The sequence below is a fragment of the Gordonia sp. UBA7860 genome (assembly GCF_002500165.1).
GTDB lineage: Bacteria > Actinomycetota > Actinomycetes > Mycobacteriales > Mycobacteriaceae > Gordonia > Gordonia sputi.
In genome coordinates this window covers 1-83,985 of record NZ_DLSO01000195.1, presented here as the reverse complement: position 1 = coordinate 83,985, position 83,985 = coordinate 1, and the positions used below count along the sequence as shown (strand labels likewise).

Here is an 83,985-nt window from a genome sequence, read left to right as displayed (position 1 = left end):
CCAGATTCCGTTCGCGCGTTGTTGATTCGCCGCTGCACACCGGCACGCCGAGTTGGGCCGTCGACCCGGAGTTCGATCTCCACTATCACGTTCGACGCATCCGATTGCCCGGGGACGGCTCGATGGGCGAACTGCTGTCGACGTGTGAGCAATTGGCGATGACCGCGCTCGACCCGGCGCGACCGCCGTGGGAGGGCTACCTGATCACCGGCCTCGCCGACGGCAAGACCGCGTACTTCCTCAAGGCGCATCACGCGTTGACCGATGGACTCGGCGCGATTCTCGCTCTCGCGCAACTGCATTCGCCTTCGCGTGAGCCGATCCCGGACAAGCCTCAGCCACCCGCGCCGCCGCCGACCGAACTGTCGGCGTTCGAGGTGCTCGCTCGACAGGTGGGGCAGGAGATTCGACGTACGCCCTACCGTGCGGGCGTGGTGTTGCGCGGAGCGTTGGCGCTGACAGATCCCAAGCAGGCGTTGAGCAAGGTGCTGCGCTACGGGCGGTCGGTGCCGCGCGTTGCCGGCCTCGTGAGTCCGCCCGGTTCGCCGCTGCTCGCCGAGCGCAGCCTCTCCTGGCGCTTCCTCGCGTTCGAGGTGCCATTCGTCGAGCTGAAAGCCGTGGCGAAGTCGATGAAGGCGTCGATCAACGACGTCTATCTCGGCGGGCTCATCGGTGGCTTCCGCATCTATCACGAGAAGATGGGTGAGCAGGTCGACGCGATTCCCGTCGCGATCCCGATCTCGGTGCGTCGACCAGAAGATCCCGAGGGTGGTAACCGCATCGCGGTCGGCAGGCTTGCCGGGCCGATGGGCATCGACGACCCGTTCGAGCGTGTGTTGACGATCCGCGAGCAGGTGCGTGCCGCGCGCACGGAGCCCGCCGTCGACATCTTCAACACACTGGGGTCGGTGCTGGCGTGGATGCCGGGTGAGCTTCTCGGTCAGTTCAGTGGCGCGACGAGCATGAATGATCTGCAGGCCAGCAATGTGCCGGGTATCCCGTGGGAGACGTTCGTCGCGGGTGCGAAGGTCGAGCGGTTGTTCCCGTTCGGTCCGCTCCCCGGATGCGCGGTGATGGCAACGATGATCACGCACAACGCCACGGCATGCCTCGGGCTCAACTGCGACGCCGCGTCGATCTCCGACCCGGAACTGTTCGCCGAGTGCATCGTCGCCGGGTTCGACGAGGTGCTCGCCGTCGCCGCCCCGACCGGTGAGGACATCGACCGGGTCGGGATGCGGCGCGTCGTATAAGGGCTCTGGCTAGATGTCGAGGCGCGCGTACTCGCGCAGCTTGGTGGTGCGGTGCACGGCCTCGATGCGGCGGATGGTTCCCGACTTCGAGCGCATGACCAGCGAACGGGTGGTCGCGCCGCCACGGCGGTAGGTGACGCCGCGGAGCATGTCGCCGTTGGTGACGCCGGTTGCCGCGAAAAAGCAGTTCTCGCCGCGGACCAGGTCATCGGTGCCCAGCACACGGTCGAGGTCGTGTCCGGCGTCGATCGCCTTCTGGCGCTCTTCGTCGTTGCGCGGCCACAGCTTGCCCTGGATCTCGCCGCCCATGCACTTCATCGCGACTGCGGTGATGATGCCCTCCGGCGTACCGCCGACACCCATGAGCATGTCCACCGTCGAGTAGTCACCGGCAGCGGCGATCGCGCCCGCGACGTCGCCGTCGGAGATCAAGCGGATCTTGGCGCCTGCCTTGCGGATCTCGCCGATGAGGTCGGCGTGGCGCGGACGGTCGAGGACGACGACGGTCAGATCGCCGACGTCGATGCCCTTGGCCTTGGCGACCGAGTTGATGTTCCACTCGACCGACTCGTCGATGTTGATGGCGCCCTTGGCTTCCGGGCCGACGGCGATCTTGTCCATGTAGAAGACGGCAGACGGGTCGTACATGGTGCCGCGCTCGCTGACCGCGATGACGGCGATCGAGTTGGGGCGACCCTCGGCCATCAGAGTGGTGCCGTCGATGGGGTCGACCGCGACGTCGCAGTCGGGGCCGAATCCGTTGCCGACCTCTTCGCCGTTGAACAGCATCGGGGCCTCGTCCTTTTCGCCCTCACCGATCACGACGACGCCGCGCATGGAGACTGTCGACAGGAGTTCGCGCATCGCGTCGACGGCCGCACCGTCGCCCTTCTTCTTCTCGCCGCGTCCCACCCAGCGTCCTGCGGCGAGTGCCGCGGCCTCGGTGACCCGCACCAGCTCCATGGCAAGGTTGCGGTCGGGTGCCTGGTGGTTTTCGGCTGTCATGTCTGATCGACTCCTTGGCGTTGGCAGTGACGCGGCCGCAGTGGCGTACGCGGCATCGGGCGAATGACGCCCATCGATCATCCTTTCATGACGAGTGCGAGTTCACGCACCCGCCTCGGGAGTGATCTGACGCGTCGATGCAGCGCACGCGGGTTGTGGAGGCCTCAGAGGGGGTCGAGGATGCGACGGAGGAACTGACGGGTGCGTTCCTCCGCGGGATGTGCGATCACCTCGTCGGGGCCGCCCTGCTCGACGATCACACCACCGTCGACGAACAGCACCTGGTCGGCGACCTCCTGCGCGAATCGGATCTCGTGGGTCACGACGACCATCGTCCAGCTCTCCTCGGCGAGACCCTTGAGCACTTTCAGCACGTCGCCGACGAGTTCGGGATCGAGCGCCGACGTCGGTTCGTCGAACAACAGGACCTGCGGATGCAGCGCGACGGCGCGGACGATCCCCACTCGCTGCTGCTGGCCGCCCGACAACTGGTGCGGGTATTGGTCGCGCTTCTCGGCGAGCCCGACGCTGGCCAGCAGTGCTTCGGCCTCCGCAGTGGCGTCGGCCTTGCTGCGACGCTGCACCGTGACGGGCCCCTCGATGACGTTCTCGAGGACCGTCATGTGGGGAAAGAGGTTGTAGTTCTGGAACACCATCGCACTCTGCGCGCGATACCTGGCGATGTCGGATTTCGAGTACGTGCCGTCGAAGTCGATCGTCTGCTCCCCGACGCGGATGACTCCGGCGTCGGGGATGTCGAGGGCGTTGAGCGATCGCAGGATGGTGGTCTTGCCCGAGCCGGATGGGCCGACGATGACGGTCACCGTGCCGCGGTCGACGGTGAAGTCGATGCCGCGCAGAACGTGGTTGTCGCCGAAGGACTTCTGCAGCCCGGCGACGTCGACGACTCGCTCCGGCTGCTTGCTGACGGGTTCACTCATGACGTCACGAACCTTCCCAATCGGGACTCGAGCCTGTTCTGCAGGGCGGACAGGACCATGCACACGATCCAGTAGTAGATGGCTGCGGTGGTGTAGAGCGCGAAGAACTCGAACGTCGGTGCTGCGGCGAGCTGAGCGACCCGCAGCAGTTCGGTCACCAGGATCGTCGACGCCAGGGAGGTGTCCTTGACCAACGAGATCAACGTGTTGGACAAGCCCGGCACCGCGTTGCGTGCCGCCTGCGGCAGGATGATCCGACGCATCGTCGTGCGGTAATTCATGCCGATCGTCTGGGCCGCTTCTGTCTGCCCCTTCGGAACCGAGAGGATCGCGCTGCGGATGATCTCGGCGGCGTACCCGCCGACGTTGAGCGAGAACGCGACGACGGCGGCGGGGAACGGCGGCACCTTGATGCCCAATTCGGGTAGCGCGTAGAAGATGATGAACAACTGCACCAACAGTGGCGTGCCACGGACGATCGAGATGTAGGCGCGCGCCAGCCAGTTGATCAGTCGTGTCTGCGAGAGCCGTGCCAGCGCCACGACCAAGGCGATTACCAGACCAATCAAGAAACTGATCGCGGCGAGCGGGATGGTGACGGTGATGGTCGCCTTGGCCATCGGCCACAGGTTGTCGCCGATGATCTTCCACGTGCTGCGCGGCACTGCCTGCTGCTGCTGTGCGGCAGCGCTTCCGCTGGCGTCCGCCTTGAGGTACTTCTGCGAGATGGTCGACAGGGTTCCATCGGCACTGAGCTCGTCGAGTGCCTTGTTGATGTCGCCGGTGATCCCGCTGTTCTTTCTGGCGGCGAAGGCCTGCTCGCTGGTGTCTCCGGTCTTGGCGGCGATCTTCACGCTCTTGTCGCCGGTCTCGGCGAAGTAGGCGTAGACCGCGACGCTGTCGTTCACGGTTGCCTGGACGCGCCCCTGGTTGAGCAGCTTGATCGCCTGGGTGAAGCCCTCGACGGATTCGACGTTCGCGCCCGCGTCGCGGGCCACCTGTGCCCAGTTGCTCGTGGCCGACTGCGCGGTGGTCTTGCCCTTGAGGTCGTCGAGCGAGTGGATGGAGTTGTCGTCGGCGCGGGTGACGATGACACCCTCGCTGACGGCGTATGGCTTGGAGAGGTCGTATTTGGCCTTGCGTTCCGGCGTGATCGACACCTGGTTGGCGACGACGTCGAATCTGCCCGACTCCAGTCCGGCGAAGATGGAATCCCAAGGAGTTGTGACGAATTCGGCCCGCACGCCCATCTTCTTGGCGACCGCGTTCGCAACGTCGACGTCGTAGCCTGCGAGCTCGCCCGTCGTGGGATCGCGATAGCTGAACGGCGCGTAGGTGCCCTCGGTGCCGACACGCAGCACGCCGGAAGAACGGATCTCGTCCATGCCGTTGCGCTGGTCGTCGGAACCGCCGCACGCAGCAAGGGTTGCCGCGGCGATCAGTGTGGACAACACGACGACGGCGATGCGTCCTCTGCCACTGAGCCGGACGGTGGACCCGACACGGGACATGACGAGCTGTAGCGCGCGCATACGGAACCGTACCGCGTGACGGTGGCGGTCGATTGTGGCGGCGCGCACGCTCGTCGAGGGGCGCGACGCAGGGTGTGGCGTGCGGCTGGGATACTCGTCAGCCATGGCGAGCAAACCCCGCATCCTGACCAGCGGCAAGGACATGATCTGGACGCTGATCCCGTTGCTGGCGGTCTGCGCACTGGTGGCGATCGCGTCCGGCAACTGTTCGGTGGGACTGACCGGCACCGCCTCCGACGACAAAACCCCCGCGTACGACGTCCACAACGGACTCGCCGCCGACGCGCGGACCATGCCGTTCCCGATTCGACGACCCCCGACGCCGGAGGGCTGGAAGCCGAACTCGGGCAGCACCGGGGAGATGGCAGGCGGCTCGACGTCGAGCAACGTTGGTTGGGTCACCGGCACCGGCGCCTATCTGCAGCTCACGCAAACCGATGCGTCCGAGGACGATCTCGTCCAGAAGCTCGGCGGCGACGACGTGTCATCGGGAACGGGCACCAAGGACATCGGCGGGCACACCTGGGTGACCTATTCGACGCACGACGGCAACAAGTTCTGGATCACCGACCTCTCCGACGTGCGGATTGCCGTGATGTCACGCGGTCCCGACTCCGAGATGGAGCAGATGGCGCAGTCGGTGCTCGCTCAGCAGCCGCTGCCGAAGTAGGACTCCCGATCCCAGTCCCGGTGAGCCCGGTGTGGGTGAGCTCAGTCCTCGTCGGGGTCTGAGTCGTCGAACTCGTCGTCATCCTCGCTGTCATCGGGCGAGAGGGCGGCTTCGATACGGTCACGCGCTCCGGTGAGGTGTTCCTCGCAGCGCGTCGCCAATGCTTCGCCGCGCTCCCAGATCGCTAGCGATGCGTCGAGGTCGAGGCCACCGTGTTCGAGTGTCGTGACGACCTCGATGAGCTCGTCGCGGGCCTGCTCGTAGCCGAGCTGCGCCACCGGGATCGGCTTGGTGGACTTGCCTTTCGCAGGGCCGGTCACTTCGTGCTCCTCTGTGTGCTGGGGGTGTCGTCGTCGGTGGTCTTCGCTGTGCGTTTCTCGGCGTCGGGTGCTTCTGACGTGACCTCAGCCGTGGCTGCGCCGTCGCCGACGCGGATGCGCAGTCGCGCGCCCGCGGGCATTTGGTCGGTCGAGGTCACCACGTGAGGGTCGCCGTCGTCGACGCGTTGGACGACGGCGTACCCGCGGGCGAGGGTCTGTGCCGGACCGAGTGTCGCCAGGCGCGCGGAGAGATGTTCGACGCGGCGCTGCTCGGCGTCGACCATCCTGCTGACGTCGCGTCGGATGTCGCGCCGCATGCGGTCGACGTCGTCGGAGCGTCGGTCGATCATGGTGAACGGGTTGGCGAGGACGGGCCGTGCACGCAGGCCCGCGATCACCCGGTCTTCGCGGTGGACCCAGTTACGGAGTGCGTGGGCGCTGCGTCGACGCATCTCTGCGATGCCGGCGAGTTCTGCGGTGACATCGGGGACGACGCGCTTGGCCGCATCGGTCGGGGTGGCGGCGCGGATGTCGGCGACGAGGTCGAGGAGCGGATTGTCGGGTTCATGGCCGATCGCGCTGATGACGGGCGTGGTACATGCTGCGACGGCCCGCAGCAGTGCCTCGTCGGAGAAAGGGAGTAGATCCTCGACGCTGCCTCCGCCGCGTGCGATCACGATGACGTCGACCTCGGGGTCGGCGTCGAGATCGGCGAGGTGGGCCAGGATGCGTGGCACCGCTGTCGGTCCCTGGACGGGAGCGTCGCGGACCGCGAAGCGCACCTGCGTCCACCGTGTCTGCGCCACCGACATCACGTCGCGCTGGGCGGCGCTCGCGCGTCCGGAGATCAACCCGACGGTGCGCGGGAGGAACGGCAGCGACCGCTTGAGGCGCGGATCGAAGAGCCCCTCCGCCGCGAGGAGTTGTTTGAGACGTTCGATGCGCAGCAACAGCTGGCCGACGCCGATGGGTCGAATGTCGGTGACGCGCAAGGAGATCGTCCCGCGGCCGGCGTAGAAGTCGGGTCGGCCGAGCATCACGACGTGGCTGCCCTCGGTCACGGGGACCTCGGTGCGCATCAACAGGTCGGGGCTGCAGGTGACGGTGATCGAGATGTCTGCGGCCGGATCGCGAAGCGTGAGGAACGAGGTGCGGGTACCCGGTCGGCGCGAGACCTGGGTGACCTGACCCTCCACCCAGATCTGACCGAGCTTGTTGATCCACTCCGCGATCTTGCGATTGACGGTGCGTACCGGCCACGGGTTGTCGGCATTATTGCCCGTGTCTTTGGATTTCCCGGGCGGCGTTGCGTTCGCCGAGGTCACGACCGCTTGTTCTGGGCGGTGATCCGGTTGTCGAGCATCGTGATGAACGGCGCCCGGTTCTTGGTCGCTGTTTCATATGCGACCAGCGCGGTGAGGTCGTCGAGGTCGACGGCCCGCAGTTTGGCGCGCAGTTGGGCCAGCGTCAGGGTGTCGTACTCGATGAACTCGACGATCTCCGGCTTGTCGACGTCGGAGACATCGTCGTCGGAGGTGGGTGTCTCGCCCGCGATGAGGTCGGCGGGGGCTGAGCTGTAGAGCGCGAACCGCCCGGCGTCGGCACGCGGCGCCGCGGTCTTGGCCGCGGAGTTCGACTCCGGTGTCGCGGCCTTCGCGGGTTGCGCAGGCTTGGTGGTCGTCGCGGCGTCGACCGCCTTCGTGGGGGCCTTTGCAGGCGCTGAGTCCTTGGGTGCGGTGCCCTTGTCGGCCGCGGTCTTCGTGGCCGCGCTCTTGTGGGTCGAGGTCTCATGGGTCGAGGTCTTGTGGCTTGCCGCGGGCTTCGCCGACGACTTCGACTTCTCAGACGTCTTCGACTTCGCAGGCGCCTTCGACTTCGCAGGCGCCTTGGGTGCCGCGTGCAGTGTGGTGACCTCGGCGGTTCGGGTCACGGTTGGTTCGGTGTCCGTACTCTCGATGGGTGTCCCCGGATCGATCTCGGTGAGCTCGTCTTCGTCGAAGCGTGCCCACTCGGGCTGTTCGTCGGGTTTGTCGAAGAGGAGGTCAATGGCCTCGTCGCCCTTGATCGCCAACTCGGCGATCTGCTGCTGCGCCCGCATACCGGCTTGGAGCGTCTGACTAACCGCTGTCATGGGCAGCGTGAACAGGCGAGTCGGCAGTCGGCGGGTCTCTTCGATTGCCACGACGATGAGACCTGCGGCGATACGTGCAGGATAGGGTGCGCGAACCATGACCACACTCTGCCATCTGGTCTGCGTCACACCAACCCGAAGCGCGGCGGTTCGCTGGGCTGACACCACGTACCCTGGAGACCATGTCTGAACCAAAGCGTGTCCTGCTGGCCGAGCCGCGCGGTTACTGCGCGGGCGTCGACCGTGCGGTCGAGACCGTCGAACGCGCCCTGGACAAGCACGGAGCACCCGTCTACGTGCGTAAAGAGATCGTTCACAACAGGCACGTCGTGGACACGCTCACCGAGCGTGGCGCCGTGTTCGTCGGCGAGACCGACGAGGTCCCGGAGGGTGCGATCGTCGTCTTCTCCGCACACGGGGTGTCGCCAGAGGTACATCGCACAGCAGCAGCCCGCAGCCTCAAGACCATCGACGCCACCTGTCCGCTGGTCACCAAGGTGCACCAGGAGGCCAAGCGTTTCGCCCGCGACGATTACGACATCCTGCTGATCGGCCACGAGGGCCACGAAGAGGTCGAGGGAACCTCAGGTGAGGCTCCCGAGCACATCCAGATCGTCGACGGCCCCGACAGCGTCGACAAAGTAACCGTGCGCGACGAGTCCAAGGTGATCTGGCTTTCGCAGACCACACTGTCTGTCGACGAGACGATGGAAACCGTGCGACGGCTGCGGGAGAAGTTCCCCCTTCTCAATGACCCGCCGAGCGACGACATCTGCTACGCCACCCAGAACCGCCAGGTCGCGGTCAAGGCGATGGCTCCGCAGTGCGACCTGGTGATCGTGGTGGGGTCCAAGAACTCGTCCAACTCGGTGCGGCTTGTCGAGGTCGCGGTGCAGAACGGCGCCAAGGACGGCCACCTGGTCGATTACGCCCGCGAGATCGACGACGCATGGCTCGACGGCGTCTCGACGGTCGGCGTCACGTCCGGCGCGTCGGTGCCCGAGGTCTTGGTGCGCGGAGTGCTCGACTACCTCGCCGAGCGTGGCTACGACTCCGTCGAGAAGGTCAACACCGCCGAGGAGACGCTGACCTTCGCACTGCCGCGCGAGTTGCGGCCCGCGCGGACGTCGTCGAAGTAGCCAACGCTTGTCGTAGCTCCGGCGGGCAGTGTTCGTCGCGAGTTCAGTACTCGTCGGGACTGAGCGTGCGGGTGCGCCGCTGCGGCAGCGCGAGTGCGAGAACCACCACGATGAGCACCGCGGCTGCCCCCGTACCGAGCAGCGCGACGTTGCGAGCGGTGTGATCGGGTGCCTGCGGTGACGGCGGTGCTGCGATCGGATGTGCGACAGCGTCGGCGCGTGGAGTGTCGTCGAGTTCTGCGGTGAGTGCCGCGACGGGGTCGACGACTCCGAATCCGATACGGGTATCGCGCCCAGTGCCCGGCGCGTGGGCAGTTCTGGTGACACGATCGATGACCGCGGCTGCGGTCAGACGCGGGTAGCGCGCACGAACGAGCGCGACGAGGCCGCTGACGTAGGCAGTTGAGAAGCTGGTGCCGCGCAAGGGGATTGCTCCCGACTGATCCTGCTGCGCGTACACGACGCGTCCCGAGCCGTCGATGCTGATGACGTCGGTTCCCGGTGCTGCGACAGATACCCACGGGCCGTTGATGCTGAAATCGCTTGGGGCGCCGGTGCCCGCGTCCACGGAGCCGACGGTGAGCACGTACGGAGAGAACCATGCGGGGCTCGCGATCATCGAGACCGACCGCCACCCCGTCGGGTCGTCGCCGCTCGGGATCGGATTCTGACTCGTACATGCCGAATCGCGTGTCAGGTTGCCTGCGGCGACGACGACAACGACATCGCGCTCGTGCGCATATCGCACCGCTGCGCCGAGTGATCGGTCGTTGAGCTTGGCGCCCACGGCAGCGCACGCCACCTCGGAGATGTTGATGACCGTTGCACCGAGGTCGACGGCGCGGACCACCGCGTGGGCGAGCGTGCGCACCGAGCCGTATCCGCTCCCGACGTGAGGATCGTCTGAATCGCGAGAACGTCTGGCGCCGAACGCCGTACTCGACTGACGGATCGAGATGATCGACGCGTCGGGTGCCACACCTGCGAAGGCGTCGGTGTTGCTCGGCGCGCTCGCGATGATGCCCGCGACGAGTGTGCCGTGTGCGTCGCAGTCGGACAAACCGTCGCCGGTCGACACGTAGTCGCCACCCGCGGTCAGCCGGGGGAGTCGTCGACTCGGGCTGACGCCGGTGTCGATCACCGCGACGCGCTGGCCCGCGCCTCTGCTGAAGCGCCACGCGTCAGGCAGCCGCATCATCGCCTGCGCACCCGTCGCCGACGAATACGCCTCTGCGGCAAGCGGTGCGGCACACAGTGTGCGTTGCTCTGTGGGTTCGGGTGGTGCGACCGGTGCAGATCTGACGAGTGCGGCGGTGTCGATGACCGGTGGTGTCACGGCGAGAGCCGGAGCCTCACTCGAGCACACGAGTACCGCGATGCACGACACCATCGCCGCCACAACAGAACACGCGCGTGCGCGCGGCAAGGTCAGAACTCCCGCACGAGCCGGTAGAGATCGAGTATCCACAGTAGTAGCGGGATCACCGCGAGCAGCAGCGCGTACTCGAACAGCTCGGCGCTGCGTCGCAACATCGGCGAAAAGTCATGAGCCGCAGCGAGCCTGCCGACGATCACGGCAACGACAGCGAGTGCTGTGGCGACGCCGAACCCGATCAATGCCCATGGCGACGGATCGCCAACCGCGAGTCCGACGAACACCACGATCACCGTCAATGCGCCACCTGCGATCTGCGTTGCGGCCTGCGCGAGGTCGCTGTGCGAGCGACCGCGCAGGCACAGGACCACACCGATGACGATCGCGTATGCGACCGCGATCGGGTGGAATCCGGAGAGGGGAGCCGCTGCGCCGCAGGCTGCCACAGCGGTGACAGCGGTTGCGCCGCCGATGATTCCGGTCAGATACGCGTTGGCGAGGTGTGAGCGTCGTTCGAGCGCATCGACTTTGGGCAGTGCGATCGCACCGATCGCGCCGATTCCCTCGATCGCCGGTGTTGGTTCGAAGACATCGAGGTCGATCGGGGCACCCGCTGTCGGGACCGGTGGCACAGGCAGTTTGGTGAGCAGGATCGTCGTGCGCGATGCGGTGCATACGGTCAACAGGCCGACGGCAGCCACGACGGCCGACACCTTCTCAACGCCGATGCCGGTGCCGGCGACGAGCGTCAGGACTGCTCCTGCGCCGGTCAGCGTGGACGTGGTGGTCAGTGCGCTGTGGGTGATCGGTCCGACAGCGGTCACCCGATACGAGACGACTGAGGCGAGCAACACCAGCGCACACCCCAGCGCCAGATGGGCGGCGCCGAATGTACCGGGAGGGGTCAATAGGCCCGCGACGAATGCGAAGGGCATGGCCGACGCCGACAGCACGGTTGCCGACGGCGCGTCGTCGAAGTGCCGGGCGACAACAGCCGCGGCGGCGAGGAAAGCCAGCGCTGCGATACCACCCAATAGTGCTGTCGTGCTTCCCATCCCACCGAGACGAGTGAGGCTCAGCGATGCTGCCGCACCCAGTGCGGCGATCAACGTCGCGACATATCCGGCGTATCGCGCGGCGAGTGGCGACCACGTCGCGAACACCGAATCGTTGAGTCGCGCGACAGCGTCGACGACGTCGTCGAACAATACGGGCGACTCGCCGGTGTCGACCGACTGCAGCATCAGCAGGTCGCCGTCACGAACACCCGACTCCGACAACGTTCGGTTCGGTACGAGCGGCTCCTGTCCGACGAGTGCGAGCGTCCAACGGTGCTGGCGGTCGGGTGGCTGTGTCGAGGGATCGACATCGGGGTCGTCCGGGTCGTGTTGGGCCGGGATGCGCGCGGTGATCTGGGAGACGAGCTCGCCGATCAGCACCGCCACCGGCACGGCTGCGGGAAGCCCGACGTCGAGCTGGGTATTGCCGCCCAGGACAGACACGCGAACGAGGGCCGGCTCGATCGGCGTCGTGCGGCCGGCGCGTCGCTCGCCAGCCGGCCCGCTCCCGGCTGGGCTGCCACCGACCATTCTCGACGTGTCCACAGATGTCATGTTTGTCCGTTCTCCCCGCGGTTGGGAGTTAACATAGCGAACTACGACATCGACGACCAGCCAAGTCTCAACAGGGCTAGAAGCCACGAGGCGCAGCATGTGTCCGGGTTCTGTGGGGGAGATGAGTTGGCTTCGACGACCGAGGGGTTCGTGCGTCGTGCGCGGATCGCCATGCCGCGTACGCCGGGCGGCGAGTTGACGATCGCACCACCGCCGGACGTTCCCCGGGTGGTCCCCGGGAATCTGTTGATGAAACTGCTGCCGGTCGTCATGATCGTGGCGGTCGTCGGCATGCTGGCGTTGATGTTCGCGACCGGCGGTCGCAACATTCTCAGCAATCCGCTCTTCATGATGTTTCCGCTGATGATGCTCATGTCCATGTTCGGCATGTTCGCCGCGGGTGGTCGCGGAGGCGGTAAGCGGGCCGCGGAACTCAACGAGGAGCGCAAGGACTACTTCAGATACCTCGGGCAACTGCGTGACCAGGTCCGCGACACCGTCGACGCGCAACGCGCAGCGCTGACCTGGAGCCATCCCGACCCGCGCACACTGCCGACGCTGATCGGTACACGTCGGATGTGGGAACGACGGCCGTCTGATCCCGACTTCGCACACGTCCGGATCGGTGTCGGCGCGCATGGACTCGCGACACGCCTGATGCCGCCCGAGACCGGTCCGCCCGAAGACCTCGAACCTGTCTCGATGGTCGCGTTACGTCGTTTTGTGCGAACGCATTCCGTCGTTCACCGATTACCGACGTCGATCTCGCTGCGCGGGTTCCCGGCGGTCAACATCGGCGGCGTCCGCGGAGAAACCCGCGAGGTGGTGCGCGCCCTCGTGGCAGAACTGTGTGTGTTTCACGGTCCGGACCATCTGCGGATCGCGATCGTCACCGCCGACCCCGTCGGCGAGGCATGGGACTGGACGAAATGGCTTCCCCACGTGGGACATCCGAGCCTTCGTGACGGATTGGGGCCGCTGCGTATGGTCTTCGAGTCGCTCGCCGACCTGGAGACGTCGCTTGCGGCGGAACTACTCGATCGCGGTCGATTCAGTCGCTCCGCACCGCCCGTGGCCGGGCGAGCGCACGTCGTCGTCATCATCGACGACGGCCACGTCGCCGGAGATGAGCGGCTGATCAACGATGCTGGTACCGAACAGGTGACCGTTCTCGATCTGTCTGCCCCGCCCGATGGACTGGCTGCACGGCGCGGACTCGAGTTGATGATTCGCGGCGGCAAGGTCTGTGCGCGTAGCGCTGTCGGCATCGAGGAGTTCGCCGACATGGATGGGTTGACGATCGCCGAAGCGGAGGCCATCGCACGCAAACTCGCTCGCTACCATGTGGCAACCGCGGCGAGCATGGCCAACCTGGACTCCGAGGCGACAGCAGGCGATCCGGGACTGCCCGCTCTTCTCGGCATCGACGACGTTGCTCGCTTCGATCCGAGCGTGCAGTGGCGCGGTCGGACGGGTAAAGATCGCCTCCGTGTGCCGATCGGTTTCCAGCCGAACGGAACGCCTGTTGAACTCGACATCAAAGAGAGCGCACACGGAGGCACCGGACCGCACGGATTATGTATCGGCGCAACGGGTTCGGGAAAGTCCGAGTTTCTGCGCACGCTTGTCGTATCCATGTTGGCAACACACTCGCCTGCCGAACTCAACCTCGTTCTCGTCGACTTCAAAGGCGGGGCGACGTTCCTGGGCCTCGAGTCGGCGCCGCACGTTGCGGCGATCATCACCAACCTCGAGCAAGAACTGGCAATGGTCGACCGGATGAAGGACGCTCTCTCCGGTGAGATGACTCGTCGACAGGAGGTGCTCCGCGCCTCGGGAAATTTCGCCAACGTTGCCGAGTATGAGCGTGCGCGCGCCTCGGGTGTGCGTCTCGAGCCGATGCCTGCACTCTTCATCATCGTCGACGAGTTTTCCGAATTGCTCTCCCAGAAACCGGATTTCGCGGAACTGTTCGTGGCGATCGGCCGTCTTGGGCGTTCGCTGCACATCCATCTGCTCCTGGCCTCGCAGAGGTTGGAGGAGGGCAAACTGCGTGGCCTCGACAGCCACCTGTCGTATCGCATCGGGCTGAAGACGTTCTCCGCCAACGAGTCGAGGTCGGTGCTCGGCGTTCCCGACGCCTATCACCTGCCGAGCGTCCCGGGCTCCGCCTACCTCAAATGCGACAGCGCCGAACCGATCAGATTCAACACCTCGTATGTGTCCGGCCCCTATCACTCGCCATCTGCCTACCTCGACGAGATCGATGTGGACTCCGATCGTCCGCGCGCCACGATGAGAATCTTCACGGCGCTGCCGGTCCCACTCGACGGTGCGGTTCACGGCCGTGCGGACGACGGCGATGGGGATTACGCAGTGGCCCGGCAGGGTTCGGTACTCGACGCCGCGCTGGCGCTGCTCGACGAGGAGCCGCCGAGAGCTGACTCGAACACCGCCGAGCTGGGAAAGGTAGACGGGGATGGGGCGGGCGAGTCCTGCGTCAACGGAAGCGTCGCTGCCGACGTCGTCGGGGTTGGTGTTCCGACGTTGCTGCAGACACTCGTCGGGAGAATCGCGGGGCACGGACCCGCAGCGCACGGTGTCTGGTTGCCTCCGCTCGACGACTCTCCGACAGTCGACGTACTCGTCGGTCGGGACGTGAATCAACCCGCTGCGCCAGGCACTCTCGTCGCTGCCGTCGGCATCGTCGACCGCCCGTACGACCAGCGTCGCGACCTGCTGCTGCTCGATCTGTCGGGCGGCGCAGGCAACGTCGCGGTTGTCGGTGGTCCACAATCGGGCAAGTCGACGACGCTGCGGACCCTGGTCATGTCGATGGCGGCAACGCATACACCCGAGCAGGTTCAGTTCTACTGCCTCGATTTCGGCGGTGGCAGCCTCGCGGGGCTGGCCGGAGTGCCGCACGTCGGGTCGGTGGCCTCGCGCGGCGATCTCGACGCGGTGCGACGCACGGTCGCCGAGGTGTCGGCGATCCTGCGTCGTCGCGAATTGTTGTTCGCGCGCTTGGGAATCGAGTCGATGCAGGACTTCCGCGCGCGTCGGGCGCAGTGGTTCGCCACCGGAGTCCTCGCCGACGACGACCCTCTCGGCGACGACCGGCACGGCGATGTGTTCCTCGTCTTCGACGGCATCGCGGTGCTCCGCGGCGAGTTCGACTTTCTCGACGAACAGATCAGCACCCTTGTCTCGCAGGGACTCTCGTACGGAGTCCACGTCGTCATCGCGGCGTCGAGGTGGGCAGAGGTCAAGCCTGCGATGCGCGACCTGATGGGCAGTCGGATCGAACTGCGGCTCGGCGACCCCAGTGACTCGACGATGGGCAGGCGCGCGGCGGCATCGGTGCCGCAGAATCGACCAGGACGCGGACTCACCGCACAGGAACTGCACATGCTCATCGCGTTGCCGAGGCTCGACGGGGTTTCCTCGGCGCAATCGCTACGCGCCGGTGTCGCTCACGCCGCGGAGAAGCTGCAGAACGCGTACGGAGCCGACCGGCAGGCCATGCCGGTGCGCAAACTCGGCACCGAGATCACCCGTGAGCGCGTCGACGAGTTGTTGACGGCGTCGTCGATCACGTTGGGGCCCAACCAGGTAGCGATAGGCGTCGGCGAACTCGAGCTTGCTCCCGTTGTCCTCGACTTCGGCGTCCAACCGCACTTCATGGTGTTCTCCGATGTCGAGCACGGCAAAACCAACGTGCTCAAGACGATCGTCACGGGGCTCGTGCGCAATTCGACGCCCGACGAGGTCAAGATCGTCCTCGTCGACTTCCGGCGCACGATGCTGGGCATCATCGAGGGCGAGCACCTGGCGGGCTACGCGAGCTCGACCGAGAACGCGGGATCGATGATGACCCAACTCGCGGGCTACTTCCGTGACCGGTTGCCACCGGAAGACCTGACCGTGCAGCAGCTGAAGGAACGTAGCTGGTGGTCGGGTCCCGACATCTACGTCATCATCGACGACTACGACATGGTGGCTACCGGCGCTCGGCATCCGATCGAACCGCTGGTCGAGATGGCGTCACACGCCCGCGACATCGGACTGCACATCGTGCTCGCCCGTCGGTCAGGTGGCGTCGGTCGGGCGATGTTCGACCCGGTGATCGCCCGGCTGAAGGACCTGTCGAGCGACGTCCTGCTGATGAGCGGCGACCGCGACGAGGGCTACATCGTCGGTCGATCCAGGATGCAGCAGCTCGTGCCGGGCCGCGGAGAACTCGTGTCGCGAGTCAGGCCGCAGGAAATGATCCAGGTGGCCCTCGAGGCGGATCAGTGAGCGTGACGATCCCACAGTCGGAACCGCTCGCCCCGGCCGCACCGACAGCTGCGCCGGTCGTCGTCGATCTCGCGTACGGCGAGGCCGTCGTCGACACCGCGAGCGGGCCGGGGCCCCTCGACGTCACCTTCTTGCTCGACCACATCGACGCGGCCGCGGTGACCGTAGCCGGCGAGTCGCGTGATGTCGGAGAGCTCTGGCGCGAGGTGCTGTGGAACATCGCTCGCAGCGTGAGCGATCGACCTCTCCTGATCGGCCACCCCAGCACCTGGGGTGCGGTGCGGTGCGGGGTTCTCGCGCGTGCGGCCGCGGGTATGCGCCCGCCTGCGAGTCTGATACCTCGCGCAGTTCTCGTGGCACGTAGTCACAGCGACACCGTGATGGGCAACTGTGTGGTCGTCGAGACGACACACCGCCCGAGCTATCCGGCCGACACGGTGCCACCGACCTGGGATGTTGCACGGTTGGTCCGCACCTCCGGGGGTTGGGTGATCGAACGCAGCGGCGTCATCACCCTGGATGACGACGCTCATGTGGGGGAGAAGATCGTCGCGCTCGTCGACGACTCGGTGGAGGCGGTATTCGTCGACGGTTCCGACCGGGATGAGGTACGCGCGGCGATCGAAGAGATCTGCGCGTATGCCGTTGCGGGACGGGTCGTGCCCGTCGATCGTGCACTTGTCCGTCGGCACGGAGCACGGACAGCTGTCGTCGCCCCGCTACCTGAGGCGATGGGCGACCAACCGGGGGACGCACGTGCACGCCAGTCGTTCGCGTGGCGATACCGACTGCCGATCGCGTGCTGTGCTCTGCTGGTCGTCGGTCTGGTGGTGCTCGGCGTCGTCGGATGGCGACACGACGCGCCGCAGGGGCCGACATACCGCGACGCCGTCGTCGGGCGCACCACGCTGTCGGTGCCGGCGGCCTGGCATCGCAGCGCGCCACCGATGCCAGGCGACCCGTCCGATCGTGGCACTGGCCAGGCCCGCAGTGTGTTCACCGATCCGGGGTCGGGTGGTCGGATTCTTCTGGTGCAGAGTGACGTGCGCTCGGCGTCGACGCTCGACTCGGTGGCGAACAGTTTGCGCAACCGGATCAGTCAGCGCGGCGACGACGTGGTGAGTGAGTTCTCGGCGTCGACGAGGTTCGGGGACCGCGAGGTGATCGCCTACCGCGAGGCACCCGCGTCGGGCTCGGCGATCCGCTGGTACGTGCTGGTCGACGACGATCTGCAGGTGAGTATCGGGTGCCAGGCCGGTTCTGCGGGAGAATCGGTCGACGCCCACTGTGCACGGGCTGTGTCGACGGCGAGGATCGTCCCGTGAGGCCACCAGCCGCGTTTTGACCCTGACCAGCGGCGTCGCGTACTCTGGATCGCTGGTGCGTGACACTTTCGTTCCTGCGTGGAGCAAGGTAGCAGAGCCCCGGGTCCCCACTGGTCGCCGGGAATCGTCTCCGTCTGCGCCCCTGACCAGCACCATCGACACAAGAGTTGAGGACCACCTGTGCCTACTTACACCCCGAAGGCCGGTGACATCACGCGTACGTGGCATGTCATCGACGCCAACGACGTGGTGCTCGGCCGGCTGGCCGTGCAGAGCGCGAACCTGCTCCGCGGCAAGCACAAGCCGACCTACGCACCCCACATGGATGGTGGCGACTTCGTCATCATCATCAACGCCGAGAAGGTCGCGCTGACCAGCAACAAGGCTGATCGCAAGCTGAACTACCGGCACTCCGGACATCCGGGTGGCCTCAAGGTGCAGACCACCGCTGAACTGCTCGAGTCGCACCCCGAGCGTGTCGTCGAGAAGGCGATCACGGGAATGCTGCCCCACACCAAGCTCGGCCGCGCCATGGCCTCGAAGCTCAAGGTGTACGCAGGCCCGAACCATCCCCACGCGGCCCAGCGCCCCGTCCCCTTCGAGATCAAGCAGGTGGCCCAGTGAGCAACGAGAACATCAGCGACGAGGCTGTGGAAAACGCAGTCGAGAACGCCGCCGAGGCGCAGGCCGCTGCCGGTGACAACACCGCTGCCGCAGAGGGCGCTGTCGAAGCTGCCGTCGAGGCCGCTGTCGAGCTCGAGCAGGCCGCAGATGATTACGACACCGAGGCACCCGCTGCCGCCGAGGTCACGATCGATCGTGGTCCCGTGGTCATCGACCGTCCGATCCAGACCGTCGGTCGCCGCAAGGAGGCCGTGGTCCGCGTCCGCATGCTGCCCGGTTCGGGTGGATTCACCCTCAACGGCCGCAGCCTCGAGGACTACTTCCCCAACAAGGTTCACCAGCAGCTCATCAAGGCTCCGCTGGTGACCGTCGAGCGCACCGAGTCGTTCGACATCTACGCCAAGCTCGTCGGCGGCGGCCCCTCGGGCCAGGCCGGTGCGCTGCGTCTCGCGATCGCCCGTGCCCTCATCGAGGTCACCCCTGAGGATCGTCCGGCACTCAAGAAGGCCGGCTTCCTGACTCGCGACCCGCGTGCGGTCGAGCGCAAGAAGTACGGCCTGAAGAAGGCCCGCAAGGCGTCGCAGTACTCCAAGCGCTGACTTGGCACGCCTTTTCGGTACCGACGGCGTCCGAGGCCTGGCCAACGACCAACTCACCGCAGAGTTGGCGTTGCGCCTGGCCTCGGCCGCCGCGGTCGTTCTCGGAGACCTTTCCACATCCCGCGACAGCACCACAGGCTTCCGGCCCCAGGTGGTCGTCGGTCGTGATCCGCGTGCGTCGAGCGAGATGCTAGAAGCCGCGGTCTGCGCCGGACTCGCCTCGGTCGGCGCCGACGCCATCCGCGTCGGTGTGCTGCCGACGCCCGCCGTCGCCTTCCTGACCGGCGACTACGACGCGACGTTCGGTGTGATGATCTCGGCGTCGCACAATCCGATGCCCGACAACGGCATCAAGTTCTTCGGCGCGGGCGGACACAAGCTCGACGACGAGGTCGAAGACCGGATCGAAGCCGTGATGACCTCCGGCGACGTTCCCCATCCCACCGGTGCGGGCGTTGGTCGTCTACGCGAGGCACCCGACGCCGGTGCCCGCTACGCGGCGCATCTCGCCGCGGCCATCGACGCGCGACTCGACGGACTCAACGTCGTCGTCGACTGCGCGAATGGTGCTGCGGCACAGGTGGGTCCGCAAGTGTTCGCCAGTGCTGGTGCCACCGTCACCACCATCCACGCCGAACCCGACGGCATCAACATCAACGCCGACTGCGGCTCGACGCACATGGAGAAGTTGCAGGCGGCCGTTCTGGAACACGGCGCCGACCTCGGCATCGCGTTCGACGGCGACGCCGACCGATGCCTCGCAGTCGACTCGACCGGACAACTGGTCGACGGCGACGCGATCATGGCCATTCTCGCCACCGCACTGCATGCCCGCGGCCGACTCGTCGACGACGTGCTGGTCGCCACCGTGATGAGCAACCTCGGTCTGCACATCGCCATGCGCGAAGCAAGAATCGAGGTGCGTACCACCGCTGTTGGTGATCGGTACGTACTCGAGGAACTGCGACGCGGAGGCTATTCGCTCGGTGGAGAGCAGTCCGGTCACATCGTCTACCCGCAGTCGGGAACGACCGGCGACGGCATCCTCACCGGGTTGCTGCTGATGGAGCAGATCGTCAGGTCGGGCAAGCGTCTGGCCGAACTGGCGTCGATCGTCACCGTGCTGCCGCAGGAACTCATCAACGTTCGGGTCGCCGACAAGCACGCGGTCGCGATCGCCGACTCGGTGCGCGACGCCGTCGAGGTGGCCGAGCAGGAGTTGGGATCGACAGGACGAGTTCTGTTGCGTCCCTCGGGAACCGAGCAACTCGTTCGCGTCATGGTCGAGGCACCGACACCCGAACTCGCACGCGGCGTCGCCGAGCGGATCGCCTCGGTCGTCGCCGAAGCAGGCTCATCGGAGTCTGTTGGTGCGTCAGCGCGGTCGGAGTAGGGACGTCGGTGACGCGATGAGCAGCACTCCCAAGGCGGTCCTGTTCGACTTCTCGGGGACACTGTTCCGCTTCACCGACCAGCCTGAATGGTTTGCCGACCTCCACGACGAGAACGGTCAACCACTGCACCTCGACCACCAGATGGAACTCATCCGTCGGATGACGCAGCCCGTCGGACTTCCCGCCGCCGTCGAAGACGACGATCGAATCTCCTGGGAGAGAAGGGATCTCGATCCGGCCGAGCATCGTCGTGCTTATCTGGCGATCCTGCGGGCGTCGGGATTGACGGTTCCCGGTCAGGCGGAGTCGCTCTATGAACGGGTGCTCGACCCGGCGTCGTGGGAGCCGTTCGACGACACCGCGACGGTCTTGCGGGGCCTGAAGTCGGCGGCCGTTCCGGTCGGCATCGTCAGCAACATCGCCTTCGACGTCCGCAAAGTGCTCGAGCGCGTCGGCCTGCGTGATCTTGTCGACGCGTACGCACTCTCGTACGAGGTCGGCGCGATCAAGCCCAATCCGAGGATCTTCGAGGCTGCCCTCGACGAACTCGGTGTCGCGGGCTACGACGCCCTGATGATCGGCGACAGCTCCGAAGCCGACGGCGGGGCGACGCGCATCGGTAGCGCGTTCGAACTCGTGCACGACGTCCCGCCGCAGCAACGCCCGACAGCCCTGGTCGACGCCGTGGAGCGGCACGGAATCGCTGTGTCGTAGCGTTCGGCGACCTCGTCGACCGCAACTGTTGCTGAGTGAATGTCGGCTGGTACCGAGAAAATGTGGGCGAACATGGAACCCGCGGCGTGTTCTCACCGTCTAGACTTCAACGCCACACGTAGATAGCCGCATATCGGGCACCCGAACGAGGTGTCCGACGCTATCTCGACAGCGCAGGCGGCAGACGGGTGGGACTGTGTCAGAAGTGAGTTCGCGGGCGTCGGGAGACCATCTCCGCGTCGACCTCGATCAGGTGCACGGGGTGGTCTCGTTCTATCGGCGCGCGTCGTCGGTCGTCGCCGCCGCCGCATCCGACATGGAGTCGGCGGCCTTCGGCCGGTGGTGTTCCGGTGAGGCGTACGCGACGCTGGCCGAACGCTACGTCGCGATGGGCGACCGTCTCGCACAACGACTTCGGACGCAATCCATCGCTGCGGCCGACCTCGCGGACACGCTCGAGCAGGGGATGAGTCGCCTCGACGACGCCGATGCCGAGCTCGCGCCCGTGATCCGACGAGCCGCCGGCGGTCATTCAGGGACTGTGCGCCCGGCGGGAGTCGGCGAGTGACGCACGCGATGGAGGAAGTGCCGGAGGGTCTACCCGTCCTACGGGAGCAAGCGATCGCGAGGATCGGCGACCTGGTCACGCTCATGGGTGTCGGCCGGTCACTCGGGATCGACGTTCCCGCCGACGACGAGCTGCGAGAACCGTTGGCGCGCATCGGACAATTCGACGTCGCCGCACTCGCCGACGACGCGCATCGGCTGGCGGCGGCACATCGCGCAGTCGCCGAGCAACTGCACTGCCTGCCCGAGCAGCAGATCAGACTCGACGACGGGTGGTCGAGCGCATCGGGCGACGCCGCGACCGCGCTCCTCGTCGCACATCAGCGCCGCGCCGAGTCGGATCTCGGTGTGCTGCGCACCCTGTCGGAGTCGACGAGCAGTGCGGCGTCGGGAATCGATCGTCTCTTGCGAACCTGGTACGTCACGGTCGCGCGTTGCTCGTCTCCCATCATCGCGGGCGTCCCGATCGCCGAGCTGCCCGCAGCGGTCCTCACCGGGGCGGTTCCGCTCTCGCTCGTGGCGGCCGACATCGCGTCGCGGGCGCGACTGTTTCTCGACACCGCCGACACGACAGTCCGCACGGTCGACGAGATCCTCCACACGCTCAACCGGGCGACCGAGGGCCTCGACGTCGAGACGTACCCCGATCGCGAGCGCGGCCGCGCCGACGTGAATCATCCTGTACCACAACAGATGTCGGTTGACTTCTCGGACGGCCAACCCGCAGGGCGAGCCCATGACGACAGCGACGGTGAGCGGAGTCGCGCGCCTGAGGGGGAGATCGAGCCGCCCGATCGCGCCGTCGACCACGAGAACGTCGACGTTCCGCTGACGCTGCCGCAACCCGAGAGTTCTCGATCCGACAGCCCACCCAGCCGGGATCAGACCGACACGGCGCCCGCTTCCCAACCGCCCCCGACGTCGCGAGACTACGTCGATTCCGGCGCAGACCTGGCACTGGCAGGAGACCAATGAGCCTTGCGGATCAGATCGACGCGATCACTCGCGGCGCAACCGAATCGATCGTCGTGGCGTCGCGCGAGTTCACCGCGACGCAGGCCGAATTGGCGAGCACACTCGCCGAGCATCGACGACGATCGGGATCACAGACGGCCCGGATGCGCGAACAACTCGTCGACGATGCCGACGAGGCTGACGCGCTTCCCCGGCTGCTGCTGCCGGCAGATCTGGCCGAGGCGAGTCCACATTCTCCCCCTGAGGCGCTTTCGGGTGGTGTGACGACATAGGCTGAGCAACGTGGCTCGGAAAAAGCGCGTCTCCACGAAGTCCCCCGACAAGTTGTCCAAGCAGCTTGCCCGGCGAGGTCCGCACAAGGTGCTGCGTGGCGACCTCGGCATCGTCGGAATGCCCGGCCATGTCTTCACACCCGCCGACGCCGGTCGGTACCCGGCTATCGCGTTCGGTCACGGGTGGCTCACCAGCGCCAACCGCTACCGCTCGCTGCTCTATCACTTCGCGTCGTGGGGGATCGTCGTCGCCGCTCCCGACGACCAGAAGCGCGTGATGGCGTCCGACATCGGGCTCGCGGCCGACCTGAGGGCAGCGGCGTCGATCGTCAGCAACTACTCGCTAGGCACCGGCGAGATCACCGTCGACCGTGACCGGATCGGCTTTGTCGGGCACGGTTTCGGCGCGTCCGCGGCCATCATCGCCGCGGGCGATCAGCAACTGCTCGGGCAGGAAGCGCCGGATGCGCGCGGCGTCGTCGCGCTGTTCCCCGCTCCAACGACGCAGGCACTGCCGCAGGCAGCGAAGACCGCAACTGCTCCGTGCCTGCTGCTCACCGGCGCCGGAGATCTCGACAACGTCGACGCCAACGCGCTCGCGCTGGCTCGAGATTATGCGGGAGATGTGTCATTGCGCACCATCCCCAAGGCGACCCGTGCAGGCATCGTCGAGCGGCCGTCGGTCAAGTCGCTACTCGGGTTCGCCGCGGTCGACCGTAAGTCTCATTCGGCCGTACGTGCGATGAGCACGGGATTTCTGCTGTACACCCTCACCGGTGACCCTCAGTACGCCGCTTTTGCCGACGCCGAGGCGCAGATCGGCAAGACGACGGTCGTCGAGCTCGACGACGTGCCCGAGGAGCGCCTCGATTCGGTATCGCGATTGCTCGGCGCCAAGTCGGGCGGCGGGGCTCGTCAATTGCTCGCAAAATCCCCGGTACGCTGAACATCTATGTGTGGAATCGTCGGATACGTGGGCAGGCGCGAAGCCCTCGACATCGTTGTCGAGGCGCTGCGTCGAATGGAGTACCGCGGATATGACTCGGCGGGTGTCGCCATTCTCGACGGGCACGGTCACACGACCGTCGAGAAGAAGGCAGGCCGACTCGAGAACCTGGACAAGCAGATCGCCGCGGTCGGTCGGGAAGCCCTGACGGGCACCACCGGGATGGGGCACACGCGCTGGGCGACGCACGGTCAGCCGACCGATCGCAACGCGCACCCCCATGTGAGCACCGACGGCAAGATCGCCGTCGTGCACAACGGGATCATCGAGAACTACGCTCCGCTGCGCGCCCAACTCGAGGCCGAGGGCATCGAGTTCACCTCCGACACCGACACCGAGACCGCGGTGCACCTCGTCGAGCGTGAGTACAACTCCGGCCCGACCGCAGGCGACTTCGTCGCGAGCGCATACGCAGCGCTGCGTCGACTCGACGGTGCGTTCACGCTGGTCTTCACGCATTCCGACCACCCCGACACGATCGTCGCGGCGCGTCGGTCGACGCCGCTGGTCGTCGGCGTGGGCAAGAACGAGATGTTCGTCGCGTCCGACGTCACCGCTTTCATCGAGCACACGCGCGACGCCGTCGAACTCGGCCAGGACGAGGTCGTGGTGATCACCGCCGAGAGCTACACGATCACCGACTTCGACCAGAACCCTCGCCCCGGCAAGCCGTTCCACATCGACTGGGATCTCGCGGCCGCTGAGAAGGGTGGCTACGACTACTTCATGCTCAAGGAGATCGCCGAGCAGCCCCGCGCGCTCGCCGACACCCTGCTCGGGCATCTGGAGAACGGTCGCATCGTGCTCGACGAGCAGCGCCTGTCCGACGACGACCTGCGCGACGTCGACAAGGTGTTCGTCGTGGCGTGCGGTACCGCGTATCACGCGGGCATGCTCGCCAAGTACGCGATCGAGCACTGGACCCGCCTGCCCGTCGAGGTCGAGTTGGCCAGCGAGTTCCGCTATCGCGATCCGGTCCTCGACCGCCAGACCCTCGTCGTCGCCATCTCCCAGTCGGGCGAGACCGCCGACACGCTGGAAGCGGTCCGGCACGCCAAGGATCAGAAGGCTCGGGTCCTGGCTATCTGTAACACCAACGGTGCGCAGATCCCGCGTGAATCCGACGCCGTGCTTTACACGCACGCCGGGCCCGAGATCGGCGTCGCGTCGACCAAGTGCTTCCTTGCGCAGATCGCCGCGGCATATCTTGTTGGTCTCGCGTTGGCGCAGGCCAGGGGCACAAAGTATGCCGATGAGGTCGCTCGTGAGTTCGGTGCGATGGAAGCCATGGTCGATGCGGTCCGCGCGGTGCTTGACACCATGGAGCCCGTCCGCGATCTCGCCCGGTCGCTCGCCGATCGCGGCACGGTCCTGTTCATCGGTCGCCACGTCGGCTATCCGGTGGCGCTCGAGGGGGCGCTCAAGCTCAAGGAACTCGCCTACATGCACGCGGAGGGATTCGCTGCCGGTGAGCTCAAGCACGGCCCGATCGCGCTGATCGAAGACGGACTGCCGGTCATCGTCGTGATGCCTCAGGCCGACGGTCGCGCGGTGCTGCACTCCAAGATGGTCAGCAACATCCGCGAGATCCAGGCGCGGGGTGCACGGACCATCGTGATCGCCGAAACCGACGACGAGTCGGCACGTGCCGTCGCCGATCACTTCATCCCGATCCCGAAGACGCCGACGCTGCTGCAGCCGCTGGTGTCGACCATCCCGCTGCAGGTTTTCGCGGCGAGCGTCGCGCAGGCTCGCGGCTACGACGTCGACAAGCCGCGTAACCTCGCCAAGTCGGTCACCGTCGAGTAGGTCCTGATGCCGGTCAGCTACCTCACCGCCGACGCCGTCCGCGCCGCGGAACGCGCGACAGGGGAGTTGCTGACCAACGGGACTCTGATGCGTCGCGCCTCTCACGGTGTGGCTCAGGTGGTGGCCGCGCTTCTCACAGAACGCACGAACGGTGTGGTGGGGCGAGCCGTCGGCATCGTGGTCGGAGCTGGCGACAACGGCGGTGACGCACTCTACGCAGGCGCCGAACTGGCCAGACGAGGCGCTGCGGTCAGCGCGACGCTGCTCGCACCCGACAAAGCGCATGCCGGCGGGTTGGCTGCGTTTCGACGTGCGGGTGGTCGGGTCGTCGACCCGCTGCCCAGTTCGCTCGACGTCGTCGTCGACGGTGTCGTGGGGATTGGTGGGCACGGGCCGCTACGGCCTGCCGCTGCAATGGTGTTCGCGTCCGTCGATCCGCTGACGCCGATCGTGGCCGTCGACCTTCCCTCTGGTGTCGACGCCGACACCGGGCAGGTCAACCAGCCCGCTGTGCGCGCCGACGTCACCGTCACGTTCGGGGTGAGACGACACGCGCACCTGCTCGCAGCACCACAATGCGGGCGCGTAGAACTCGTCGACATCGGTCTTGCCGAGGACCCGGAAGGTGCGCCGCTGGTGTCGACGCCTCCGACGGGGCCGCGACTGTACTCACTCACCGACACCGAGATCGCCGACGCCTGGCCGGTCCCCGGACCGCACGACGACAAGTACACGCAGGGCGTCGTCGGAGTGATCGCGGGATCGCATCGGTATCCGGGCGCGGGCATCCTGTGCACGGGAGCCGCGGTGACCGCGACGTCGGGGATGACGCGCTACGTCGGGTCGGCGCACGCCGAGGTGGTCGAGCACTTTCCGGAGGTCGTCGCGGTACCGGACTTCGCCGACGCCGGGCGTGTGCAGGCGTGGATCGTCGGACCGGGAGCCGGAACAGACGACGCTGCTCTGGACCTCCTTGGGAAGATCCTCGCCACCGAACTGCCGGTCCTCGTCGATGCGGACGGGCTGACCGTCCTGTCCGAGCACCCAGACTTGGTTCGTGGACGCGAGGCGCCGACACTGCTGACACCGCATGCGGGCGAATTCGCACGCCTCACCGGCGAGGAGGTGGGTGCCGACCGCCTCGGGGCGGTGGCGGGACTCGCTCAGCGCTGGGGAGTGACGGTATTGCTGAAGGGGCGCATCACGCTGGTCGCGGAGCCCGACGGCACCGTGTTCGGCAACGACGCCGGGTCGTCTTGGGCGGCGACAGCAGGAGCGGGAGACGTGTTGTCGGGCATCGCGGGTGCGCTGCTCGCGGCGGGTCTGCCGCCGATCTGGGCGGGTGCCGCAGCAGCGAGGGTGCATGCCCAGGCAGCGGCGCTGGCCAGCGGCGGAGCGCCGATCGGGGCGTCGAATCTGCTGGCTGCGCTACGGCCCGCCCTGCGCACGTTGCTGGTCTGAGGGAGCCCGCAGCCCTGGCTGGTCAGGGAGCTTGCCAAAGGTCTGGCCCTCGCTAGATCTGGCCCTCGCTAGAAATGCAGGTAGTAGGTAAGGACTGCATGCCCGATCAGATTGAGTGCTGTCACCACCCACGCCGTGACGATCGCCCAGGGCTCGTCCACGTGTCGTATCTGCGCGACGACGGTGAGCGCGAGTGCCGCGAGCGTCATGATGCCCGAAGCGATGAGGCCCGCTGCGACCGCCAACAGAGCGACTCCGACATACCCTATGGCGTTGCCGGCTTCGGCGCCGCTGATGGTGAGGACAAATCCGAATAGCCCCGCGAGTCCGGCTAGCGGCAAGACGCCGATCGAGACCACGTTGAGAACGAATGACCAGGTGAGCACAGCCTTGCTCGGCTGAGCGGCTCCGACAATCGGCGTCGGGTACGAACTGGGGTGGAAGGGTACGAATGTCATCAGGACCTCCAGTGAGCGGGGAGTGGGGTATCGGCGTGAGCGCCACGGTCCAGTTCACTCGCCGGTCGCCGCGTGCGGATGCGGGTGATTACTCACGTGCATGGTGGGAATCGCTCGAGTGTGCCGCCGACCACTCCGTCGGATCTGGGACAATGGACGCGATGACCTCATATGACTCGATGCCCGATGCGCCGGGGGCTGCCGAGACCAGCCTGCCCGCAGCGCTGACGGCGTTCATCGACCTCGACGCGATCGCCCACAACGTGGGTGTTGTCCGCGCGGCGGCCGGTACGGACGTGATCGCCGTGGTGAAAGCAAATGGCTACGGCCACGGTGCCGTGCCCGTGGCGCGCGCCGCGCTGGCAGCGGGTGCCGCCGAACTCGGGGTCGCCCACATCGGCGAGGCGCTGGCACTGCGCGAGGCGGGCATCGACGCGCACATCACGGCGTGGCTGCACACCAACCACGCGCCGTTCGACGCCGCGATCGCCGCTGACATCGACGTCGCGCTGTCGTCGCGGCGTCAACTCGCCCTGGTTGCCGACGCCGCGCGACGTCTGGGACGAACCGCCACCGTGACCGCCAAGGTCGACACCGGTCTCAACCGCAGCGGTGTCGCCGTAGACGAATGGGCCGACTTCGCCGACGACCTCGCCAAAGCGAAGGCCGACGGGGCCGTCCGGGTTCGGGCGATCATGTGTCATCTCGTACGCGGCGACGAACCCGAGCATCCGCTGAACTCGCAGCAGGCCGAACGCCTCGATGCCGCTGCCGCCGATCTCGTTCGGCTCGGAAGTCCCGCGGAGGTGATGCACATCGCCAATTCGCCTGCCGCACTCACACGTCCGGACCTGGCACGTGACCTCGTTCGGCCAGGCATCGCGCTCTACGGATGCACTCCGATTCCCGAGCGCGGCGACTTCGGGTTGATACCGGCGATGACGTTGCGCGCCGAGGTTGCGCTCGTCAAGAATCTTGCTGCGGGACAGGGTGTTTCGTACAACCATCACTGGACGTCGGATCGCGACACGGTGATCGCGGTCGTTCCTGCGGGCTACGCGGACGGTGTGCCGAGGCTGCTGTCCAACCAGATGCACGTGCAGGTGAACGGTCGGGGCTTCCCGCAGGTCGGTCGAGTGTGCATGGACCAGTTCGTCATCGACCTCGGACCAGACGGCGGTGGGGTCGCCGAGGGCGATGTCGTCGAGTTGTTCGGCGCCGGAACGCGCGGCGCTCCCATCGCGCGTGACTGGGCCGATCAGATCGGCACCATCGACTACGAGATCGTCACCGGCATCGGCGCTCGTGCGCATCGACAGTACGTCGGTGGCGCAGCCTCGGACGACAGCGCGGAGCAGCGGTGAAGCCGTACGAACGGCTAGGCCTCATGGCAGGTCTCGGGGGACTCGGAGCGCTCGGCGGATTAGCCGCAGCCGGTGCAGGGCGTGCGTTGTCGCGTCGTCGTGTCGACTCACTCGACGATCCCTACGCGGGAATCGATTTCACCGCCATCTACTCCGACGAGCCGTCGACGGTCACCACCGACGACGGGCTGGCCCTCGCGGTGCGCACCGTCGACCTCGGGGGCATCGCGCCCGGTGAGAAGCCGGAGCTGACAGTGCTGTTCGTGCACGGCTTCAGTCTTCGAATGGCGTCGTGGCACTTTCAGAGATTCGACCTCGCCGAGCACTGGGCCCAACGGCGAATCCGGTTGGTGTTCTTCGATCATCGTGGGCACGGGAAGTCCGACGCCGCGCCCCCCGACACCTGCACGATCGCGCAACTCTCCGACGACGTCGCCGCCGTGATGCGGACCGTCGCGCCGTCGGGTCCTGTTGTGCTGTGCGGACATTCGATGGGCGGCATGTCGATCATGGCGCTCGCACGACGCCACTCGGAGCTCTTCGGCCCCGATGGACCCGTGGCAGGGGTCGCGCTCGTCGCCACCGCCGCACGTGGACTGACCGATGCAGGTCTCGCACGCGGGTTGCGCAACCCACTCGTCGACGCGTTCCGCGCCACCGTTCGTCACACCCCGCGCGTGATCCAAGCCGGTCGCGAGCTCACCAGGCTGGTCCTCGAGCCGGTTCTCTTTTCCGCGAGTTTCGGACCCGACTTTCACAGCCCCGCGCTTGGGCGGGCTGTGGAGAAGATGATCCAGAACACGCCGATCTCCACGGTCGTGAGCTTCCTGAACGCGTTGGAGCACCACGACGAATCGATGGGCCTGCCCGTCATCGCCGCGGTCCCGACGGCAGTCGTCTGTGGGACCGCCGACCAGATGACACCGCTGCCCAACTCGTTGCACATGTTCGGCGACCTCGGCGACGACTCCCGCCTCGACATCGTCGACGGCGCGGGCCACATGGTCCTGATGGAGCAGCCCGACCGGGTGACCGACGCCATCGCCGACCTCGTCGAACGGTCGCGGGCAGCACGTCCGCAGCCGCGTCGTCGTCGAATCCCGTTGTTGGGCAGGCGACGATGACCGACACCGACAGTGTCCATACCCGTGAGCTGCCTGATGTCGCCGACACCGAGGCGTTGGGAGCCGAACTCGCACATGGCCTCTCGGCGGGTGACGTCGTCATCCTCGACGGGCCGCTCGGGGCGGGTAAGACGGCACTGGCGCGCGGTATCGCCGCGGGTCTCGATGTGGTTGGCCGGGTGTCGTCGCCGACCTTCATCATCGCTCGCGAACACAAACCCGGGTCGCCCGACCGTCCGGGGATGGTGCATGTCGACGCGTACCGGCTCGGTGGCCTCGACGAACTCGACGCGCTCGACCTCGACACCGATCTCACGGACGCGGTGGTCGTCGTCGAATGGGGCGAGGGCGTCGCGGAGCGTCTCGCAGACCGGCACCTGCTGGTGCGCTTACGGCGCGATCCCGATACCGATGTCCGTCACGCACAATGGAGTTGGATAGATGGATGAGATGACGGTGCTCGTCATCGACACCGCGACCGATGTCGTGGTGACCGGTGTCGGGACGGTCGACGGGAGTGGCGTCCGTGTGCTGGCCGACCGTGCGACTGCCGACCACCGGCGGCACGCCGAAGTGCTGACGACACTGATATTGGGGGCGCTTGACGAGGCGGGCGTGGGCCGCGACGGACTCGACGCTGTCGTGGTCGGTTGTGGCCCAGGACCTTTCACGGGTCTCCGGGTCGGTATGGCGACCGGGGCCGGATTCGGTGACGCGCGCGGTCTTCCGGTGTACGGGGTCTGCTCGCTCGACGCGATCGCGGCCGACGCCGCACAACACTCTCCGGCCGGATCGTCGATGGTTGTGGTGACCGACGCGCGACGCCGCGAGGTGTACTGGGCGCGCTACCGCGATGGTGCGCGGATCAGTGGTCCCGAAGTGTCGGCACCCGCGGTGGTCGCCGAATCGCTTGCGGCGCAACAGGTCGACGTGGCAGCAGGCTCACCGAGTCATCTCGAACTGTGCGGGTGGCAGGGACAGCCGTCGCTGGTGAGTACACCGACGGTGCGCGGCCTGTTCCTGGCAAGTGCGGGCGACGTCGTGGCGGGCGTGGCGCCGGGACCGCTCGTCCCGCTCTATCTCCGCCGCCCCGATGCCGTCGAACGAAAAGACCAGCGCGCCAAGGCGGTGACCCCGAGGTGACCACTCACGAACTGCTGATCGATCGCCTCGACTACTCGGATATCCCACGGTGCGCGATGCTCGAGCGCGAGATGTTCGTCGGCGATTCACCGTGGCCCGCAACCGCATTCCGTGCCGAGCTCAACGCGCCGTACAACCGGTACTTCGCGGCGCGCGAGACACCCGGTGGTGACGTCGTCGGATACGCGGGCATCTCGACGCTGGGCGGCGAGGGGAACTTCGAGTGTGAGATCCACACCATCGCCGTCGCGCCCAGTCATCGTGGACTCGGCTACGGACGCGCACTGCTCCACGTGATGCTCGACGTCGCCGATGCCGCGGACGCCCCGGTCTACCTCGAGGTCAGGACCGACAACGACACGGCCATCGCGCTGTACGAACGCAACGGCTTCGTCCGACGTGGAGTACGCCGCAACTACTATCAGCCCTCCGGCGCCGACGCTTACACGATGGCGCGTCCCTCGGTGTCGGGGCGTGGAGGTGATCCCACATGATCGTGATGGGCGTGGAGAGTTCGTGTGACGAAACCGGAGTCGGGATCGTCGAATGGACGCCGGGTGAGGGTGACGGGCCCGGCGCGGTGACGCTGCTGGCCGACGAGGTGGCCTCGAGTGTCGACGAGCACGCACGCTTCGGGGGAGTGGTGCCCGAGATCGCCTCGCGTGCCCACTTGGAAGCGATCGTGCCTGCCATGCAGCGGGCGCGTGAAGCCGCCGGGATCGTCAAGCCGGATGCCATCGCCGTCACCATCGGGCCGGGCCTCGCGGGCGCGCTGCTCGTCGGAGTTGCTGCGGCCAAGGCGTATTCGCTGGCGTGGGATGTACCGCTCTATGCGATGAATCATCTCGGCGGGCACGTCGCCGTCGACACACTCGAACACGGGCCGATGCCCGAATGCGTCGCACTCCTCGTCTCGGGTGGCCACACCCATCTCCTGCACGTCACCGATCTCGCCGACCCCATCGTCGAACTCGGCACCACGGTCGACGACGCTGCCGGCGAAGCCTTCGACAAGGTGGCGCGTCTGCTCGACCTCGGGTTCCCCGGCGGTCCCGCGCTGGACAAGGCTGCGGCGCAGGGAGATCCACACGCGATCGAGTTCCCACGTGGCATGACCGGGCCGCGCGATTCGCGCTATGACTTCTCCTTCTCCGGCGTCAAGACGGCGGTGGCCCGGTACGTGGAGAAATGCCGCCGCGACGGCGTCGACGTCCCGGTTGCCGATATCGCTGCGTCGTTTCAGGAAGCTGTGGCAGATGTGTTGACGCTCAAGGCAGTTCGCGCCTGCACGGATCTCGGCGTGGATACCCTGGTGCTCGGCGGCGGCGCGACCGCCAACTCTCGGATTCGGTCGCTGGCGCGAGAACGTTGTGCCGCAGCCGGAATCACGCTGCGCGTGCCGAAGCCGCGCCTGTGTACAGACAACGGCGTCATGATCGCCACGCTGGGAGCACACGTCATTGCGGGTGGTGCGCAGCCGTCACCGCTGACGGTTGCCACCGACCCGGGGCTGAGTGTGCAGGTGTCGCAAGAGCGCTGATCAGCCCTCGCGCAACAGTTGCGGGCACCCGTCGGTGAGCGACGCGAGAGTCTCGCGTTGCGTCGGGCGCGCCTGCGCATACCGTTGCTCGCCGGAGGCGGTCAGGGTGGCGAAAACCGAACGTCGATCTGAGGAACACATCGTGCGGGCGACCAGACCGTCCTTCTCGAGTCGTCCGACCACGCGGGAGAGGGCGCTCTGGCTCAAGTGCACTCCGCCTGCGAGTTCGCTCATCCGTGCCTGATGGTCGTCGGCCTCTGCGAGCAACTCGAGCACCTCGAACTCACTCGATGACAGTCCGTGCTTGGCCTGCAGTTCACGATCGAGACTGCACAGGACTTTGTTGTATCGGATCGAGAGATCGCGCCACGCGGCAGCCAACTGGTCCTGAGAAGCCACCGCCTTGGTCATGACCCGCATCCTACCCTGCAAGTGCAATATATGCTCAGACAAAAGATGTGACGACAATTAATGTAGACGCATTGAATGCATGTGCATATAGTTTCTCGCATGGCACACAACACACGAGACGTGGTCATCGCGCACCGGTCCGATTCGTCGAGCGTCGACGATCGGGCACACGACACCGATCGGGCGGCTCCCGAACCAACGACGAACCTGCACATCACCTCGGCGACGGGGTGGACCGGAAGGGTATGGCTGCTCCTTGTGGTTCTGGCGGGAGCGCTCTTCCTCGACGGCCTCGACATCTCGATGGTCGGTGTCGCACTGCCGTCGATCGGCGAAGACCTCCACATGGGTCAGTCGCAGTTGCAGTGGATCGTGAGCGGATATGTGCTGGGCTACGGCGGTCTGCTGTTGCTGGGCGGGCGTGCAAGTGATCTGTTCGGCCGCCGCAGGGTGTTCCTGGTGGCCCTGGGGGTGTTCGGCGTCGCCTCTGTCGCGAGCGCCGTCGTCGACGTCAATGCGGTCATCATCGCTCTGCGCTTCATCAAGGGGATCGCCGCCGCGTTCACCGTGCCCGCGGGCCTGTCGATCATCACGACGACGTTCGCCGAGGGGCCCGCTCGCAACAAGGCTTTCAGTATCTACACCGTGTGCGGAGCGAGTGGCTTCTCGCTCGGTCTGGTTTTCGGTGGACTGCTGACCGAACTCTCCTGGCGCGCAACGCTGCTGTTCCCGGGACCTGTCGCGCTTGCGTTGCTCTTCGCGGGGCTGCGCGTGATCCCGACAGCGCCTCGCACACCCATGCACTGGCGACAGTTCGACGCATTGGGCGCTCTCACGAGCACCGGTGCACTGCTGTTGCTCGTCTTCGCGGTCGTGCGCGCTCCCGAGGTCGGGTGGACCGCGCCCGTCACGATCGCGAGTTTCGCCGCGTCGGCAATCCTGGGCGTCGCGTTCGTCGCCGTTGAGTTCCGCCATCGACACCCGCTGGTGCGTCCCGGAATTCTGAGGTCGGCGTTGCTGGTCCATGCGAACCTCTCCGGTGCGCTGATGTTCGGCGGCTACGTCGCGTTCCAGTTCGTCGTGACGCTGTATCTGCAGGACTCGTTGGGTTGGTCGCCGCTGGGAATGGCGCTCGCCTTTCTGCCGGCAGGCGTGATCGTCGTCGCGAGCGCGACACGGATGGATCGCGTCCTCGACAGGGTTCCGACTCCACTTCTGCTTGTCGCTGGTTTCGCGTCGTTCCTCGGTGGCTACCTGTGGTTCTCCCGTGTCCAGCCGGGCATGTCCTACGCCGAGTTCCTGTTGCCGACCATCATTCTGTTGGGCGTCGGGTTTGCTCTGACCTTCCCGTCGATCAACTCGCAGGGCACCGCGGGCGTCGCCGACCACGAGCAGGGCCTGGCCTCCGGCCTGGTCAACACCAGCGTTCAAGTCGGCGGCGCGGTGATGCTCGCGATCATCACCGCCATTCTGGCAAGTTCGGGCGTCACCCAGCAGCACGGTCAGTTGCTGGGCGGTATGTCAACGGCGATCTGGGTGGTCAGTGCCCTCGCGGTCGTCGGATTGTTCGGAGCGCTCGTGGCATCGTGGTGGTCGCGACGCCTCCCGGTCAGTGCGTGAGCCAAGGCAGGGGAGCGACGTTTGCACCCGTGCCCCTTGAGTGCTGGCACTCTCACGTATAGAGTGCCAGTAGGCACTGAAAGTGAACCTCGGCCACCCGCGACGACGAGGTTTCGTGCAGGGCCCGCAAACACATACATCGTTTCTCAGATGAGAAAGTTGAGGACTCACATCGTGGCGAGCGTGAACATCAAGCCGCTTGAGGACAAGATCCTGGTGCAGGCTGTGGAGGCCGAGACGACCACCGCATCCGGTCTGGTCATCCCGGACACCGCCAAGGAGAAGCCCCAGGAGGGCACCGTCATCGCCGTCGGCGAAGGGCGTGTCACCGAGCAGGGCAACCGCGTCCCTGTCGACGTCAAAGAAGGCGACACCGTCATCTACAGCAAGTACGGCGGCACCGAAATCAAGTATGCCGGCGAGGAGTACCTGATCCTCTCGTCCCGCGACGTGCTCGCGGTGATCGGCAAGTAAGACCCCACGGACCAACGTGTGGTCGTTCCGCCCCGGGGTCTGTACGCAGACCCCGGGGCGGACTACGTTGTGCCCCCATTCATTTCCCAGTAGAAGGCACTCAAGAAGGAAATCATGGCCAAACAGATCGAATTCGACGAGAAGGCCCGCCGCTCACTCGAGCGCGGTATCGATCAGCTCGCTGACACGGTCAAGGTGACACTCGGCCCGCGCGGGCGACATGTGGTGCTGTCCAAGGCGTTCGGCGGACCGTCGGTCACCAACGACGGCGTGACGATCGCGCGCGACATCGAACTCGAGGACCCGTTTGAAAACATGGGTGCTCAGTTGGTGAAGTCGGTCGCCACCAAGACCAACGACGTGGCGGGCGACGGCACGACCACCGCGACGGTTCTCGCGCAGGCGATCGTCAGCGAAGGTCTGCGCAACGTCGCAGCTGGCGCGAGCCCGGTGGCGCTCGGCGCGGGTATCTCCAAGGCTGCCGACGCGATCAGCGACGAACTGGTGCGCGTGGCGACGCCTGTCGAGGGCGAGAAGGCCATCGCGCAGGTCGCCACCGTCAGTTCGCGCGACCCCGAGATCGGCGAGATGGTCGGCAAGGCGATGACGACGGTCGGCACCGACGGCGTCGTCACCATCGAAGAAGGCTCGGGACTACACACCGAACTGGTGGTCACCGAGGGAGTGCAGTTCGACAAGGGCTACCTCTCGCCGTATTTCATCACCGACCCCGACCTCCAGGAAGCGGTGCTCGAGGACGCTCTCGTGCTCCTCTACCGCGACAAGATCAGCTCACTGCCCGATTTCCTCCCGCTGCTGGAGAAGGTCGCGCAGTCGGGTAAGTCGCTACTGATCGTCGCCGAAGACGTTGAGGGCGAGCCGCTCTCGACGCTGGTGGTCAACTCGATCCGCAAGACCATCAAGGCCGTCGCGGTCAAGGCACCGTTCTTTGGTGATCGTCGCAAGGCGTTCCTCGACGACCTCGCAGTCGTCACCGGTGGCACCGTGATCTCGACCGACATCGGACTCTCGCTGTCGACGACCGAGCTTGATCAGCTCGGCACTGTGCGTCGCGCTGTCGTCACCAAGGACACCACCACCCTCGTCGAGGGTGGCGGTTCGAAGGAGGCCGTTGCCGCACGTGCCGACCAGATCCGACGCGAGATCGACAACAGCGACTCCGACTGGGATCGCGAGAAGCTCGCCGAGCGGTTGGCGAAGCTCTCCGGTGGCATCGCCGTGATCCGCGTCGGCGCGCCGACCGAGACAGCACTCAAGGAGCGCAAGCACCGCGTCGAGGATGCGGTCGCCGCAGCCAAGGCCGCTGTCGAGGAGGGCATCATCCCCGGTGGTGGGTCTGCGCTCGTGCAAGCGTCGAAGGTCCTCGACTCTCTCGCAGAGGGACTCGGCCAGGACGAGGCGCTGGGTGTGCGGGTCGTTCGCGACGCCGTGCGGTCGCCGCTGTACTGGATCGCCAGCAACGCGGGCGTCGACGGTGCCGTGGTTGTCGACAAGGTCGCACGCCAGGAGACCGGTCACGGCTTCAACGCCGCGACGCTCTCGTACGGTGACCTGCTCGCAGGCGGCATCATCGATCCGGTCAAGGTGACGAGGTCTGCGGTCGTGAACGCGGCGTCGGCGTCGCGGATGGTGCTGACCACCGAGGCCGCAGTTGCCGACGAGCCGGCCGGTGCGGCCGCTGATCACGGTCACGGACACGCGCACTGACCGATCGGCGCTCGCGGTCTGACGTCTGACCGCACGTGACACGAAGAAGAGCCCGGGCCGACCACGATGGTCGGCCCGGGCTTGTCTGCGTTCTTATGGCCTGCGGAGTGTTCCTATGGACTGTTGCGCTGTGTGAGTGCTCGGTCAGCTCGCGATACGTCGTCCGACGCCGCGCTTCATCAGCATGCTGCGCTCGGACTCCGACAGTCCGCCCCAGATCCCGTAGGGCTCGGCGACCGCGAGAGCGTGCTCACGGCAATGCGCAATCACCGGGCACTGGTGGCACATTTCTTTCGCGCGACGCTCGCGCTGGGCACGTGCCCGTCCCCGCTCACCATCGGGATGAAAGAACATCGAGGAGTCGACGCCGCGGCATAGGCCTTGCATTTGCCAATCCCAGATATCGGCATTAGGTCCGGGGAGATGATTTGGCTGAGGCATGGCACGAACTCCTTTGATTCTCGAGGTACCGCTGCACTGCTCCACCGACCGCGAGACCGGCGGAACCACACTGGCGCATCGCCGCTATCGGCTGTGCATCGCAAACACTAGGCGGACGGCGGAAACAGCGTCAATAGTGCCTCTCGAGGACAAGATCGTTCAAAAAATTCCATCGTTGTTAACGAAATGTTGTGTGGTCGGCCTTGGCTAGCACAGGCCGACCCCGCCAACTGCGGAGACCCTTATCGGAACCCCTCAAGGGGTCGTGAGCTGCGCAGATGCGGATTGATTTCACTCTGGACGAGCGGAAGTACGATCGTAGGCGCCTACGGGACCAAGAACGCCGGGTAACACGGAGGAAATGTTCTCATCATGCGTACGTGACGTTGGCGTCGAATTAAAGGATTGTGACGGCAGGTTAAATTCAGGAAAACGGAGACAATGGAAGTGATGTGGACCACGGGATTGTGTTGAATTCGCTGCGAAATCAATGGTGGAAGGCCGTCGAACGCGGAGGGCTCGGCGACGGGGCTGCGGCGCTGACCATGCTCGACCGACTCCGTGAGCGCGCCAGAACGGTCGACGCCTGCGAGGTGATCTCCCTGACGTGGAGTACCACGGCATCGCTGCACCGACAGTCGGGTCGACATGACCTCGCCCTCGGGTTCGACGCCGCGGCGCTAGCCGCGCTGGACGATCCTTTCGGCTCCGCAGATCCCTGGGTTCGCGTTGCCGCGCACGACGCCGTCGTCGGGCTCGCCGCCGACAACCTCGGGCTATTCCGATTCCCGGCGTCGGGTCGGCTACTTACAAGGGCTCGAGAGCTACTCGGCGGCCGCGACGTCGACGATGCGGCCGCCGACGCGTGGTCGACGTTTGTCACCGATCTTCGCCCGCGCGTGCGCGAGCGTTGGGTCGGTGCCGAACTGGCCATCTACACCGGCGACGCTGAGCAGGCGCGTCGTCTCATCGGTGAGGCCCAAAAAATGATGGCCTCGGTGTCGTCGGACCATGAGCGTCATCACATAAAGACAGACCTCATCGCCGCGGCGTCGGCGAACGATACATCCGACGCTGCTGCAGTTGCGCAGGCATGTCTGCGTCGCGCGCGCGGGGGCGGATTTGTGCCGCTGACCTGGGCATCGTTGTCTTTGCTGCAGGGCCTTGGCGACACGTCGTATACGACGATTGCAGCCATCGCCGCGTCGCATGACATGCTTGTGGATCGGGGGATGCCTTTCGCTGGCCGCTCGTAGATCCATCACGACCCGATTGATCAGGCAACACAAACGTGTAACACGGGAATCTCAACTGACGATGAAACTGACAGGTGTTGAGTTAGACGAAGCCGTCCGCGCAGCCGCGTCGGGCGACCGGGTCGCACTCACGTCAGTCCTCGAAAGTGTGCAGGAACCGATCGTGCGCTACTGCCGAGGGCGAATCGGTGTCGGAGAACGCCATTTGTTCTCCGCTGACGACGTGGCGCAGGAGGCCCTTATGGCTGTCATGACCGCGCTGCCCCGGTATCAGGACCAGGGGCGACCGTTCATGGCCTTTGTGTACGGCATTGCCTCGCACAAGGTGGCTGACGCCATGCGTGTCGCCGGTCGCGTGAAAGCCGACCCCGTTGAGCAGCTCCCCGAGGTCGTCCAGGTCACTGGGGGACCGGAGCAGAGCGCACTCGACGCCGACGCCAGCCGAGAGATGAAGGCACTTCTCGCGTTGATTCCGGAGAAGCAACGCGAAGTACTCATCCTGCGTCTGGTCGTCGGACTGTCTGCTGAAGAGACCGCAGAAGCCGTGGGGAGCACCCCCGGTGCGGTCCGTGTCGCGCAACACCGAGCATTGGCCAAGTTGAAGGAACAGCTGAGAAAGGCGGGAGGGCATGATGAACGACGAGCATGAGTCGCATCGTGGTCGCTCCGTGCCGGGTCGGCGGCAGTCGGGGGGCATGCACGACACCGGAACAGGTGCGTACAGATTTCCGACAGGGGAGTGGGCGACTCCCGACGACACACCACCCGTGGATATCTCCGCGGTTGCATTCGACGACGCGTTCATCGACGCGCTGTCGCACGATGTACCGACGCCGACACGAGATGACGCCGAGTACGAGCTCGCGGGACTGCTCTCCGCGTGGCGCCATGAGTCGCTCGCCGATCCGCTGCCACTCGGCCCGACTGTCACCGACGTCGAGAACGCCATCGCCGCGGAACATCCGCGCGCTCGGACCCGCACTATCGTGCGTACGCTCCGCATTGTCGCCGGTGCCGCCGCGGTTGCAATCGTTGCCGCTGCCGGGCTCACGGTGATGTCGCAGGGTTCCGAACCCGGCGACCCGCTGTGGAACGTCAAGAAGGTCGTGTTCGCGCAGGCCGCATCGGAAACGCAAGCTGCATATGACGTCCGGTCGAACCTCGAGAAGGCCGAGGCCGAACTCGCCGCGGGCAACACTCCTGCCGCCGAATCGTTGATCTCCCAGGCGGAGAACTCGATGGGACCGGTCCGGGATTCCGATACCCGCTCACACATGGACGAGTGGATCGGACGGCTGCGAGCCGACACCGGGACCACAGCGCGCAGCGGTGCCTCGGCGACCTCACCGAACGGCGGAAACCCTGACCCCTCGCAGGCGCGAACGTCTCAACCGCAACAGCCGACCGACCAGCTCACGAGTCAGACAAAGCCTGAGACGACCCCGCCCCACACGACGCCGCCGACCAGCGAGACGCCGACGACCACGACAAAGCCGCCGACGACGACCACAACGACCACCACGACGGCGGCCAACGAAGGACCGTCGAGTAGCTGGCCCCCATCGAGCTGAATGTTGAGCTCTAGCTGAAGTGACCGTCGAGTGATCGGCTGTCAGTCAGACGGAGTAGGACCTTCCGTAATACACAAGCCACGAGTCCCGCAGTCGCAGGGCTCGTGGCTTGTTGTGTGGTGTCGCAGGCGACGATGGGCAGAAGATCTCGAAACCCCGACGTAGGTCGATACGGTCAGCGCTCGTTGTCGAGATGGTGATGCGCGTCGGCATAGCCGCGGCAGTAGTCCCACGTCACATAGGCATCGGGACGCGGATCGACGGCAGGCTCGTGCGGCCGCACGGTCCCATCGATCAACAGTTGAAGTAGGTTGGCGCGCAGCATGTCCCAGTCGTGGTAGTGGTCTTCCTGGCAGTCGTCGCATACCACGACGAGCCCGCGAATCCCCCGATGTGCCAGCAACGCCTCATAGACTGCGAGGTCGGCCAGATCCTCTTCGACCGCGAGCCGCTCGCTCTCATCCAAAGGGATGCCAGGCTCCATCGAATCCAGCATCGAAGCCGGATCGCTGGGGTCGTCGGCGAACGGGTCTGGTGGAAGGCCCGGTGGGAGATGATCACGCACGACTCCACCGTAACCGATTGCAGCGCACGGCTGCCGCATCGCTCCACAGAAGTACTGGGTCGGCTGCGTGGCCGCGCCCTCTGCCCCGTTCTTCCTCCTCGCTCACATCGTCGCTTCGCTCCTTGTTGTTTGCGCGGCTCGTGGCTGCGCCTTGTGCCCCGTTCTTCCTCCTCATCGCATCGTCGCTTCGCTCCTCGCTCTTCGTCGTGCAGAACGGGGCGGCGCAGCCACGAGCCGACGCCCTCGCTCTTCGTCGCGCAGAACGGGGCGGGGCAGCCACGACCCGGCGCGATCGCTTCGCTGCGGGCGAAATCAGCGGCGGCCCATTACCAGATAGAATGGACGAATGACGCAGGTTCGCACCGGAGGAGACGACCCCGGCAAGGTCGCAATGCTCGGACTGACGTTTGACGACGTCCTTTTGTTGCCCTCGGCATCGGATGTGATTCCCAGTGAGGTCGACACATCCACGCGGGTGACCAAGGAGATCACGCTCCGCGTGCCTCTCGTCAGTTCGGCGATGGACACCGTCACCGAGTCGCGCATGGCCATCGCCATGGCGCGCGCGGGCGGAATGGGCGTCCTTCACCGCAACTTGTCGATCGAGGCCCAGGCCGGCCAGGTGGAGACGGTCAAGCGCTCCGAGGCGGGCATGGTGACCGATCCGGTGACCTGTTCGCCAAGCAACACCCTGGCCGAGGTCGACGCCATGTGTGCTCGGTACCGCATCTCCGGCCTGCCGGTCGTCGACGATCGCGGCGAACTCGTCGGCATCATCACCAACCGCGACATGCGCTTCGAGGTCGACCAGAACCGCCCGGTCTCCGAAGTGATGACCAAGGCGCCGCTCATCACCGCCCAGGAGGGCGTGTCCGCCGAGGCCGCGCTCGGCCTCCTGCGTCGCAACAAGGTCGAGAAGCTGCCGATCGTCGACGGCAACGGCAAGCTCACCGGTCTCATCACGGTGAAAGACTTCGTCAAGACCGAGCAGCACCCGCTCGCCACCAAGGATTCCGACGGTCGACTGCTCGTCGGTGCGGCTGTGGGAACCGGCGACCCGCAGTGGGAACGCGCGATGGCGCTCTCCGACGCCGGCGCCGATGTGATCATCGTCGACACCGCCCACGCGCATAACCGGCTAGTGCTCGAGATGGTCGCCAAGCTCAAGGCCGAGATCGGCGATCGCGTACAGATCGTCGGCGGCAATGTCGCAACGCGTGAGGCCGCGCAGGCGCTCGTCGACGCGGGCGCCGACGCCGTCAAGGTCGGTGTCGGTCCCGGCTCGATCTGCACGACCCGCGTCGTCGCAGGTGTCGGTGCCCCGCAGATCACCGCCATCCTCGAAGCCGTCGCCGTCTGCAACAAGGCAGGCGTTCCGGTCATCGCCGACGGTGGCGTGCAGTACTCCGGCGACATCGCCAAGGCACTCGCGGCGGGCGCGTCGACCGTCATGCTCGGTTCGCTCCTCGCAGGCACGGCCGAGGCTCCCGGCGACCTGATCCTGGTCAACGGTAAGCAGTTCAAGAGCTACCGAGGCATGGGATCGCTCGGCGCCATGCAGGGTCGTGGACAGGCCAAGTCGTACTCCAAGGACCGCTACTTCCAAGACGACGTGCTCGCCGAGGAGAAGCTGGTCCCCGAGGGCATCGAAGGACGGGTGCCCTACCGCGGGCCACTCGGCCAGGTGGTCCACCAGCTCGTCGGCGGGCTTCGTGCGTCGATGGGGTACACCGGATCGTCGACCATCGATCACCTACAGGGTGCACGGTTCGTCCAGATCACCGCGGCGGGCCTCAAGGAATCGCATCCGCACGACATCACACTGACCGCCGAGGCGCCGAACTACTATTCCCGCTGACGTCGTCGTGATCGTCGCGATCACGACGCCGCACAGTCGAATAGCAGTCCATCAAACCCCAAGAGAGGCGCAACGGTGCGTGACCTGACCGATATCGGCATGGGCAGAACCGCCCGTCGAACATACGAACTCGACGACATCAGCATCGTCCCATCACGACGGACGCGCTCGTCGAAAGAGGTGTCGACGGCCTGGCAGATCGACGCGTATCGATTCGACTCGCCGATCCTGAGCCATCCCACCGACGCCCTCGTCTCCCCACAGATGGCGGTGACGCTCGGAAAGCTCGGCTCCCTCGGCGCGATCAACGGCGAGGGCCTCTGGGCGCGTCACCGCGACGTCGAGGAAAAGATCGCGCAACTCGTCGACATCGCGCTCAACGATCCCGATCCGTCCGCGCCCGTGCGCTTTCTGCAGGAACTGCATCGCGCCCCGATCGATACCGATCTGCTCGGCGAAGCAGTGAGCTTTGTGCGCGACGCAGGCGTGACGACCGCCGTCCGGGTGAGCCCGCAACACGCGCCGGAACTGACGCCTGCTCTCCTGGCAGCCGGAGTGGAGATCCTGGTCGTGCACGGCACGATCATCTCCGCCGAGCACGTCGTCCGGGGCGAAGAAGAACCCCTCAACCTCAAGACATTCATCGCCGAACTCGACATCCCGGTGATCGCCGGCGGCGTGCACGACCACCGGACAGCGCTTCACCTGATGCGGACCGGTGCTGCCGGCGTGATCGTAGGATACGGCTCCGCCGAAGGAGCGACGACGACGTCGGAGGTGCTCGGTATCGGCGTTCCGATGGCCACCGCCATCGCCGACGCCGCGGCGGCACGTCGGGAATACCTCGACGAGACCGGTGGACGCTACGTTCACGTCATCGCCGACGGCGACATCCACACCTCGGGCGATCTCGCCAAGGCGATCGCCTGTGGAGCCGACGCCGCGGTGCTCGGCACTCCGTTGGCCGCAGCAGCCGAAGCCCCCGGGCATGGCTGGTACTGGCCGTCGGCCGCAGCACATCCCGACACTCCGCGCGGCGCACTGCTGCGCGTCGCGACCGACGAGGGCCGACCGAGCCTTGAGACCGTGCTCAACGGACCGTCCGACGACCCGTTCGGAGAGCTGAATCTCGTTTGCGCGCTGCGTCGTTCGATGGCGAAGGCCGGCTACTCCGATCTCAAGGAGTTCCAGAAGGTAGGGCTGTCGGTCCGCGCGTGAGGCCGCACCTGCCCATCAGGTGAGACCGCCGTCACGTCATGTGACAACGAGCGTTAGAATGGTTGGCTATGGCAGCCCACCATGGTTTCGACAAGCTCAACCAGCGCGAGAACAAGCTCAACCAGCGCGAGAACAAGTCTCACTTCGACGTGCTCATCGTCGGTTCCGGTTTCGGCGGCAGCGTCAGTGCGCTGCGCCTCGTCGAGAAGGGGTACCGCGTCGGGGTGATCGAAGCCGGACGTCGGTTCGAAGACCACGAGTTCGCCAAGACGAGTTGGCGTCTCCACAAGTGGCTCTGGGCGCCGAAGCTCGGGCTGTACGGGATTCAGCGCATCCACGCACTCAAAGACGTGATGATCATGGCGGGAGCGGGCGTCGGCGGTGGCTCGCTCAACTACGCCAACACTCTGTACAAGCCTCCGACACCGTTCTTCACCGACCCGCAGTGGAACCACATCACGGACTGGGAGGCCGAGCTCACGCCGCATTACGAACAGGCTCGACGCATGCTGGGCGTCGTCACCAATCCCACTGTCACCGAATCGGATCGGGTGATGCGCACCGTCGCCGAGCAGATGGGTGCGGCCGACACGTTCACGTCGACGCCGGTCGGCGTGTTCTTCGGTGCCAAGACCGGCCTGGCGGGAGTGCCGGGCGAGACCGTCCCGGATCCGTACTTCGGTGGCGCCGGACCCGAGCGGACCGCGTGCACCGAATGTGGCGCGTGCATGACCGGCTGTCGGGTCGGCGCGAAGAACACCCTGATGAAGAACTACCTCGGTCTCGCCGAGCGCAATGGCGCAACGATCATCGACCGCACCACCGTCGACGGACTCGTGCACCGTGCCGACGGGACGTGGGAGGTCGAGACCAGGGGCTCGTCGTCGTGGGGTCCGTTCGGCGCGGGTAAGCGCACCTTCACCGCAGATCAGGTGATCGTCGCGGCCGGAACGTTCAACACCCAGAAGCTTCTCCACCGAGCGAAGGGCACGACGCTTCCGAAGATCTCCGACGCGATGGGCGCGCTGACCCGTACCAACTCAGAATCGATCCTCGGCGCGATGGCCGCGAAATACGATCCGCAGCACGACTATTCGCACGGGGTGGCGATCACGTCGTCGTTCCATCCGGAGCCCAACACGCACATCGAGCCGGTTCGATACGGCAAGGGCAGCAACGCGATTGCGTATCTGCAGACGGTGCTCACCGATGGTGGGAGCAGGCGCAACCGGTTCGGCCAGTTCCTGAAGGAGATCGCGCGGAATCCCTTCCTGCTCGTGCGGCTTCTCTTCGTGCGCAAGTGGAGTCAGCGCACCGTGATCGCCCTGGTGATGCAGAGCAGCGACAACTCGCTGACCACATTCGTTCGCAAGCGCGGGCCGTTCCGCTACGTCACGAGCAAGCAGGGCCACGGTGAGCCGAATCCGACGTGGATTCCCAAGGGCAACGAGGCAACTCGACGCATTGCCGACATCCTGCCGGGAGGGCTCGCGGGTGGCACGTGGGGCGACGTGATGAACATGCCGCTCACCGCCCACTACCTCGGCGGGTGTGCCATCTCCGACGACCCCGCGAACGGCGTCGTCGACGCGTACCACCGTGTGTGGGGCTATCCGACACTGCATGTCACCGACGGTGCTGCGGTCTCGGCGAACCTCGGTGTCAACCCGTCGCTGACCATCTCGGCGCAGGCCGAGCGCGCGATCGCGTTGTGGCCCAACAAGGGCGAAGACGACCAGCGTCCCGAGCAGGGAAGTGGTTACCAACGGCTCGCGCCGATCTCACCCGCACACCCGGTTGTGCCCGCCGACGCGCCCGGTGCGCTGCGGTTGCCGATCACGCCGGTGTCCTCGGCTGTGTCGTCCTGACCGCACGTCCGGCAGCGGGGGTGGCGCGCGCAGAAAAGCACACCCCTCGGGTCCTCCGCCTGTACCGGTACATGCGAGCGACCCACGAGGCGTAACTTTCTGCGCGGCTCGGAACCTGAGCACTCCGGTGTGATCAGTCCAGCCCGCGGGCGCTGAGGCTCTCGGCGAACCCGTCGGCGGTCCGCAGCGCGGCGATCACGATGGGCGCGACCAGGATTCGTGCACCGGGCCGCAGTCCGCGTGCGCGGCGCGCCTCGTCGACCTGGCCTGCGATCTCGACGATCAGTGGAATTGTCCGGATGGTCAGGGCGAGCGAGATCGCGATGAGGTCGGTGCGCACGCCTAGCTTGCTCAGCGGCGACATGGCGCGCGTCAGCGAGTCGAGCATGTCGGTGGTGCGGGTGGTCAGGCTGACGACGGCGGCCAGCAGCACCGAGAGCGCGAGGATGCCGCACACCAGAACCGCTCGACGCCAGTCGGTGAAGATGAGCTGAAACACGAAGACGAACAACAGAATCCACAGCGTCGGCCGGAACTGGCGCCACGCCGTGACAGGACCGATGCCGGCCAGGGCGTAGACCGCGACGATCGCGGCGGCGGCAATGCCGAGCGCCGGAAGGGTTCTCACACACAGGGTGATGACGAGAATGCCTGCGGCGAGGCCCAGCAACTTCACGCCAGGGGAGGCCCTGTGCAGCAGCGAGTGTCCGGGCCGGCAGGTGCCGAGCGGATTCATGCCATCGCCTCGCGATAGGCGGGCAGTGCGACGCCGGGCACATCGTCGACGGTGACGACCCCGTCGTCGATGACGAGAACGCGCTCGAAGTCGTTGACCAAGTCGAGGTCGTGGGTGACCACGACGAGTTGGACATCCAGGTCGGCGAACACTCGGCGCAACATGCGGCTGTTGCGTAGGTCGAGGAGCGTCGTCGGTTCGTCGGCGACGATGATCGACGGTTCGGTGACGAATACGGCTGCGAGAGCGAGGAGTTGCTTCTGTCCGCCGGACAATCTGCTCGCGGGTTGGTCGGCGTGGTCGGCGAGGCCGAAACGATCGAGCACGCTCATCGCGCGGTCTCGACGTTCGGCTTTGTTCAGATCTGTTCTGGTCAGCGAGAGTTCGATGTCCTCGCGCACCGTCGGCATGATGATCTGCCGGTCGGGGTCGGAGAAGATGAACCCGACGCGCCGTCGAACACGACGTTTCTCCTTTGACGCGTCGAGGCCATCGACCACGACGGTCCCGGTGTCGGGGACGACGAGCGCGTTGATCATCCGCGCCAGCGTCGACTTTCCGCTGCCGTTGGCACCCACGATGCCGATGCGTCGTTCGGGGAGGTCGACCGAGACGTCACTCAACACTCGACGACCGTCGAATGAGTGTGAGACATCGCGGAATTCGATCACGCGAGGTCCATGCGGTGAGTTGTCATGCGGTGAGTGCGACGACGCGTCCACGTCGGATGCGCAGTGGGGTGATGAGGCCCGGCCACCCTCGGTGCACCTGGCTGGCGACGAGCGCCGCGATCACCGCCTTGACGGCATCGCCTGCGATGAACCAGCCGTTGGCCGCGATCGCCGCCCACAGCGTGAGGTCGGCGCGGATCATCAGGCCGATGGTGCCGCAGATGTAGATCACCAGCACTCCGCCGATCAGATTCGCCACGATGCCCAGCAGGATTCGATAGCGCGGCATCATGAACGCCGTCAACAACCCGATCACGAACACGCCGGGCAGGAAGCCGACGAAGAACCCGGCCGTCGGCGACGACAGTGCGGTCAATCCGTTGCGACCGCCCGAGAGGATCGGGAGTCCCGCGATCGCGAGGACCATGAAGATGACCACCGCCAGCGTGCCCTTCTTGGGGCCGAGGATGGCGCCGGTCAGCATCACACCAAGGGTCTGAAAGGTGATGGGTACGCCCGCGCTGCCGACGCTGATCTGCCCCGGCAAGCCGAGTGCGGCGATCAGTGCGGCGAACACGGCGGCCTGGGTGATGTCGGAGATCGACAGGGACAGCCATCGCCGCCGCGGCCTGTCGGCGGATGACCTGGCCTTTTCGCGCTCGTCTGAGGTGCTCATATCGACATGGAGTATCCCACGGCGCCACCTGCGCTCCGAGGGCCCCGCCTGCGCGGCGGTGACGGGTACCGCCTGCGCGGTGATGACGTCGGTGCGCACGCATAGAATAGGGTGGTGACAGACTCTTCCGCCGACAACTCGCCTGCCGACCGATCTTCTGCCGAGAACGCGCTCGCCGAGGGACCCCGTCCGGTCCTCGTCGTCGACTTCGGTGCACAGTATGCGCAACTGATCGCCCGACGTGTCCGTGAGGCGCGCATCTACTCCGAGGTCATCGCCCACGACGCCTCGGTCGACGAGTTCAAGGCCAAGGAGCCTGCCGCGATCATCCTGTCCGGCGGGCCGGCGTCGGTCTACGCCGACGACGCGCCGAGCCTCGACCCCGCACTCCTCGAGCTGGGCATCCCCGTGTTCGGGATCTGCTATGGCTTTCAGACAATGGCTGCCGCGCTCGGCGGCGAGGTGGCCAACACAGGTGGGCGCGAGTTCGGACGCACGACGTTCACCGCCACCGACGACGGCGTGCTGCATCGCGGTCTCGATCGCAACCAGCCCGTGTGGATGAGCCACAACGACGCCGTGCAGGTGGCGCCCGAGGGCTTCGTCGTCACAGGATCGACGCCCGGTGCGCCCGTCGCGGCGTTCGAGTCCGTCGAGTCGAAGATGGCAGGCGTGCAGTACCACCCCGAGGTGCTGCACACGCCGCACGGACAGCAGGTACTCACCCGGTTCCTCTACGAGATCGCGGGCCTCGAGGCCGATTGGACGCCCGCGAACATCGCCGACGCACTGATCGACCAGGTCTCCGACCAGATCGGCGACGGCCTCGCGATCTGCGGTCTGTCCGGCGGCGTCGACTCCGCGGTTGCGGCAGCGCTGGTTCAGCGAGCCATCGGCGACCGTCTGACCTGCGTGTTCGTCGACCACGGACTGCTACGCGCCGGTGAGCGTGAGCAGGTCGAGCACGACTTCGTCGCCGCCACCGGTGCGCGGCTGGTGACGGTCGACGCCGCAGACAAGTTCCTCGCCGAACTGTCCGGCGTCAGCGATCCCGAGACCAAACGTAAGATCATCGGACGCGAGTTCATCCGCTCGTTCGAAGGTGCGGTCAGTGACGTGCTCGGCGATCGGGCGGCCAACGGCGACAAGGTCGACTTTCTGGTGCAGGGCACGCTGTACCCCGACGTCGTCGAATCCGGCGGCGGTAGCGGTACCGCAAACATCAAGAGCCACCACAACGTCGGCGGGCTGCCAGACGATCTCGAGTTCAGCCTCGTCGAGCCCCTGCGGTTGTTGTTCAAAGACGAGGTGCGAGCGGTCGGACGTGAACTCGGTTTGCCCGAGGAGATCGTGGCGCGTCAGCCATTCCCCGGACCCGGTCTTGCCATCCGCATCGTCGGCGACGTGACCGCCGACCGCCTCTCGATGCTGCGCAAGGCCGACCTCATCGCCCGCGAGGAGCTGACCGCCGCGGGTCTCGATCACCAGATCTGGCAGTGCCCCGTGGTGTTGCTGGCCGACGTGCGCAGCGTCGGCGTCCAAGGCGACGGCCGCACCTACGGGCATCCGATCGTCCTCCGGCCGGTATCGAGCGAGGACGCGATGACCGCCGACTGGACGCGCGTGCCGTATGAGGTGCTCGAGACGATCTCCACCCGCATCACCAACGAGGTGCCCGACGTGAACCGCGTCGTCCTCGACGTCACGAGCAAGCCGCCAGGCACCATCGAGTGGGAATAGGGCCGAGCGGAAGTAGAGGCGAACGCTATCGCCGTCGCGCGCCGCTGACCAGGAGCACCAGGCCGACGATCAGCCCGATCCCGACGACGCCCCAGCCGAGGACCGACGCCGACGGGAGACCGGGCGTATCGGTCAGGCCCCAGATCGCCACCGCGATCGCGGCGATGCCGAGGAGGGCGAGACCGGGGGCGCGGCGGCCGACGGCATCACTAGCCTGCTCGGTGCTCCCGGTTCCCTTGCCTTCTGCTTCCATGCCTTTTGGGCTCCAGTCGTTCATCGGGTCACCTCCACGCTGCCCACGTTGGCGTGCGCGTTGATCGTCAACACCGGCATGTCGGCGCCGGCCGTGCCGACGGATAGCCCTTCTGGACATTGCGGATCACCGACATTCAACGTGCAGTTCGCCCGCACGTTCATGTCCTTCGGAACCCGCACGGTCACCTCGCCGAGGCCCGCACGAAGGTCGACGGTGCGGTCCGACGTGAGTGTGAGGTCGCGGACGTCGAGTTCGAGTGCGCCCATGGTGACCGAGTAGCTGTCGCGAATGTCGTTCTCGGACAGTGGCTTATACATGCGCTGACCCACACCGCCGGACGGCACGACGCTCTCGTCGGACTGTCCGACCCACGTTGTCGTTGCGCCTGTGACGATGACCGCCGCGCCCAACGCGACGGTGAGGGGGACGAGTCCGACCTGCCGTCGCCCAGTGGATCGACGCAACGCGGCGAGCGTGAGCAGGCCAACGCCTACGACCGCGAGGGCCAAGGAGAGAATGCGCGTCGGGGTGAACCACTCGACACCCGCCTGGTGTGCCGCCACACCGCTCATCGCCACCAGAAGTGCCGCTCCGACGACGAGGAGCGATGCCCGAGTCGAGGAGCGTCGGTTGTCCGGTACCGCGGGGGGCGTCGGCGTCGAGGGTTCGGGTAGATCCCAGGCGAACCGTGCGGCACCGAGCGGGTCCCACGAGGGCGGTTGACGGTCGGCGGTGGTGAACGCCGAGGTCACCGCGTCGGCACTGTCGACGCGAGGTGCGGTGGGGACGTCGACGGCGGCGGGGGTCGGGGCAGCGACCGGCGCTCCCGTCGAGCTCGCGAATGTCGGTGCTGCTCCGGTGCGCAGCGCGCGTGGAGTCCAGCGTTGGAACTGATCCGAACTGGCCGACGGCCCCGCGTCGAGCGTGTCGGCGCTGGTACCGGGAAGCGGTGTGGGTGTTCGACGGAACAGCAGCCACCAGCCGAGCACCATCAGGACGGTGCCGAGCACGGCGCCCGAACTCCAGGTGCCGTGCGGACCGAACGACATCACCAGGATGATCACGACGGCGACGACGATCACGAACTTCGGGTTGTGGTGGCGGCCGTGACCGTGTGCGCTGTGATCGTTGGCGGGTCCGGCGGCCGACAGTCTGCTCGAGGGGAATGCGATCCAGCCGATGATGTAGAGGAGCAGGCCGCTACCACCGAACAGCGTCGAGACGACGAAGGCCACCTTCACGAGCGTCGGATCGACGCGGTAACGGAACGCGATCCCGGCGCAGACACCTGCGACGGTGCGTGGAATCGCTGGGCGAACGGGACGCGTGTGCCAGAGCTGTTCGATGTCTCCGCGGACTTGTGTGGCATCCATGAGTCCAATCCTGGCGGCATCGCGTGCTGTGGGCATCGGGGACATACCCTGACGTTCCCCCGGAAATCGGGGAACGACCCTGATGTGGCGACCGGGGTGTGTGGGGCAGTATCGAAGTGTGAGTACCCCTGCTGCCCCCGACGTGCCACCGATCCCTCGGCTGGTGCGGCGTGACGCGGGCCGGGTCATCGGTGGCGTCGCGGGCGGCGTTGCCGACCATCTCGGCGTCGATGCGTTCCGCGTCCGTGTGGTGTTTGTGGTGTTGGCGGCGCTGGCGGGCGCCGGTGTGCTGGCCTACGGACTGCTGTGGTTCTTCTGCCCGCAGGGCAACGACACCGAAGCGCCCGCGCCGGGGGAGCGTCGACAGGCATTGGGTCTCGCGGTGCTCGCGCTGGTTGCGATGACCGTCGTCGGGTTCGCGGCGTCGGGAACGCCTGCCGCCTATCTCGTGCCGTTCGTGTTCGTCATGGTCGGTGCGGGCCTGGTATGGCGTGAGTTCGACACGTCGAAGACCGCACCCCACAGCACCGCGCTCACCTGGACACGGTTGGCGGGCGGCGCGGTTCTCGTCGTCGGTGGTCTTGCAGTGATAGTCGTGGCGGGCAGACGCAACTACGGCGGCTTGAGCACCACGTTGCTCGCCGTTGCGGCCACGTTGATCGGTGTCGTTCTGCTGACCGTGCCCCTGTGGATGCGGTTGTGGCGCGCGCTGAACGAGGAGCGTGCCGCCCGTATCCGAAACGCCGAGCGCGAGGAGATCGCATCGCACCTGCACGACTCGGTACTGCAGACCCTCGCGCTCATCCAGAAGCAGGCGGGCAAGCCCGAGGAGGTTGCCCGATTGGCCCGCAGTCAGGAGCGCGAGCTGCGTGGGTGGCTCTTCGGCGACGTCGCGCAGCGCGGCACGTCGTTGAGTGCGTCGATCCGAGAGGTCGGCGCAGAGGTGGAAGACACGTATGGGATCGAGGTCGAGGTGATCACCGTCGGTGATCTGCGGCCCGACGAGGGAGCCCGTCACGGACCGGGGAGCGAGGTACGACGCTGGCCCGCTCTGATCGGAGCGACGCGCGAGGCGCTCGTCAACGCGGCCAAGCACTCCGGCGAGCGTAGCGTCGACGTCTACATGGAGGTGGGCGACGAGGAGGTCGAGGTGTTCGTGCGCGATCGAGGCGTCGGATTCGATCGCGACGGTGTCGACCCGGACAGACAGGGGCTTACCCGCTCCATCACGTCTCGGGTGGAACGTGCTGGGGGACAGGCACGTATCGATTCGACGCCGGGGCGCGGCACGAACATCCGACTGATCATGCCGCGTCCCACGACGCACGCCGACGCGGACACCGATGGCCACGAGGCCACGCAGGAAACCACGCACAGCGACGAGTCGATCGACCACGGGAAGGCACGATGAACGAGAACGCGACCGCCGGGCCGGATGCACAGGGCGCGTTGTGCCGAGTGTTTCTCGTCGACGACCACGCGGTGTTCCGCTCGGGTGTACGTGCCGAACTCGCCGACGAACCGGGATTGCACGTGGTCGGCGAGGCGGGCACCGTCGCCGATTCGATCACAGCGATCACGCGACTACGGCCAGACGTCGTGCTCCTCGACGTACACATGCCCGCCGGTGGTGGTGTCTCCGTATTGCGCGGTGTCACAGAGACATTGGGCGACGACGTGCCCGTCTTCCTCGCGCTCAGCGTGTCCGACGCCGCTGAGGATGTGATCGCCACGATCAGGGCGGGCGCACGCGGGTACGTGACCAAGACGATCGACGGTCGGGAACTCGCGGACGCGGTTCGGCGCGTCGCAGATGGCGATGCGGTATTCAGTCCGCGCCTCGCCGGATTCGTGCTCGATTCGTTTACTGGTAAGTCATCGGTGCCAGAGCCCGCCCTCGATCCCGAACTCGACTCTCTCACAAGGCGAGAGCTCGAGGTGTTGCGTCTGTTGGCGCGCGGATACACCTACCGCGAGATCGCCGAAGAGTTGTTCATCTCGATCAAAACCGTAGAAACCCACGCGTCGAACGTGTTGCGGAAGACTCAGCAGTCCAACCGAAATGCGTTGACCCGGTGGGCGGCCACCCGCCACATCGGTTGAGGCTCAGCGCATCAAGACGATCGCGAGGACGATCACGACGGCCAGCACCACGAAAAAGGCGAGTACCGCCAGCGCGAGCGCCGTCGGCGATGTGCCCGAAGCTCGTTGGGAGGGTGGAAGACTCGCGTAGGGGTCGATCGGGTAATGCTCGCCCTGATACCGGCCACTCGGGTACTGGCCACTCGGATATTGCCCGCTCGGGAATGGCGGTGTCGACGAGACCAGAGTGTGGTGTCGAGGTTGCGACGGTGGGGTCTGCCATCCGGCGGCCACCGACGTGCCGGAGGTTCGTTGGTCTGACCCGGGGCGGGCCGACGGGAAACCACCGGGGCGGGCCGAATCTGGTTGTGACGTCTGGCCGGGTCCTGCGGGACTCGCGCCGTGCGGCGTATGCGGGGGAAGGGTTGTCGCACCGGATGCGCGGGGAATCAGGCTCGTCAGTACCTGATCGGCGGAGGCGCGCCCGCCGGACGCGACCGCGATGAGTTCGTCACGGGCCTGTGCCATTGTGATCCGCTTTGTGGGGCTGGGCTCGAGCATGTGCAGCAGCACTGGTTCGAGTGCGCCTGCCCGCTTCATCGGGTTGATCTGCGCACGAGCCACCTTGTGCAACATGACAAGTGAGTTGTCGTCGACTCCGAACGGTGGTTCGCCTTCGACCATCGTGTAGACCGTCGCACCGAGCGAGTACACGTCCGATGCCTCAGACGGTTCGGCACCGCGCGCGACCTCGGGGGCGAAATATGCTGGGGTGCCGGTGATCACGCCGGTTTGCGTCAGGGAGACATCGTCCTTGGCGCGAGAGATACCGAAATCGGTGAGTTTGACCAGCCCCGCGTGACGTCCGGATTCGGAGATGAGGATGTTGCCGGGCTTGATGTCGCGGTGCACGATGCCCGCGGCGTGGGCCTCGGTCATGGCGTCGGCGACCTGTGCGCCGATCTTGGCCGATTCGGTGACGTCGAGTGTGCCTGCCGAGTAGAGGATCTGGGCGATACTCCGTGACGGAAGGTACTCCATCACCAGCCACGGTTCACCGCGGTCGAGCGCAACGTCGTGCATCGCGATCGCGTTGCGGTGGGCGAGTTTCGCGGCAATCCTGCCCTCGCGCATCGCGCGCTTGCGGGCATTGTCGGCGGAATCGTCGGAGAGTCCCTCGGTGGAGAGGACCTGTTTGACCGCGACGTCGCGATCGAGCAGTTGGTCGCGGGCGAGCCAGACGGTGCCCATGCCACCGCCGCCGATTCGGGATTTCAGCCGATAACGGCCGGCCACCAGGTACTGGGGACCCGGTGTGCGGTAGCTCTCGGCGAATGACATACCGGCATGATAGCCGCGCGGCTGACTCCGGGTCGGTGCTCGGTGCGCTCGGCGGCGGGGCGCGGCGGGTTGACACCACCTAGTACGTATGTTCGACTCATCGGCATGAGGTGGTCCGAACAGGTGGTCGAAGCCGACGACGGCGCACTGCCGGGATTTGCGCGCGCCGGACTCGTCCGGTCGGTGCAGACTCCGGAGTTCGAGGGCATCACCTTTCACGAGGTGCTCGCCAAGAGTGCGCTCAATGCCATGCCGGAGGGGTCGGGGCTGCCGTTCCGGTTCACGGTCAACACCTTTCGTGGATGTTCGCACGCGTGCCGATACTGCTTCGCGCGGCCGACGCATGAGTACCTCGACCTCGATGCCGGGCGTGATTTCGACTCCCAGGTGGTGGTCAAGCTCAACGTCGCCGCGGTGTTGCGCAAAGAACTACGTCGGCGCTCGTGGCAACACGACACCGTCGCGCTCGGTACCAACACCGATCCGTATCAGCGTGCCGAGGGGCGCTATCGCCTAATGCCCGGCGTGATCACCGCGTTGGCGGAGTCGGGCACCCCGATATCGATACTGACGAAGGGCACGCTGTTACGTCGGGATCTGCCCCTGCTGCGTCAGGCGTCCGGACAGATCCCGGTGAGCATCGGTGTGTCGTTGGCGATCTTCGACGACGACCTGCAGAAACAGATAGAACCCGGGACGCCGTCGCCGCGGGCGCGACTGGAGCTCATTCGTGCCATCGCCGAGGCGGGTTTCGCGCCACATGTGATGGTCGCTCCGGTCATCCCGTACCTGAGCGACTCCACTGCGCATCTCGACGCGCTGCTCGGAGCACTCGCCGAGGCGGGCGCCGCCGGTGTGACGGCGTTTCCGATGCATCTGCGCAGCTCGACGAAGCCATGGTTCATGAATTGGCTCGCCGAGAACCACCCGGCGCTGGTGCGCAAGTACCGCGGCCTCTACGGGCGTGGTGCCTATGTCACCGCGGAGTACTCGTCGTGGCTGCGAGATCGGTTGCAGCCCTTGGTGGCCCGTCACGGCCTTGCCGGTCGAGACCACGGCAGGGGCGAGCACGACGGTTCCGAGGAGCACGACCTCGTCGGTACGCCGCAGTTGGCCGAGGCCTTGACACTATTCTGATGCGGTCGGCTCCCACGGGCTCCACCGCGGCTGGTCACCGATGAGATCGGTGCGCGCTCATCAGCGCGAGAGGTCACCGAACCGCGTGGGCGAGGTCGACCGTGGCATCGGCGCGGGCGACGACCTCCGGGTCGTGTGTGGCGACGACGGTGATGCAGTCGTGCTCGGTCGTCACGCTGTGCAGGAGATCCGTGATCGTGCCTGCCTGTGATCGGTCGACCGCTGCCGTTGGTTCGTCGACGAGGAGGATTCGGGGCTCGTGGATCAGTGCCCGGGCGATCGCGACCCGTTGCCGCTGGCCTCCGGACAGCTGCTCGGGCCTCGACCGGACGGCGTCGGCGAGTCCCACCGCGTCGAGCAGTTCGTGCGCGCGAGCCCTCATCGAGCGTGGTCGTCGCCCGGAGATCGCCGCCATCGCGAGCACCTGGTCTATCGCGGTGAGTCCGGGGAAGAGATTTCCGCTCTGGAACACATACCCCACCTGGTGTCTGCGCAACTCCGTGCGACGACGGTCGGACAGCGCCGTGACATCGGTGTCGTCGAGAGTGAGAGTTCCGCCATCGGGTCGTCGAAGCGCTCCGCAGACGCCGAGCAGCGTCGACTTGCCGGATCCCGACGGACCGGTGATCGTGGTCATCTGACCGCGGGCGAACGACGCGGACACATGGTCGAGGACGCGTGATGTCTCTGTGCTGGAACGATATTCGACGACGATGTCGTGTAGGTCGAGGCTCATCGCGATTCTCCTAACATGATCTGGGGGTCTGCTGTCAGAACCCATCGGAGGCTGACAGCCGAGCCGATCATCGACGCCGCGATGACGGCGATGCCGGTGGTGGCCAATGACGTTGCCGGTAGATCGAACGGAACGGCCGAGCCCATCGCGAGGCCGAGCAGATACGCGATGGCCGAACCGATGACGGTCGCAAGAACCACGACCACGGCTGCCTGCGCCAGTGCGGCGCCCACGAGTGCCAGGCGCGACACCCCCAGTGCGCGCTGTAGTGCATAGACAGAGCGACGCTGGACGACCCAGACCGCGAAGAAGGCTGCCACGATGAGCGGCGCGATGACGTAGAGGAACGCGATGATCGAGTTCATGGTCAGTCGCTCTCCCGAATAGCCGGGTGCCGCAGCGAGAATGACGTCCTCACCGACCACATGCGTGTCAGCGAGTTCCGCAGGTGCGCTGCCTCCGGTGAGTGCGATCGCTCCGACTGCTCCCTCGTCGTGTGGGCGCAGGTTCCCGTCGGGTGCGAAACGTAGGAGTCGCCAGGTGTCGAGGGGGACGTATGCGGCTGCCACGTGGCCGTAGGAGAGTGTGTCGGTGATGCCGACGACGTGGAGTCCGACGTCGGAGTTGTCGATCCTGATGGAATCGCCGATGCGAATCCCGCTGTCCGCCAAGCCCTCGGAGACCACCACCTCGCCCGGTGCCACCACCTGTCGGCCGTGGGTGGTCGCCGGAAGCAGGGGACTGTGCGGTTCGGCTCCGATCACGGCCATGTCGACCGACGAGTCGTCGGACGTCTCGCCGTGGAAGATCCCGATGCCCAGCGGGTGTGCGTTCACACCGGAGTGTCGGGCCCAGGCCGAGACCTGATCCCCGGTCAGCACGCTGCGGGTGAAATCGGATGTCCCCTTGGCGAAGACCATCGAGTCGGTGGGCATGGCCCGCAGTGCGGACACGGTGTCGTTGCCGAGGCCGATGGTGAAGCCGGAGACCATTCCGACCAGGGCGGAGACCAGGGCGATCACCACACCCATCAACATGAATCGGCCCCAGGCCGCGCGTAACTCGTGGAGAGCGACAAACATTCGGGTTCCTTCTTAGAGACGCAGTGTCGCTAAGTGAATCTACACATGGAGACACCATGTCTCCAAAGTGTTGTGTGCCAGATCTCCCCGCGGCGTCGGGGTGGAGCGCCGAATCGTCAGCCGGGCATGCAGGCGTCGATGACTGCACCGACGCTCTTGCGAGCGTGATCGATCACCTCGGGAAGCGGTTGCCCGGCGTCGATGCGTCCGATGCAGGCGTCGACGATGGCGGCGATCGTGGCCTCGGTGAGATCGGTGTCGACGACGCCGACGGCGTTGACCGCCTCGTGCAGGGTGGCGGTGATCTGTTCGTGTAGGGCCATGACTCTGCTGCGCGCGTTGTCGGACAGATGAATTCGGGCAATAGCCGTACGCCAGGCATGTCGACCGTCAGCCGCGAATTCCAGGTTGGCCTCGGCGTAGGTGAGGATGGCTGTCCGTGGGTCCGAGGCATCGGCGACGCGCGCGGCCACGGCGGTCGACCAGTCGGTGAACCCGCGCTCGAGCACCATCTCGATGAGGTCGTCGACCGAGGACACGTAGCGGTAGATGCTGTTGCGCGCGATGCCGGCCTCCGCGGCGATGCCCGCGGCGGTCAGCGTGGCATCCGCTCCTGACAGGAGGAGTCGTTCGGTGCCGTCGAGCAGCTGGGTCATGATGGCGGCGCGGTGTTCGGCGACCGACCCGGCCTTGATCCTAGGCATCGGGCAGGAGGGCTTTGGTAAATCTGCGCACGAAGTCGGTGGCGCCCTCTTCCGTGCTGAGATCGGTGCTGGTGGTGGGGTTCAATGCGAGTGACAGTGACACCCGAACGGTGATCTCGCTGACCATGAGCAGATGGTTCCAGTCGCCCTCGGCGATCTCATCGTCGGCGGCGTACAGCTGTGTCCGCCACATCTGCGCGCAGAACTGCGTCGCGTAGGTCACGATGTCGTCGCGGGACACCACGTCCATGAGCAACTCGCGGTCGGTCTCGCGCAGGCGTGCGATCAGTGGATTGGTGCGGACCTCGTTGATGATGTGGCGAACGGCCGCTACCATTCCGGACTCGAGTTCTGGTGCGGTGGAACGCAATTCCAGTATTTCTAGGAGGAACTTCTGGACCTCCCGCGCGCCCACTGCGCGTCGCAGATCGTCCTTGGTTGCGAAGTGGCGGTACACGGTGGCACGGGCGACGCCTGCCCGCTTGGCGACGTCGGCCATCGTCAGACGCTGCCATCCGATCGTGAGGATCACTCCGACGGCGGCTTCGAGGACATCGGTGACCACCGACGACTGTTCGGAGTCGGTATCGGGCGTCATGAGGAGTTGGCGTATCGCCGACATCGCATCGTCGTTGCTCATGGGCCCTTCTTGTCCTTGATTACGCACCGATGCTACCGTCTCGGTCAATGAGTCATTTTATGTCTAAGTGTCTCACGAGAGGGTGGGGATGGGACGTCGACCGAGAAACAGAACAGGGCTGACAGCACGATCGGTGCTCGCGGCTCCCGGACGTATGGCCGCGGCCTATCCGTGGTGGGTCGTGGGTTTCTGGGTCGTCGTGGTCGGTGCCCTCAACATCGCGATACCCCAGATCGAGCAGACGGCGGCAGAGAAGTCAGCCGCGATCGTGCCTGCGGATCTACCGTCGACACAGGCGATCGCCGATATGGCGCGTGACTTCGGCAATGATCCCTCGACGGCGGTCGGGTCGGTGGTGATGGCAGGCGACACCACGATCGGACCTGCAGAAGAGCGCTACTACTCCGCGGTGGTGCAGCGGCTGCTCGACGACCGGGAGCACGTCTCGTACGTGCTGGATATGTTCGGAAATCCGGCGACGCGCGACTATGCGGTGAGCCCCGACGGGAAGGCGATCACGCTGCTGGTCGCCGAACAGGGAGCCATCGGTACTGCGGCGGCACACCGCGCCACCGAAGCGGTGCGTCATCATCTCGATGCTGTCGAGAAGCCCGCGGGTCTGCAGACCCATTTCTCGGGTCCCGCGCCCGTCGTCGTCGACGAGTTCACGTCCTTGGACACATCGATGGTCGTGATCACCGCGGTATCGGTCCTGTTGATCACGGTGCTCATGGTGATGTCGTATCGCTCGGTGATCGCCGCGCTGGTGCCGCTCCTGACGATTGGTGTGTCGTTGGCGGCATCGCGTGCCGTGGTGTCCGGATTGGGAGATAACGGGGCGCTCGCGTTGTCGACGCTGACCGTCACCTTGATGACCGCGTTGGTGTTGGCCGCGGGTACCGACTACGCCATCTTCCAGATGGCCGCCTATCACGACGGTAGACGGAAGGGTCTCTCGTCCCGGTCGGCCGTGGGGTTCGCCGGTCTCAGCGTCGGGGAGGTGCTCACGGCGTCGGCACTCACCATCGCGGCGTCGGCCACGGCGATGCTCATGGCGCGCAACGGGATGTTCACCACCTCGGGGCCGCCGATTGCGATCGGACTCGTCGTCACGCTCGCTGTCGCATTGACATTCACTCCCGCGATGATGGCCATTCTCGGCCGACACGGCAGGATCGAGCCACGGCCTTCGCGAGACTTCATCTGGCGCCGCCGCGGTCGCTTCATTTTGCGCCGCTCCGGCGCGTTGGCGGGTGCGTCGTTGCTGTTGTTGATCCTGTTGGCGGTACCCGTCGTGACCTTCCGCGCCAACGGCGACGACAACGCCATGCAGCTGCATCCCACCGACAGCTCCCGTGGGTACGATCTCGTCGCGAAACACTATGGCGCAAACGAAATCGTCCCGGAGTTCCTGATCATCCGCAGCGATCACGACATGCGTACCACCACCGATCTCGCTGCGCTCGATCGCGTTGCCTCAGCGGTCACCGACCTCCCGAACGTCGCCTACGTGCGCTCGTTGACCAGGCCCGACGGTCGCCAACTGCCCGAATCGGCCATCGGATACCAGGCTGCGCTCATCGCTGGTCGGCTCGCCGACGCCGGAACGCAGATCGCCGACGCCCGACCGGATCTGGAACGACTGACCCAGGGCATGACCGCGCTTCGTGACGGTGCGGTCGAGTCGACCAAGCAACTGCCCGAGTTGGTGTCGGGAGTCAACCAGGTTGTCGACCTGTCGAACTCGGTTCTCGACCTACTTCCACTGGCCGACAACATCGCTACCGCCCGGACCGCTGACGGTCAGTCATTGGCCCAGGTACTCGCGCGATTGGAACCGCAACTGTCCTCACTGCAAACGCTGGTGTCGACGCTGAGCTCACAGCGGCAGGCCATCGATGCGCTGTCGCGGGCGCTCGCCCCGTACGCGTCACCGCAACCCTCCGCGCAGTGTCTGAATTCGCCGCTGTGTATGCAGGGGCGAACGTTGTTCGCGCAACTCGACGGCACGTCGAATCACGCACTGAGCGCGGCATTCACGGCGGCGCAGAACGCGGCGAACCTCGACCCCGACGACCTGCGGACGGTGTCGTCTGTCATGCCCGATCTGCGCGCCGGACTCTCGGCCATCTCCACCCTCACGGCATCAATGGGCCGGCGCTCGCCGGAGTCCATCCGCTCGGACCTCGCACGACTGCGTGACGGAATGGGACAGCTCACGTCGGGTATGGACCAACTGGCACAAGGACTTTCGGAGGCCAAGACAGGAACCGACACCGTCGTGTCGATGACCGACCAACTCCGCAGCGGACTCGACGAGGCCTCCGGATATCTCTCGGAGATGGGCAAGGCGACGTCGCAGGGCCCCGGCGCCGGGTTCTATCTGCCGCGCAGCGCATTCGAGGATTCACGGCTGGTGGCGGGGTCGAAGATGCTCATGTCGTCCGACGGCCGGGTGGCTCGTATGCTCGTGATCCCGTCGGGAAATCCCTACGGTGAGCAGGCGACCAGTCATGTATCCGATATCTCGACGACTGCCGAACAGTCGTTGAAGGGCAGTGGGCTGTCACACGCACGTGTGGATGCGACAGGACTGACGTCGATCACCTCGGACCTCATCGCGCAGTCGGAGAAGGACTTCCTGCTGTTCGGGATTGTTGCGCTTGCCGCGGTGTTCATCATCCTGGTTGCTCTGTTGCGCAGCCTGCTCGCGCCTTTCATCCTGGTCGCCACGGTGTTGCTGTCGTTTCTCAGCGCCGCAGGCATCAGTGTGCTCGTGTGGCAACACATCATCGGCATCGGGCTGCACTGGTCGGTGCTACCCGTCTCGTTCATGAGTCTGGTGGCAGTCGGCGCCGACTACAGCATGCTGTTCGCCTCGCGTGTTCGTGAAAACTCTTCGAGCGGAACGACGTCGGCGATTCTACGTACATTTGGTAGCACCGGCCGGGTCATCACCACGGCAGGGATCGTCTTCGCCGTCACGATGTTCGCGCTCATGAGCGGTTCGGTCGTCCTGCTCCTACAGACCGGTTTCACCATCGGCATCGGACTGCTGCTCGACATCGCCGTGGTGCGGACGGTGCTCGTCCCGTCGATACTCCACGTGCTCGGAACGCGGATCTGGTGGCCGTCGTCCGGCGGCGGGTCCGCGGTATCCGACTCCGCCACGTCGACCTCACCGTCTTCCCCGAAAGGAACATCATCATGACCGAGAACACCGTCGTCGAGTCGCTCGTCATCGACTGTGACGAGTCGCAGCCTGCGGCCGCGGGCGATACAACGAGTGTCGAGGCGCTGATGGCCCGGCCAGCCGATTCGGACGGTCCACTACCGTCTGTCCTCCTGGTGCACGACATCACCGGTGTCGAAGATGACATCGTGCGCACTCTGCGCATCATCGCCGACCACGGATACCTGGCGCTGGCGCCGCTTCTGTTCAGTGCCGGTCCGAATCGTGCTGCGTGCATCGTGTCCACGATGCGGTCACTCGTCTCGGGTCGTGGACCGGTGTTCGGGATTCTCGAGAGCGCCCGACGTCGTCTGGCCTCTGACCCGCTGTCCACCGGTGAGGTGGCCATCGTCGGATTCTGCATGGGCGGCGGGTTCGCGCTTCTCGAGGGCGATGCCCGGTACATTGCGGCAGCGCCGTTCTACGGAAGCCTCACCACCTACCGTGCCGTGACGGCGGATACCTGCCCGGTGGTGGCGTCGTTCGGCGCGCGCGACCCGCTGATCCCGTTCGGCGAATCGCGTTTGCGGCGTGTCCTCGACAAGCACGGGATCCCCTCGGATATCGCGACCTATCCCGGGGTCGGGCACAGCTTCGCCAATCGCATCGATTCAGTTCCCGACGCGGTGCTGCGCGTCGTCGGGATGCACTACGACGAGGATGCGGCGTCGGACGCCTGGGCCCGCGTGTTCGCCTTTCTCGATGCGCGGTTCTCGGCCTGAGTTGCGCTGAGTCACTCGCGCTGAGTCACTCGCGCTGAGCCCCGGCGCACTGTCCCGGCACCTGCACTGTTGCGTCCTGTCGGAGGGGCGTCGTACGATCGCCATATCGAAAAAACGTTCGATCCGACTCGGTGATCCGAGCGACCGACGGCGCAGCAACTTCCCGGCTCGCCACGCATTATCAACGCTGGCCAGGAGGTCTTCATGAGTGTTTTGCCGTTGGCTCATCCGTGCCCGTCGCAGGGCGACGGGGAGGGTTCGGATGGCGACGATCGCACCGATACACTCGCCCGGTTACGCAAGCGCATGGCGGTGCTGTCGGGGGTGCCTGATCGGGTCTCCGCCGACCGTTCTGCTGAGGTCGACGATAGTCTCCCGCTACCCGATGTCCTCGCAGATCTGTTGCCGCGTGGCCAATCCGCGGGACGCGGGGGGATCGCACGGGGGAGCGTGATCGGCTGCTCCGGTGCGCGTTCGCTCGTGGTTGCGATGATCGCCGCGGTGAGTCGTGGTGGTGGTCAGGTGGGGGTTGTCGGACTGCCCTGGCTGAATCTGTTGTCGGCCGCCGAGATGGGCGCCGACCTCGCTCGCATCGCCACTGTGCCCGACCCGGGCGTCGACCCGGTGGAGATCGCCTCGGTACTCCTCGACGGGATGGATCTGGTCGTCCTGGGTCTGCGCGGCGTCGACGTCGCGCCCGCGCGCTGCAGGGTGGTGAGCGGGCGGGTGCGGCAGCACTCGTCGGCTTTGATGGTCGTCGACGGGCACTGGCCGGGCGCTCAGGTCCGGATGGAGGCGTCGGTGCTGACCTACCGTCACGTCCCGGGCGGTGTCGGCGCCGACCTCGCCGCCGCGCGTCGGGGGCACGGCAGGATCGGCGGACTGCGGTTACAGGTCACCGCCACCGGGCGTGACCGTCGGACACGCAGTGCCGACGTCGATCTGAGTACCGTCGGATCATCGGGTGGGTCGCGAGGTCTCGTGGGTCTGACACGTCCGGTCGAATCCGGGGCCGGTCCGTTGGATCAGGGGCTCACGGCGGTGGCGAACTGATGGGACGCATCATGGCCCTGTGGTGCCCTGACTGGCCCGCGATGGCTGCGGCTGCCGATGAGGATCTTCCACCCGCACAACCGATCACGGTGCTCTCGGCCAACCGGGTGACCGCGTGCTCTGCCACCGCGCGTGCCGCAGGGGTTCGCCGCGGCATGCGTAAGCGGCAGGCACAGGCGGTATGCCCGGAGATGCGGGTGTTCACCGCCGACGTCGACCGCGACGCACGCTTCTTCGAACCGGTGGTGGCAGCGGTCGCCGAGGTGGTCGCTGTGGTCGAGGTGTTGCGGCCGGGATTGCTGGTGATGCCTGCCGACGGAGCGGCCAGACATCACGGGGGAGAAGCGTCGCTCGCGGAGAAACTCGTCGACCAGGTCTCGGTCTGCGGAGTTGAATCCCAGGTCGGTGTTGCCGACGAGATGTTCACCGCGGTGATCGCCGCGCGACGCGGCCAGCATGTGGAACCGGGCGGCGATCGCGCCTATCTGGCGGATCTGCCGGTGGCCGAGCTCAATGCCGAGCCGAGCCTGTCGTGTCCCGAACGCACCGAGTTCGTCGACCTGTTACGACGACTGGGGCTGGTCACCGTCGGCGATTTCGCCGCCATGTCCGCGCGCGACGTCGCCACCCGGTTCCCCGCCGACGCCGTAGTGGCCCACCGGTTGGCCAACGCGCTGCCTGATCGGCGACCCGCGGGGATCGTCGCCTCACCGGAACTGGTCGTCGACTACGTCTGTGACCCGCCGATCGATCGGATCGACTCGGCTGCCTTCGCGGGCCGACGACTCGCCGACATGTTGCATCGAAGGCTCTCTGATGTGCCCGCCGCGTGTACCAAGCTCAAGGTCGAGGCCATCACCGAACGCGGACAACGACATTCGCGGGTGTGGCGGTGCGCGCAGCCACTCACATCCGACGCCACAGCCGATCGGATTCGCTGGCAGTTGGAAGGATGGTTGACCGGTGCGGGGCGGGGCAGGAACCGCGGCGACACGCGTCCGGATTCGCCCATCGCGATGCTGCGACTCGAACCGGTCGAGACGGTCGACGCCGGAGCGTTGCACTATGCGCTGACGGGCGCAGGGCTCCCCGGTGAATCTGAGGTCTCCGAACGTGCCCGGAGGTCTCTGGAACGTGTGCAGGGACTGCTCGGCGGCGACGCCGTGCAGGTGCCCGTGCGCAGCGGCGGTCGCGGACCGTCGGATCAGATCACCTTGATCTCGCTGGGCGACGAGAAGATCCCCGAACACGATCCGCAGGCTCCCTGGCCGGGACGGGTTCCCCAGCCGGCACCTACGGTGATGTCCCGCACCCCGGTGGCGTTGATCGACGCATTGGGTCAGCCGGTCACCGTCACCGGCCGGGGGGCGTTCTCCGAAGAACCCGCCGTCGTGCGCATGGCACGCAGCGGGCGCGGGGGTTCTGGCGCGGTGCGCGGGGGCGCGGTGCGCGACTCCTGGGCGCTGAGTTGGTGGGCCGGACCGTGGCCGGCGGGTATGGACGACACCGGGATCATCGCCAGAGTCCAAGTGCTCCTGGAGGATTCACGCGCACTGCTGCTCTACTACCGGGCGGGCGAATGGATGGTCGAGGGCGTGTACGAGTAGCGCGGCCGCTTCGGCTCGTGTGCGCGCTGCGGGCAGAAAGGCAGAAAGTAGGGGGAGGGTTTCTTCCGCGGGTTTCTGACCTTTGCGCGTGTTGTTTCGCGGGGGAGGGCACAAAACCCGCGGAAACAATCCTTCCCCGGGTTTCTGCGCTCGGGAAGTCCGCGCTGTCTGTCAGCGTGGGGCGACGGGCACGAGTGGTGCCGGCCGCGCCGAGTGGTGCGGGGCGGGGGCCCTGGCTGTCACTCTTCCGCGGGTTTTGACGCTGCGCCGTGGCTCTTCCGCTACTTTCTGACCTTTGCGCGTGTTGTTTCGCGGGGAAGGGTGCAAAACCCGGGGAAACAATCCTTCCCCGGGTTTCTGCACTCGGGAACTCCGCGCTGCGCCGTGGCTCTTCCGCTACTTTCTGACCGTTCCGCGTGTTGCTTCGCGGGGAAGGGTGCAAAACCCGGGGAAACGATCCTTCCCCGACTTTCTGCACCGCACGCAGCACCCGACAGCACCGCACGCAGCACCCGACAGCACCGCCCGCGCACCGCAGCACCCAGTGCCCCTTGCTCAGCCGTTGGCGCCGCGGGCGATCACCGGCCACCGGACCGCGGCGCCACCGGAACGCGCGTCGTCGACGACCATCTCATCGACGAGGTTCACCGCGGTGCAGACGTGGTTGGGTACGACGCGCACCGTCGAGCCGAGTTCGGGAACGACGGAGCCGGGCGGGTACTCGACCACGGCGTGGTGCTCGGAGAGTCCGACGATCCGCGCGTCCGGATCGTCGAGTATCCGACCGTGTCCGCTGGCCCACGCGGGCCGGTCGGCGCCGATGATCTTGCTGCCCGCGTCGAGAACCACACGACGCCCGTCACGGCGGACGACGGTGCTGACGGCGGTCAGCGCCACGTCGTCGAATCCGCAGACGCCGAGCTCCACCTGCTGGGCGTCGTAAAACGGATAGACGCCCGGTCGGATCTCGGTCAACACGCCCGAATCCGCGAACTCGATCGTCGGCGTCGAGCCTCCGCTTCGCACGCGTGGCTCGATTCCCCTGTCGCGCAACTGTTCTGCCGCTGATGAGAGTGCCGCGATCTCCTGTGCGGCGGCGTCACGGCGTGCATGTCCGGGGCCGTATCCGTGGCCGGGAAAGGTGAACACCCCGACCACCTTGAGCCCAGCCGACTGCGCAGCCGCTGCGACCTCGCCCGCGGACTCAGGTGCCACACCTGTCCGGTGTTGTCCGGAGTCGACTTCGACGAGAACCTCGGCGCCGGACAGCTCGGCGGCAAGGCGCACGGCACCCTCGACGGAGTCGACGGCCAGGCGGAGTGACACCCGATCGGCGAGCGCGCGCAGGCGTGCACCCTTGCGGGCTGTGACCCACAGCGGATAGGCGATGAACAGATCACCGAAGCCCGCGGCGGCGAACGCTTCAGCCTCTCCGATCGTCGCTACGGTGAGACCCACAGCGCCGCTGCCGATCTGGCGTCGAGCGAGCTCTGCGGTCTTGTGCGTCTTGGCGTGGGGGCGCAGATCGACGTGAGCGTTCCGTGTGAGCTCGGCGACCGCCTGCAGGTTGCGATCGAGGCGCGCGAGGTCGACGGCGAGATACGGGGTGTCGGTCACCGATCCACGGTACCGAGGGAGGCCGCCGATTCGTCGACCAGAAGGTACTCCTGGTGCAGAATCCGTGCGGTCAGTCGTGGTGTGAACTTCCGGCCGAACTCGGCGAGCTGTCCGAGCGGCGGACTGATGCGCGCCGGACGCGTCACGATGCCCTGCAACACCTTCGACGCTCCCTTGTCGACGCTCCACACCCCGGCGGAGTTCTGATAGGCCTCGGTGGGCGCGATCATCCGCGTGCGGACCAGCGGTAGCCGCACGTTGGTGAACGAGACGTGTTCGGAGAGGGTTTCAGCACCCGTCGACTCGCTGAACGCTTCCAGCGCCGCCTTCGATGCCGCGTACGCGCCGAATCGCGCGCCACGCGTCTGCACGGCGATCGACGACACATTCACGATATGCCCGCTCTGTCGTTCCACCATGTGCGGCAACAGTGCGAGTACGACGTTGACGGCTCCGAAGTAGTTGACCGCCATCACCCGGTGGTAATCATGCGAGCGCTCAACGGAATTGAGCGTTGATCGACGAATCGAGCGCCCAGCATTGTTGACCAGGACATCGACGTGACCGTGGTCGGCGATGACCGACTTCACCAGTGTCCGCACCGCCTCCTCGTCGGTGATGTCGCACTGATAGGAATAAGCACGTCCGGGCGGAATGCCCGGTTTCGACTGCGATGCATTGAGATCGGCGACCGCGGAGGCCAATTCGTCTGCGCTGCGGGCGATCACGTAGACGTCGGCACCCCGTTCGAGGCACATCCGGGCGGTGGCCTTGCCGATGCCGCTCGACCCGCCAGTGACCAACACGTGCTTACCGACGAGCGGTCCGCGCGGATCACGCCTGCGGTGCCGTGCCGGGTCGAGATGGGTGGTCCAGTACTCCCACAGGCGTGGTCCGTAGTCGTCGAGATCAGGAAGTTCGACGCCGCGGCCACTCAATCGTGCCAGGGTTCGTGTGGCACGGAAGTCCGCCGTCATTCGCATGCCGTCGAGCAGTGCGGGTGGGATGCCCTCCTGTAACGCGACAAGATCGCGGATTGGACGTAGCGGCCCGAATCCGGTCAGCCCGATAGCAGGGGCGACGATCCGATTGCTCACCACGCCAACACCTTTGGGTGAACCGATCGCAGGAGCGAGCGCGTTGTACATGCCGATGACACCGCGGTCCCGCGAATCGCCGAGATGAAACACCTCGCAGCTGCGTTCAGGCTCGTCGTCGACGAGGGTTGCGATGGATTGCGCCACGAAATCGACGGGTACAAGATTGAGCCGACCCAGGTCTGGCATCGGCAGTGGAATACCCGACGGCAGGAGTCCCAGGAGCGCCAATCGGGGGAAGAAGTAGTACGGGCCGTCGACCTTGTCCATCTCGCCGGTACGCGAATCGCCGACCACGACCGACGGCCGGTACACCCGCCAGCGCAGTCCCTCCCGCTCGCGGACGAGCTTCTCCGCCTCGTACTTGGTGCGGTGATACGGCGTCGGAAACCCCTGCCCCAGGTCGAAATCGTCCTCGGTGAAGGCGCCCGCATAGTCACCGGCGACAGCGATCGACGAGACGTGGTGCAGCATCGCGTCGTGTTCGACGGCGAAGTCGACGACGCGCGCGGTGCCGTCGACATTGGCACGTTGCTGGGCCTCGGCGTCGGCGGTCATGTCGTAGATCGCGGCGAGGTGGATGACGTGGTCGATCTCGGGCAACTCTGTGCCAGACAAGGCCAGCCCGGGCGAGGTGAGTTCCCCGGCGATCGGATGCAGTCGATCCGGGGGAGCGTCGGCGAACATCTCGTCGAATCGTGCGCGTGATCCCGCGCGGACCAGCGCGTAGACGTGGGCGCCCCGGTCTGCGGCGAGCAGTCGTTCGATCACCCGGCGTCCGATGAACCCGGTCCCTCCGGTGATGAAATACGTGGTCATCTGTTCCTCCGGCCGGCTGGCAACTGCGGACTCGCGCCTTCTTACTCCGCGGTAAGAAGTGCTCGGATTCACCCTGACACTTACATCACCAAATGGCAACGTCACCACGGGGAGTTGTTAGGCCCTGGGATACCCAGGGTCGGCGGGAGAGTTGTCTGAAATCTCCCTTTCTGTCAGGAACCTTATCAGTTGACTGACTATTTGCTAGACTCACTATATGTCTGAGAATCCCGCCGAGATTGCCGCGACCCTGCGCCCCGTGCTGGCGGCGCTCAATCGCCGACTCCGCGCGCAGGGCCCGATCGGGGATCTCACGCGGTCGCAGACCAACGTGCTCGGCAGGCTCGAACGTGGGGGACCGTCGACAGTGAACGACCTCGCCCGAGCCGAAGGTGTTCGCCCGCAGTCGATGTCGACGACGGTTGCGGCACTGCTCGAGCAGGGACTCATCATCGGGACGCCTCATCCGAAGGATCGTCGAAAGACGCTCCTTGATCTTTCGGACAAGGCCCGCGAGACCTACGCGCGTGGACGATTGGCTCGCGAGGACTGGCTCGCTGATCGGCTCGGGCAGGTTCTCACCGACGAGGAATGGGCGCAGATCGCCACCGCAACAGAGCTTCTCCGCCGTGTGGCGGAGTCCTGACAGTCGCTTCGATCAAGGAGGAATCCATGGCAATGACAGCTCTCGACCCGCGGGTCGCGCTGATCGTCATCGACATGCAACGTGGAATCGCGTTGCGCGACAATCTCGCACCGTACCCGGCGTCGGAAATCGTCGACCGCGCGGGGCAATTGGTCGACAGGTTCCATAAGTATGGCCACCTCGTGGTGATGGTCAACGTCGACGCCGTGCCTCCCGGCCGGACGGACCGCAACTCTGGATCGGCGAGGCCGCAATTGCCGACGGAGGGGACCGAGCTCATCGACGAATTCGCCCCCCAGCCAGACGATCTGGTGGTGACCAAACATTCGCGTAGCGCATTCGCGGGTACCGGTCTCCTCGAGGAGTTGCGTTCCAGGGGGGTCACCCAGGTCGCCGTCGTCGGGATCGCCAGTGGCGCAGGCGTCGAATCGACGGCGCGTGACGCACACGAAGCGGGGTTCAACGTGACGTTGCCGACCGATGCGATGACCGATTCCGACGGGGAGCGTCACGCGCACAGCGTGCGCGAGGTGTTCCCCCAGATCGCCGAGACAGGTTCGACCGCAGAGCTTCTCGAACTCCTCGACGCCACAGCTCAGTGAGTGCCGTGGCCACCGGCGACGCCGGTGTGGCACAGCGCAATCCCTTCGGCTGGAGATTCACCGGGCCACTGTTGATGGGGTCGACACTCAACCCGATCAACAGTTCCATGATCGCCACCGCGCTCGTCGGGATCGGCGTCGACTTCCATCGGGGTCCGGCCCAGACGACGATTCTGATCTCAGTGCTCTACCTGTGTAGCGCAGTGGCACAACCGACGATGGGCAAACTCGCGACGGTATTCGGTCCTCGTCGCGTCTTCGCCTCCGGGCTGGTCATCCTGCTGATCGCCGGTGTCATCGGTGCCGCCGCGCCGGCGTTCTGGTGTCTTCTGCTCTCCCGTGCGTTGATCGGCATCGGCACCTCTGCGGCGTATCCCACGGCCATGGCGCTCGTGCGGTCGCGAGCCGACTCCTTCGGCACCGGCGTGCCGAGCCGGATACTCGGCGGGTTCTCGATCGCCGCCCAGGTGATCGCCGTCATCGGTCTGCCCCTCGGCGGTGTACTGACCGGTGTGTTCGGCTGGCGCGCTGTGTTCTTCGTCAACATCCCCGTTGCACTGGTCACCATCGCGTGGGCGCTGCGCAGTATTCCCCGCGACGGGGCGGTCCATGTAGGTGGTGTCCGGGGTCTTGTCCGCGTCGTCGACGTCGTGGGGGTAGTGCTTTTCGCGGTGACCGTCGTTGTGACACTCGAGTTCTTGGCGCGCCTGCCAGAACCGCGGTGGTGGTTGCTCGTCATCGTCGCCGTATCGGGGCTGTTGCTGTTCCTCTGGGAACTACGTGCTGCACAACCGCTCATCGACGTACGGATGCTCGCGGCCAACTCCCCGTTGGTGCGCACCTACCTGCGCCAGATGCTGGCAGGGCTCGGCTCGTACACGGCGATGTACGGCATCAGCCAGTGGATGGAGCAGTCCGCGGGCTACACGGCCGCGCAGGTCGGCCTCATCCTCATCCCGTACTCCGCGCTCAGTGTCGTGTGTGCGCGGGTCAACTCGACGCACGGATGGGTGCGAATTCCGTTGATCCTCACAGGTTTCTGCTTTGTCGGCGCCGGTGTCGCCGCCGTGGCGATCCATCATTCCTCTGGGCTGTGGATCCTGCTCACGATGACCTTCCTGTTCGGCGTAGCCAACGGATTGAGCGGCTACGCCAACCAGGCGACGCTCTACACGCAGAGCCCGTCGGAGTCGATCGGCGTGGCGTCGGGTCTGTACAGAACGTTCATGTACTTCGGGGCGATCTTCTCGTCGAGCCTCATCGGTATCGCCTTCGGGGCCCGCGCCACCGACGGTGGACTACACGTCGCGGGCTGGGCGATCGTGGTCATCGGATCGGTGTTGATCGCCATGACGTTGGTGGATCGTCGGATTCCGAGAGCGGTGTCGGCAGACTGATGGTGCGGTCTCGCCGCAACGAGCGAGTGCCGAACGTCGTCGAGTTGAGCGAGGATGTGGGTCCAATCGAAGCATGTGGGTGCTGCAGCACCCACATCCTTCAGTTCGACACATATTCAAAGTCGGGTGGCAGGGACTGTCGTCGGCGAGGCGAGGGGGCAGCCCACCACTCACCGTCTGTCGAACATGTGTTCTATACTGGCTGAGTGGGCTGGAACCAGGGCCCGCCGACCTGGCGGGAGATGGAGCGAGTGCTGTCGGGGCGCTCGCCGAAAGGCGGTCGGCCGGGGGAGTTCTTCGGTCCCGAGCAACCCGGCGACGGCAGCGACAGCCCCGCCTGGTCACGCAAGCGGGGTGCCTACACCGCACCGGAGGTTGCACGCGAGCGCTCGTCGGTGCGCTACGCCGAACTGCACGCGCACAGTGCCTACAGCTTCCTCGACGGGGCGTCGATGCCCGAGGAGATGGTGGAGGAGGCGGCCCGGCTCGACCTGACCGGTCTGTCGATCACCGACCACGACGGTTTCTACGGCGTGGTCCGATTCGCCGAGGCCGCAAAGGAATTCGCGATGCCGACGGTGTTCGGTGCCGAACTCTCCCTGGAGCCCGACGTGACCCGGACCGGGGTGACCGATCCGGCCGGTGAGCATCTGCTGGTCCTCGCGCGTGACAGTGAGGGCTATCGGAGGTTGTCGCGAATCATTGCCGACGCCCACATGTCCGGTGGTGAGAAGGGGCTGCTGCGCTACGACGTCGACCGGCTGACCCGCGACGCAGGCCACTGGGTGATCCTGACGGGCTGTCGCAAGGGCGCGGTTCGCCGAGCGTTGGATCGGGCGGGTATCGGTGCTGCCGAGGCCGCTCTTGGCGGAGTGGTCGAGCGGTTCGGACGCGACGACGTCGTCGTCGAACTCACTGCTCAGGGCCTGCCCGACGATGACGAGCGCAATGCGGTACTCGCCGACCTCGCGCGACGATTCGGGCTGCCGACCGTCGCGACGTCGGGGGCACACTTCGCGGGGCCGCGCCGTCGACGCCTCGCGCTGGCGATGGCGGCGGTCCGTGCCCGCACCGACATCGAGACCATCGCGGGCTGGATGCCGGGGGTCGGCGGTGCGCATCTGCGCAGCGGCGACGAGATGATGCGCCTGCTGCCCGCGCATCCTGACGCCATCGCCGCCGCGGCAGACCTCGCCGACGACTGCGCATTCTCACTCGGATTGATCGCGCCGCAGTTGCCGCCGTTCGACGTGCCAGCCGGGCACACGGAGTCCAGTTGGCTACGGCATCTCACCATGACCCGCGCGCGACGCCGCTATGGGACACCAGCCCAACATCCGGCGGCCTACCGGCAGATCGAGCACGAGCTGGCGATCGTCGAAACGCTCACCTTCCCCGGCTATTTCCTCGTCGTCGCCGACATCGTCGACTTCTGTAAACGCAACGACATCCTGTGCCAAGGCCGGGGGAGCGCCGCCAACTCCGCGGTGTGTTACGCGTTGGGTATCACCAACGTCGACCCGGTGGCCAACGAGTTGCTGTTCGAGAGGTTCCTCTCACCTGAGCGTGACGGGCCACCGGACATCGACGTTGACATCGAATCGGACCGTCGTGAAGAGGCGATCCAGTACGTGTACCGACGGTATGGCCGCGAGTACAGCGCGCAGGTCGCCAACGTGATCACCTACCGGGGCCGATCGTCGGTGCGCGACATGGCGCGAGCGCTCGGCTACGCGAGTGGTCAGCAGGACGCCTGGAGCAAGATGCCCGATACCGCGCCCGACGACGTGCTTGATCTCGCAAGCGAGATCGCCAACATGCCAAGGCATCTCGGAATCCACTCCGGTGGGATGGTGATCTGTGATCGCCCCATTGCCGATGTCTGCCCGACGGAGTGGGCGCGGATGGAGAATCGCAGCGTGTTGCAGTGGGACAAAGATGACTGTGCCGCAATCGGTTTGGTCAAGTTCGATCTGCTCGGTCTCGGGATGCTCTCGGCGCTGCACTACGCGATCGATCTGGTCGCCGAACACAAGAACATCCATGTCGACCTCGCCAAACTCGACCTCTCTGAGCAGGCGGTGTACGAGATGCTCTGTCGCGCAGACTCTGTCGGGGTTTTTCAGGTGGAATCACGAGCGCAAATGGCAACCCTCCCGCGACTGAAGCCACGCTGCTTCTACGATCTCGTCGTCGAGGTCGCGCTGATCCGTCCGGGACCGATCCAGGGCGGATCGGTCCACCCGTTCATCCGCCGACGCAACGGCCAGGAGGAGCCGACCGTCGAACATCCGTCGATGTGGCCAGCGCTCAAGCGAACACTCGGCGTACCGCTGTTCCAGGAGCAGCTCATGCAGTTGGCCGTCGACGTCGCCGGATTCGACGCCGCCGAGGCGGATCAGCTCCGTCGTGCGATGGGGTCCAAGCGCTCGCCCGAACGCATGCAGCGGCTTCGTCGACGTTTCTACGAAGGTATGCAGCGCACCCACGGCATCACCGACGAGGTCGCTGACCGGATTTTCGAGAAAATGGCAGCCTTCGCCAATTTCGGTTTCCCCGAGAGTCATTCGCAGAGTTTTGCATCGTTGGTCTTCTACTCGTCGTGGTTCAAGCTGCACCATCCGGCGGCCTTCTGCGCGGCACTGCTGCGTGCGCAACCCATGGGCTTCTACTCGCCGCAGTCGCTGGTTGCCGATGCGCGCCGACACGGCGTCGACGTGCACCGGCCGCATATCAACGCGTCGCTGGCCGAGGCGACGTTGGAGAACGATGGGCTCGACGTGCGGCTCGGGTTGGCGTCGATACGCGGGGTCGGAGACGACGTCGCGGCGCGCATCGTCGAATCAAGAGGAGCCGACGGTCCGTATACGAGTATCACCGACCTGTCGCGGCGAGCCGATCTCAACCTCGCACACCTCGAGGGATTGGCGGGCGCGGGTGCGTTCGAGTGTTTCGGCATGAGTCGACGACAAGCGTTGTGGGAGGCGGGCGCGGCGGCCTCCGCGAGCGTCGAGCATCTCGAGTTGGAGTCATCTGCGCAGGTACCGACGCTGCCGGGATTGTCGGATGTTGAGCTGGCCGCCACCGATGCCTGGGCGACGGGGATCACGCCGTCGAACTATCTGACGCAGTTCCTGCGTCCGCGGTTGACTGCGATAGGTGTCCTGCCCGCAGAGGCGCTATTGTCTGTGCCGGATGGGTCACGTGTCATCGTCGGAGGGGCTGTCACCCACCGGCAGCGTCCGGCGACAGCATCCGGCGTGACGTTCATCAACCTCGAAGACGAGACCGGGATGGTCAACGTGGTGTGCTCGGTCGGGCTGTGGTCGCGGTATCGCGAGTTGGCACACTCGGCGTCGGCGCTGCTGGTACGCGGCAGAGTGCAGAATGCAGAGGGTGCGGTGACGGTGGTTGCAGATCGGTTGCAGCGGATGGATCTTCGAGTGGGTACCCGCTCGCGGGATTGGCACTGACGTGGGATTTGCAGTGATGTGAGATGTGCACCGATGTGAGATGTGCACTGACAACGGCGCGGAAAGCATTCGCGCACAACGACAGCGGGGAGAGGAACAGATGGCGAAACAGGTGATCGTCACGGCAAAACCGAGCAGTCGCAAGGGGCCGCTCGTCGAGACCGGGCCGGACGGTTCCATCACCATCTACGTGCGCGAGCCCGCCACCGAGGGTAAGGCGAACAAGGCGGTCGCCGAACTGCTCGCCAAGCACCTCGGCGTGCCGAAGTCCAAGGTGGCACTCATCGGGGGAGCGACCGCGCGCACCAAGCGTTTCCGCGTGGGCTAGGCGGGCTTTCCGTCGGGTTCTACTAAGCCCGCGCGCCTCCATCGAGTGGGCCCCGCACAGTGTCGACTGTGCGCTCCGTGGCGCCGACTGTGCGTCAGTCCCGTTCGTGCGCAGGTACTTTCGTCACACCGCGCCGTCGAATCCGTTCTGTCGCCACGCCTCGTATACGACGATGCTCGCGGCGTTCGCCAGGTTGTGTGAGCGTCGCCCGGCGAGCATCGGGATACGAAGCCGGTCGGTGATCTCGGGTTCGGCGAGTACCTCGTCGGGGAGTCCGGTGGGTTCCGGACCGAACAGCAGCACGTCGCCGGGTTGATAGTCGACGTCGGTGTGATATCGCGATGCATGCGCGGTGAATGCGAAGACGCGTTGCGGTTTCAGCTCGGTGAACGCTGTGACGAGGTTCGGGTGGACGGTCACGTTCGCCATCTCGTGGTAGTCGAGGCCTGCCCGTTTCACCTGAGCGTCGGACATCGAGAAACCGAGCGGCTCGATCAGATGGAGTTCGCTGCCGGTGTTGGCAGCCAGCCGGATCGCGTTACCCGTGTTGGGCGGGATGCACGGCTGATAGAACATGATGCGGAACATGGCGTCCATTGTGCAGAGCGTGATCCGACGCCTTGTCGGGGCGGTCGGCGCCCAGTCGGCTCAGAGGTCGTCGGGTCGGGTGTTGGCTCCGCACAGCAGCACGCAGAGCGTCGAGTCGGGGGCTGGCGTCACCAGCCCTGCGGCGACCGCTGCGACCGCGGTGGCGGTGCCGTGCTCGACGACGATGCGGAACCGTTCCCACAGCATTCGACGCGCGGCGATGATCTCGTCGTCGGAGACGACGACGCTCTCGACTGCCTTGTCGGCGATGGTCGACCAGCAGATGTCGCCGATCCTGGTGGCGCCCAACGAGTCCGCGGCGATGCTGTCGAGCTCGACCGACACCGGCCCACCCGCCTTCACCGCTTGATGCAGACTCGACGCTCCGGTGGGCTCCGCGCCGACGAGACGATCGCCGGGGCGCTGGGCAGCTGCGAGACCTCCGAGCAGTCCGCCGCCTCCCACGCATGCGACGACGGTCTGCGGCCCGGGAACGTCTGCGGCCAACTCGAGGGCGATGGTCCCGGCGCCCGCGACGATGTCGGGAAGGTCGTACGCGTGGAGCAGCAGCGCACCCGTCTTCGTGGCGAGCGCACCCGCGAACTCGGCCGCGTCGTGATACCTGGAGCCGTGTAGACGCACGTCGGCTCCCAGATCCCGCAGCGCCGTCACCTTCACCGGTGGCGCGTTCTCGGGTACGACGACGGTGCACCGCGTGCCGACGATCCGCGCCGCATGCGCTGCGCCGATCGCGGCGTTTCCGCCGGACGCCACCACCACTCCACTATCTGCGAGCTCTCCCGCGTCGCGTGCCGCGAGCACGGCATTCACGCTTCCGCGGGCTTTGAACGAGCCGCCGAGCTGCAGGTACTCCAGCTTGAAGACCACCGGAACACTTCCGCTGACCGTGTCGATCTCCGCGCGCAGCACCGGCGTGCGTCGAACGTGCGTCGCGATGCGGCCTCGCGCCCTCCTGACGTCGGCGATGGTGACCGGGCGGGCGGCGTTCGTGGGCATATGGCAGAACGGTACTCGGATGGGCGCAACGGATCGCGACCCCGACATCTGACACACGACACCTGCACACCTGACACCGAGCCTCGGACAGGATGGAACAATGGACGGGTGAGCGCGATACGACTCGACGGCAAGCTGACCCGCGACGAGATCTTCGCCGATCTCCGTGAACGCGTCGACAAGCTGCGGATGGCCGGCGTGATGCCGGGTCTCGGCACGATCCTCGTCGGCGACGATCCGGGATCGCAGTCCTACGTCAAGGGCAAGCACTCCGACTGCGCCAAGATCGGCATCGCGTCGATTCGTAAGGATCTACCCGCGGATGCCACCACCGAAGACCTCAACGCAGCCATCGACGAGCTCAACGCAGACCCCGGTTGCACCGGCTACATCGTGCAACTCCCGCTGCCGCGACATCTCGACGAGAACGCCGCGCTCGAGCGGATCGATCCCGCCAAGGACGCCGACGGTCTGCACCCGATCAACCTCGGACGACTCGTCCTCGGCAAGGAGTCGACGCTCCCATGCACACCGCGCGGCGTGATCCACCTGCTGCGGCGCTACGACATCCCGATCAATGGTGCCCGCGTCACCGTCGTCGGCCGTGGTGTGACGATCGGACGCCCGATCGGCCTGCTTCTCACTCGACGCAGTGAGAACGCGACCGTGACGCTGTGTCACACCGGAACCCGCGACCTCGCCGCAGAGATCAAGCGTGCCGACATCGTCGTGGCGGCGGCGGGTGTGCCGCATCTGGTGACCGGAGACATGGTCAAGCCGGGGGCAGCGGTCATCGATGTCGGCGTCAGCCGCACCGAGGACGGTCTGGTCGGCGACGTCGCTCCCGACGTGTGGGACGTCGCGGGATATGTGTCGCCGAATCCGGGCGGCGTCGGGCCACTGACGCGAGCGTTCCTGCTCGTCAATGTGGTCGAGCGTGCAGAGGCAGATCTCGCAGCCGGAGTGAGCGTCGCCGGAGATTCCGGACGGTGAACTCAGCGACGGATGCGCGGGTGCGACAGCTTCGCCATGCCCGTCGGGTCCGCGCCTACATCGCGCAGATTCCCTATCTGTTGGTGATGCTCGGCGTGATCGCCGGAGCGGCGCTGGTGTTGTTCGACCGTTGGCGACGTGGTTCGTTCGTTTTCGGAACGGCTCTGCTTCTCGGCGCATTCATGCGCGCGGTGTTGCCAACGTCACGAGTGGGATTACTGCAGGTCAGAGGTAGATTCTTCGACGTTATATCCCTTGCCAGCGTTGGATCCCTCATGCTATGGCTAGCTGCGTCAATAGATCCGTTGGGCACGGATTGATTACAATATGGAGCACGCTTCGGTAAAGTGTCCCGTGACGTGAGCTGATCTGGCACCTGTTGGATCGGCATCCGGGACCTCTGGATCGATTGAACCCAGGCGTGAGCGCACCGAGTGAGTCGTGGTGCGCTGCGGCTGTGCGTAGAGCGCGTCGCACTGAACGGCGAACGACGAACGGCGACAAACGGGCAGGCAACCAATCTCTTCGACGCTGGATAGACCACACGATCGCTCCACCCACGACGAGACGACGTCGATGGGTGTTTCCTTGGGTCAGGGCATGATCCACTTCGTCCTGCTCACGCGTGACGGCTCGGGTCGCGAACTCGTGGAGTCACGGGTGATCGACGTCGATCCCAGCGATGGTCACGACACCTCGGGCAGAGTCAACGCGGGCATCGACCTCATGCTCGACGCCGCGCGCGGCGCCGAACGACGCGTGGGGCCGATCGGTGTCGCGGCAGGCGGCGATCTCGGGCGTGAGCTCATCGGCTCGACGGGGTCGGGTCCACGCCGGCAGATCCACCTCGTCTCCGTTGAGGAGGCCGTGGTGGCCTGCTTGATCGAAACGGGCCAGATCGGGAGGTACCGGTCGGTGGTCGTCGTCGACTGCGGCGACAGCGGCACGACCTTTTACACCGTCGAGCCTTCGAGTGGAGCCATCGGCGACATCACACACTCACGCGCGCTGTCGGGTCGCGCGCTCGACGACGCGATCGTCCGCCAGGTGGTCGACGACGCAGGTGCCGTGAGTGGTTCGTTCTCGAACAAGCTCAGTCGCAACGCTTTGCGTAGTGCCGTCAGAACCGCCAAGGAGGAGTCGGGCGAGCACGGCACAGTCGACGCCGCCGGCCGGTTCCGCATCGGCGACGCAACGCTCGCCTCGGCGGTACGTCCATTTCTGAAAGACGCTCGCGAAGAGCTGAGCCGTTACCTCGCAACGCATTCGGCGTGCGCGGTGGTTCTCGTCGGTGGTCTGGCGAACCTGCCGACCATCGCCGACATGGTGCCCGAAGAGGATGCCGAAGGCGGACTCGTCGAGGTCGTCATCCCGACGAATCCGGAACAAATTGCAGCTGTGGGCGCCGCGATGCTCTCGTCCGAGCAGGCAACGGCGCCCAGTCGATTGGCCTTCATCGGAGGCGGGAGGCGCAGGGGAGTGCTCTCTCCGCTGCCGATTGCTGTTGCAGCCGTTGTCATTGCCGCAGCGATGTTCACGGTGTATGCGGTGGGTTCGACACTCACCGGCAACTCCACGGACATCCCGTCGCCCTCGAGTGCTCGCGTCGCGTCGATATCGACCGACTCCGACCAGTCCGACATCGTTCCCTCGGAGACGAGACAGGAACCGACACAACTCACCTCGACGTCGGCCGAAGCCCCGCGCACAGCGCGCGAGGACGACGGACCGGGTTGGGCGACAACGCAATTGCCTCCGACGACGCCGTCGCCGTCCACGCTGACACTCTCCGCGCGTCCGAGTACGCCGTCGACGACAACGCGGCCACCCAGCGCCGAGACCAGTCGTCCCACTTTGCCACTGCCGCCCGGAATCACGATTCCGCCCAAGCTGCTGCCGCCGGGGTTCGTTCCGCCGTCGGGGACGCCCGCTCCCGGTGTGGAGACGCCGACTCCCAGCCATCAGCAACCCTCTGCCGGGGCTGGTTCGAATGGTGGTGCGTCGCAGTCACATAACGATCGTGGTGCAGGAGTAGGTCAACTGACACCTCCGACCACGACGACCACGACGCCCGTTCCCGACGGACTGCTGCCGCCGCCATGACGTGTCCTGATCGTTCCGGTCAGTGACCTTCTTGCACCTGTTCTGCGTGCCGCGGTGAGGCCATGATCGATACATGGCAAACGCATTGATCGTCATCGACGTCCAGGAATCGTTTCGACAGCAGCCCTCGTGGGAGCAGATCTCGGATCCGGAGATCGCCATCAGAGTGGCGGAGCTCGTGGAGTCGGCGCGTGTTCGCGGCGACCAGGTGATCTGGGTGCTGCACTCCGCCCCGGGCAGCGAGGGACCGTTCGATCCGGAACGCGGATTGGTGCGGCTCGTTGACGACCTCGTGCCCCGCTCCGACGAGCCGGTGATCGTCAAGACAAGTCACAATGCCTTTACCACAACCAATCTCGGGCAATTGCTGATCCACTCAGGAATCGATACCGTGCGTCTCGCAGGAATCCGCACGGAGCAGTGCGTGGAGACCACGGCCCGGGTCGCGAGCGATCTCGGCTACTCCGTCGAGGTGGTGATCGATGCGACGGCGACGCATCCACTGCCGCTCGCCGATGGGTCAGGGGTGCTTGACGCCGCGACGGTGATCGAGCGGACAGCGGCGGCGCTGTCGGGTCGATTCGCACTCGTCACCACACTCGCGGAACTCGGCATGCCAGCATGAGAGCATGACTGTCGATCGCCGTAGGCGTCGTGTCCTGATCGTGCTGCCGCCACGAGTGCACCTACTCGACGCGGCGGGACCGATACAGGCGTTCGCATCGGCGAACGATCTCGGCGGTGACTACGAGATCTCGACGGTAGCCGACACCGCCACTGTCACTTCCCATCAGGGGATCGCGTTGGGTGCGTCGACGACGTGGCCGGAATTGTCGACGCGCGACCTCGTGATGGTTGTGGGAGGGAAGCTCGCGGCCGACGTGGCACCTCTCGCAGATCACCTCGTCCTGCGTGTCGCCGAACACCATCGAGCGAGCGGTTCTGTGGCGAGCGTGTGCGCTGGTGCATTGACGCTCGCGCAGGCGGGCGTTCTCGACGGATTATGTGCGACAACGCATCACGAGTTGCTCGACCGGCTTGCGCGGTTCCGCGGGGTCGAGGTGGCCCACGGGGTGCTCTACACGTGCACACCCCGGGTACACACCTCCGCAGGCATAGCGAGCGGAATCGATCTCTCGTTACATCTCATCGCGCACGATCACGGACCCGCATTTGCCGCGAGGGTCGCTCGGACCCTCGTCGTGCCCGCATGGAGGCCGGGTACTGCTGGGCAGGCGCCGTTCACGCTCATGCACCGTGATCATCTCGACGATCTTGTACACCGTGCTCAGGATGTCCTCGACCAGGTCGACGGCCCGCCACCCGATCTCGCGACGTTGGCGTCGACTCTTCATGTGGGGGCTCGAACACTGGTGCGGCACTTCGTGACAGCGACCGGGATGACTCCGCACGCCTACTCGGCGCAGGTGCGCCGTGAGGCGGCGAGCGAACTGGTGGCGCAGGGGTGGACACGAGAAGCTGCGGCGCGGGCGATCGGATACGCCGACGCCAGGTCGCTACGTGAGCGGGCACGCTGATCTATCAGCGGAGTACAACGGCAGCTGACGTCCTGACTTCAGCGACGCGCGAGATCGACTGTGCGCTTGAGTAGATCGCCGATGGCGTCGAATTCGGTGAGGAATCCGTCGTGGCCGTTGTCGGACTGAACCACCTGGAGGCCGCCGACGCAATTGCCGAGCTCTTCGGCGAGTTCGACCTGTAACCGCAAAGGGTACAGGCGATCCGAGTCGATACCGCCGACGATCACCGGAACGTTGCACGCGTTGAGTGCGGCCTTCACGCCACCGCGATCGCGCCCGACATCATGGTGGTTGAGTACTTCGCTGAGGATGACGTAGCTTCCCGGATCGAAACGCTCGACCAGTTTGCCCGCCTGGTGCTCGAGGTAGCTCTGCACTGCGTAGCGTCCGCCGGTGAGTGGATTCTCTTGGCCCTGAGCATCATTCGCGAAGCGTTCGTCGAGCTCCGGCTCGCTGCGGTAGGTCAGGTGCGCGATCCGACGAGCGATTCCCATTCCGGTCGTCGGCGCCTCGCCGGTGCCGTGATAGTCGCCGCCGTGCCACGCCGGATCGGACGTGATGGCTGCGATTTGCGTTGTCTGCGTACCGATCTGGTCGGCGGTCGCACGAGCGCCGACGGCTAGCACGAGTGCGCTTCGAACCCGTTCGGGGTACTCGATGATCCACTCGAGTGCGCGTGCGCCGCCCATCGAGCCGCCCACAACCGCGCCGATGCTCTCGATGCCCAGATGATCCATCAGTGCGACTTCGGCGCGGACCTGATCGAGCACGGTGAGTTGCGGGAAGCTCGAACCCCACGGTCGGCCGGTGGGGTCCAGCGATGCGGGCCCGGTCGATCCACGGCATCCGCCGAGCACGTTTGCCGAGATGACGCACCATTCGTCGGTGTCGACTGCCGCGCCGGGACCGATCAGACCGTCCCACCAGCCGGGGGATGGATGAGCAGCATCGGCGGGTCCGGTCACGTGTGAATCGCCGGTCAGGGCGTGCAGCGTGAGGATGACGTTGTCGCGAGCAGGCGACAGTTTTCCCCACCGCTGAAAGGCGAGGGTCACGTCGTCGATCTGCTCACCGTTGTCGAGTGAGATCGACCCGAGACGGGCGCTGAGCATCTGGCCGTCCGGGGCGTTCTCCCAGTCCGGCCGTTGCTCTGTATCCGTCTGCGGGTCGATGCTCACCGACACAGGTGTCCTCGCTCCTTGCTCTGCGTTGTCTACTTGGCTGCTTCGAAACCCCGGTCGAGGTCAGCGAGGATGTCGTCGATTCCCTCGATGCCCACCGCGAGGCGGACGAGGCCGGGGGTGACACCCGCGGCGAGTTGCTCCTCGGGGGTCAGCTGGCTGTGGGTGGTCGATGCGGGGTGGATCACCAGTGAGCGCACATCACCGATGTTGGCGACGTGGCTGTGCAGTGTGAGCGCCTCGACGAACCGCTTGCCCGCGTCGACGCCGCCTGCGATCTCGAACCCGATGACAGCGCCCTGCCCCTTCGGTGCGAGCTCCTGGCCGCGCTTGTACCAGGGCGACGACGACAGACCGGCGTAGTAGACCTCCTCGACCTGCGGGTTGTCGTTGAGGTATTCGGCGACGCGCTTCGCGTTGGCGACGTGACGCTCGACGCGCAGGCTCAAGGTCTCGAGACCCTGTGCGAGCAGGAACGCGTTGAACGGCGAGATTGCTGCGCCGGTGTCGCGGAGCAACTGCACGCGTGCCTTGAGTGCGTACGCGGGAGCGCCGAGATCGGCGAAGACCGCGCCGTGGTAGCTCGGGTCGGGCGTGGTGAAACCGGGGAAGAGGTCTTTGCCGTCGCGCTGGACACGCCAGTCGAAGGTGCCGCCGTCGATGATCACGCCGCCGATCGCGGTTCCGTGCCCACCGATGTATTTGGTGGCCGAGTGCACGACGATGTCGGCGCCGTGCGCGAGCGGGTTGAGCAGATACGGGGTGGCGACGGTGTTGTCGACGATGAGCGGCACGCCGATCTCGTGCGCGGTGTCGGCGACGGCGCGAATGTCGAGCACATTGATGGCGGGGTTGCCGATCGTCTCGGCGTAGAGGGCTTTCGTGTTCGGGCGTACCGCCTGGCGCCACTGCTCGGGGTCGTTCTCGTCGAGGATGAAGGTGACCTCGATGCCCGCCTTGGCGAGGGTGTACTTGAAGAGGTTGTAGGTGCCACCGTAGATCGAAGTCGACGACACGATGTGGTCACCGGCGCCCGCGATGTTCAAGATGGCCATGGTCTCGGCCGCCTGGCCACTCGAGACTGCGACGGCCGCGGTGGCGCCCTCGAGCGCCGCGACGCGCTCCTCGAGCA

The 83,985-nt window shown here is 66.1% G+C and carries 76 protein-coding genes; 48 read left to right on the top strand and 28 right to left on the bottom strand.

The window, feature by feature from the left end:
• Positions 1-1,253, top strand: a 1,253-nt coding sequence (locus B3T59_RS23385) for a wax ester/triacylglycerol synthase domain-containing protein (protein WP_287005262.1), incomplete at its 5' end; no start/stop codon positions are given.
• Between the two features lie 9 nt (positions 1,254-1,262).
• Here the strand turns inward: B3T59_RS23385 and glpX are convergent.
• The 3 genes from glpX to B3T59_RS23370 form a co-directional block, all read right to left on the bottom strand.
• Positions 1,263-2,258: a class II fructose-bisphosphatase gene (gene glpX, locus B3T59_RS23380; RefSeq protein WP_005207945.1), complete on the bottom strand. Its 996-nt coding sequence runs from the start codon at positions 2,256-2,258 to the stop codon at positions 1,263-1,265.
• 164 nt (positions 2,259-2,422) lie between these two features.
• Entirely contained in the window at positions 2,423-3,199 is a 777-nt protein-coding gene (locus B3T59_RS23375) for an amino acid ABC transporter ATP-binding protein (protein ID WP_064863617.1), read from the bottom strand.
• A complete protein-coding gene (locus B3T59_RS23370) occupies positions 3,196-4,731 on the bottom strand; it encodes an ABC transporter permease subunit (protein WP_287005266.1) in 1,536 nt (511 codons plus the stop codon). The genes B3T59_RS23375 and B3T59_RS23370 overlap by 4 nt, the downstream gene beginning before the upstream one ends.
• Positions 4,732-4,834: 103 nt before the next feature.
• Here B3T59_RS23370 and B3T59_RS23365 point away from each other — a divergent pair, with 103 nt between their 5' ends.
• Positions 4,835-5,401, top strand: a complete 567-nt coding sequence (locus B3T59_RS23365) for a DUF4245 domain-containing protein (protein ID WP_064863670.1) — start codon at positions 4,835-4,837, stop codon at positions 5,399-5,401.
• Between the two features lie 41 nt (positions 5,402-5,442).
• On the opposite strand, the gene B3T59_RS23360 is transcribed toward B3T59_RS23365, so the two are convergent.
• Genes B3T59_RS23360 through B3T59_RS23350 form a run of 3 tightly spaced genes read right to left on the bottom strand, consistent with a single transcriptional unit; the run spans position 5,443 to position 7,951 of the window.
• Positions 5,443-5,721 (bottom strand): exodeoxyribonuclease VII small subunit, encoded by a 279-nt coding sequence (locus B3T59_RS23360; RefSeq protein ID WP_251723115.1) that lies wholly within the window; start codon positions 5,719-5,721, stop codon positions 5,443-5,445.
• The gene (gene xseA / locus B3T59_RS23355) at positions 5,718-7,046 is read right to left on the bottom strand and encodes an exodeoxyribonuclease VII large subunit (RefSeq protein WP_251723114.1); all 1,329 of its coding nucleotides are present in this window, start codon (positions 7,044-7,046) and stop codon (positions 5,718-5,720) included. The genes B3T59_RS23360 and xseA overlap by 4 nt, the downstream gene beginning before the upstream one ends.
• Positions 7,043-7,951: a lipid droplet-associated protein gene (locus B3T59_RS23350; RefSeq protein WP_251723113.1), complete on the bottom strand. Its 909-nt coding sequence runs from the start codon at positions 7,949-7,951 to the stop codon at positions 7,043-7,045. Before B3T59_RS23350 ends, xseA begins: the two co-directional genes overlap by 4 nt.
• An 83-nt stretch (positions 7,952-8,034) precedes the next feature.
• On the opposite strand from B3T59_RS23350, the gene B3T59_RS23345 reads away from it, so the two are divergent.
• Positions 8,035-8,991, top strand: coding sequence for a 4-hydroxy-3-methylbut-2-enyl diphosphate reductase (locus B3T59_RS23345; RefSeq protein WP_005207952.1), 957 nt, complete (start codon positions 8,035-8,037; stop codon positions 8,989-8,991).
• Between the two features lie 43 nt (positions 8,992-9,034).
• On the opposite strand, the gene mycP is transcribed toward B3T59_RS23345, so the two are convergent.
• On the bottom strand, positions 9,035-10,381 hold the full coding sequence (gene mycP / locus B3T59_RS23340; protein WP_251723112.1) for a type VII secretion-associated serine protease mycosin: 1,347 nt from the start codon (positions 10,379-10,381) through the stop codon (positions 9,035-9,037).
• A 38-nt stretch (positions 10,382-10,419) separates the two neighbouring features.
• Positions 10,420-11,979, bottom strand: a complete 1,560-nt coding sequence (gene eccD / locus B3T59_RS23335) for a type VII secretion integral membrane protein EccD (RefSeq protein ID WP_251723111.1) — start codon at positions 11,977-11,979, stop codon at positions 10,420-10,422.
• A gap of 126 nt (positions 11,980-12,105) precedes the next feature.
• Between eccD and eccCa the strand changes: the two genes are divergently transcribed.
• The 12 genes from eccCa to B3T59_RS23275 all read left to right on the top strand — a co-directional run bounded on the left by eccCa (position 12,106) and on the right by B3T59_RS23275 (position 27,024).
• Complete coding sequence (eccCa, locus tag B3T59_RS23330) at positions 12,106-16,278, top strand: type VII secretion protein EccCa (protein WP_287005261.1); 4,173 nt, start codon at positions 12,106-12,108, stop codon at positions 16,276-16,278.
• Between the two features lie 2 nt (positions 16,279-16,280).
• Entirely contained in the window at positions 16,281-17,603 is a 1,323-nt protein-coding gene (locus tag B3T59_RS23325; protein ID WP_287005260.1) for a type VII secretion-associated protein, read from the top strand.
• A gap of 180 nt (positions 17,604-17,783) precedes the next feature.
• The gene (rplM, locus tag B3T59_RS23320; RefSeq protein ID WP_005174183.1) at positions 17,784-18,227 is read left to right on the top strand and encodes a 50S ribosomal protein L13; all 444 of its coding nucleotides are present in this window, start codon (positions 17,784-17,786) and stop codon (positions 18,225-18,227) included.
• Positions 18,224-18,826 carry a 30S ribosomal protein S9 gene (rpsI, locus tag B3T59_RS23315; protein ID WP_005207958.1) on the top strand — a complete coding sequence of 201 codons (603 nt, stop codon included), beginning with the start codon at positions 18,224-18,226 and terminating at the stop codon, positions 18,824-18,826. The genes rplM and rpsI overlap by 4 nt, the downstream gene beginning before the upstream one ends.
• A 1-nt stretch (position 18,827) precedes the next feature.
• Positions 18,828-20,219 carry a phosphoglucosamine mutase gene (gene glmM / locus B3T59_RS23310; protein WP_005207959.1) on the top strand — a complete coding sequence of 464 codons (1,392 nt, stop codon included), beginning with the start codon at positions 18,828-18,830 and terminating at the stop codon, positions 20,217-20,219.
• 16 nt (positions 20,220-20,235) lie between these two features.
• On the top strand, positions 20,236-20,934 hold the full coding sequence (locus B3T59_RS23305; RefSeq protein ID WP_064863673.1) for an HAD family hydrolase: 699 nt from the start codon (positions 20,236-20,238) through the stop codon (positions 20,932-20,934).
• A 205-nt stretch (positions 20,935-21,139) separates the two neighbouring features.
• A complete protein-coding gene (locus B3T59_RS23300; RefSeq protein ID WP_141630930.1) occupies positions 21,140-21,502 on the top strand; it encodes a hypothetical protein in 363 nt (120 codons plus the stop codon).
• The gene (locus tag B3T59_RS23295; RefSeq protein ID WP_005207962.1) at positions 21,499-22,476 is read left to right on the top strand and encodes a hypothetical protein; all 978 of its coding nucleotides are present in this window, start codon (positions 21,499-21,501) and stop codon (positions 22,474-22,476) included. The genes B3T59_RS23300 and B3T59_RS23295 overlap by 4 nt, the downstream gene beginning before the upstream one ends.
• The gene (locus B3T59_RS23290) at positions 22,473-22,748 is read left to right on the top strand and encodes a hypothetical protein (RefSeq protein ID WP_005207963.1); all 276 of its coding nucleotides are present in this window, start codon (positions 22,473-22,475) and stop codon (positions 22,746-22,748) included. The genes B3T59_RS23295 and B3T59_RS23290 overlap by 4 nt, the downstream gene beginning before the upstream one ends.
• 10 nt (positions 22,749-22,758) lie before the next feature.
• A complete protein-coding gene (locus B3T59_RS23285) occupies positions 22,759-23,694 on the top strand; it encodes a dienelactone hydrolase family protein (RefSeq protein WP_005207964.1) in 936 nt (311 codons plus the stop codon).
• 6 nt (positions 23,695-23,700) lie between these two features.
• Complete coding sequence (gene glmS / locus B3T59_RS23280; protein ID WP_287005259.1) at positions 23,701-25,563, top strand: glutamine--fructose-6-phosphate transaminase (isomerizing); 1,863 nt, start codon at positions 23,701-23,703, stop codon at positions 25,561-25,563.
• A gap of 6 nt (positions 25,564-25,569) precedes the next feature.
• Complete coding sequence (locus tag B3T59_RS23275) at positions 25,570-27,024, top strand: bifunctional ADP-dependent NAD(P)H-hydrate dehydratase/NAD(P)H-hydrate epimerase (protein WP_005207966.1); 1,455 nt, start codon at positions 25,570-25,572, stop codon at positions 27,022-27,024.
• 68 nt (positions 27,025-27,092) lie between these two features.
• On the opposite strand, the gene B3T59_RS23270 is transcribed toward B3T59_RS23275, so the two are convergent.
• A complete protein-coding gene (locus B3T59_RS23270) occupies positions 27,093-27,482 on the bottom strand; it encodes a hypothetical protein (protein WP_267625786.1) in 390 nt (129 codons plus the stop codon).
• A gap of 161 nt (positions 27,483-27,643) precedes the next feature.
• Here B3T59_RS23270 and alr point away from each other — a divergent pair, with 161 nt between their 5' ends.
• The 6 genes from alr to tsaD are packed head-to-tail and all read left to right on the top strand — an operon-like array spanning position 27,644 to position 32,653.
• Positions 27,644-28,846: an alanine racemase gene (alr, locus tag B3T59_RS23265; protein WP_287005258.1), complete on the top strand. Its 1,203-nt coding sequence runs from the start codon at positions 27,644-27,646 to the stop codon at positions 28,844-28,846.
• On the top strand, positions 28,843-29,970 hold the full coding sequence (locus B3T59_RS23260) for an alpha/beta fold hydrolase (protein ID WP_064863632.1): 1,128 nt from the start codon (positions 28,843-28,845) through the stop codon (positions 29,968-29,970). The genes alr and B3T59_RS23260 overlap by 4 nt, the downstream gene beginning before the upstream one ends.
• The gene (gene tsaE / locus B3T59_RS23255) at positions 29,967-30,419 is read left to right on the top strand and encodes a tRNA (adenosine(37)-N6)-threonylcarbamoyltransferase complex ATPase subunit type 1 TsaE (protein ID WP_287005257.1); all 453 of its coding nucleotides are present in this window, start codon (positions 29,967-29,969) and stop codon (positions 30,417-30,419) included. The genes B3T59_RS23260 and tsaE overlap by 4 nt, the downstream gene beginning before the upstream one ends.
• Entirely contained in the window at positions 30,412-31,113 is a 702-nt protein-coding gene (gene tsaB, locus B3T59_RS23250; RefSeq protein WP_287005256.1) for a tRNA (adenosine(37)-N6)-threonylcarbamoyltransferase complex dimerization subunit type 1 TsaB, read from the top strand. Before tsaE ends, tsaB begins: the two co-directional genes overlap by 8 nt.
• On the top strand, positions 31,110-31,607 hold the full coding sequence (gene rimI / locus B3T59_RS23245) for a ribosomal protein S18-alanine N-acetyltransferase (RefSeq protein ID WP_287005255.1): 498 nt from the start codon (positions 31,110-31,112) through the stop codon (positions 31,605-31,607). Before tsaB ends, rimI begins: the two co-directional genes overlap by 4 nt.
• Complete coding sequence (gene tsaD, locus B3T59_RS23240) at positions 31,604-32,653, top strand: tRNA (adenosine(37)-N6)-threonylcarbamoyltransferase complex transferase subunit TsaD (RefSeq protein WP_064863636.1); 1,050 nt, start codon at positions 31,604-31,606, stop codon at positions 32,651-32,653. Before rimI ends, tsaD begins: the two co-directional genes overlap by 4 nt.
• On the opposite strand, the gene B3T59_RS23235 is transcribed toward tsaD, so the two are convergent.
• A complete protein-coding gene (locus B3T59_RS23235; protein ID WP_064863675.1) occupies positions 32,654-33,064 on the bottom strand; it encodes a MarR family winged helix-turn-helix transcriptional regulator in 411 nt (136 codons plus the stop codon). It lies immediately after the preceding gene.
• A gap of 99 nt (positions 33,065-33,163) precedes the next feature.
• Between B3T59_RS23235 and B3T59_RS23230 the strand changes: the two genes are divergently transcribed.
• The 3 genes from B3T59_RS23230 to groL all read left to right on the top strand — a co-directional run bounded on the left by B3T59_RS23230 (position 33,164) and on the right by groL (position 36,886).
• Entirely contained in the window at positions 33,164-34,684 is a 1,521-nt protein-coding gene (locus B3T59_RS23230; protein ID WP_287005254.1) for an MFS transporter, read from the top strand.
• 174 nt (positions 34,685-34,858) lie between these two features.
• Positions 34,859-35,158 carry a co-chaperone GroES gene (gene groES / locus B3T59_RS23225; protein WP_005174150.1) on the top strand — a complete coding sequence of 100 codons (300 nt, stop codon included), beginning with the start codon at positions 34,859-34,861 and terminating at the stop codon, positions 35,156-35,158.
• 114 nt (positions 35,159-35,272) lie between these two features.
• A complete protein-coding gene (groL, locus tag B3T59_RS23220) occupies positions 35,273-36,886 on the top strand; it encodes a chaperonin GroEL (RefSeq protein ID WP_287005253.1) in 1,614 nt (537 codons plus the stop codon).
• 144 nt (positions 36,887-37,030) lie between these two features.
• Here the strand turns inward: groL and B3T59_RS23215 are convergent, their stop codons facing one another.
• Complete coding sequence (locus tag B3T59_RS23215) at positions 37,031-37,327, bottom strand: WhiB family transcriptional regulator (protein ID WP_005174148.1); 297 nt, start codon at positions 37,325-37,327, stop codon at positions 37,031-37,033.
• Between the two features lie 452 nt (positions 37,328-37,779).
• On the opposite strand from B3T59_RS23215, the gene B3T59_RS23210 reads away from it, so the two are divergent.
• From B3T59_RS23210 to B3T59_RS23200, 3 genes are all read left to right on the top strand, one after another.
• The gene (locus tag B3T59_RS23210; protein ID WP_005207925.1) at positions 37,780-38,583 is read left to right on the top strand and encodes a hypothetical protein; all 804 of its coding nucleotides are present in this window, start codon (positions 37,780-37,782) and stop codon (positions 38,581-38,583) included.
• Positions 38,584-38,644: 61 nt separating this feature from the next.
• On the top strand, positions 38,645-39,232 hold the full coding sequence (locus B3T59_RS23205) for a sigma-70 family RNA polymerase sigma factor (RefSeq protein WP_005207924.1): 588 nt from the start codon (positions 38,645-38,647) through the stop codon (positions 39,230-39,232).
• Complete coding sequence (locus tag B3T59_RS23200; RefSeq protein ID WP_376782599.1) at positions 39,216-40,154, top strand: anti-sigma-D factor RsdA; 939 nt, start codon at positions 39,216-39,218, stop codon at positions 40,152-40,154. Before B3T59_RS23205 ends, B3T59_RS23200 begins: the two co-directional genes overlap by 17 nt.
• A 175-nt stretch (positions 40,155-40,329) precedes the next feature.
• Here B3T59_RS23200 and B3T59_RS23195 read toward each other — a convergent pair whose 3' ends face one another.
• Positions 40,330-40,719 (bottom strand): DUF5319 domain-containing protein, encoded by a 390-nt coding sequence (locus B3T59_RS23195; protein WP_039856619.1) that lies wholly within the window; start codon positions 40,717-40,719, stop codon positions 40,330-40,332.
• Between the two features lie 346 nt (positions 40,720-41,065).
• Between B3T59_RS23195 and guaB the strand changes: the two genes are divergently transcribed.
• The 3 genes from guaB (at position 41,066) to B3T59_RS23180 (ending at position 45,663) form a co-directional block, all read left to right on the top strand.
• Positions 41,066-42,577, top strand: a complete 1,512-nt coding sequence (guaB, locus tag B3T59_RS23190) for an IMP dehydrogenase (RefSeq protein WP_005207921.1) — start codon at positions 41,066-41,068, stop codon at positions 42,575-42,577.
• 75 nt (positions 42,578-42,652) lie between these two features.
• Complete coding sequence (locus tag B3T59_RS23185; protein ID WP_287005251.1) at positions 42,653-43,795, top strand: GuaB3 family IMP dehydrogenase-related protein; 1,143 nt, start codon at positions 42,653-42,655, stop codon at positions 43,793-43,795.
• Positions 43,796-43,863: 68 nt separating this feature from the next.
• Positions 43,864-45,663: an FAD-dependent oxidoreductase gene (locus B3T59_RS23180; RefSeq protein WP_287005250.1), complete on the top strand. Its 1,800-nt coding sequence runs from the start codon at positions 43,864-43,866 to the stop codon at positions 45,661-45,663.
• 133 nt (positions 45,664-45,796) lie between these two features.
• On the opposite strand, the gene B3T59_RS23175 is transcribed toward B3T59_RS23180, so the two are convergent.
• The 3 genes from B3T59_RS23175 to B3T59_RS23165 are packed head-to-tail and all read right to left on the bottom strand — an operon-like array spanning position 45,797 to position 47,746.
• A complete protein-coding gene (locus B3T59_RS23175) occupies positions 45,797-46,399 on the bottom strand; it encodes an energy-coupling factor transporter transmembrane component T family protein (RefSeq protein WP_287005249.1) in 603 nt (200 codons plus the stop codon).
• Entirely contained in the window at positions 46,396-47,070 is a 675-nt protein-coding gene (locus B3T59_RS23170; protein ID WP_287005248.1) for an energy-coupling factor ABC transporter ATP-binding protein, read from the bottom strand. The genes B3T59_RS23175 and B3T59_RS23170 overlap by 4 nt, the downstream gene beginning before the upstream one ends.
• Before the next feature lie 22 nt (positions 47,071-47,092).
• Positions 47,093-47,746 (bottom strand): biotin transporter BioY, encoded by a 654-nt coding sequence (locus B3T59_RS23165; protein WP_287005264.1) that lies wholly within the window; start codon positions 47,744-47,746, stop codon positions 47,093-47,095.
• Positions 47,747-47,857: 111 nt separating this feature from the next.
• Here B3T59_RS23165 and guaA point away from each other — a divergent pair, with 111 nt between their 5' ends.
• The gene (gene guaA, locus B3T59_RS23160) at positions 47,858-49,486 is read left to right on the top strand and encodes a glutamine-hydrolyzing GMP synthase (protein WP_287005247.1); all 1,629 of its coding nucleotides are present in this window, start codon (positions 47,858-47,860) and stop codon (positions 49,484-49,486) included.
• A 25-nt stretch (positions 49,487-49,511) separates the two neighbouring features.
• Here the strand turns inward: guaA and B3T59_RS23155 are convergent, their stop codons facing one another.
• Positions 49,512-49,763 (bottom strand): hypothetical protein, encoded by a 252-nt coding sequence (locus tag B3T59_RS23155; RefSeq protein WP_376782598.1) that lies wholly within the window; start codon positions 49,761-49,763, stop codon positions 49,512-49,514.
• Positions 49,760-51,115 (bottom strand): PspC domain-containing protein, encoded by a 1,356-nt coding sequence (locus B3T59_RS23150; protein ID WP_287005246.1) that lies wholly within the window; start codon positions 51,113-51,115, stop codon positions 49,760-49,762. Before B3T59_RS23150 ends, B3T59_RS23155 begins: the two co-directional genes overlap by 4 nt.
• 82 nt (positions 51,116-51,197) lie before the next feature.
• On the opposite strand from B3T59_RS23150, the gene B3T59_RS23145 reads away from it, so the two are divergent.
• Positions 51,198-52,526, top strand: a complete 1,329-nt coding sequence (locus B3T59_RS23145; protein WP_251723262.1) for an ATP-binding protein — start codon at positions 51,198-51,200, stop codon at positions 52,524-52,526.
• Entirely contained in the window at positions 52,523-53,218 is a 696-nt protein-coding gene (locus tag B3T59_RS23140; protein WP_285897782.1) for a response regulator, read from the top strand. Before B3T59_RS23145 ends, B3T59_RS23140 begins: the two co-directional genes overlap by 4 nt.
• A 3-nt stretch (positions 53,219-53,221) precedes the next feature.
• On the opposite strand, the gene B3T59_RS23135 is transcribed toward B3T59_RS23140, so the two are convergent.
• On the bottom strand, positions 53,222-54,538 hold the full coding sequence (locus B3T59_RS23135) for a serine/threonine-protein kinase (protein ID WP_251723263.1): 1,317 nt from the start codon (positions 54,536-54,538) through the stop codon (positions 53,222-53,224).
• A gap of 105 nt (positions 54,539-54,643) precedes the next feature.
• On the opposite strand from B3T59_RS23135, the gene B3T59_RS23130 reads away from it, so the two are divergent.
• A complete protein-coding gene (locus B3T59_RS23130; RefSeq protein WP_287005245.1) occupies positions 54,644-55,675 on the top strand; it encodes an Rv2578c family radical SAM protein in 1,032 nt (343 codons plus the stop codon).
• 73 nt (positions 55,676-55,748) lie between these two features.
• Here the strand turns inward: B3T59_RS23130 and B3T59_RS23125 are convergent, their stop codons facing one another.
• The 4 genes from B3T59_RS23125 to B3T59_RS23110 form a co-directional block, all read right to left on the bottom strand.
• Positions 55,749-56,411, bottom strand: a complete 663-nt coding sequence (locus B3T59_RS23125; protein ID WP_227921471.1) for an ABC transporter ATP-binding protein — start codon at positions 56,409-56,411, stop codon at positions 55,749-55,751.
• Positions 56,408-57,493, bottom strand: a complete 1,086-nt coding sequence (locus tag B3T59_RS23120) for an FtsX-like permease family protein (protein WP_287005244.1) — start codon at positions 57,491-57,493, stop codon at positions 56,408-56,410. The genes B3T59_RS23125 and B3T59_RS23120 overlap by 4 nt, the downstream gene beginning before the upstream one ends.
• A gap of 116 nt (positions 57,494-57,609) precedes the next feature.
• Positions 57,610-58,197, bottom strand: coding sequence for a TetR/AcrR family transcriptional regulator (locus B3T59_RS23115; protein ID WP_251723266.1), 588 nt, complete (start codon positions 58,195-58,197; stop codon positions 57,610-57,612).
• Positions 58,190-58,837, bottom strand: coding sequence for a TetR/AcrR family transcriptional regulator (locus B3T59_RS23110; RefSeq protein WP_287005243.1), 648 nt, complete (start codon positions 58,835-58,837; stop codon positions 58,190-58,192). Before B3T59_RS23110 ends, B3T59_RS23115 begins: the two co-directional genes overlap by 8 nt.
• Before the next feature lie 133 nt (positions 58,838-58,970).
• Here B3T59_RS23110 and B3T59_RS23105 point away from each other — a divergent pair, with 133 nt between their 5' ends.
• From B3T59_RS23105 to B3T59_RS23090, 4 genes are all read left to right on the top strand, one after another.
• On the top strand, positions 58,971-62,048 hold the full coding sequence (locus tag B3T59_RS23105; protein WP_287005242.1) for an MMPL family transporter: 3,078 nt from the start codon (positions 58,971-58,973) through the stop codon (positions 62,046-62,048).
• On the top strand, positions 62,045-62,791 hold the full coding sequence (locus B3T59_RS23100) for a dienelactone hydrolase family protein (protein WP_287005241.1): 747 nt from the start codon (positions 62,045-62,047) through the stop codon (positions 62,789-62,791). Before B3T59_RS23105 ends, B3T59_RS23100 begins: the two co-directional genes overlap by 4 nt.
• 204 nt (positions 62,792-62,995) lie before the next feature.
• Complete coding sequence (locus B3T59_RS23095; protein ID WP_287005240.1) at positions 62,996-63,844, top strand: hypothetical protein; 849 nt, start codon at positions 62,996-62,998, stop codon at positions 63,842-63,844.
• Positions 63,844-65,451 carry a DNA polymerase Y family protein gene (locus tag B3T59_RS23090; protein WP_287005239.1) on the top strand — a complete coding sequence of 536 codons (1,608 nt, stop codon included), beginning with the start codon at positions 63,844-63,846 and terminating at the stop codon, positions 65,449-65,451. Before B3T59_RS23095 ends, B3T59_RS23090 begins: the two co-directional genes overlap by 1 nt.
• 555 nt (positions 65,452-66,006) lie before the next feature.
• On the opposite strand, the gene B3T59_RS23085 is transcribed toward B3T59_RS23090, so the two are convergent.
• On the bottom strand, positions 66,007-67,068 hold the full coding sequence (locus B3T59_RS23085; protein WP_287005238.1) for an alanine racemase: 1,062 nt from the start codon (positions 67,066-67,068) through the stop codon (positions 66,007-66,009).
• A complete protein-coding gene (locus B3T59_RS23080) occupies positions 67,065-68,984 on the bottom strand; it encodes an SDR family oxidoreductase (RefSeq protein ID WP_287005237.1) in 1,920 nt (639 codons plus the stop codon). Before B3T59_RS23080 ends, B3T59_RS23085 begins: the two co-directional genes overlap by 4 nt.
• 217 nt (positions 68,985-69,201) lie before the next feature.
• On the opposite strand from B3T59_RS23080, the gene B3T59_RS23075 reads away from it, so the two are divergent.
• The 5 genes from B3T59_RS23075 (at position 69,202) to B3T59_RS23055 (ending at position 75,430) form a co-directional block, all read left to right on the top strand.
• Complete coding sequence (locus tag B3T59_RS23075; RefSeq protein ID WP_064862273.1) at positions 69,202-69,630, top strand: MarR family winged helix-turn-helix transcriptional regulator; 429 nt, start codon at positions 69,202-69,204, stop codon at positions 69,628-69,630.
• 26 nt (positions 69,631-69,656) lie between these two features.
• Complete coding sequence (locus B3T59_RS23070; RefSeq protein WP_064862274.1) at positions 69,657-70,232, top strand: cysteine hydrolase family protein; 576 nt, start codon at positions 69,657-69,659, stop codon at positions 70,230-70,232.
• 5 nt (positions 70,233-70,237) lie between these two features.
• Complete coding sequence (locus tag B3T59_RS23065) at positions 70,238-71,629, top strand: MFS transporter (RefSeq protein ID WP_287005236.1); 1,392 nt, start codon at positions 70,238-70,240, stop codon at positions 71,627-71,629.
• Positions 71,630-71,835: 206 nt separating this feature from the next.
• Positions 71,836-75,102, top strand: coding sequence for an error-prone DNA polymerase (locus B3T59_RS23060; protein ID WP_287005235.1), 3,267 nt, complete (start codon positions 71,836-71,838; stop codon positions 75,100-75,102).
• A gap of 100 nt (positions 75,103-75,202) precedes the next feature.
• On the top strand, positions 75,203-75,430 hold the full coding sequence (locus B3T59_RS23055) for a DUF167 domain-containing protein (RefSeq protein ID WP_005207899.1): 228 nt from the start codon (positions 75,203-75,205) through the stop codon (positions 75,428-75,430).
• A gap of 123 nt (positions 75,431-75,553) precedes the next feature.
• On the opposite strand, the gene B3T59_RS23050 is transcribed toward B3T59_RS23055, so the two are convergent.
• Entirely contained in the window at positions 75,554-76,018 is a 465-nt protein-coding gene (locus B3T59_RS23050; protein WP_064862286.1) for a tRNA (cytidine(34)-2'-O)-methyltransferase, read from the bottom strand.
• A 60-nt stretch (positions 76,019-76,078) separates the two neighbouring features.
• Positions 76,079-77,035, bottom strand: coding sequence for a serine/threonine dehydratase (locus tag B3T59_RS23045; protein WP_251723276.1), 957 nt, complete (start codon positions 77,033-77,035; stop codon positions 76,079-76,081).
• Between the two features lie 108 nt (positions 77,036-77,143).
• On the opposite strand from B3T59_RS23045, the gene B3T59_RS23040 reads away from it, so the two are divergent.
• The 5 genes from B3T59_RS23040 (at position 77,144) to B3T59_RS23020 (ending at position 81,669) form a co-directional block, all read left to right on the top strand.
• On the top strand, positions 77,144-78,028 hold the full coding sequence (locus B3T59_RS23040) for a bifunctional methylenetetrahydrofolate dehydrogenase/methenyltetrahydrofolate cyclohydrolase (protein ID WP_064862287.1): 885 nt from the start codon (positions 77,144-77,146) through the stop codon (positions 78,026-78,028).
• Positions 78,025-78,348, top strand: coding sequence for a DUF3017 domain-containing protein (locus B3T59_RS23035; RefSeq protein WP_064862276.1), 324 nt, complete (start codon positions 78,025-78,027; stop codon positions 78,346-78,348). Before B3T59_RS23040 ends, B3T59_RS23035 begins: the two co-directional genes overlap by 4 nt.
• A gap of 256 nt (positions 78,349-78,604) precedes the next feature.
• Positions 78,605-80,131 carry a hypothetical protein gene (locus tag B3T59_RS23030; protein WP_287005234.1) on the top strand — a complete coding sequence of 509 codons (1,527 nt, stop codon included), beginning with the start codon at positions 78,605-78,607 and terminating at the stop codon, positions 80,129-80,131.
• 73 nt (positions 80,132-80,204) lie between these two features.
• Entirely contained in the window at positions 80,205-80,756 is a 552-nt protein-coding gene (locus tag B3T59_RS23025) for an isochorismatase family protein (protein ID WP_005207893.1), read from the top strand.
• A gap of 4 nt (positions 80,757-80,760) precedes the next feature.
• Entirely contained in the window at positions 80,761-81,669 is a 909-nt protein-coding gene (locus B3T59_RS23020; protein WP_064861551.1) for a GlxA family transcriptional regulator, read from the top strand.
• 38 nt (positions 81,670-81,707) lie between these two features.
• Here the strand turns inward: B3T59_RS23020 and metX are convergent, their stop codons facing one another.
• Positions 81,708-82,856: a homoserine O-acetyltransferase MetX gene (metX, locus tag B3T59_RS23015; protein WP_064861552.1), complete on the bottom strand. Its 1,149-nt coding sequence runs from the start codon at positions 82,854-82,856 to the stop codon at positions 81,708-81,710.
• 29 nt (positions 82,857-82,885) lie between these two features.
• Positions 82,886-83,985 (bottom strand): O-acetylhomoserine aminocarboxypropyltransferase/cysteine synthase family protein (locus B3T59_RS23010; RefSeq protein WP_287005233.1); only part of this gene is annotated, 1,100 nt, incomplete at its 5' end.

Excerpts from the sequence above, each read along its gene's own strand:
- glpX (WP_005207945.1), bottom strand. The coding sequence starts at position 2,258 with ATGACAGCCGAAAACCACCAGGCACCCGACCGCAACCTTGCCATGGAG.
- B3T59_RS23375 (WP_064863617.1), bottom strand. The coding sequence starts at position 3,199 with ATGAGTGAACCCGTCAGCAAGCAGCCGGAGCGAGTCGTCGACGTCGCC.
- B3T59_RS23370 (WP_287005266.1), bottom strand. The coding sequence starts at position 4,731 with ATGCGCGCGCTACAGCTCGTCATGTCCCGTGTCGGGTCCACCGTCCGG.
- B3T59_RS23365 (WP_064863670.1), top strand. The coding sequence starts at position 4,835 with ATGGCGAGCAAACCCCGCATCCTGACCAGCGGCAAGGACATGATCTGG.
- B3T59_RS23350 (WP_251723113.1), bottom strand. The coding sequence starts at position 7,951 with ATGGTTCGCGCACCCTATCCTGCACGTATCGCCGCAGGTCTCATCGTC.
- B3T59_RS23345 (WP_005207952.1), top strand. The coding sequence starts at position 8,035 with ATGTCTGAACCAAAGCGTGTCCTGCTGGCCGAGCCGCGCGGTTACTGC.
- mycP (WP_251723112.1), bottom strand. The coding sequence starts at position 10,381 with ATGGTGTCGTGCATCGCGGTACTCGTGTGCTCGAGTGAGGCTCCGGCT.
- eccD (WP_251723111.1), bottom strand. The coding sequence starts at position 11,979 with ATGACATCTGTGGACACGTCGAGAATGGTCGGTGGCAGCCCAGCCGGG.
- B3T59_RS23305 (WP_064863673.1), top strand. The coding sequence starts at position 20,236 with ATGAGCAGCACTCCCAAGGCGGTCCTGTTCGACTTCTCGGGGACACTG.
- B3T59_RS23290 (WP_005207963.1), top strand. The coding sequence starts at position 22,473 with ATGAGCCTTGCGGATCAGATCGACGCGATCACTCGCGGCGCAACCGAA.
- glmS (WP_287005259.1), top strand. The coding sequence starts at position 23,701 with ATGTGTGGAATCGTCGGATACGTGGGCAGGCGCGAAGCCCTCGACATC.
- B3T59_RS23275 (WP_005207966.1), top strand. The coding sequence starts at position 25,570 with ATGCCGGTCAGCTACCTCACCGCCGACGCCGTCCGCGCCGCGGAACGC.
- B3T59_RS23270 (WP_267625786.1), bottom strand. The coding sequence starts at position 27,482 with ATGACATTCGTACCCTTCCACCCCAGTTCGTACCCGACGCCGATTGTC.
- alr (WP_287005258.1), top strand. The coding sequence starts at position 27,644 with ATGACCTCATATGACTCGATGCCCGATGCGCCGGGGGCTGCCGAGACC.
- tsaE (WP_287005257.1), top strand. The coding sequence starts at position 29,967 with ATGACCGACACCGACAGTGTCCATACCCGTGAGCTGCCTGATGTCGCC.
- tsaB (WP_287005256.1), top strand. The coding sequence starts at position 30,412 with ATGGATGAGATGACGGTGCTCGTCATCGACACCGCGACCGATGTCGTG.
- tsaD (WP_064863636.1), top strand. The coding sequence starts at position 31,604 with ATGATCGTGATGGGCGTGGAGAGTTCGTGTGACGAAACCGGAGTCGGG.
- B3T59_RS23235 (WP_064863675.1), bottom strand. The coding sequence starts at position 33,064 with ATGACCAAGGCGGTGGCTTCTCAGGACCAGTTGGCTGCCGCGTGGCGC.
- B3T59_RS23230 (WP_287005254.1), top strand. The coding sequence starts at position 33,164 with ATGGCACACAACACACGAGACGTGGTCATCGCGCACCGGTCCGATTCG.
- groL (WP_287005253.1), top strand. The coding sequence starts at position 35,273 with ATGGCCAAACAGATCGAATTCGACGAGAAGGCCCGCCGCTCACTCGAG.
- B3T59_RS23215 (WP_005174148.1), bottom strand. The coding sequence starts at position 37,327 with ATGCCTCAGCCAAATCATCTCCCCGGACCTAATGCCGATATCTGGGAT.
- B3T59_RS23205 (WP_005207924.1), top strand. The coding sequence starts at position 38,645 with ATGAAACTGACAGGTGTTGAGTTAGACGAAGCCGTCCGCGCAGCCGCG.
- B3T59_RS23200 (WP_376782599.1), top strand. The coding sequence starts at position 39,216 with ATGAACGACGAGCATGAGTCGCATCGTGGTCGCTCCGTGCCGGGTCGG.
- guaB (WP_005207921.1), top strand. The coding sequence starts at position 41,066 with ATGACGCAGGTTCGCACCGGAGGAGACGACCCCGGCAAGGTCGCAATG.
- B3T59_RS23180 (WP_287005250.1), top strand. The coding sequence starts at position 43,864 with ATGGCAGCCCACCATGGTTTCGACAAGCTCAACCAGCGCGAGAACAAG.
- B3T59_RS23175 (WP_287005249.1), bottom strand. The coding sequence starts at position 46,399 with ATGAATCCGCTCGGCACCTGCCGGCCCGGACACTCGCTGCTGCACAGG.
- B3T59_RS23165 (WP_287005264.1), bottom strand. The coding sequence starts at position 47,746 with ATGAGCACCTCAGACGAGCGCGAAAAGGCCAGGTCATCCGCCGACAGG.
- B3T59_RS23155 (WP_376782598.1), bottom strand. The coding sequence starts at position 49,763 with ATGAACGACTGGAGCCCAAAAGGCATGGAAGCAGAAGGCAAGGGAACC.
- B3T59_RS23150 (WP_287005246.1), bottom strand. The coding sequence starts at position 51,115 with ATGGATGCCACACAAGTCCGCGGAGACATCGAACAGCTCTGGCACACG.
- B3T59_RS23145 (WP_251723262.1), top strand. The coding sequence starts at position 51,198 with ATGTGGCGACCGGGGTGTGTGGGGCAGTATCGAAGTGTGAGTACCCCT.
- B3T59_RS23140 (WP_285897782.1), top strand. The coding sequence starts at position 52,523 with ATGAACGAGAACGCGACCGCCGGGCCGGATGCACAGGGCGCGTTGTGC.
- B3T59_RS23135 (WP_251723263.1), bottom strand. The coding sequence starts at position 54,538 with ATGTCATTCGCCGAGAGCTACCGCACACCGGGTCCCCAGTACCTGGTG.
- B3T59_RS23130 (WP_287005245.1), top strand. The coding sequence starts at position 54,644 with ATGAGGTGGTCCGAACAGGTGGTCGAAGCCGACGACGGCGCACTGCCG.
- B3T59_RS23125 (WP_227921471.1), bottom strand. The coding sequence starts at position 56,411 with ATGAGCCTCGACCTACACGACATCGTCGTCGAATATCGTTCCAGCACA.
- B3T59_RS23120 (WP_287005244.1), bottom strand. The coding sequence starts at position 57,493 with ATGTTTGTCGCTCTCCACGAGTTACGCGCGGCCTGGGGCCGATTCATG.
- B3T59_RS23115 (WP_251723266.1), bottom strand. The coding sequence starts at position 58,197 with ATGCCTAGGATCAAGGCCGGGTCGGTCGCCGAACACCGCGCCGCCATC.
- B3T59_RS23110 (WP_287005243.1), bottom strand. The coding sequence starts at position 58,837 with ATGAGCAACGACGATGCGATGTCGGCGATACGCCAACTCCTCATGACG.
- B3T59_RS23100 (WP_287005241.1), top strand. The coding sequence starts at position 62,045 with ATGACCGAGAACACCGTCGTCGAGTCGCTCGTCATCGACTGTGACGAG.
- B3T59_RS23095 (WP_287005240.1), top strand. The coding sequence starts at position 62,996 with ATGAGTGTTTTGCCGTTGGCTCATCCGTGCCCGTCGCAGGGCGACGGG.
- B3T59_RS23090 (WP_287005239.1), top strand. The coding sequence starts at position 63,844 with ATGGGACGCATCATGGCCCTGTGGTGCCCTGACTGGCCCGCGATGGCT.
- B3T59_RS23080 (WP_287005237.1), bottom strand. The coding sequence starts at position 68,984 with ATGACCACGTATTTCATCACCGGAGGGACCGGGTTCATCGGACGCCGG.
- B3T59_RS23075 (WP_064862273.1), top strand. The coding sequence starts at position 69,202 with ATGTCTGAGAATCCCGCCGAGATTGCCGCGACCCTGCGCCCCGTGCTG.
- B3T59_RS23070 (WP_064862274.1), top strand. The coding sequence starts at position 69,657 with ATGGCAATGACAGCTCTCGACCCGCGGGTCGCGCTGATCGTCATCGAC.
- B3T59_RS23055 (WP_005207899.1), top strand. The coding sequence starts at position 75,203 with ATGGCGAAACAGGTGATCGTCACGGCAAAACCGAGCAGTCGCAAGGGG.
- B3T59_RS23050 (WP_064862286.1), bottom strand. The coding sequence starts at position 76,018 with ATGTTCCGCATCATGTTCTATCAGCCGTGCATCCCGCCCAACACGGGT.
- B3T59_RS23045 (WP_251723276.1), bottom strand. The coding sequence starts at position 77,035 with ATGCCCACGAACGCCGCCCGCCCGGTCACCATCGCCGACGTCAGGAGG.
- B3T59_RS23030 (WP_287005234.1), top strand. The coding sequence starts at position 78,605 with ATGGGTGTTTCCTTGGGTCAGGGCATGATCCACTTCGTCCTGCTCACG.
- B3T59_RS23025 (WP_005207893.1), top strand. The coding sequence starts at position 80,205 with ATGGCAAACGCATTGATCGTCATCGACGTCCAGGAATCGTTTCGACAG.
- B3T59_RS23020 (WP_064861551.1), top strand. The coding sequence starts at position 80,761 with ATGACTGTCGATCGCCGTAGGCGTCGTGTCCTGATCGTGCTGCCGCCA.